This window comes from Pandoraea sp. (genome assembly GCF_041919235.1).
Classification (GTDB): Bacteria; Pseudomonadota; Gammaproteobacteria; order Burkholderiales; family Burkholderiaceae; genus Pandoraea.
Genome location: NZ_JAYRUC010000024.1, coordinates 1 through 88995 on the forward strand (window position 1 = coordinate 1; position 88995 = coordinate 88995).

The 88995-nt window shown below is 61.5% G+C and carries 88 protein-coding genes and 2 pseudogenes; 39 read left to right on the top strand and 51 right to left on the bottom strand.

Translation table 11 applies throughout. The annotated features are described in order from the left end of the window. Nucleotides 1-123, top strand: a 123-nt coding sequence (locus ACE3UG_RS18015) for an integrase core domain-containing protein (RefSeq protein WP_374626562.1), incomplete at its 5' end; no start/stop codon positions are given. A gap of 29 nt (nt 124-152) precedes the next feature. Here the strand turns inward: ACE3UG_RS18015 and ACE3UG_RS18020 are convergent. The 7 genes from ACE3UG_RS18020 to ACE3UG_RS18050 form a co-directional block, all read right to left on the bottom strand. Beyond that, nucleotides 153-878 (bottom strand): hypothetical protein, encoded by a 726-nt coding sequence (locus ACE3UG_RS18020; protein ID WP_374626396.1) that lies wholly within the window; start codon nt 876-878, stop codon nt 153-155. Between the two features lie 332 nt (nt 879-1210). After that, on the bottom strand, nt 1211-2824 hold the full coding sequence (locus ACE3UG_RS18025) for a DUF2326 domain-containing protein (RefSeq protein ID WP_374626398.1): 1614 nt from the start codon (nt 2822-2824) through the stop codon (nt 1211-1213). Next, nucleotides 2814-3035 (bottom strand): ABC-three component system middle component 7, encoded by a 222-nt coding sequence (locus ACE3UG_RS18030; RefSeq protein WP_374626400.1) that lies wholly within the window; start codon nt 3033-3035, stop codon nt 2814-2816. Before ACE3UG_RS18030 ends, ACE3UG_RS18025 begins: the two co-directional genes overlap by 11 nt. Continuing rightward, nucleotides 3032-3820, bottom strand: a complete 789-nt coding sequence (locus ACE3UG_RS18035; protein ID WP_374626402.1) for an ABC-three component system protein — start codon at nt 3818-3820, stop codon at nt 3032-3034. The genes ACE3UG_RS18030 and ACE3UG_RS18035 overlap by 4 nt, the downstream gene beginning before the upstream one ends. Nucleotides 3821-4806: 986 nt before the next feature. Further along, nucleotides 4807-5871 (bottom strand): tyrosine-type recombinase/integrase, encoded by a 1065-nt coding sequence (locus ACE3UG_RS18040; RefSeq protein WP_374626404.1) that lies wholly within the window; start codon nt 5869-5871, stop codon nt 4807-4809. Between the two features lie 7 nt (nt 5872-5878). After that, the gene (locus tag ACE3UG_RS18045) at nt 5879-6016 is read right to left on the bottom strand and encodes a DUF4224 domain-containing protein (protein WP_374626564.1); all 138 of its coding nucleotides are present in this window, start codon (nt 6014-6016) and stop codon (nt 5879-5881) included. 44 nt (nt 6017-6060) lie between these two features. Further along, a complete protein-coding gene (locus ACE3UG_RS18050; RefSeq protein ID WP_374626406.1) occupies nt 6061-6177 on the bottom strand; it encodes a DUF2523 family protein in 117 nt (38 codons plus the stop codon). Nucleotides 6178-6404: 227 nt separating this feature from the next. On the opposite strand from ACE3UG_RS18050, the gene ACE3UG_RS18055 reads away from it, so the two are divergent. Together ACE3UG_RS18055 and ACE3UG_RS18060 are read left to right on the top strand one after the other, a co-directional pair. Further along, nucleotides 6405-6821, top strand: coding sequence for a DUF6088 family protein (locus ACE3UG_RS18055; RefSeq protein ID WP_374626408.1), 417 nt, complete (start codon nt 6405-6407; stop codon nt 6819-6821). Then, a complete protein-coding gene (locus ACE3UG_RS18060; protein WP_374626410.1) occupies nt 6793-7767 on the top strand; it encodes a nucleotidyl transferase AbiEii/AbiGii toxin family protein in 975 nt (324 codons plus the stop codon). Before ACE3UG_RS18055 ends, ACE3UG_RS18060 begins: the two co-directional genes overlap by 29 nt. Before the next feature lie 476 nt (nt 7768-8243). Here the strand turns inward: ACE3UG_RS18060 and ACE3UG_RS18065 are convergent, their stop codons facing one another. Genes ACE3UG_RS18065 through ACE3UG_RS18075 form a run of 3 tightly spaced genes read right to left on the bottom strand, consistent with a single transcriptional unit; the run spans nt 8244 to nt 11500 of the window. Continuing rightward, nucleotides 8244-9437 (bottom strand): alpha-hydroxy acid oxidase, encoded by a 1194-nt coding sequence (locus tag ACE3UG_RS18065; RefSeq protein WP_374626412.1) that lies wholly within the window; start codon nt 9435-9437, stop codon nt 8244-8246. After that, complete coding sequence (locus tag ACE3UG_RS18070) at nt 9430-10827, bottom strand: MFS transporter (protein ID WP_374626414.1); 1398 nt, start codon at nt 10825-10827, stop codon at nt 9430-9432. Before ACE3UG_RS18070 ends, ACE3UG_RS18065 begins: the two co-directional genes overlap by 8 nt. A gap of 22 nt (nt 10828-10849) precedes the next feature. Continuing rightward, the gene (locus ACE3UG_RS18075) at nt 10850-11500 is read right to left on the bottom strand and encodes a 4-carboxy-4-hydroxy-2-oxoadipate aldolase/oxaloacetate decarboxylase (protein WP_374626416.1); all 651 of its coding nucleotides are present in this window, start codon (nt 11498-11500) and stop codon (nt 10850-10852) included. Between the two features lie 88 nt (nt 11501-11588). Here ACE3UG_RS18075 and ACE3UG_RS18080 point away from each other — a divergent pair, with 88 nt between their 5' ends. Next, a complete protein-coding gene (locus ACE3UG_RS18080; RefSeq protein ID WP_374626418.1) occupies nt 11589-12482 on the top strand; it encodes a LysR family transcriptional regulator in 894 nt (297 codons plus the stop codon). 273 nt (nt 12483-12755) lie between these two features. Here the strand turns inward: ACE3UG_RS18080 and ACE3UG_RS18085 are convergent, their stop codons facing one another. After that, the gene (locus ACE3UG_RS18085; protein WP_374626420.1) at nt 12756-13634 is read right to left on the bottom strand and encodes a helix-turn-helix transcriptional regulator; all 879 of its coding nucleotides are present in this window, start codon (nt 13632-13634) and stop codon (nt 12756-12758) included. Between the two features lie 98 nt (nt 13635-13732). Here ACE3UG_RS18085 and ACE3UG_RS18090 point away from each other — a divergent pair, with 98 nt between their 5' ends. Next, on the top strand, nt 13733-14623 hold the full coding sequence (locus tag ACE3UG_RS18090; RefSeq protein WP_374626422.1) for an SDR family oxidoreductase: 891 nt from the start codon (nt 13733-13735) through the stop codon (nt 14621-14623). A gap of 896 nt (nt 14624-15519) precedes the next feature. On the opposite strand, the gene ACE3UG_RS18095 is transcribed toward ACE3UG_RS18090, so the two are convergent. Further along, nucleotides 15520-15861 (bottom strand): BrnA antitoxin family protein, encoded by a 342-nt coding sequence (locus ACE3UG_RS18095; RefSeq protein WP_374626424.1) that lies wholly within the window; start codon nt 15859-15861, stop codon nt 15520-15522. Nucleotides 15862-16528: 667 nt separating this feature from the next. Between ACE3UG_RS18095 and ACE3UG_RS18100 the strand changes: the two genes are divergently transcribed. From ACE3UG_RS18100 to ACE3UG_RS18125, 6 genes are all read left to right on the top strand, one after another. After that, entirely contained in the window at nt 16529-16969 is a 441-nt protein-coding gene (locus tag ACE3UG_RS18100; RefSeq protein ID WP_374626426.1) for a DUF695 domain-containing protein, read from the top strand. Nucleotides 16970-17020: 51 nt separating this feature from the next. Then, nucleotides 17021-17305 carry a hypothetical protein gene (locus ACE3UG_RS18105; protein WP_374626428.1) on the top strand — a complete coding sequence of 95 codons (285 nt, stop codon included), beginning with the start codon at nt 17021-17023 and terminating at the stop codon, nt 17303-17305. Further along, the gene (locus tag ACE3UG_RS18110; protein WP_374626430.1) at nt 17305-17583 is read left to right on the top strand and encodes a hypothetical protein; all 279 of its coding nucleotides are present in this window, start codon (nt 17305-17307) and stop codon (nt 17581-17583) included. The genes ACE3UG_RS18105 and ACE3UG_RS18110 overlap by 1 nt, the downstream gene beginning before the upstream one ends. A gap of 36 nt (nt 17584-17619) precedes the next feature. After that, entirely contained in the window at nt 17620-18168 is a 549-nt protein-coding gene (locus ACE3UG_RS18115; RefSeq protein ID WP_374626432.1) for a hypothetical protein, read from the top strand. Nucleotides 18169-18275: 107 nt separating this feature from the next. Next, on the top strand, nt 18276-18632 hold the full coding sequence (locus ACE3UG_RS18120; protein ID WP_374626434.1) for an SMI1/KNR4 family protein: 357 nt from the start codon (nt 18276-18278) through the stop codon (nt 18630-18632). Between the two features lie 55 nt (nt 18633-18687). Next, nucleotides 18688-19341: a LysR substrate-binding domain-containing protein gene (locus ACE3UG_RS18125; protein WP_374626436.1), complete on the top strand. Its 654-nt coding sequence runs from the start codon at nt 18688-18690 to the stop codon at nt 19339-19341. A gap of 60 nt (nt 19342-19401) precedes the next feature. Here the strand turns inward: ACE3UG_RS18125 and ACE3UG_RS18130 are convergent, their stop codons facing one another. From ACE3UG_RS18130 to ACE3UG_RS18140, 3 genes are all read right to left on the bottom strand, one after another. Continuing rightward, the gene (locus ACE3UG_RS18130; protein ID WP_374626438.1) at nt 19402-19527 is read right to left on the bottom strand and encodes a hypothetical protein; all 126 of its coding nucleotides are present in this window, start codon (nt 19525-19527) and stop codon (nt 19402-19404) included. Beyond that, a complete protein-coding gene (locus tag ACE3UG_RS18135; RefSeq protein ID WP_150583183.1) occupies nt 19520-20521 on the bottom strand; it encodes an AraC family transcriptional regulator in 1002 nt (333 codons plus the stop codon). Before ACE3UG_RS18135 ends, ACE3UG_RS18130 begins: the two co-directional genes overlap by 8 nt. A 78-nt stretch (nt 20522-20599) precedes the next feature. After that, nucleotides 20600-21418, bottom strand: coding sequence for an SDR family oxidoreductase (locus tag ACE3UG_RS18140; protein ID WP_374626441.1), 819 nt, complete (start codon nt 21416-21418; stop codon nt 20600-20602). A gap of 302 nt (nt 21419-21720) precedes the next feature. Here ACE3UG_RS18140 and ACE3UG_RS18145 point away from each other — a divergent pair, with 302 nt between their 5' ends. Continuing rightward, nucleotides 21721-22623, top strand: coding sequence for a hypothetical protein (locus ACE3UG_RS18145; protein ID WP_374626443.1), 903 nt, complete (start codon nt 21721-21723; stop codon nt 22621-22623). 250 nt (nt 22624-22873) lie between these two features. Here ACE3UG_RS18145 and ACE3UG_RS18150 read toward each other — a convergent pair whose 3' ends face one another. Then, nucleotides 22874-23779, bottom strand: a complete 906-nt coding sequence (locus ACE3UG_RS18150; protein ID WP_374626445.1) for an NAD(P)/FAD-dependent oxidoreductase — start codon at nt 23777-23779, stop codon at nt 22874-22876. Nucleotides 23780-23880: 101 nt separating this feature from the next. On the opposite strand from ACE3UG_RS18150, the gene ACE3UG_RS18155 reads away from it, so the two are divergent. Then, the gene (locus tag ACE3UG_RS18155) at nt 23881-24333 is read left to right on the top strand and encodes an Rrf2 family transcriptional regulator (RefSeq protein WP_374626447.1); all 453 of its coding nucleotides are present in this window, start codon (nt 23881-23883) and stop codon (nt 24331-24333) included. A 537-nt stretch (nt 24334-24870) separates the two neighbouring features. Here ACE3UG_RS18155 and ACE3UG_RS18160 read toward each other — a convergent pair. Continuing rightward, the gene (locus ACE3UG_RS18160) at nt 24871-25839 is read right to left on the bottom strand and encodes a GlxA family transcriptional regulator (RefSeq protein ID WP_374626449.1); all 969 of its coding nucleotides are present in this window, start codon (nt 25837-25839) and stop codon (nt 24871-24873) included. Between the two features lie 263 nt (nt 25840-26102). Here ACE3UG_RS18160 and ACE3UG_RS18165 point away from each other — a divergent pair, with 263 nt between their 5' ends. The 5 genes and pseudogenes from ACE3UG_RS18165 to ACE3UG_RS18185 form a co-directional block, all read left to right on the top strand. Beyond that, on the top strand, nt 26103-26762 hold the full coding sequence (locus ACE3UG_RS18165) for an HD domain-containing protein (RefSeq protein ID WP_374626451.1): 660 nt from the start codon (nt 26103-26105) through the stop codon (nt 26760-26762). A gap of 39 nt (nt 26763-26801) precedes the next feature. Continuing rightward, the gene (locus ACE3UG_RS18170; protein ID WP_374626453.1) at nt 26802-27479 is read left to right on the top strand and encodes an alpha/beta fold hydrolase; all 678 of its coding nucleotides are present in this window, start codon (nt 26802-26804) and stop codon (nt 27477-27479) included. 52 nt (nt 27480-27531) lie between these two features. Further along, entirely contained in the window at nt 27532-28323 is a 792-nt protein-coding gene (locus ACE3UG_RS18175) for an alpha/beta fold hydrolase (RefSeq protein ID WP_374626455.1), read from the top strand. Nucleotides 28324-28465: 142 nt separating this feature from the next. Beyond that, nucleotides 28466-29257, top strand: coding sequence for an MBL fold metallo-hydrolase (locus tag ACE3UG_RS18180; protein ID WP_374626457.1), 792 nt, complete (start codon nt 28466-28468; stop codon nt 29255-29257). A gap of 225 nt (nt 29258-29482) precedes the next feature. Further along, nucleotides 29483-29665, top strand: a pseudogene (locus tag ACE3UG_RS18185) (IS3 family transposase); the annotation flags it as partial. 84 nt (nt 29666-29749) lie between these two features. On the opposite strand, the gene ACE3UG_RS18190 reads toward ACE3UG_RS18185, so the two are convergent. Further along, nucleotides 29750-32335 carry a YbcC family protein gene (locus ACE3UG_RS18190; RefSeq protein ID WP_374626459.1) on the bottom strand — a complete coding sequence of 862 codons (2586 nt, stop codon included), beginning with the start codon at nt 32333-32335 and terminating at the stop codon, nt 29750-29752. Nucleotides 32336-32357: 22 nt separating this feature from the next. Continuing rightward, complete coding sequence (locus ACE3UG_RS18195) at nt 32358-33950, bottom strand: NADH-quinone oxidoreductase subunit L (protein ID WP_374626461.1); 1593 nt, start codon at nt 33948-33950, stop codon at nt 32358-32360. Nucleotides 33951-34047: 97 nt separating this feature from the next. Here ACE3UG_RS18195 and ACE3UG_RS18200 point away from each other — a divergent pair, with 97 nt between their 5' ends. After that, nucleotides 34048-34944 (top strand): LysR family transcriptional regulator, encoded by an 897-nt coding sequence (locus ACE3UG_RS18200; RefSeq protein WP_374626463.1) that lies wholly within the window; start codon nt 34048-34050, stop codon nt 34942-34944. Nucleotides 34945-35195: 251 nt separating this feature from the next. On the opposite strand, the gene ACE3UG_RS18205 is transcribed toward ACE3UG_RS18200, so the two are convergent. The 4 genes from ACE3UG_RS18205 to speB form a co-directional block, all read right to left on the bottom strand. Then, entirely contained in the window at nt 35196-36104 is a 909-nt protein-coding gene (locus tag ACE3UG_RS18205) for a LysR family transcriptional regulator (protein ID WP_374626465.1), read from the bottom strand. Between the two features lie 102 nt (nt 36105-36206). Next, entirely contained in the window at nt 36207-36980 is a 774-nt protein-coding gene (locus ACE3UG_RS18210; RefSeq protein WP_374626467.1) for an SDR family oxidoreductase, read from the bottom strand. 478 nt (nt 36981-37458) lie between these two features. Next, nucleotides 37459-38490 carry a taurine ABC transporter substrate-binding protein gene (gene tauA / locus ACE3UG_RS18215; protein WP_374626469.1) on the bottom strand — a complete coding sequence of 344 codons (1032 nt, stop codon included), beginning with the start codon at nt 38488-38490 and terminating at the stop codon, nt 37459-37461. A 65-nt stretch (nt 38491-38555) separates the two neighbouring features. After that, nucleotides 38556-39491 carry an agmatinase gene (speB, locus tag ACE3UG_RS18220; RefSeq protein WP_374626471.1) on the bottom strand — a complete coding sequence of 312 codons (936 nt, stop codon included), beginning with the start codon at nt 39489-39491 and terminating at the stop codon, nt 38556-38558. Between the two features lie 247 nt (nt 39492-39738). On the opposite strand from speB, the gene ACE3UG_RS18225 reads away from it, so the two are divergent. Then, the gene (locus ACE3UG_RS18225) at nt 39739-40644 is read left to right on the top strand and encodes a LysR family transcriptional regulator (protein WP_374626473.1); all 906 of its coding nucleotides are present in this window, start codon (nt 39739-39741) and stop codon (nt 40642-40644) included. A 303-nt stretch (nt 40645-40947) separates the two neighbouring features. Here the strand turns inward: ACE3UG_RS18225 and ACE3UG_RS18230 are convergent, their stop codons facing one another. Together ACE3UG_RS18230 and ACE3UG_RS18235 are read right to left on the bottom strand one after the other, a co-directional pair. After that, nucleotides 40948-41691: a Crp/Fnr family transcriptional regulator gene (locus tag ACE3UG_RS18230; protein ID WP_374626566.1), complete on the bottom strand. Its 744-nt coding sequence runs from the start codon at nt 41689-41691 to the stop codon at nt 40948-40950. Between the two features lie 183 nt (nt 41692-41874). After that, complete coding sequence (locus tag ACE3UG_RS18235; RefSeq protein ID WP_374626475.1) at nt 41875-42069, bottom strand: hypothetical protein; 195 nt, start codon at nt 42067-42069, stop codon at nt 41875-41877. A 485-nt stretch (nt 42070-42554) separates the two neighbouring features. Between ACE3UG_RS18235 and ACE3UG_RS18240 the strand changes: the two genes are divergently transcribed. Beyond that, nucleotides 42555-43328, top strand: a complete 774-nt coding sequence (locus ACE3UG_RS18240) for an FCD domain-containing protein (RefSeq protein WP_374626478.1) — start codon at nt 42555-42557, stop codon at nt 43326-43328. 128 nt (nt 43329-43456) lie between these two features. Here ACE3UG_RS18240 and ACE3UG_RS18245 read toward each other — a convergent pair whose 3' ends face one another. Beyond that, on the bottom strand, nt 43457-44611 hold the full coding sequence (locus ACE3UG_RS18245) for a porin (protein WP_374626480.1): 1155 nt from the start codon (nt 44609-44611) through the stop codon (nt 43457-43459). 87 nt (nt 44612-44698) lie between these two features. Next, a complete protein-coding gene (locus ACE3UG_RS18250) occupies nt 44699-45562 on the bottom strand; it encodes an alpha/beta hydrolase (RefSeq protein WP_374626482.1) in 864 nt (287 codons plus the stop codon). A 230-nt stretch (nt 45563-45792) separates the two neighbouring features. Between ACE3UG_RS18250 and ACE3UG_RS18255 the strand changes: the two genes are divergently transcribed. Genes ACE3UG_RS18255 through ACE3UG_RS18265 form a run of 3 tightly spaced genes read left to right on the top strand, consistent with a single transcriptional unit; the run spans nt 45793 to nt 48586 of the window. Further along, complete coding sequence (locus ACE3UG_RS18255) at nt 45793-46791, top strand: NAD-dependent epimerase/dehydratase family protein (protein ID WP_374626484.1); 999 nt, start codon at nt 45793-45795, stop codon at nt 46789-46791. Between the two features lie 3 nt (nt 46792-46794). Further along, nucleotides 46795-47181, top strand: a complete 387-nt coding sequence (locus ACE3UG_RS18260; protein ID WP_374626487.1) for a RidA family protein — start codon at nt 46795-46797, stop codon at nt 47179-47181. A 40-nt stretch (nt 47182-47221) separates the two neighbouring features. Next, on the top strand, nt 47222-48586 hold the full coding sequence (locus ACE3UG_RS18265) for an MFS transporter (RefSeq protein WP_374626490.1): 1365 nt from the start codon (nt 47222-47224) through the stop codon (nt 48584-48586). 407 nt (nt 48587-48993) lie between these two features. Here the strand turns inward: ACE3UG_RS18265 and ACE3UG_RS18270 are convergent, their stop codons facing one another. The 8 genes from ACE3UG_RS18270 to ACE3UG_RS18305 are packed head-to-tail and all read right to left on the bottom strand — an operon-like array spanning nt 48994 to nt 56158. Then, on the bottom strand, nt 48994-49350 hold the full coding sequence (locus ACE3UG_RS18270) for a RidA family protein (protein WP_374626493.1): 357 nt from the start codon (nt 49348-49350) through the stop codon (nt 48994-48996). A 54-nt stretch (nt 49351-49404) separates the two neighbouring features. Further along, nucleotides 49405-50838, bottom strand: coding sequence for an NAD(P)/FAD-dependent oxidoreductase (locus ACE3UG_RS18275; protein WP_374626495.1), 1434 nt, complete (start codon nt 50836-50838; stop codon nt 49405-49407). Further along, the gene (locus ACE3UG_RS18280; protein ID WP_374626568.1) at nt 50835-51086 is read right to left on the bottom strand and encodes a (2Fe-2S)-binding protein; all 252 of its coding nucleotides are present in this window, start codon (nt 51084-51086) and stop codon (nt 50835-50837) included. The genes ACE3UG_RS18275 and ACE3UG_RS18280 overlap by 4 nt, the downstream gene beginning before the upstream one ends. Nucleotides 51087-51120: 34 nt before the next feature. Beyond that, the gene (locus ACE3UG_RS18285; RefSeq protein WP_374626497.1) at nt 51121-52221 is read right to left on the bottom strand and encodes an NAD(P)/FAD-dependent oxidoreductase; all 1101 of its coding nucleotides are present in this window, start codon (nt 52219-52221) and stop codon (nt 51121-51123) included. A gap of 3 nt (nt 52222-52224) precedes the next feature. Beyond that, nucleotides 52225-53040 (bottom strand): ABC transporter permease, encoded by an 816-nt coding sequence (locus tag ACE3UG_RS18290; protein WP_374626499.1) that lies wholly within the window; start codon nt 53038-53040, stop codon nt 52225-52227. Between the two features lie 12 nt (nt 53041-53052). Further along, nucleotides 53053-53991, bottom strand: coding sequence for an ABC transporter permease (locus ACE3UG_RS18295; protein WP_374626501.1), 939 nt, complete (start codon nt 53989-53991; stop codon nt 53053-53055). Next, nucleotides 53988-55067 carry an ABC transporter ATP-binding protein gene (locus ACE3UG_RS18300; protein WP_374626503.1) on the bottom strand — a complete coding sequence of 360 codons (1080 nt, stop codon included), beginning with the start codon at nt 55065-55067 and terminating at the stop codon, nt 53988-53990. Before ACE3UG_RS18300 ends, ACE3UG_RS18295 begins: the two co-directional genes overlap by 4 nt. Before the next feature lie 23 nt (nt 55068-55090). Continuing rightward, entirely contained in the window at nt 55091-56158 is a 1068-nt protein-coding gene (locus tag ACE3UG_RS18305) for an ABC transporter substrate-binding protein (protein ID WP_374626505.1), read from the bottom strand. Between the two features lie 173 nt (nt 56159-56331). On the opposite strand from ACE3UG_RS18305, the gene ACE3UG_RS18310 reads away from it, so the two are divergent. Continuing rightward, nucleotides 56332-57222 carry a LysR substrate-binding domain-containing protein gene (locus ACE3UG_RS18310; protein ID WP_374626507.1) on the top strand — a complete coding sequence of 297 codons (891 nt, stop codon included), beginning with the start codon at nt 56332-56334 and terminating at the stop codon, nt 57220-57222. 33 nt (nt 57223-57255) lie between these two features. Here ACE3UG_RS18310 and mnmH read toward each other — a convergent pair whose 3' ends face one another. Genes mnmH through ACE3UG_RS18330 form a run of 4 tightly spaced genes read right to left on the bottom strand, consistent with a single transcriptional unit; the run spans nt 57256 to nt 61135 of the window. Continuing rightward, the gene (gene mnmH / locus ACE3UG_RS18315) at nt 57256-58344 is read right to left on the bottom strand and encodes a tRNA 2-selenouridine(34) synthase MnmH (protein WP_374626509.1); all 1089 of its coding nucleotides are present in this window, start codon (nt 58342-58344) and stop codon (nt 57256-57258) included. After that, entirely contained in the window at nt 58341-58985 is a 645-nt protein-coding gene (locus ACE3UG_RS18320) for a hypothetical protein (RefSeq protein WP_374626511.1), read from the bottom strand. Before ACE3UG_RS18320 ends, mnmH begins: the two co-directional genes overlap by 4 nt. A 24-nt stretch (nt 58986-59009) precedes the next feature. After that, nucleotides 59010-60515 carry a glycosyltransferase gene (locus tag ACE3UG_RS18325; protein ID WP_374626513.1) on the bottom strand — a complete coding sequence of 502 codons (1506 nt, stop codon included), beginning with the start codon at nt 60513-60515 and terminating at the stop codon, nt 59010-59012. Then, nucleotides 60512-61135: a cytochrome b gene (locus tag ACE3UG_RS18330; protein WP_374626570.1), complete on the bottom strand. Its 624-nt coding sequence runs from the start codon at nt 61133-61135 to the stop codon at nt 60512-60514. Before ACE3UG_RS18330 ends, ACE3UG_RS18325 begins: the two co-directional genes overlap by 4 nt. Nucleotides 61136-61413: 278 nt before the next feature. On the opposite strand from ACE3UG_RS18330, the gene ACE3UG_RS18335 reads away from it, so the two are divergent. Further along, complete coding sequence (locus tag ACE3UG_RS18335; RefSeq protein ID WP_374626515.1) at nt 61414-62238, top strand: oxaloacetate decarboxylase; 825 nt, start codon at nt 61414-61416, stop codon at nt 62236-62238. A 123-nt stretch (nt 62239-62361) separates the two neighbouring features. Here the strand turns inward: ACE3UG_RS18335 and ACE3UG_RS18340 are convergent, their stop codons facing one another. Next, entirely contained in the window at nt 62362-63750 is a 1389-nt protein-coding gene (locus ACE3UG_RS18340; protein WP_374626517.1) for an MFS transporter, read from the bottom strand. A 460-nt stretch (nt 63751-64210) separates the two neighbouring features. Here ACE3UG_RS18340 and ACE3UG_RS18345 point away from each other — a divergent pair, with 460 nt between their 5' ends. From ACE3UG_RS18345 to ACE3UG_RS18360, 4 genes are all read left to right on the top strand, one after another. Next, complete coding sequence (locus tag ACE3UG_RS18345; RefSeq protein ID WP_374626519.1) at nt 64211-64882, top strand: DUF1345 domain-containing protein; 672 nt, start codon at nt 64211-64213, stop codon at nt 64880-64882. Nucleotides 64883-65142: 260 nt separating this feature from the next. After that, entirely contained in the window at nt 65143-66567 is a 1425-nt protein-coding gene (locus ACE3UG_RS18350) for a cytochrome ubiquinol oxidase subunit I (RefSeq protein WP_374626521.1), read from the top strand. Between the two features lie 39 nt (nt 66568-66606). Further along, nucleotides 66607-67605 carry a cytochrome d ubiquinol oxidase subunit II gene (gene cydB / locus ACE3UG_RS18355; protein ID WP_374626523.1) on the top strand — a complete coding sequence of 333 codons (999 nt, stop codon included), beginning with the start codon at nt 66607-66609 and terminating at the stop codon, nt 67603-67605. Beyond that, nucleotides 67589-67774, top strand: a complete 186-nt coding sequence (locus ACE3UG_RS18360; RefSeq protein WP_374626525.1) for a hypothetical protein — start codon at nt 67589-67591, stop codon at nt 67772-67774. Before cydB ends, ACE3UG_RS18360 begins: the two co-directional genes overlap by 17 nt. A gap of 5 nt (nt 67775-67779) precedes the next feature. On the opposite strand, the gene folE is transcribed toward ACE3UG_RS18360, so the two are convergent. Then, on the bottom strand, nt 67780-68346 hold the full coding sequence (gene folE, locus ACE3UG_RS18365) for a GTP cyclohydrolase I FolE (RefSeq protein WP_374626527.1): 567 nt from the start codon (nt 68344-68346) through the stop codon (nt 67780-67782). 190 nt (nt 68347-68536) lie between these two features. Between folE and ACE3UG_RS18370 the strand changes: the two genes are divergently transcribed. Genes ACE3UG_RS18370 through ACE3UG_RS18385 form a run of 4 tightly spaced genes read left to right on the top strand, consistent with a single transcriptional unit; the run spans nt 68537 to nt 73152 of the window. Then, nucleotides 68537-69502 carry an HlyD family secretion protein gene (locus tag ACE3UG_RS18370; protein WP_374626529.1) on the top strand — a complete coding sequence of 322 codons (966 nt, stop codon included), beginning with the start codon at nt 68537-68539 and terminating at the stop codon, nt 69500-69502. Further along, nucleotides 69499-70482: an ABC transporter ATP-binding protein gene (locus ACE3UG_RS18375; RefSeq protein ID WP_374626531.1), complete on the top strand. Its 984-nt coding sequence runs from the start codon at nt 69499-69501 to the stop codon at nt 70480-70482. Before ACE3UG_RS18370 ends, ACE3UG_RS18375 begins: the two co-directional genes overlap by 4 nt. Beyond that, complete coding sequence (locus ACE3UG_RS18380; RefSeq protein ID WP_374626533.1) at nt 70479-71621, top strand: ABC transporter permease; 1143 nt, start codon at nt 70479-70481, stop codon at nt 71619-71621. Before ACE3UG_RS18375 ends, ACE3UG_RS18380 begins: the two co-directional genes overlap by 4 nt. A 7-nt stretch (nt 71622-71628) precedes the next feature. Continuing rightward, a complete protein-coding gene (locus tag ACE3UG_RS18385; RefSeq protein WP_374626535.1) occupies nt 71629-73152 on the top strand; it encodes an efflux transporter outer membrane subunit in 1524 nt (507 codons plus the stop codon). On the opposite strand, the gene ACE3UG_RS18390 is transcribed toward ACE3UG_RS18385, so the two are convergent. Next, nucleotides 73119-74054, bottom strand: a complete 936-nt coding sequence (locus ACE3UG_RS18390) for a LysR family transcriptional regulator (protein WP_374626537.1) — start codon at nt 74052-74054, stop codon at nt 73119-73121. The two genes, ACE3UG_RS18385 and ACE3UG_RS18390, sit on opposite strands and share 34 nt — an antisense overlap. Nucleotides 74055-74233: 179 nt before the next feature. On the opposite strand from ACE3UG_RS18390, the gene ACE3UG_RS18395 reads away from it, so the two are divergent. Both ACE3UG_RS18395 and ACE3UG_RS18400 read left to right on the top strand, forming a co-directional pair. Then, the gene (locus ACE3UG_RS18395; protein WP_374626539.1) at nt 74234-74653 is read left to right on the top strand and encodes a VOC family protein; all 420 of its coding nucleotides are present in this window, start codon (nt 74234-74236) and stop codon (nt 74651-74653) included. Between the two features lie 122 nt (nt 74654-74775). Beyond that, the gene (locus ACE3UG_RS18400; RefSeq protein WP_374626541.1) at nt 74776-75480 is read left to right on the top strand and encodes a fumarylacetoacetate hydrolase family protein; all 705 of its coding nucleotides are present in this window, start codon (nt 74776-74778) and stop codon (nt 75478-75480) included. Between the two features lie 830 nt (nt 75481-76310). Here ACE3UG_RS18400 and glpK read toward each other — a convergent pair. The 4 genes from glpK to ACE3UG_RS18420 all read right to left on the bottom strand — a co-directional run bounded on the left by glpK (nt 76311) and on the right by ACE3UG_RS18420 (nt 81043). Beyond that, nucleotides 76311-77813, bottom strand: coding sequence for a glycerol kinase GlpK (glpK, locus tag ACE3UG_RS18405; RefSeq protein WP_374626543.1), 1503 nt, complete (start codon nt 77811-77813; stop codon nt 76311-76313). Between the two features lie 41 nt (nt 77814-77854). Continuing rightward, nucleotides 77855-79393, bottom strand: coding sequence for a glycerol-3-phosphate dehydrogenase (gene glpD, locus ACE3UG_RS18410; RefSeq protein WP_374626545.1), 1539 nt, complete (start codon nt 79391-79393; stop codon nt 77855-77857). A gap of 181 nt (nt 79394-79574) precedes the next feature. Continuing rightward, entirely contained in the window at nt 79575-80375 is an 801-nt protein-coding gene (locus ACE3UG_RS18415; protein ID WP_374626572.1) for a DeoR/GlpR family DNA-binding transcription regulator, read from the bottom strand. A 164-nt stretch (nt 80376-80539) separates the two neighbouring features. Beyond that, a complete protein-coding gene (locus ACE3UG_RS18420; protein ID WP_374626547.1) occupies nt 80540-81043 on the bottom strand; it encodes a hypothetical protein in 504 nt (167 codons plus the stop codon). 335 nt (nt 81044-81378) lie between these two features. Here ACE3UG_RS18420 and ACE3UG_RS18425 point away from each other — a divergent pair, with 335 nt between their 5' ends. Continuing rightward, a complete protein-coding gene (locus ACE3UG_RS18425; RefSeq protein WP_374626549.1) occupies nt 81379-82530 on the top strand; it encodes a glycerate kinase in 1152 nt (383 codons plus the stop codon). Nucleotides 82531-82601: 71 nt separating this feature from the next. Here ACE3UG_RS18425 and ACE3UG_RS18430 read toward each other — a convergent pair whose 3' ends face one another. Both ACE3UG_RS18430 and ACE3UG_RS18435 read right to left on the bottom strand, forming a co-directional pair. Further along, on the bottom strand, nt 82602-83402 hold the full coding sequence (locus ACE3UG_RS18430) for an aminoglycoside phosphotransferase family protein (RefSeq protein WP_374626551.1): 801 nt from the start codon (nt 83400-83402) through the stop codon (nt 82602-82604). Between the two features lie 9 nt (nt 83403-83411). Continuing rightward, complete coding sequence (locus tag ACE3UG_RS18435; RefSeq protein WP_374626553.1) at nt 83412-84317, bottom strand: LysR family transcriptional regulator; 906 nt, start codon at nt 84315-84317, stop codon at nt 83412-83414. Between the two features lie 246 nt (nt 84318-84563). On the opposite strand from ACE3UG_RS18435, the gene ACE3UG_RS18440 reads away from it, so the two are divergent. After that, a complete protein-coding gene (locus ACE3UG_RS18440) occupies nt 84564-84827 on the top strand; it encodes an MFS transporter (RefSeq protein WP_374626555.1) in 264 nt (87 codons plus the stop codon). After that, nucleotides 84828-85229 carry an MFS transporter gene (locus tag ACE3UG_RS18445; protein WP_374626574.1) on the top strand — a complete coding sequence of 134 codons (402 nt, stop codon included), beginning with the start codon at nt 84828-84830 and terminating at the stop codon, nt 85227-85229. A gap of 62 nt (nt 85230-85291) precedes the next feature. Here the strand turns inward: ACE3UG_RS18445 and ACE3UG_RS18450 are convergent, their stop codons facing one another. From ACE3UG_RS18450 to ACE3UG_RS18460, 3 genes and pseudogenes are all read right to left on the bottom strand, one after another. Continuing rightward, nucleotides 85292-86740 carry a bifunctional 2-methylcitrate dehydratase/aconitate hydratase gene (locus tag ACE3UG_RS18450; protein WP_374626558.1) on the bottom strand — a complete coding sequence of 483 codons (1449 nt, stop codon included), beginning with the start codon at nt 86738-86740 and terminating at the stop codon, nt 85292-85294. 158 nt (nt 86741-86898) lie between these two features. After that, nucleotides 86899-88089, bottom strand: coding sequence for a 2-methylaconitate cis-trans isomerase PrpF (gene prpF / locus ACE3UG_RS18455; RefSeq protein WP_374626560.1), 1191 nt, complete (start codon nt 88087-88089; stop codon nt 86899-86901). Nucleotides 88090-88100: 11 nt separating this feature from the next. Beyond that, nucleotides 88101-88995: pseudogene (locus tag ACE3UG_RS18460) on the bottom strand (Fe/S-dependent 2-methylisocitrate dehydratase AcnD); the annotation flags it as partial.

Genomic DNA, 88995 nt, shown 5'->3' on the forward strand with positions numbered 1-88995 from the left:
ATCGAAGATTGGCGGACTCACTACAACGAGGTGCGTCCACATTCGAGTTTGCAGTACCTGACCCCGGCAGAATTTCGCCGGGCTAGCGAAGTTGTTACAACCACCGGGGCCATAAATCTCTAGACACCAGTGGTACGAAAAAAGCAGTCAGGTCACGGGGATGCTTCGTTTTCAGGAGGGATCCATTTCAGGATTCCCTTCTTGATCATCTCGTTGTATTTTGCGCCGGGAACAAGGGTTTCCCCCTCTGAGACGGCTTTATACAACGCAAGGAACCATAGGTATTTCTCTTTGTGAGCAGGACTTTCATTCATCATCATTGTGGCGCGGACAGAAGCGGACACGCCCCACATCGGGCTGAATGGGTTGACAATATTTCTGTCGCGGAAATGTAGCAAGGGAGTGAAAAGAGGCCCATGTTGGAACCTTGGAACCCAGTATTCAAGGTCGAGTTCAATGTCGTCAGCGAGCACGACCGCAGGAACGCCAACTGACGCTTCAATTTTTACCGCCGATACCAAAGCATCGCTGACGACCATGAAGCTGCCACCTTGTCTGCGCTCCCAATATCGACCATATGAGATCCCACCACGAATCATTAGGTCTTCCGTCATAGCGACGAACCAGAGAATCTGCACAGCTTTCAGGAGCGGCCATAGCTCGTCGCATGTTAGCAATATCGCGTCGGAGTATACGGTAAGCTCGACCCCGGGGAAAAGGGTTGGATCTAGTCGCTCACCGAATCGTCTGTAGACATCCAACGTCTTGTCGAAGTCGTGGGCGAGCTTGTTGGAGAAGCCCAAGATGTCGCAGAAGGCTACATACTTGTTTGTGATCGTTTCGATAGCATTAGTCGCGGTGGGCACAATGTTTTCCATGCTTTCTTCCCCGGAAGGTTTGGGATTTTCAAGAAGCTAACGTTTTCATTGAACAGGCGTCTGAGTGCGAGCCATTTATGCGGTGGCGCGAGACATAAGGCGACAGCTATCTGGCAGTCGAAGCGTCCGCTTTTGGCCGATCGCAGGCGTCTGCTTTCGACCCATTTCCGTCGCTCGCCCCTCCCACGCATATGCCTGCTCTCCAGCGCACAGCGGCCAAAGGTCTGTATTTACCGATGGCAAACACAGAGTCGCTTTTTCCGGTGTGCGCTCCCGCCTCAAGCTCGTTAGAACGCGGCGGCAGCGCGTCGACGTACGGTCTCGCGCGGCGACTACTTTTTCCGCCAATCCTTCACATACAGCACATGGGTGTCGTCGAGATTGAGCACGCTCAGCCGTCGCAGCGTCGCTGCAGCTTCGGTGCCGTACTTCTCGACCTCGTCCAACGCGATGAAGGTCTGCCGATCAAATTGGCAATACTCATCCACGAGCTTCGCGACGGCGCTATTTTCTACATTCTTAAAAAGTGGCGAGTCGTGAATCAGAATTGGTAGATCCGTCAAGTGAAAGATGGCCAGATCAAATATGACCAAATTTGAATACGCTTTACCCGTTCCCGTGTCGTCTACGATCTGATAAACGTAATTGCTCTCACCCACGTTGAGCACGGGCGATTTCGCATCCCGACCATATACGCGCGTTACAATGTTCTCTATTTTACGGTTTATCCGCGCTTGTATGTCATTTAGTATTTTAGTCTTCAATTCCGATAGGGCTGACCTCAACGTTTCGAGCTGCGTGCGCAAATTATCTTGTTTCTCGAAATACTCATTTTCACGGCTTAGTTTATTCCACTTTTCGGAAAGTGACGATACCCGCACGATGAGTTCGGTTGGGTTGTCATAATTTTTTAATCGATCTGATATCTGTGTATCGATCTGCGAAATTGCAGCTTCCACAGAAATCAGTTGAGCCCGCAAATTTTCCTCCGTCTCTTTGAGCTCATCCTTCAAAACACTCGCGAGCGAGCTATGAAACAACTCGATATCGGCGATCCGTTCGCTGTTGACATTAGGGAAAAATTCCTGAAGTGCCTCAAACTGCTTGCTTCTAATAAACTTGCTTTCCTTTAAATTTCGCTCAGTTCGTTGAAGCTTTGCGCGAACACTAAACCTTTTCTCTAGCAGTGCGTCCTTCGATTTCTTAAGCTCCAGCAGATCCTTGTCAATGACTTCGCGGATATTCAAGGCGAATTTTGCAATCTCCGCCTTGATTGATTCCACCTCTGATCGTATGCTCTCGAGTTCAACAACATTTTTAGCGTGCCTTGACTTGTTGATCTTCTCTAAGATCAAATGCTTGAAGGCGGTATCGAGTGCTTTCTTTTCGGACTCTTTTTTTGCTGCGGCCAACTGCGCGGCAGCTATCTCGCCAAAGCGACCGAAGAACTTGATCAGATTCCCAACGCACTCAGATGAGCTCTGAGTCGGAATTACATGCAGTGGGTGACGAACGTTGGTCACGTTTGGCTTGGGCCAGACGCGCGAAAACAGGCCCACCATCTGACGGAACGTTATATCACGTCGCTGGCCTAGATAGCTTTCCTTTAACCAGGCCGTGAAGTCCTTGATGTCGACGTCTTCGACAACCCTAAATTCAGCATCGCAACGAAAAACCACTTTAGGATTTATCGTCTGTCGTTGAAAATAAAATACTGATTTTCCGAATTTAAAGCTAAAGTCATAGTGATGATGCCCTAATGCATCGACGGCGTCCTTATTGAACTCAAGGAAAGATTCTCCTCCAAAAACAAAATCGACGACCATCAGTGCCGTTGACTTTCCAATCGAATTTGTTGCGTTTTCGTCTCCGAGAACAACATTGAGCCCCGCATGGAAAGAAATCTTTCCGGCGCGAAACTGAGGGGAGCGAATTTCAGTCAACATAGGTGACAGTTCTCAAATCAAAGTCTACATTTACCTCGTTCAAGATGTAGAGCACGTCGAGGGCGTACATAAACTCATCAATGCTTTCGAATGCACCTGAAACCGTCATGTAAAGATCGTGAATTCCAATCGTTTTCTGACCGACGTGCATTGCAGGCAGCTTCGCGAGCACAGATTGGTCAAAAGAAATAAATTTATTCGGCGTAATCATTCGAATAACTCGCAGTTCTGAATATAGAAGGCGGCGATCACTTCAGCAGCTTGATTGGACGTGGCTGGGTGCTTTCTACGTATCCATTGCACAGTGTTGTCGAATATTTCTTGCATATTCGAAGTAATGAGTTTTTGTTTTTGATAGAACGCCTTAACCTGTGTCGCGATTAGCATGGCCTTACCGGGATCGCTGCGCTCAAGGTCCGCAAAGCGTTCCTTCACAAACAAATAGAAGGAAATGACGTCGTTCTTAATTTTCTGCTTTGTCAGCGGCGGAATGTTGTTTCCGAGCTTGTCGTCAACCCGCTTGGCTTCGAGTGTGGTCGACGCTTCGAACTGGACATTATCTGAGGATAGTGATTCGATGATGTCAGCAATATCTTTTTCAATGTTAAATTGAAAAAATACGTCATTTTGTTTTTTTTGTTTTATCAGCGCCGATTTTTTTACGACCAGCTCTCGATAATTTTCGATCGTCTTGGGATTATCGAAAACATTGTGGCAGCTGAAGCAAAGGGGGATTAAGTTATCTTCGTGATTAGGATCGCTAGATAGCTTCTGCTCATTATTCAATAGATCAGTCTCGCCGTCCGTTGGATTGAGCGGATAGATGTGCGCAATTTCGTAATTCCGGTAGCGGCGCCCCCTTTTCGAAACAAACAAGGGTTCCCCGCAATTAGGGCATGCCTGATTCACTTCGGCGCAAAGAGCAAGCTCGAATGCCTGGCTAATTGACGGGTGCGCGTTTGAAACTTTCTTCTTCGTTGTTCTCGGTGCGGTCATCAGTGGCTCCGCTCAGCTATGGTCATCGCCGGGTCAAGGCGCGCGTAGTTCGCAGAGATCGATCTTGTATCTCGCCCGGCCGTGTCGTTCTTATTCTCGAAATAAGCAAGCGGTGGCCCGCAAGCGCTGGTGTCTCCTACGCGCGCGACAACCGACAGCTTCCCCACGCCGCTAATAGATGTGAGGAATATTCGGCCATTCTAGCGGACTTCGTGGCCAGTCGGCCGGTAGCGAGACAATGTTGATAAGCTGCCGCAGGGCTGTTCGCATCAAGGCGAGGCGATTTGTAGGCGAATGGCTGCTTACGGGTTGGACACAGCCGTTGAAATCGTGAGACCAAACAACAGCTTCTGGCCGATTGTCGTCCGATACGCCAACAAAAAAGCCCAGCATTTGCTGGGCTTTTTCTTTGGAATTGGCTTACGGAGCCACACTCATACCTGCGTTCAACGTAGCCACAATTGCGGCATTTGCCAAAAAGTTAAACACGAATTTTGATGCTTTCCGCTTCCAGTTTGCTTTTTTCATCTTCGGTTCTCCGAGGCCAGGTTTTTTTACGACATTACGTTGCTTTACGGGGTTCTGTCCGGGAACTTTCTTATGAATCACTTGCTGGTTTTCGCTGACTACCTTTTTACGTCGAACTACTTCATGGTGAGCGGTCTTATGCTCACTAATACATACCACCGCATGCTGAATGCCAACTGACCCGGGGTCACTCTCCGTAAGCCGATTCCCGAATTGGTGGACCTGCTGCCGTCGCTTTGGTGTTTATACGACGATCTGTGGGCACGACTATGAAGGATCGCGCGGCTGTTGTCAAACCACTACTTAGTAAATTGTGGCTGCCTCATCTCGTGGCCGTAGAGCCACCATAGACGGTCCTTTCCGAGCACGTCGTCCTATTGCGTCACGGCAGAGTGGACAGACGGCTGACGCAACTCTTGGCATCACGAATCGAAAACTCGATGCATCGGGACCGAGAATCATCGCGTCGGCTCCACCTTAGCGCCCCGACGATTCCGCATATAGCGCTCAGTAGTCGCAATGTTTGTATGCCCGAGTTGCTTCTGCGCGGCACGTATATCGCCGACGTCATCGGCTTTATCCGTACCCGCTTTTGCCCTTAAATCACGAAATTGGTACTTTTTTGGATTGGGCAACCCCGCTGCTAGGCGCGCCTCCACAAACATCGATTGGATCGACTTAAGACCGACTCGTCGACCACGCTCGTTCACCACGAAGAACAAGCTGCGCGGATTTTGACCAATCTTTTGTTTCGAAATCCTATCAAGCGTTGTCTTTAGCCGCCCGGTTATAAGAATTCTAAGCTTAGCGTTAGTCTTTCCCTGCTGGATTACCAAACAGCCGTCCGATAAATCACGCTCACTCATTTTGAGAACATCGGACGGGCGTTGGCCGGTCAGATAAGCCAAGTCCATCGCATCGCGTAATGGCTGACGAGCGTGCTCATGAATGACGCGATATTCGTCGTCCTCGATGTACACGTCTCTCGGACGCTCCCGATATCCCTTGATGCCTGCGCACGGGTTCGGCTGATCGGTGTAGCCCCATTCTCGGGCCTTGTTCCAGATGTGCGAGAACAAAGCCTTCTCTCGATTAGCGCGTACCTGCCCTTCCGTACCTTTGACTTCCTTTCCGCCAGCGCGCAGGGCGTCTACAGTGCTCCGCACACGCCAGTCCAAATACTGGCGGACGTTGATCGGCTTGATCTCATCAAGCGGAGCTGGCGGGTCGTCAAAGAAGGCGTAGAGCTTCGCAAGCATCAGCCGGTCACCCTCACGGGTACTCAACGCCTTCGTCGGTAAGACCTCGCGGACGTACCGCTCTGCGACGTAGCGAAACGTCACCAGCCCTCGGTGAAGCGGCTTCGCGTCAGCTTCCAACTCGGTCCATTTGCGAACAGCTTGTATGAAGTCCGCGCCTAACGGGATTTCACGACGGGGTTTGCCGCCAGCGTCGTAGTAGTAGAAGACCCGGCCGCTTCTCTGCCTCCGTGCCCGCATTCCCTTCGGAAGGTTCAGATTCACACTCGGCCTAGGCCCCATGCCCGCCCTCCAGCACACGAGGTACCCATTTCGGCTTGCTCAACTCGACTGCGCCGCCTCGCCCCTCAACAGCGACTCGCGTCACGATGGGTCTTCCACCAGCATTCAGGAAGAACGGGACGCCCATACGGCGCAGTATCTCCGCCTGCTTCGCTTTCACCCGTCGGCCTGTTACCCAAGCAACGGAATACGACGAACGATGAAGCGGTTCGCCATCGCCGCCAGAACCAGCGGAATGCCCTGCGGAAACGCCAACAGCTCCAGCCAGTACCAGACTGCCGGTGGCAAACCGGTGAAGGCGTTGGTAAGCGCTTGTGCGTTGCCGCCCCGACCAGGAGCGGGCGTTCACGCGACGCCAATTGCGTACGCTTGCCGATAAGGCGAATGCCCGGGCGATGGTCTTCCGCTCGCGAAAATGACGCCTGTGCTACACTACAAAGTGATCGTCACCAGATTTAATTTGTCGATACAAATCAATCGCTTGTAATAACTACCGCGCCACGAAGGAGAGTGCCATGAGCCTGCGAGACAAACTGAAAACATCGCTCCGTAAGCGGAAAGCGGATGTCTTTCTGCGGGCCGACTTCGCGCAAATGGGGAGCGAGGCGCAACTTAGCCGCGCGCTGCGGGAGTTGGTTGACGAGGGCACGATTGTCAAATTAGGCGTCGGGGTGTACGCCAAGGCCAAACCTAGTGTCCTGTCCGGCAAACCAATCCCCGTGCGTCCGGTCGAAGTCCTGGCACCGCAGGCGCTCAGGAGGCTTGGCGTTAGGACATACCCGAGCAGAATGGTCGCCGCCTACAACGCTGGTGACACCACTCAGTTGCCAACGAGTGTGGTCATCAATACGGGGAACCGCCGCATCGCCCGCAAGCTCGGGTTTGGCCGGCAAATCATTCGATATGAAAATAATTTCCAAGGAGCAACGTGATCTCATCGACGCGTTGATCGCAGAGCAGGATCTTGGTGGCATTTCCGCCGCAATTCTAGAGAAAGACATTCACGTCAGCGATACGCTCCGCGCCCTGGCGTCTCTAGAACACGAAAACTTACAGTTGGCATTCTGCGGCGGCACGAGCCTCTCAAAGGCGCATCGCATCATCAAAAGAATGTCGGAAGACATTGATCTGAAGGTAGTGCTTGCGCCGAACCACGGGTTTTCGCAAAACCAACTGAAGAGTCATCTATCTGCTCTCAAACGCAAAATCGTTGACTGCATGATCGGGCTCGGATTCTCTGAAATCCCCGAAGAGACGGTGGCACGAAACGCGAACGGATTTTTTGCCAGCGGTTGGCATTACACCCCCCAATACGCCGCTGCCACAAGTCTGCGCCCGCATTTGAAGCTCGAATTCACGACGCGCACGCCCTACTTCGCAACGTCACAGCAAACGCTTGGATATTTGGCCTACCAGTTGGCAAACCAAGACGCGACGCCTTTCACGATGCAATGCGTAGCCGTGGAGGAAACCCTGGGAGAAAAGGTACTCTCGTTCCTTCGCCGATTCGCCGAACATCGTGCCGGCGCGCGGGACAAATGGGATGACGCATTGGTCCGCCATATCTACGATACCTGGTGTATCGTGGCGGCAGACGGAACTGCGGTTGAGCGGGCAACCAAGCATTTCAAAGACCTGGTCGCTTTTGATCAAGGTGAATTTACTCGACACGCTGCGTTTTGCGCGAATCCGGCCGAGTGTCTGAGCCAGGCCCTGGAAACGGTCGGCCAGGATAGGCAGACCATTGACGAGTATGCAACCAAGCTGGTCCCATTGATCTACGGCGACGACCGGCCGTCGTTTAACGCCGCATTTGGTGTATTCAGGACCGCAGCGCAAACACTGCTCAGCACATTGCCGGCCGTCAAACGCACCTAACGACGCCGAATCCGCTGCTCAAGCCGCTAAACACCATAGGGGACTTCGGTCCCCTTTTTCATTATTCAGTTCACGGCACCGGGCGACCACACGAATTTCCGAGTGTGGTCACGAGGCAACCCACACTCGCAGACGGTGAAGAAGTCGATCGCGCGAGACCAGCTCCGGAGCTAGCGCGCGTCATCAACCGGCGTGGGAGGGAAAGTGCCCCGCACCACCGAGCCGAATCCCCTCAAACTCTGCTCCGCAGCCCCTTTCGGTCTCCGGCAGCAGTGTCCCCAACATATTGGACATCTGACGAAGAGTGCACGCATTCTAAGCCAACCCCATGAACCACCGCTTCTGGCTGTGGATTGCGGCCGATCACGGGCGTCCGTTGCCGACCCGACGCAGACGTTCGACCCAAATCCAGCCATACGGCAGCTTTACAACGTACAGCGGTCATCTACGCAGTCACCTTGTTCGCTGTGGGCGATTCACTCGACCGCCAGGTGCACGCGAGGATCGAGTTCATCCAGACGGTTGACCCCTAGCATGGCCATGTTTCTGGAAATCTCCGCGGTCAACAGACGAATGGCGTGTCCTACGCCTGCCTCGCCAGCGATAGATGCGGCGTACACGAACGGCCGTCCGACAAACACGGCACGCGCACCCAAAGCGAGCGCCTTCAGGACGTCGCTGCCGCGCCGGATGCCACCATCGATCATCACCGGAAGATCCGGGCACGCCTCCACTATGGACGGCAGAACCGTGAGCGGAGAAACGGCACCGTCCAGTTGCCTGCCGCCGTGATTGGAAACGATGACCCCATTCGCACCGCAGTTTCGGGCTATACGAGCGTCGGCGGCACTTAGCACACCTTTGATAATCAGCGCTCCGTCCCATTGCCGGCGAATCGCCGACAAATGCTGCCAGTCCAGATGTCCGCGATCGGAGAAATCCCGTTCGACTGTCGGCGACAGAATCGGGGCACCACGCGTCGCGTAGTTGTTCTCGAAATGCGGCATCCCGTGCCGCAAAATCGTCGTCGTGAATGTGCCGGTGAGCCAGCGAGGATGGCTGAGCCCTTCCCACGCGAGCCTCAGAGAAGGTCGGAGCGGCGTGGAAAACCCGGCTCGTACGTTATTTTCCCGATTAGCAGCCACTGGTGTGTCGACAGTGACGACAAGTGTCTGAAACCCTGCCCGCTTGACCCGCTCGACAAGCGCGGCGATTGCCGCCGGCTCACCCGGGAGATAGGCCTGGAACCAGGCTTGAGGGTAGGCTGTCGCGACCTCTTCGAGTGGAATCAGCGACGACCCGCTCATGATCATCGGAATGCCGGCTGCCGCGGCTGCTTTCGCCAGAACGAGATCACCCCGGTAGGCCATCAATGCCGCGAGCCCAAGGGGCGCGATCCCGAACGGAGCGTTGAATTGCTGCGAAAGCAGCGTAGTTGCCGTGCTGCGACCTGCGATGTTGATCATCACACGCGGCACGAAACGATACTTGTCGAACGCGAGACGATTGCCATTCAGCGACGCATTCGTCTCAGCGGCGCCGCCGACATATCCAAACAACGGCCGAGGAAGATGCGCCTTGGCCGCCGGTTCAAAATCGTCAAGGCACAGGATGCGCCGCAACCGACGGGGCACGACCGGCTGTGTAACGTTCCCAACCTTGCTAGGCATGGTCAATGTCCGGTTCCCCGGCAACGCCCGCGTCCGCATGCCGCACGCCGACGTCAAGCGGTTCGCGTATCGTCAGCAAAACGATGAAAGTCAGTGCCGATATGGCCGACATGAAGCCAAAAACTGAACTCCAGCCGTAGTTGTCCAGCAGGATGCCAGTGATGAAAGGCGTCGCAGCGCCTCCCAGTTGTCCACCCGTATTCACCACGGCGTTGGCCATCGGAAACTTCGCTTTCGAAACCAGCGTCATCGGATAGGCCATATAGGCCGAATAGCCGACGCTCAACAACATGCCGGTCAGGAAAATCAACATGCCGTACAACAATGGATCAGCCGGGGAATGAATGAGCGCGAACATCATTCCGACGGTGGCGAGCGCCGACAGCATCATCCCGGGCTTGCGGCGTCCCCCAAGCAGGCGATCCGAAAGGAGACCGCCCAGAATATTGCCTACGACCGCGCCGACCCATGGGGCGGCCGCGACGAAACCCATCCCCATGATGCTGAATTTCTTCACGGTCAGTAGATAAGTCGGAATCCAGGCCAGAAGCACGCTGGAAATGCCGAGCTGGCAGCAATAGCCCAATGCGCAACCGTAGATGTCCCACGAGGTGAAGATCTCGCGCGTCGTATCGAGCGTTTTTTCGCGCCGGGTGCGAATGAATTTGTCGAGCCAGGGCATCGGTTTCGCGGCGAGGGCCTGCTGGTTTGCGCCGCGGCTCTGGCTGCTTTCGCTGATGAGTTCCAGTTCCGCCCGGTTCACCGCACCGCTTTCGGAAGGCCTGTCGGCAACCATGAGAACCCACGCCACCGACAACAGGATCCCTGGAATCGCGAACAGCAGAAATACTTCTTTCCAGCCCCAGGCTGCGATGATCGTGGCGCCAAGAATTGGCGTTAACACTGGACCGAACTTCACAGCCGAGAGAAATATCCCGGCTGCAGTGCCTTTTTCTCGGGCCGGAAACCAGCTATTGATGGTTGCCGCGATGCCGATCGGCAGCGGTCCCTCGGCGAATCCCAGCGCGATCCGGCAGATTTTCAACGAGAACAACGAGCCGACCATTCCGGTCAATCCAGTTGCGATCGAGGTGAGGACCATTGAAATCGAAAAAGCCCGCTTTACTCCGAACTTCGATACGAGCCACGCCGAGGGTAGCTGGGCAACCGCATAGGCGATCAGGAAAAGACTGACCAGCGCGCCGGCTTCGGCGTTGTTCATTGAAAATTCTTTTCTCAGGAACGGTAGCGCGACACCAAGGTTGGCGCGATCAGCAGCGGCGATCGTATAAATTACGAAGAACAGCGTCGCGACGACCCACCGATAGCGGGTCGGCTTTAACGACGCAGATGTGACGCTGCTCGTCCATTCCACAGGTTGCTTTTTCATTGTCTCGCTCCATGTCTTTTTATTAGTCGAGGTTGAATCTGCGGAGCGTCTCTTCGAGCCCCATCAACTCGACGGTCGTCGCCCCGTCGCGGATTCGCGCCCGGAACATCGCCTCCTTCTCCTCTCGCGCCTGGCTGCTGCGAATCACGTCGTCGACTTCGTCCTGCCGTACAACCACGACGCCGTCCTGATCGCCGATCACGATGTCACCCGGATTGATCTGCACGTCGCCGATGCAAACCGGCACATTCAATTTTCCGGGCTGGTTTTTGGCTGTGCCCTTGATGCAGAGACCGCGGCAAAAGACTGGAAAATCCATCTCGATGATCGCTCTGGCATCCCGGACCGCGCCGTTGATCACCAAACCGGCGACGCCTTGTCCGACCGCCTGTTCGGTGAAGACGTCGCCCCACGGTCCGGCTTCGAGGAATCCCTTTGCGTCGACGACCAGCACATCACCGGGTTTTACTTTCAGCATCGCGTAATGGAGCATCAGGTTGTCCCCCGGCCGCACATCCACGGTCACGGCGCGGCCGGCGACCCTCATGTCGGGATGGATTGGCTTGATTCCGCTATCAAGCGCTCCTCTGGCGCCTTGCGCCTCGTAGACCGTCGCGCTGCCGAATTCGCACAGCACTTGAATGGATGCGGTCGATGTCTCCTGACTGCCCATGGCGAACCTCTGAGTTGATTGTCAATGTAGTTTTAGATAAAGTAAGATCGATATCAAACATCGTTTTTTGATCTTAGGTTCAAAATTTATGAACTTGCGACAGATTCGCTACTTTTGCACGGTCGTCGAAGCAGGCAGCGCGACGCAGGCCGCCGAGGCACTGTTCGTTGCGCCCACCGCGATCAGCATGCAGCTCGCGCAGCTCGAGGAGCATCTGGGTGGCGAGCTGTTCGACCGCTCCCGGCGCCCGATGGAGCTCACTTCATTGGGCAAATATTTTTATCCGCGGGCGAAAGAGTTGCTGTCCCATGCGGGACGGCTCGACGACGAGACGAGAGAAATTGCAGCGGGCAAGCGCGGATGGCTGGGCATCGGCTTTGTCCGATCGACGACCTTCTCCGTACTCCCCACCGCAGTGAGGAAGTTCCGGCAGTCATGTCCGGAAGTGCACCTCGATCTCGTCGAGGTGCTTTCTGAGTACCAGCCTGAGCAATTACGCGAAGGTCGGATCGATCTAGGCATTGCGCGCTTCCTCGGCCCGATCGTGAAAAGTGCAGACCTGACCTACACGGTGATGCTCGACGAGCCGTCCGTTGCGGTCATCCCGATCGGGCATTCACTGGCAAAGCAAAAGTCCGTGTCGGCTGTGGAGCTTTCCCAGCTCCCCTTCATCCTGTATCCGAAAGATCCTCGTAGCCCGTTCGGGCTTCAGATGCTCACAGCGATTCAGTCCGCGGGAGCCCAGCCGGTCGTCGGTTACGAAGCAATTGAAATCCACACGGCGCTGGCGCTCGTAGGCGCAGGTCTCGGCACCACGCTTGTCGGACGATCCATTGCCAGAAACAATCGTCGGGATGTGAAGTTCGTTCCGGTCCGGGATTTTGAGCTCACGACTACGCTGGTTATGATCACGCGCAACGGCGACGAAAACAAACTGATCTCTTCGTTCCGGCAAGCGCTAACAAAAAGCGGGGCGAAGTAGCACTCGTCGCCAGCTTCACCGACTTCGCATCCATGTCGAGTCTCTAACCGCGTGTGAATAAAGGAAAGCGGACATCGCGCACATAACCAGATTTGCTTGCCAGAGATGTTCGCCAGCGAGGAGCGTATGGCGACCGCAACCGATGTGCGAAGGTCCGCTGCCAGAGGACCTCGGTCGTCCGAATGTCCGGGTGAATGTGCGGATCAACGTCCGGCGCTGGCCGAATTCGGTCCTACGTGATTGACCGTAGCCGACCCTGAACAGTCGCCGAAGTCATCCAGCTCGTACGTCCTCTTCCGACACATCTTCGGCCACAGGATCACGCTGATGTAGTGCGGCGAGCGCCTTGATTCGCTGGGCGACTTCACTGTCGAGCGGCGTATAGACGATCAAGCCCAGGTCTGGTCGACCGTCAACGGAAAATGCCGAGTACTCCAGTTCGACCGGACCCAGCGTGGGATGCTGAAGTCGCTTGACGCTGTCTCCTTCGCTCTGGTTAAGTACCTCGTTGTCCTGCCACAGCGCGTCAAACTCCGCGCTAAGACCGCGCAATTCGGCAATCAGCTCGCCGACCTCGGACGCGAGACCGGCGCGAGCCACATCTGCTCTGAACGCACCTACCACGACACGGGCGACGCTTTCCCAGTCGTGCTGCTTCGCACGGACGGCGGGATTGCGGAACAGGAATTGGAGAATATTGCGCTGACCGGGCGGCAAGGTCCCGTAATCGGTCAGCACCACCGCGGCGGCACGGTTCCAGGCAACGACATCCCAGGTAGCGGTCTTGATGATCGCCGGGCTGGCGTCGAACGAATCAAGCAGCCGCTGCAACCGAGGATTGACAGTGTTGACAAGGTTATAGCGGACCTCGGGCGGCCGCCCAAGCCCGAGCATGAAAAGATGCTCGCGCTCGGCAAGCGTCAGCATCAGGGCACTGGAGATCCGGTCCAGCACTTCCGCAGAAGGCGCGCCGCCACGCCCCTGTTCGAGCCATGTGTACCACGTCGGGCTGATATTAGCGCGCTGGGCAACCTCTTCACGGCGTAGCCCAGGCGTTCGCCTGCGTCCAGTAAATCCAAAGCTCGCGGGGTCAAGACGCGTCCGGCGGCTTCTCAGAAAATCTCCAAGCGACCTGGGGGTATTGACTGACATAGTGAACCTGTTAGTCACTTTACTATGATGAGATCACTACTTTAACGGGATAACAAATCATCGGATAGTGGACGCCTGACGACCAAGGAGGCTTCACCATGCGTATTTTCCTGACAGGTGCGACTGGCTTTATCGGTTCGGCGCTCGTTCCCGAACTCATTCAGGCCGGTCATCAGGTGATTGGTTTGACGCGCTCGGACGCGGGAGCGCGAGCACTCATCGACGCGGGCGCCGAGCCGCATCGCGGCACGCTCGAGGAGCCGGAAGGCTTGCGCAACGGCGCCGCAAAGGCAGACGGCGTTATTCACGCGGCGTTCGACCACGATTTCACCCGGTTCGCCGAGAATTGCGAGAAGGACAGGTGCGCGATCACCGCACTCGGCGCCGCACTCGCGGGTTCCGATCGACCGCTGATCATCACGTCGGGGACCGGAATGGGCGGCGGCCAGCACGGCGAACCCGCGACCGAAGACGTCTTCAATGCCAGTCATCCCAATCCGCGCATTGTCTCCGAACTGACGGGACAGGCACTGCTGCAAGAGGGCATCAACGTGTCGGTGGTACGACTGCCGCAAGTTCACAATCCGTTCAAGCAGGGCCTCATTGGGCCGCTTATCGACGTGGCTCGTGAAAAAGGCGTAGTCGCCTATGTCGGTGACGGAAGCAACCGCTGGCCGGCCGGCCACCTATCCGACGTCGCGCGTCTCTACCGGCTCGCCCTGGAGGCGCGCGAACGGGGCGCGCGTTATCACGCTGTCGGCGAGGAAGGCATCAGCAGTCGCGAAATCGCCGAGGCGCTGGGTCGGGGCCTTGAATTGCCGGCCATTTCGATCGCCCCGGAGGAAGCCGCAGCGCATTTCGGATGGCTCGGAATGTTCGTCGGGCTGGATATGCCCGCTTCGAGTGCGTGGACACAGGCGCGGTTGGATTGGCACCCGACAGGACCAACGCTGATTGCGGATCTCGACGAAGCGCGGTACAGGAAATGAGCATCGATTTTTGAGGTTGCATTGCACGACGTTTTCCAGCTCCAATCTCGTGCCACGAGCCGGGTGGATGCCCGGCTCAGGTCGAGTCCGAACCGCCGTTCGGACACGGACACTCCTGCAACGACCACTCCCGCGTGCAGACCGGTCGTTTCAACGGCGCGATCTGCGAACCCACGAGTGACGCTTTATGGCCGAATACGGACATCGCTGTCCGCTCGCTAGGACTGCCTCAATCCCTCACGCCTGCGTCAATAGCACGCATACTCTTCTGCCAGGGTTTTGCCAATGCAAACGCCCGGTGCCGCAGCCGTTGCGACATGTTGCGACGCTTCGCAGTCTCCAGGAGCAACGCTGCCAGCTCGACGTCCATCGGTAGGCCGCCCTCAATCCATCCAACCGCAAGGGCCGCCCAGTAGTCCGTACCAGACACCAGGCCCGCGACAACAGACTCCCTTGCTACCGATTCGTCGTGGCTTGCAATTGAATATGGCCGTTCTAGCGGACGAAGCTTCGTGACCGCGTGCTCGAGTCTATGTTCAGTCATTGTGTAGGCTGCATTGCTGATACGCGCTGTTGTCAAGCGACTGCTTCTGGCCGATTGCAGCCGATCGCAAGCGTCTGCTTCTCGACCCGTTTCGGTCCTTCGGCACATCGTGAAGGCAACGGTGGGTTCCGAGGTACAACCGTCACTGCCGCCCGCAGACCAGCAAGCAGGTTGCCGTCTCTCACCAGCCGGCATTCCGCCTGTCGGCTGCGCCTATGCTACAGCGTTCCCAACGTACGAATCGCTCAAAGGCGGGTTTGGCTGGCAATTCATTCAGTATGAGAGCGATTCCGAACGAGCCATGCGAACTTATCCACGCGTCGGTTGCTCGAGAATATCTCAGCAGCTCCCGTCACACCAAATGCGGATGCTCTGCAATGAACTGCCGCAGGGCCGCATCTATCCGCGTTTGCCAGCCGCTACCCGACGCCTTGAAGTACTCAACGACCTCCGGCGACAGCCGAATGTCGATTCGCTCCTTCGCCACCTCGGCCTTTGGCCTACCACGAGGCTTGAGCAGTTTCTCGGCAGCCTCTTCGCCAACAAGCCCCGGCAACACTTCACTCGCAGGCCGCGCCTTGGCGAAGTCCTTCTTCGTCCATTCCGGATTCTGCGGATCTTGACGCATCTGCCTCTTGACCTTGGCGTCCTTAGCCGGTGTAGGGAGGACGGTTCTCGGCTTAAGTTTGGGCATAGCGTTTCACCTCTCGCGAGTTCGCCCTGCGCAAGCAAATGACGTGTATTTTCTCTGCGCGAGGCGTGAAGACCACTGCGCTGTCCCGTTCGAAGTCCTGGGCCATCGTGAACGGCAAACCCCGTTCCTGCACATTCCGGTCACTTTTCGCCGGGTCGAAACTGATATCCATGGGCATGTATTGTACTGACGACAACTCTCGCCCATGAACTGCTTTTTGTAGTGACGATAAATCGCGAAGTTTCCCGACCGCACGCCGCCAAATCCCTACAAATTTTGCTCCGCAACCCGTTTCCCACCCCCAGCAAACACGCGGGTCTCCGGCGTTTCACGCCCTCCGGTTGTCGAAGCAAAACCTCCCCCAACCCCCTCCCCCGTAACGATTTCCCATTAAGACTCGAAAACCAGCGAAGGGGTAACCCTTCCGTGAGTTCGAATCTCACCGCCTCCGCCAGAATTCTTTGGTTTCCCCGATAGTGATTGCTGACTTTTGTGGGCGGTGCTCCGCAATTTTTTCAGGGTTGCTCCGCACAAGCAGGAAATCGCTCCGTTTGACGCGTCGGTTGGACAAGGCTGTGGAGAATTTGGTGGCGGTTTTCGGCCAGTTGCAGCCGTTCAGCCAGTACCTAATACTGCGCCTTTCCTGTAAAGATGCGGGTGAAATCGGATGTCCAAACTCTATGCTGACGATTCTTGGTCTCTTTTTCAGTCCGAGATCGACGAAATGCCGGTTATCGTTCGCGCTCGCTCACACTTGCCATGCGAAGCTGATCGACAGCTTCTTCCCATCCTAGTGATCGTTACGTGGCGGTACGACGACACTGGAGGCGGTATGCCGTCCTCCGGAGTCGTAGAGCAAATCGCGTCGCTCGACGAAGCCATTGGCAGCAAATTCGAGGATGCAGGAGTCGCCATCGAGGCGGCGTCCATTACCGGCAACTCCGTCAAGGAGTGGCGCTTCTACACAACTAGCGCGGATGCTTTCATGAGCGCGTTTAATGCGTCATTGATCGGGCACGTTCCATATCCTCTAGAGTTCAGCGCGTATGGGGACCTCTCATGGTCTGCTTTGGCGGAGCTCCTTCCAAGCCCACCGCCGGCCGCTTAGGGTCGGAAACGGGCGCTTGAACGCGGCAAGACCAACGAGTAGGAAAACTCCATGGACCAAATCGAAGCCGAAGCGAGCGAATATCTGGCACACACTCTGGGCAAGTTCACGCATAGCGACCTCACCGAGAAGGAACGTCATGCGGCATTCATGCTCGCCTGCACGTTGCCCGACCGGGCCGTCATCAAGGACTTCATTGCTGCGGCAAGCGAAACTGAAGTTGCCCGTGCGGGCTTGCCTGTCTCCGTAGCAGAAACGCTGGCCCCATTGGTCTTGAGACTGGAAAGCACTGGGTATGCCGCACGTTTCGCGTCGTTGTTCGAGACGCGGCGTTGATGGAGCAGGTAGAGCATGACTCTTTCTCTCAGCTCGATCGCACGAAAGCGATCTACCGCACCGCGATCGACCCGCGTGCGAGTGGTGCGGAGTCTGGGGCGCGGTGGGTTGAAGTCGCGGACGAAATGCGTGACGTGATTGCTGCGCGCACGATTGCTGACGCGGCCCAGGTCATCGAATGGTGGCATCACGACTGGACGAGTGTTTCGGATACGGCAAGAGAGGCCGCCAAGCGCATCCGATTGGCCGCACGCAAGCTTCGCGCAGATGCGCGCTGACACGAAGGAAAATAAAAAAACTATATGGACAAACACATGCTCAAACTTCTCCAAGATCGCCTGGGGAGGACCGCGATTGGTCCTTCGACGGCTCGCGGAATGGGGCCTCCCGGAACGATCAAAGCAGCGAGGTCGTTCCTGCAGACGTACGACCTGAGATCCGTCAAAGCGAACACGCCGAAGACCTTTCGCAAGAAGCTTGATGATATGACCTACGATCTAATCGCGAATCTCCCTGCGGAAGCACGGCATTGGGGCAGCGCGCGCAAGTTCGTCAATATCTTCCTGCGGAACTGCGCGTACAACCGCTTTATGTATGACGCGTATGGTCTTGGTCGAATTGAGGCTTGGATGGAGGTTCCATTGGACAGCCACGTGACCGCCGGCTTGAAGCTGGATGGCCTCGCGGCAAAGCTGGATCTAATCCCGCCACGCTGGAAAACCGTGATAGGCCTAACACCGGAGCTTAGCGATCGCTGGCAAACGCTCGCACAGGCAGTCGCGGAGAGGAGTCGAATCCACCGCGTGCACCTCGATGTCCGGTACTGGAACGGTGCGCATATAACACTTCACGCAAAGCAATAGGAAAAACGTCTGAAGAGGCGGCGACGGTCTAGTTGACTCCTCGTGTCAGGCATTCCGTCCAATAGGCCGATTTATTATTCGGTGGTGAAGTACTAGGGAACCCGACGATGTCTAAGTTCGAGCTCTACGATTGCGAGCAACTACCGCCTGGGTTTGTCTACCCTGCTGAAATTCAAAATATTGCGACCTCCGGTGAGTACCCGGGTCTTGGGCCGTGGTGGTTTATTGACGCCGACTCCAAGGCGGGCGAACTCGCCTATTCAGTTAGGCGGCATGACGGTCGGAATCTGATCCCCTTTGCGAAGGTCGATGACGGTCGTGGGGACGTCGTGTGCTTCGACGGGGATGATGCGTCGGGTGACCCGAAGGTGTTCGTGCTTGTGCTTGACGACTCGGGGCGTAGCTATTCCTTCGCGAACTTTTCAGAGTGGAAGGTTGCTGCGCTAAGGGACGCTGCTGAGTAAGCAGGCACTTGGCCTAAGCAACATCCGAAGCGTTCGAGTAACCACGGAAAACGACATGGAAGGCCTCGAATCGGAGACCCTGGAAGAAGCACGTGGGATAGCGGCTGCGTTAAAAGCAGCGCTTCCAGCAGCCGTCGACGCCATTGAACAGGGCATTAGTCACAAGACTATTTTCTATGTGCTTGTCGCGCGTGAGTCACTGCTGCATCGCGTGTGCAGTCTGTCAGATGACGTTTTCGCGCTCATCGATGTCGACCGAAGCCTCAGTGCGGCAACCGGCGGAATTCAGCCTCAGGCACGCCATCGATCCCGATTGGCCCTGACATTGGCTGCCGGCCGCGTGCTGCCATGGCTGCTCAAGGTCGGCGGTGAAGTGATCTCGCACGACCTGTCTCCGACCTTATCGACGAACGATGCGCAGCTCGAGACCGAGGCGGTGCTCTCGGGTCATGTGATTGGCTCGTTGTCGGGCTTGTCGGCGGCGCCGCTGATCCGTGCAGGACGGCTCGTGCCGCTGCTCGCGAACCACGTCAGCGACCATATGAGTGTCCATATCTACTACGGCAGCCGCACGGCGCAGCCTTCGCGCGTGCGAGCCTTTATCGATCGGGCCGTGGAGCGGCTGGTCGGGTCCTCCGACTACGTGCTAGACGCCAAGGAATTGGCCCTGGCCGAAGCGAATGGACGCCGGAAGATGCGTCGGCTGTGACGCCGTGTTCGATGGTCAGATTTGAAATGGCCGAACTCGGCCGCAGGCTCTGCCCCGACTTCATTCAGGGAATCCCGGAAACTGAGGCAAATCGTCGGTGATGACAAACCACTGCGCCTTGTCAGCGGTAAACACATGCTTGGCCGGACGTACCTGGACGCACATCACTGCGAGAGCTTCATCCATGTTCTTTTTGTACGTGCCGCACACTATCCGGTGTCGTACCGGTCCAGTTTCTAAACGCCCGATAGAACGAATTCGGCTCATTGAAACCGAGCAAGAATGAAATCTCTGCGGCGGGGAGCGCGGTTTTCTCGAGGTAGTGCCGGGCGAGGGCCTCGCGCGTTTCTTTCAGGATCTGCTGGTAGCTGGTGCCCTCGGCCTCGATTCGTCGCTGGAGTGTTCGACTGCTCAATGCAAGCTTTCGTGCGATTGCCTCCATTGTGACAAGACCACTCGGAAGTCCTTCAAGCAGCGCTGCCCGAACGCGCTTTGCGGTCGTCGCCGGTTCATCGAGATCAGCAAGGCGCTGACGTAGCTCGGGCTCGAACGCAGCCCACATCGGCTCGTTTGACGTAAGGAACGGGCGCGTCGCATCGGCAGTCGTGAACACAATCCGATGCTTCGCGCCTCGTCTCATGCGAGCGCCCAGGAACGTATCGTACGGCGCCAACGGTGACGGCAACACCGTGGTCGTGATCTCGACCGGATTCACCGGCTCTCGGGTGCCCATGCGGGCGAGCGTCACAAAAAAAAGCAGTTCCATCACGACCAGGGACACGGGGGGCATCGGCGCCGCGTCGAGCCACGTCAACTCCATTGTTACGACACCGCCGCCTTCTACCACGTCGAGACGCATAGGCGCGACGAGCCGCTTGTATCGGGCGATGCGCTGTGCCGCCACGACGAGATTCGGGCTGCACAGCGCCGCGAACAATGGCGGCGAAAAAGACTCGCTTCGAATCACCTGACACAGTCGGATGGGAAAGAGTGGATCTCCGGTCTCTGCCTCGATGCCATTCCAGAGCCGGTAGTAATCCTCGGGGACGAGCCGCACGAACGATTGCTGTAGAAGGTCGTCCGGAAGCCTCGCGCGCCGAAGCACATTCGCGGGCACGACACCGAGATCCTTGAATAGCGTTCGCCAGGTCGTGTCGAGTGCGTAACTAGAGGTCTGCATGGCCACCGTCTAGCACTAGCATTGAACCCTGTGTCCGTTGTCTCGCGATGCGGATCGAGCAGTCCTCGCCCATCTTGCTCACGCGAGTCCGAACTGCGCCTTCATGCCCGCAAAAAAGGTAGCGTCATCGGTCGCACGTCGGTTCGCGAGGAACTGCGCAGCGTCCGCGCCTGCCTCATAGCGAAGCTGGTCGGTTCCATCCGTTGCCGCGGCGTAGACAACCTCGGCGATCAGTTCGGGCGATGAGCTGTTCGCCATGATTGCGCCGAACGAACCAAAGAGATTCTGCACGAGCGGCTGGTACTCAGTGAGCTTCTCGTCGTTGCTAAAGTCAAACGAACGCCCCCCGAAGTCGGTCTTGATGCCCCCTGGTTCGACAAGCTTCACGCGAACGCCGAATGCACCAAGCTCGTAGTGCAGCGCCTCTGAAAGTCCCTCAACCGCGAATTTCGTGCCGTGGTACAGCGTACCGAGCGGGAAAGCCATCCGCCCACCGATTGACGAAACATTAACAATGACGCCGCTTCGGTTCGCTCGAAAGTGAGGCACGAGGGCCTGCGTGGTCGCCAGCAGACCGAGTACATTCACGTCGAATTGTCGGCGGATCTTCTCGAGCGGCGTCGCCTCGAGCGGGCCGTACGCGCCATAACCCGCATTATTCACGAGCGCGTCGATACGGCCGAACCTCGTGAGACCAGCATCGACGGCCGATTGAATGGACCGGATATCCTGGACATCGAGACGAGTGACCAGCGTACGCTCGAGTTGCGTGAGTCCAACTTCAGTATCGGGCCTGCGCATGGTCGCGACGACGTTCCAGCCGTTAGCCTGAAAGTGCTTGGCCGTAGCCCGGCCGAGACCACTCGAGGTGCCGGTGATGAGGATGGTCTTGCTCATGTGGTGCTCCTGGTTATATTGCGTTCCATTCCGAACACCAAGATACCGAGGTAGATCATTGTCCACACTAGCATACAATGCCATTATTCAATCCGATTACGCCAAATGCGTTTCGGGCACATCAAGGCAACGCTCACCTGTTGTCGATCTAGATGCTTGATTCGAGCGACCGTTCCTGGCCGATTACTAACGTTTGCGACGGGCCGCTTTCGCCCCTAAGGGGACACTCTCCTTACCGCATATTCGCCCTATACGGGTGAAACACAAGCTACCTAGAAGCATCACTACCCGTAAGGAAAAACATGCAAGGGACCATCGCCCAAATCGTTGCGCTAGTTCTCGAAGGAAACGCTGTGTTGCGAGATGTCGACTCCCCTGGCATGGGTATGGAGCACAGTGCGAACACATTCTGCGAATTCGTTCACTTTGTGGATTTGGACAAGACGCCGACCGGCTGGTCCGAACGACAAATTGCTGCTGACCCGACCGCATGGTTCCGATACCTGAAGGAGCATGGTTTTATCGAGTTGAGGATGTCGCATGGGCCATCAAATGATCCCAATGTCGATGGGGTGACAGTGACCGACAGGATGCTTGTAGGTTTCGTTGGCGGCGGCGGGGTCTGGTCCGTGCAAGCTAATAAGCCCAATAGTTCCGACTATTGGGCGGCTCGCTGGGTTGTTGGTGACCAGCAGAGCGCCGACAGGCGAATATGGCGAGTGACCTACGGACGAGTGGCAGGGAACCGACCGCCAAGCGAAATCGAGCAAGTAGATCTTCAGTCGCTTCGCGACCAGTTTTGCGATGTCCTTATGCGAGTCGAAGCATTCGCAACTCAAAAGGGGCTGGACGGCTTCGCAGCTTGCTTTGCCAGAGGGTTGGAGGATCTTTCCGCAGAGTCGCCGATTCACGGTTTCCATAAGGAATTTGCCAACTCCTCTCTTATTTCGAGGGATGCGATCCAGCTTCTTTCGGCCGCGCAGTCCTCGTGGGTTTTCGGGGGTATGGGGTCATGGAATGACCTTGGCTTTGATGGCGAAGATCAAGCGACATATGAATCGTTGTCGGAAGCGCTCTATCGCATTTCAAACCGAGCCATTGTGGCCGCAACAAACACCTCCGCCATGGGGAGTATTTGTCGAGCGGCTTCTACGCGTAACAGCGTTGGTCCTATGAAACGACCATGGTGGAAAATCTTCGGTTAAAGGGTGCGCTTTCGACCCCTCTGAGTCACTCGACACACACCGGGTTAAATGGCGATTTCCGATGTGAAGCGGCCGTTCGGCTTGTAGCCTCAATGATCTTTGCCTGCCCGTGGGAAAAATCAATGGCGCCGGAATAAGCGATCGGACCGCCCCGGGGCAACCTCGGACGAATGCGAACCTCGCGGACGGCCGTTTGGTGCACTCGACGCGTTAAAGTCCGTTGTCAGGGCGCGGCCACTTCCCCGACCATTTACAAGCCAAAAATGAGCGAGCGATGTGCAGCAACCCCCGCGGCAACGCCGGCCGCCGAGGCAAACGTCGCGTTGGACCATGCGCTCGCCGCATCGCCAGCGGCGAACACGCCCGGAACAGTGGTCTGATTCCACTTGTCTACGCGGATAACGGGACCTACCGGACCTTCGTCAAACTCGCATCCGAGCAACTTTGCGAGCGCACTGGCCATCTGGGTGCGCGGCCCCACGAACAGTGCATCGATTTCGATGACGCGACCGTCAGCGAGACGCAACCCCGCCATGCTGGGTGCGTCGCCAAGCACTTCCACGACCGGCGCCCGTTCGATCTGCACATGGCGGGCTTCGAGCAACGCAGTCTCTTCGGGCGATGGCTCGACTATGCCTTGCGTAAACCAGGTCGTCGGTCCCCAGTCAGGAACGAGCATCGCCTGATGTATCGATAGTGAATGCGTTGCCAGGACGCCGAGCCGTTTGTCCGCGACTTCGTAACCGTGACAATACGGACAATGCAGCGCGCTGATACCCCACCGTTCATCCAGGCCCGGAAGAGCGGGTAGCTCGTCTAGAACGCCCGTCGCTAGGATCAATCGATCCGCGCTTGCGGTGCTCCCACTGCTTTGCGTGACGATGAAGCGATCATCAACACGCTCCGCCGTGCGTGCTTCGTCTGTCGCGACGTGCACCGTCGAATAAGCCGAGAGTTGTGCCGTCGCCTCATCAATGATCTCGCCGGGCGCCTTGCCATCCTGCCCGAGAAAACCATGAGCGTGTGATGCGAATCGATTGCGTGGCCTTCTACTATCGAGCACAAGCACACGCCGTCGCGCGCGCGCCAACTGCATTGCGGCTGAAAGACCGGCGAAGCTGCCGCCGATCACAATGACATCGTAGTGCTTGTCCATACGTTTCCTCTCCAGCTCGTTACGTAACTTGTAAAGTTGCATGATAGCGCCATGTTAAACTCTTATGCAACTTCAAAAGTTTCTTGAGATGGACGCCCACGATGAAGACCGATAGCCGCATGTCTCGCGTCTTGCACGCGTTGATTCACATGACGCATGCAGATGGCCCGCTCACCTCCGAAGCGCTCGGTGAAATGCTGTGCACGAACGCCGTCGTCGTGAGGCGTTTGTTCAGCGGTCTGCGCGATATTGGATACGTCACTTCGGAGAAAGGGCACGGAGGCGGTTGGGTGCTTGCCAAACCCCTCGAAAACATTACGCTACTGGACGTCTACCGTGCGGTCGGCGAACCTTCGCTTTTCTCGCATCTTGTTTCGGAGGATCGTCCGGAATGTCTTGTCGAACAAGCTGTGAATGCCCATCTTTCGGCGACGCTTCTCGAAGCCGAGGCTGTCCTGTTGAAAAAATTCGAGATGGTCACCCTTGCCATGCTTGCGGGAGAATTTGAAACATTGGCGTTGCGGTCGAAATCGTCTCGCGCAGGGAATAAATAGTTGTCGTCGTATGTGGCACGCCGCGTTCTGACAAGTCAGCGCTGACCAAAACCGTGAAAGGCCGAATCGTGGGGATCTCGAGGAGCACTCGGGTCTACGATGCAGGCGTAGGCGATTAGCAGGCTTGGGATGCGAACCAGTCGTTTAAATGGCAGTTTTGCGGGACGAGCCAGTGACTGCAATTGGCCGTTTTCGGTCAGTTACGGATGTCCGTTTCCGACGCTGAAGAGACAGTCAGACCTCCCGCAACCGGACACTCAGTGCTGGTTCATTGGTGCCGTTGCCGCCATCCACGCGAAGGATTTTTCGCTCGCGATCATGCGATTCCGGTAGCCTTAGCCAGCATCTCGCCGAGCTGTATGGAAACGGGTTCTTCCACCGAACATCTCTCCAGAAAGCGATCCAGCTCGCGGCGCGCCATCAGCGTTACCAGTCCTCGCGAGCACCAACGCGACCGCGATCGCATGCGGGACATGGTTGTAGAAACCCAAGCCTTCGCTAAACAGATAGACGTTGCGCAAAGGACCGGAGCAACCGTCAGTGACGAGTTCTGAAACTACCTCGATACTGCTGCGGCGTGACGTCGAGTCGCCGCTGAAAGGCACTCCGCATTTGGTCGGGACTGGTGAACCCACAGTCGAAAGCGACGGCTTTGAGGGCCATTTCCGTCGATTCCAGAAGGTTGCGAGCCTGATCCAGGCGTACCCCTTCCACGAATTCATGCGGCGTTATACCCAGCTCGCTGACGAAAAGACGCGCGATGCTGCGTGCGCTAATGCCGCCAATCTCAGCGAGCCGCTCGACCGGAAACGCCTCGCGGATGTGATCCATGACATAGGTTTGTACTTTTCCCAGCGGCGTTTCAGCATCTCGGACCGAAGTTAAAAGCGGACTGAACTGGGATTGGCCTCCCTGACGTTGTGCGACAACGACGAGTGCCTTGGCACATGCAAGCGATAGCGCAGGTCCGTGATCTTCTCCAACCAAAGCGAGGCTGAGGTCAATGCCCGCCGTCACGCCAGCAGACGTTACAAGCCGATCGTCACGCGCATAAATCCGATTGTGCTCAACCCGCGCTGCGGGGAATTGCGCCGCAAGTCGCTGCGAACAAAACCAATGCGTCGTGACAGTCCGCCCATCGAGAAGTCCCGCATGGCCCAGTGCGAAAGCACCAGTGCAAATCGAGCCATAGCGCTGGGCCGCAATACCCCATTGTCTCAGCCAAACCGACATGGCTTCATTGGGTGCACTTTCGGGAAGGTGCGGGCCTCCTGCCACCAGGACTGTATGAAAAGCGCGGTCCGCCTGATCAAAGGTCAGGTCAGCGACCATCCACATTCCGTTGGAACTACGCAAGCGCTTCGTGCTACCCGCCACCAAGACGCAGTGGTAATGCTCCTCTTGCGGCAAGAAGCCGTTGGCCGCCGTAAATACATCAAGAGGACCAGCGACGTCGAGCGCCTGAACGCCATCGAAAATGACGAGTGCAATTTCTCGCTTTGCCATCAGTGTCTCGCCATTTAGGCATGAAGGATCGTGATTTCTTGGCGCCAACCTGCCTAAACGCCGCTGACAGCTTATCACGTACGCTTGGCAGTTTTCGCCGGAGCAATCCGATTGCTGCCAAACCGCATTGTCGCGATGATGAGTGGGTCGGCTGCAAGCGCTTGTTAAGAACCAGCCCAGACATCCACCAATGCACGGCGATGGCGATCGGCACAGTTCGTTTGCTCGAGTGCCAGCTATTTCAGCTACGTATGGAGAAAATCATGACCAGCAACCACCACGCCGCGCCCGCAATTCATGGCATCGCCATCCCCGACAGCGCACTGGCCCGAGCGATCACCGAGTTTGTGCGCGACACCGAGACCGAGCTGCTCTTCAACCACTCGAGCCGAGTCTACTTCTTCGGCGCGATCGCCGGACAACAACGCGGGCTCACTTTCAATCCGGAACTGCTTTACGCAGCGACGATGTTCCACGATGTGGGCCTGATGCCATCGCACAGCAGCGCCGATCTTCGATTCGAAGTCGACGGCGCAAATGCTGCACGCGATTTCTTGCAAAGCTACAAGCTAGACCCTGCCGACATCGAAAAAGTATGGACTGGCATCGCCCTACATACCACGCCCGGCATCCCCAAATTCATGCATCCGGTAAGCGCCCTCACAACCGCGGGCGTCGAGATGGACGTGCTCGGCTTGACCTATGACCGCTATTCCGATGCCGTCCGCGAGGCCGTTGTTGCGGCCTTCCCACGTACAGCCACCTTCAAAGAAGACATCATCCAAGCCTTCTATGACGGCATCAAGCATAAGCCCGAGACCACCTTCGGCAACGTCAAGGCAGACGTCATCGCCGACAAGGAACCGCACTTCCATCGCGGTAATTTCTGCTCCGTCATCCGCTGCTCGCACTGGCACGGCTAATCAACTCCGCAACATCATCCTATTTCAAGGAGAAATTCCATGACCCTCACTAACGTTGTCCTCGTTCACGGCGCCTGGGCTGATGGCTCCAGCTGGGCCAAGATCATTCCGCTGCTGGCCGCCAAAGGCATGGCGGTCACCGCCGTCCAGCTCCCGCTCACCAGTTTCGAGGCCGATGTCGCGACGGTCGGCCGTGCCATCGCTCTGACGCAAGGCGATGTGGTCCTGGTCGGTCACAGTTATGCTGGCGCCGTCATCGGACAGGCTGGCAACGACCCCAAGGTCAAGCGACTTGTCTATATCGATGCGTTTGCGCCGGATGCGGGAGAATCCGCCGCATCGCTCTTTGCCCAGTTCAAAGCGGCCCCGCTCAATGACGAGATCAGGCCCGACACGGAAGGCTTCCTGTCGTTGACGTCCAAAGGCATCGCAACCCTGTTCGCACAAGACCTTGATCTTGTCGAGCAGTCGGTTATCCACGCGACGCAAGGTCCGATCAATGGCGCGGCACTCGGCGGCACGCTGACGCAGGCCGCGTGGCACAGTCGTCCGACCTTCTACCTGATCGGCGAGCAGGATCTGGCCATCCTGCCCGTGGATCAAGAGCGCATGGCCACCCGCATGGATGCAACGATCAAACGGATCGCCTCCAGCCACGTTCCGATGTTGTCGCATCCCGTCGTCGTCGCCGACTTCATCCTTCAGGCCGCCGCCTGACAACACGTCAGCCGCGATGTCCGCGCTGCCAGCCCGTTCCAGGAGCAATCTCATGAGCAACTTATCGAATGCCGTCAAACTGCATGTCGAGGATTCGAGGATAAACGCGCCGGCGCTCGTCTTCCTCCACTACTGGGGTGGTTCGTCACGCACGTGGCGGCATGTCATCGACGCATTGACGCCCGACTTTCGTACCATTGCGGTCGATCAGCGTGGCTGGGGCCGGTCGGACAAACGCCTCGACGGTTATACGCTGACGACTCTTGCCGATGACGCGCAAAACCTGATGGAAAGTCTCGACCTCGACCCTTACATTCTGGTGGGCCATTCAATGGGCGGCAAAGTCGCGCAGTTGCTGGGGTCACGCCACCCGGCAGGGTTGGCGGGGCTGGTCTTGGTAGCGCCGTCGCCGCCTTCTCCCATGAACGTGCCCCTTGTAGTCAGGCAAGGCATGGTCAACGCGTACGACAGTCGGGAAAGCATCCTCGCCACCGTCCAGCACGTGCTGGCAGCCAACCCTTTGCAACCAGGCGACCTTGAAACAATCGTCCAGGACAGCCTGCAAGGCGCTCCTGCTGCCAAAGCGGCATGGCCGCTGAAGGCCAGTCAGGAAAACATCAGCGAACAAGCCACAATGATCCGCGTTCCCACCCTCGTCATTTCCGGAGAAAAAGATCAGGTCGATCCGCCCGCAGTGCTGCAGCACGAGTTGATAACGCGCATCGCGCACGCGAACATGCACATCCTGCCGGGCATTGGGCATCTCTCGCCCTTGGAAGCGCCAGGCGATCTAGCAGAGCTGATCCGGGACTTTGCCAAGCCACTTGTTGCCGCTACGTGCTGATTGATTGCGCCACAGGACGCGCGCCCGCTGGAAGTACGTTGATCGCAGGCGGCTGTCAACGCGTCGCATAGCAACGATCATTAAACCTCTCTCCATTACCCGACAAGCACGCAGTCAGCGCTTGATTATCCAAGGACATCCCATGTTTCAGACTCAGATCATCACGATCCCGATCTTGCCTTTCGGTATGGTTAACGCCCATCTCATCCGCAGCGAGGCAGGCTGCGTTCTCATTGACGCAGGCATTCCCGGATCGGAGCGCAAGATCGGCCGGGTTCTCACGAAACACGGGCTGACGTTCCGCGATATCAAGCTGATCGTCGTCACTCACGCGCATACCGACCACGCCGGCAGCGCAGCGCGGGTACGTGCATTGTCGGGCGCGCCAATTCTCGCGCATCAAGATGACGCGGATTTCTACAGTCGAAAGGAGCCGATGACGTACTGCGCGACGAGTTGGGTCGGCAAGTTATTTCTCAAGACGCCAGTCCCCCATGAACCCTACGAGGGGTTCGTACCGGACATCATGATGACCAACGGCGACACGGTCAATCTGCTCGACTTTGGCGTCGACGGTGTCGTGAGGCATACAGGCGGCCATACGCCAGGTTCGATTGCGGTGGAGCTGTCATCCCAAGACATGATGGTCGGCGATTTGATCGCCTCAGGCATTCTTATCGGTGGCATGATCCGCAAGGGGCGGGCAATCCGGCCGCCGTTCGAAGACGATCCCGCCACCGTGTCGCGTGAACTGATTCGTATGATCGAGAGCGGTGGGAAGCATTTCCACATGGGTCACGGCGGACCGTTGGAAGTTCGCGAGGTGCTGCGCCATGCTCAAGCGTTGGCGAAGCTGGAGAGTGACGCTTGCGCTTCAGGCAAGTGCGCACATCAGCATCACAAGCCTTTTGCGGCGTCAAAAAGCAGCTCATAGTTCATCTTCTGGGCGATCAACGCTTTTGTAAAAAGCATTCCCTGGAGTGAAAAGCGCAAGAGCTGGCATTGCCGCAATCCATTCCGCTGACGCCGAGTTTCCTTACCGATTCTTTGTCTTCACACGACTCTGCCCGTTCTCTGCCGTTGACGTGTATCAAGAGTCGAGCAACAGGTGAATCGCCCCAGAGTTTGAGGACGCTCCAACTCTTGAGGGAATGGAACGATGAACAAGACGAACAAATTTTCCCCCGAGGTGCGCGAGCCTGCCGCTCGGCCGGCGCAGGAGCACCGAGGCGAGTATCCATCGCTCTGGGCAGCCATTGAATCCATCGCGCCCAAGATTGGTTGTGTGCCGCAGACGCGGCTGGACTGGGTCAAGCGGGAGGAAGTCGACGGTGGGCAACGCCCCGTCCTAGCCCCACCGGCACTGCCGCGCAGCAAACGTGCCGCCCCCCCGTTCGAGGCGAGCGCGAATGCCGCGCCTAATGGGTCACAGCGCCAACGCTTGCCACCCGCCCTCAAGGTAGCGAGCCAACCCCGCACCCTCGAAGCGCCACAAATGCAGCCAGCCATTGTCGAGCAATTGCTTGACGACCGCATGCCGCTCGATCACCTGATCGATCGCATGCTGCGGCGCGTCGATGATCACGCTCAAGCGCAGCGGCTCGTGCATCCACCGCGTGCCATCGTGCAACGATTGCTGCGCCAAGCCGATGCGCAAATCTCCGCCGTTGCCTTCGAACACGCCGATGCAGCCACCCACCACGTTGTGCAGCACTTTATTGCCGCTTCCCAGCCGCGCCGGGTCGCACGTCGAGGCGTGGTACTGCCAATTGATCCAATGCGTCACCAGCATCGGCGCAGTCATCAATAGTTCGAGCACGCTGCCATCCGGATCATGGCTGGCCTCGTAGTCATGCAGAAAGCTGCGCCCATCCAGTACCACACCCTGACTGCGACGACGCGGGGCGATGATGAACGCGGCGTTGCCCGCCAATCCCCACTCAGGGCGCGTCTGAGCACCATCGGCAGCGCGGCGGCGCAGTTGATCGAGCAAGCGCTCATAACCGGCACGCGGATCGAGTCCCAGACGCGTCGCGCGCTCGCGGCGCACCTGATCGCCGGCCTGCGCGAAGACAGCCTGCAGCTTGTCCCAGCGACCACGCGCGGCGTTCGGCAATTCGTCGATATCGAAACCTTCGATCTCGTCGGTCGTGGTGTTGTGCAACGCAGCCGCGAAAACCGTCTGCTCAGGGAGGGAGATGCCGCGCTTTCGCAGGCCTTCCCGCACGGCCGGTTCATTGAGCATTTGCGCCAGCACCCGGGCGTTGACTTCGCCGCTCTGGCCGCAGCAAGCCCCGCAATCCAGTCCCGCAGCATGGGCATTGTTGGCGCTCTGGCTGCCGTGTCCAACGAGCAATACCAGGGGCGCGAGATCTCGATCGAGTCCCATGGCGTGCAAGACGCGCGTGGCAAGCGCCACTTTCGCCTCGCTGTCGAAGCCGACGAGCGCGGGCCGGCATATCGACCGATATCGCGCGGACAAGCCCGCCAGATGATCTCGCGTTCGCGGCGCGGCCGATGGCGACAGCCAGCCCATGAGCTTGCCGAGGTAACCCGCGCCGGCGGCCTCCACGAAGGAGAACGCGGTGCCGGGCCAGCGGCTCGCGGCGAATCCCTGGTCGGCCCAGGCAAACCGCCGCAGCCGGGCGCGCCGCGCCGCCTCGATGAGCCGCTCGCCGCTCTCAGCGTTTGCGCCGTCGGCCGCGCGACTGCCGTCCACCGTGACGATTTGTTCGGTGACCTCTAACGACGGCGCCAACAGCCCCGGAAGCTGAGGTCGGCGCGCTGCGGTGGCAAGCGGCGTGTACGCCATTGGCACACCGAAGAATCCGGCAAAACCGATGGTCTGAATGGCGGGCCAGACAGCCTCGAGCGCCCGGCGCATGGGCTCGCTGCGCACGTCGATGCAAAACACTGCCTGAACCTCGATCGCGGGCGCTTCGATGGCAGCGACTTCAGGGGCCGCCGCCACGCTGAGCTTGCTCGCGAGTTGGCGTTGATAGCCCACTTCGAGCGCCGTTTGCCAAACCTCGTCGATCACCAACAAGTCTTCTGCTCGTTGCAGCAACCGGGGCGCATGGCGCCACTCGGCCCGCAGGGCCGCAAATGCCCGCCGCGCGACGGCGTCGTCTTTGTACTCCAACACAATCGCGCCCCACGCCAATCGAATCGCCAGCAAGTCGCGCAAATGCGGATCCGTTCGCCCAGCCAACCCCGCTTGCCAGCCCAGGTAGGCGCACCATGAAGCCCAACCGTTCACAGTGAGGAGCACAGCCTCCAGATAGTCTTCCCAAACCGCTTCGGGCAGACCGAGGCGCTGCAACACCCAGCGCTCGGCATCCTCGCGCGTGGCGGGCAGCGCGTTGAGCGACCTGCCCAAATCAGGCGTGCCCATCAGCACGCCAATGCCGTGGTCGTGCGTGAGCGTGTCGCGCCAAAAACCATACAGCCCGTGCGCTCGCTCAGGTTGCCAATCGGCCTGACTCTCGTCGAAGTACGCGGCGCACGTTTGGCTGACCTGATGCGTAATCGCCTGCCGCCAAGACAGGCGCGCATGGCGCGCCGGATCGTCGTCGAGTACATCGATCAACAGGGGCAAGCGCGGTAAGTCCGGCGCGCCGCGCAAGGCAGCGACGCATTTCTCCGGCGTCAGGTTCGCCGCCTGAGCGGCTGGCAGCGCGGCCAGCGCATGCGCGAGATCAGCCTGAGTCACGCGGCCGCCGTGCCATGCCTGCGCCAGATAGTCGCGCGGCGGGAACAGTCGGATGTCGCCTAGCACCGCCATGCGCGCGGCAACTTGGCGCACCGGCCGTCCGATGCGCGCCCAATGCGGGTTGACTGCAATGGCCTGATCGAGCGGCCAAGCCGGCGCAATCGTCCGGCAGGCGCGCTCGCACGCGGCCTCAATCCGCATGGCCAGCGACTCATCGGCCGTAGGCACAGCAGCAGCGTCGTGCAGGTGCTGTCCAAGCCGGGGCGCTTGATCGGACGATAGGGAAACGGGTCTATCCATGGACTTCTCCAAAACAACTGATTTACTTCGCGGGCGCCTCGAAGGCCGCACGCGCGATCCTTGCGTCGTCAGTCGCTGCGGCGGCCGGGATCCAGCGGGCCGGCCAGAGCCGCAGCGCGATGCGGGTGTAGAACTCGTCGACATAAAAGCCCGCGTAACTCCAGCGCCGCCAAGCCGCCAAACGTTGCGGACGCAGTTGCAGGGTGACCAGGCACAAATACATCCCGCCCATACCCAACAAGGTGACGATGCCCGCCAGCGCGTCGGGCGCGTCGTTCACGCCGAACGGCAGCGCGTGAGCGATGACGCCCGCCGTCGTGAGACCGCCCACCAAGCCCAAGCCAAAGGCAGTGCGCCACATGGCCGCGGAGCTCCGCGCCTCATGCGCCCCAGGCCACCACAGCAGCGGGGCCCACGCAAGCGCCAGCACCCCGCTCCACCACCACGGCCAGCGTGCACCCACGGCGAGCCATTGCACCAATGCCACGCCGCACGCGGCCAGCACCGGCGCGACCGCCACACTGAGCGCGGACGCGGTGGCGGTGCCGCGCATGCGCCGCAATGTGCTTTGACGTACGACCGTCGAGGCGCTCAGAAAGGCATGCGCCTTGTATAGCGAGTGGCCAATCAAGTGCAGCGCGGCAAGGGAATACAAACCCAAGCCACACTCAAGCAGCATGAATCCCATCTGCGCGACGGTAGACCACGCCAGGCGGACCTTGATACTGACGCGGGTGAGCATTACGAACCCGGCCAACAATGCAGTTCCAAGTCCGACGATGACCAATATCCAACGCGCCGGGGCAGCAGCCCCGAGCAGCGGCGCGAAGCGGATCAGCACAAATCCGCCGAGATTGACCACGCCGGCATGCATCAAGGCGGAAACCGGGGTCGGCGCCTCCATGACCTGGATCAACCAGCCATGCACCGGAAACAGAGCGGTGCGCAAGATCACTGCAACGACGAGGCACGCGGCGCCGATCTGCAGCGCAATCGGATGCGGGCCCTCGATCCCTTGCGCCAAGTAAAGCGACAGATCAGTCAACGAGCCGCTGCCCGTCGCCCGCCATATCAAGGCCGCCGCGATCAGCAACATCACATCCGCAAGCCGATCGGCAATGCGCTTTTTGTGCGCGGCCAACCGCGCGAACGGCCGCTCGGAATAAAAGCACAGCAGGTGCTGTAACGCCGCGCCAATCAAGGCCCAGGCGGCAATCAACACCAGCCAATGGTCGGCCAGCAAGAGCAGATGCACCGCCGCCAGCACCCCGGCAAGCGCGGCGGCAAAACGCGACTGCCCCGGCTCCCCCTGCAAATACCGCGACGAAAATACACCGACAGTCGTGCCCAGCAGTTGCACCAAGACAGCCATCCACGCCCCCAAACGACTCTCGGCAAGCCACGGCAACAGGGGCAGCGGGCTCGGCGCCACCCAACGAATTGCCAGCGCCAGCGATACGGCCGCGCACAGCAATGCGAGCGCCGCCATCAGACTGAAGCGCTTCCAGAGCGCCCCCGGCGTGGCGCCTCCCGCCCATGACGACACTGCAGCCGCGCCCATCAAAACGATGGGCGCCAGGGCGGAAGTCAGTTGCAACACAGCAAATAAATCCATGATCGACACGCTTGAAATGAACTTTTTGGATGGTAATTGCCGTCGAATATTCTGTAAAATTCATTAATCAAAACGATTTAATATATAAAACAGAACAATGGAACTGGAGCAACTGAACTTTCGGCACCTGTTTTACTTTTGGCGCATCGCCAAAGCGGGGCACCTGACCCGCGCCGCACAAGAGTTGCATGTCTCGCAATCTGCGCTGTCGGCACAACTCAAGCAGTTGGAGGCGCGACTCGACGAGCCGCTCTTCGAGCGCGAGGGACGCCGTCTCGTGCTGACCGATACGGGCCAGTTGATGCTCTCGTATGCCGAGAACATTTTCGGCTTGGGTCAAGAAATGCTCGGCAGGCTGCATGGGCACAGCGAGGGCATGATTCGCCTGCGCGTGGGCAGCGTGGCCACCTTGTCGCGCAACTATCAAGAGAACTGGATTCGCCCGCTGCTGATGGATCCCGCAGTCACGCTAACGTTGGAATCCGGTCTGCTGGAGGGTTTGCTCGAGCGCCTGATGCAGCACAAGCTCGACGTGGTACTGGCCAACGAGCCGGTACCCACCGATCCGGACCGCCCGCTGCACTGCCGCTTTCTGGGCAGTCAGGCGATCTCTCTGGTCGGCCCGGGCGACCCTTGGCGAGGCCTCACGTTGCGCGTGCCCGAGGACCTCGACGGTGTCGACCTTGCATTGCCCGGACCCCGGCACGCATTGCGCGCACAATTTGATGCTTTATGTCTGTCGGCTGGCGTGAAACCGCGACTGCGGGCTGAGGTCGACGACATGGCAATGCTCCGCCTGATTGCGCGCGACAGCGGTTGGCTAACCGTTCTCCCTGAAGTCGTGGTACAGGACGAATTGCGCACCGGCAGTCTCGTAAAAGTCGGCGAGTCCAGTCGATTGCGGGAACATTTCTACGCTATCACCACGCCGCGTCATCATCAGATCGCGCGGTTGGAGCAACTCCTGACGAGTTCGTCGCAGCCGTGGCCCTAAGCCGCCGAAGACCGGCAACACCACGGCGGCTACGCGGCTTTTTCAGAACGCTCCGCAAAAGCAGGAAATTGCATCCTGAGACACTTCAGCAGAGCAATGACGTATGCACATCGCCAGAATCTACGATGACTTGCGAGCCGCAGCGGGATGGTAAAGCTTCGAGACGCTCCGCAGTATGACGATGACGATCGATCGGGACCGGTCGCGACAATACCGCTCGTTCCAGGTATTGCCATCGCCAAACACCGGATTTACGTTTCCAGATGTTTGCGCATTAGATCCTCGAACCAATCCAGAAAGACGGTCAATCGCCGCGAACGCTGGCGGCGGTGCGGATACAGTAGCGAGACCGGCATCGGCGCTGCGTGGTACGCCGGCATCACCTCGACCAGCTCGCCCGCATCCAGCAGGTACTGCACGTCGAAGCGAGGAATTTGGATGAGTCCCAAGCCGGCGCGACAACACGCGATATACCCTTCGGCGTTGTTCGTCACGACCTGACTGGGCACATCGAGAAAACGCTCGACGCCATCTACGCCCAACGATGCCCAAGGCAGCGCTTGGCCAGTCGTGGGCGAAGCGTAACCGACCATCCAATGCCCCAACAGCAAGTCGTCCGGCCGCTGGGGAGTCCCCTGCTCCTTGAGATAGTCGGGACTCGCACAGTTGATCAACGCGATCGCACCAAGCGAGCGCACCACCAGGCTGCTATCCTGCAACGCGCCGACGCGTACCGCACAATCGACGCCCTCCTGCACGAGATCGACCGCGCGATCGCTCGATCTCAGTAGCAAACGTAATCGAGGATGCCTGCGTAGTAGCGTCGGCAGCGCCGGTGCGATCAGCCGGCGTGCGATGCGGCTAGGCACGTCGATCTGAAGCTGGCCGGACACCTGACGCTCGCTGGCGTGAAACAGCAGGTCAATCTCCTCCAGGTCCGCCAGCAGCGCACGTACGCGCTCGAGTAGCTGCGCTCCATCGCCGGTCAGTCGCACCTGACGCGTGGTTCGGTGCAGCACACGCGTGCCGACCTGAGCCTCCAACTGCTGAATGGCCGCTGACACGGAGGCGCGCGGCACGTCCAGCGCGTGTGCGGCCTTGATGAAGCTTCCCATCTCCGCGACCTGCGCGAAGATTCGATACTGGTCGAATCTGTCCATGTGCGTCTTTTGCACCGCGCCTGTCGGGCGACCGGCACTCTCCTTCCGCTAGATCCAGAGAAGCCGTCATTGTCGCCCATGATGAAGATCCGCCAACACGATTTACTTGGTCGTGTATCCGCCGTTGATCAAGATGGTCTGACCCGTAATCCACCAACCGTCGCTGACAAGATGACGGATAAACGGCACGACGTCCTCGATGTCGGTGAGACCGGTCTTGCTGAATGACGACAACGCAGCCGCCGTCTTGTGATACGCCACCGCATCCGCCCCCTCGGCGGGGTAGAAGAACGGGGTGTCCATAGGCCCCGGCCCGACAGCCGTGACCGAAATGCCTCGTGCGCCGAACTCCTTGGCCGCCGCGCGGGTGAAGTGCTCCACCGGTGCCTTGGTGCCGGCGTAAGACGCATAGAAGGGTGTGAACGCACCCAACAGCGATGTCACCAGGGTGAGAATCTTGCCGTTATCGTTGACATGCCTGCCGGCCTCGCGCAGAAAGAAGAAAGCAGTCTTCGAATTGACTGCGCTCATTTCGTCGTATTCGGCTTCGCTGATCTCGACGAAGGGTTTTTTCAGTACTTTGCCCACCGTGTTGATCGCAATATCCGGGCGTCCGATGGCGTCGACCGTATCGGCGAAGAGCTTCTCGACGGCCCCCGCAGTACTCAGGTCTGCCTGAAAGGCCACCGCCCTGGCCCCCGATGCTTCAATGGCGGCCACGGTTGCGTCCGCATGCGCCTTGCTCGGCGCACTGTTGTAATGGATCGCAATGGCCTTGGCACCCTGCTGCGCCAAATCGCGAGCGATCAGCCCGCCCAGGTTTTTGGCGCCGCCCGCAATCAGAACGGTCTTGCCCTCGATGGAATGGTCTGCCACGGCTATCTCCCTGTCTGAACGATGGAACTTCCAATGTAGACGCGCGAGGTTGCCGCATAAATACCCGAAGTCTGGATAGAGAATCCAGCAAACCGTGCTAATCGCCTTTTTCCTCGGGCAGCGAGACGTCCGCTCAAGGGGCAATATGGTTGGCCCGTACCTTCGAAGCGATTCACGAGGCTGCGTATACGAAAACCGTGTGGCGCCTGCTTCGCGAAACGCGAATCCCGCTTTAATAGATCTCCGGCACTCCGAGGTTGTCGGAGCAATCTGCATTGGCACGCCTATGCAGGTATTGGTTTGGCATTTGCCCTTAGGAGATGCGTTCACGGGCGACGTGATCCTTAAAGGGTCCGACACTCGATCCCGGCACGCGTCGATGCGTCGATGCGTCGACAATGCCATTCGCGAGTGCCTACCCAATCCTTTCGCAAACGTTCGTGTACATTCGCGTGCCCAAGTGCGGCACGCGAATGACTCACTTGTGCGTCAATCCGAGAGTCGCCTCTGGATAGCGAACGGCGATCGCTCCGGTATAGTCAGACTTCACCGCGTCGATCTTCTTCTGCTGCAAAAGAAATTGGGCGGTCGACATGAGGGTTTGGGCTGCGCCTCCTTTGGCGCCACAACCAAGCCAATGACACGACACCTGATCCGCCAGCGTTGGGTATTTGTAAAGCGACATTTCCTCCGCGGCGTCTTCGGGTTTCCCTCCCAGCCCTTTGATGACGGCCGCCATGTTGCTCGAACCGACAGCCCAAGCTTCGGGATGTGCAACGAAATCCCGATTGGTCGAATTCAGGACGTCGATAAACTTCGCCATGAAATCCGGATTTGCCGCCCCGAACGACTTGGTCACCGCCATGCCCTCAAACGTGCATCGCCCCAACTCACAGATCTGTCCGGCGGTAATCAACGGCTTGCCTGTGGGCCGAATTCTTCCGAGTGCGGGGCCCCAGATGAATGCACCGTCAACATCGCCCCGCTCCCACGCCGCTGCCGCCTGTGTAGGCGTCATGTTCACCACCTTGACTTGCTGAGTGATGCCCCATTTGTCAAGCATATACATCAACTGATAGTGGCTCGTGCTGGCAACCGGCACTGCGATCGTCTTGCCTTTCAGGTCCTGCGGCGACCTGATGTTCGCGGCGTTACGCACCATGAGCGCTTCGGCATTGGCAATGTCCTCGAGAATCCAGAACAACTGAATGTCCATCCCCCGGCTGGCAGCCGCTGCGAGCGGACTCGACCCCAGCACGCCAATATCGATACTGCCCGAGGCCATTGCGCTCATCACTGCGGCACCGGAATCAAATTTCTTCCAATGGATTCGATAGCCCGTCGCGCGTTCAAACGTGCCGTTCACCATCGCGGCGATCCATGGGCTGTATGTTGTCTGGTAAGCAATGTTCACCACTTTCTCGGCCGCGCGGGCCGGGGCCAGCAGGCCAGAGACCGCGAAGCAGAGGGCCCCCATGACCACCCCGACAATTCTTGTGACTCGTTTCATTCGTTTCTCCCAATACACGTCCACCGGGTGAGGCTGCGCACGTGCCCCCCTGCCCGGTGCACCGTTCAACGTGACTTTCGGCCGTGAATACTGTCGGCCAACACGCACAGAATCTCGAACATGAGCGTCGCCCCAACCAACGCGGTATTTCCGCTCGGATCGAACGGTGGCGAGATTTCCACAACATCTCCCCCCACCAGATTCAACCCCCGCAAACCGCGAATCATGCGCTGCGCATCGAGCGTCGTCAGGCCGCCAATTTCGGGTGTCCCGGTGCCTGGCGCATAAACCGGGTCGAGCGCATCGACGTCGAACGTCACGTAGGTCGGCCCGTCGCCCACCACCCGACGCGCTTCGGCGATGACGGCTTCAACGCCCAGCGCGCGGCATTCCTCGATATCGATTACGCGAATGCCCTGGCGCTCGCCCCAGTCGTTCTCGCTGTCGTTGTACAACGCCCCTCGAATACCGATCTGCACGGTTCGCTTCGGGTCGAGCAGGCCTTCTTCAATGGCGCGCCGGAACGGCGTGCCATGGGTGTACGGGTTATCCCCGAAATATCGGTTCCAAGTGTCCGTGTGTGCGTCAAAATGCACCATGCCGACGGGCCGAGTCTTCGCGACAGCACGCAGAATCGGCAGCGTCACCAAGTGGTCGCCCCCAACGGACAAGGGCACTATGCCCGCATCGCACACCTCTCCATAGAATGCGGCAATACGCGCGAGCGAGTCCATCAGATCGACCGGGTTCACTGGCGTGTCGCCCAGATCGGCACAGTTGCATAGCTCAAATGGGTTTATGCCGCTCGCTCTGTTGACGTTGCGAACCATCGTAGAAAGATCGCGTACCTGACGCGGTCCATGGCGTGCGCCCGGCCGATTGGTGGTACCGCCATCCCAAGGCACCCCAATCAGGCCGATATCCACCGCCCGCACACACTCTTGCGCCAACGCCACGTAGGGCAGCCTCATGAGCGTTGCCACCCCCGAGAAGCGGGGCATGACTGTCCCTGTAATAGGTGCAAATTTATTTTCTCTCATAGACAATTCCTGGTGCGATATACGCCTCGGATACGGCCCATTGACTCGTACTACGGTCCCACGTCATTGGGGGCGTGAAGCGAGTGTGTCTGTAATGCACTACCCATGGAATCCCGGACCTTCAAACTTAACTTCGGCATTTTCCGAAGCATCCCGGCTGAAGGCCGCCCATCGAACTTCGGTCAGCCTCATCCATGAGTCCTTCGTCATGATTAAAGTCACGGACTTCGACCTGCGTCTGATACGCATCTTTAAAACAGTGTCGGATTGCGGGGGATTCTCAGCAGCGGAGTCCTCGCTGAACATGAATCTATCGACGATCAGCACGCACATGGCCGATCTGGAGACTCGCCTGGGTATCCGTTTGTGCGAACGCGGGCGGCGCGGCTTTCGCTTGACGGACGAAGGACGTGCTTTCTATCAGTCGGCCCAGCGGCTTCTCGATTCGGTCGAAACGTTTCGGACGGATGTGGGCGCACTCCATCGTCAGATCAGCGGAGAGTTGCTGATTGGCATCGTCGACAACACGATCACCGATTCACATTCTCAGGTTGCACGCGCGATCGGCGTGCTTAAGCGCCAGAGCCGGGATCTCGAAATCAAGCTGCAGATCCAGTCCCCCTCTGACATCGAGGATGGCGTCCTGCAGAGAAAACTCCACCTCGGCATCGGCCCTTTTCGCAACACGCTGCCAGGCCTGAATTACGAACCGCTTTATCGCGAAGAACTACAGCTTTACTGTGGATTAGGACATCCACTGTTCGACGTCGGGCCCGACGGTTTCGATCTGCGAAGTCTGAGCGACTTCGACTATGTCGCACGGGGGTACCTACGTGAAACGAAGGAGCACTGGCGTTTCATGGACCTCAAGGTCGCAGCGACAGTTTTTCACATGGAGGCCGTCGCAATGCTCATTCTTTCGGGGAGATTCGTTGGCTACCTTCCCACGCACTATGCCCAGTCGTGGGTCTCGCAGGGTTCGATGCGGTCGTTGTGCCCGGGCCACCTCACCCATCACGCCGAGTTTCGGCTGATTTCGCAAAAGGGGCGTGAAATGCCTGCTGCCGCACAGGCATTCGCAGACGCGTTGCGCAGCGATCAACACGATACCTAAGCGCGGCGCATGTGAGCGCGCCGCAAGCGGATCGAACATCGATTTCATCAAGTTGAACTATCGTTCCTGAGCGATGGCGGCCGGAGCCGACAAACAGCCGACAAACAGCCGGCAAGGGAACGCGAAGGATGACGCAGAGCAATCGGCGGATGCCTGCCTCAGCAGTCAGAGCGATCAAAGCGCGCATGGCGCTAACAGTGCTCAGGGCGGTCGAGAGGACGTGGGAGTGCTAAATTCCGCAAGAAGCGCGCTTCTCGGCCTCTGCCAGTTGCAGCCTGGACTCCGTACACGACCAAACGAGAATCAAACGGCGGACGCGTGCGGTAACAGTCTGTCGAATTCACGCTTTACGACCCGATAGCACTCGCATGCACGTGACTCCAGCCCTGACCGGTCCAGCACATTGATGTGACCGTGGCTATAAGCGATCAGACCGGCCGCCTGAAGCTTCAAGGCGGCTTCGGTGACGCTGGATCTGCGTACACCCAGCATGTTGGCGATCAGTTCCTGCGTCATTCGCAGCTCGTTGGACGGGAGGCGATCAAGGCTCAGGAGGAGCCATCGGCAAAGCTGTTGATCGATCGAATGGTGCCGGTTACACACTGCGGTTTGTGCCATTTGCGTGATCAACGCCTGCGTATAGAGCAATAGCAACCGCTGCATCGGCCCAGCCCGGTTGAATTCCGCCTTGAGCACCCGAGCACTCAATTTGTAAGCGTATCCGGCGCTCTGGACAACGGCTCGGCTGGGCGTGCTGTCCCCGCCCATGAACAATGCGATGCCGACGAGACCTTCGTTTCCCACGATGGCGATTTCGGCAGAGGTGCCATTCTCCATCATGTAAATCAAGGCGATGATCGCCGTGGTGGGGAAATACACATGGTCGAGCGTGTCGCCGGAATCATAGATGACTTTGCCAAGCGGCAACTCAACGAGCGCCAACTCGCCTGCCAATCGATCCCGGTCATCGGAAGGGAGCACCGCCAGCAGTCGATTGACGCAATGGGCCGCCCGCGCAATGACGGATTGCTCCTCATGCACAGGCATCGACACATGCTGTCGCCGTCGTGCGACAGATTGACCGGATGTATTCATGGAACTCCCGTCATGGCGCACTGCACTCTCTGCCAGAACTCTGCCCGACCACGCCCGGCAGGCGTGTGCCCCGCTGTGGCTGCGATGCTTGCTCACACCGGGCAGACGATGCCTTGCGCAGTCGTCAGGCGGAATTCAGTGCGAAATTTGTGGGGTTCCACTCCGGCAGTACGACTTGCCGTACTGAGTGACCTCCAGCATCTCGCCGCGTCGCTGAACCAGTTCTCGTGCGAGCAACGCATCCACGACCGCGTCGGTGAGCGGATGCTCGTTCCGTTTGGAGACGCGCCGAATTGCATCCATGATTTGCTGCCTTGAAAGATTGAGCATTCTTGAATCTCCGGATTGATCCGACAATTCAATATACCGATCAACCCCCGCGACCGCGGACAACAACAAGCGAAAACTTGATCCATCGCAAACGGCGAGCCGGCCTTACCGAGCACCTATCGCAATACGCCCCTCCGTGTGCGCCAGTGTGCGGCGCCGCGCCATGGGTTCGAGCGCCTGGCCACCGATTCCGTGAGCGACATCAGGGTCTTGAAGGACGTTCCCGAAAAAACGTGACTGGGCGCGCGGCAAAGCCAAACTGACGATCAGATTGCTCACGCGCATGCCTTGCCCCACGGCGACCGAAGCGAACCATCAATTCCCGCCAGCCCATGCGCACGGGTATTGCCGATAGCAGTCGATCGCCGCATGAGAGTGTGATAAATTTATATATCGCGACCAATTTTCGCAAATACTCCGCATTTCATATCCCTATGCAACCCAAGAAAAGCGCGCGAGATCGAGCATCGTCGTCCTATGCATCCATGCGAACGACAGACCGAGACGCGGGGGCCGAGCGCACACTCTCCGAACACGCTTACTGGCTGATGCATCGCGATATTTTGTCCGGTGCGTTGGCACCGAACGAAAAACTTCGACTTCAAGGCCTTCAGGAGCGTTACGCGCTGGGCATGAGTCCGATCCGTGAAGCGCTCATGCTGCTCAGCCGCGAAGGATTGGTTTCCAACGAAGGCCAGCGCGGCTTTCGGGTAACCCCCGTTTCCTCGGAAGACTTGCAGGATATCGTGTGGGCCCGCGTCAATATCGAGACGATTCTCCTCGCACAGTCGATTCGTCACGGCGACGCCGACTGGGGCGCAGAGATCTCCGCCGCGTTCTACAAACTCACGCACGCCAGCGTGCCAGCGTCGCTCGACGATATCGACAACATCGAGGCATGGGAGTCGGCGCACCGTCGCTTTCATCGCGCGTTGCTTGCGGGCGCGAAATCTCCGTGGCTTCATCGCGTCGACAATCAACTGATCGATCTCACCGAGCGCTATCGACGCATTCGCCTGGCCCGTCTCGGCTTCACCGCACGTACCGAGAGTATCTTCACCGAACACAAGGCACTGATGGAGGCTGCCCTGGCGCGCGATGTCGACAAAGCGTGCATGCTGTTGCGTGAGCATGTGAGCGCTACGTTCGATGCACACACCTGGCTCGACGAGTCCACCGATGCCCCGGGCGCCGATCCCGCGCCTCCCGCCGCGCCAGTCGCCAAGCGCACCCCCAAACGAGCCCAACTCGCTCGCTGAACTTACCTGCCCGGCATCCAACGGCATCCGACGGCATCCGACGGCACCCGACGGCACCCGACGTCATCGCACTTCGATCTCTTCGCACGCGAAGCGGCCCCAACGCGCCGCCTCGCACCGCGCAGCCGTCAGAATCGGTGCCGCATGCCGAGCCCCACAACGATCTGCGTCGGCGTGGATGACTGGGCGTACCCACACAGAATTGCGTTGGCGAACGGCGTCCCTTCACCGCCGATCACGTGTTGATAGACCGCATCGACATACACGTCCGTACGCTTCGAAAAGTAGTAGGCCGCCTGCAAGTTGACCTGATGCCATTTCGGATTTGCCGTCGTGGTTGCATTCGTGTAGCGGCCCAGTGTGAACGCATATGAACCGGTGAACGTAACGTTTGGCGTGATGTTATACGTGACGTTGACGTCGAAGTTGTCCAGGCGAACGTCGGCACCGCCCATTGCCTTGTAGCCGAACAGGTTGACCGAGGTACCGTCGCGCACCAGCGTGTGTGTCCACGTGGCGCCATAGATGCCGTCGCCCCACTTATAGCTGCCGCCCACTCCCCAGACTGCCTGTTTGGCGCCGACGAACGTCGAATCGCCAGAGGTACTGCTGCCATCGACAGCGCCGCCCGCGTTCGTGCCGACGTTGTCGATCACGATGAAGGCAGCGCCAAGACTGAGCGCACCTGCGTCGTAACCCACGCCCGCGCTGTACGCTCGGTTGGCACTTGCAGCCCCTGCCTGGTTGGAGAACGCATACATGCCGCGCATCGAGACGCCACGCCACGTCGGACTCGTGTACATCACCGAGTTGTCGAGGCGAAACGAGTTGCCCATGTTGTCGTTGTCGAACGGATGCGCGAACGCCGTCCCGCCAGTGAATCCGCCCGTATGGACGGCGAGATACCAGATGGTTGGATCGTATTGACGCCCGACGCTCAGCGTGCCGAGGCGATTGTCCCTGATCCCCAGCCATGCCTGACGGCCGAATTCGCGCCCGCCTTGTCCCAGCTTGCCATTGAAGATATTGAAGCCGTTCTCCAACTGAAATATCGCGCTCTGTCCACCGCCGAGATCTTCACTCCCTTTCAGACCCCAGCGCGAACCATTGATCATCCCGCTTTGCGCCTGGTAGCCGTGCGCCCCCGCCTGGTTCGATACATAGTTCAGACTCGCATCGATGCTGCCATAGAGCGTAACGCTCGATTGCGCGTGGGCGACGCCGGTACCGGCAGCGAAAAGTGAGGCGAGAAGAATATTCGTCGGGCTGAGGCTGGGCTTCATATTGACTCCGTGTGGCTTATGAATTGGCGTTGTGGGCGCCTGTTGAAAACTCGGGGATCGGGAACGTCTGACGAATCGCCCCTCGCGCTACGCATCGGGAAGTACGCCATCGTTGGCGAGCATGGCGAGCCGGCGGTACCAGACATGTCCTGGGTCGTCGAGCCGCGTATGGGTGTCGAAGTGATCCGCCCCCGGCTCAATGAATGCGCGGCAAGGGCTGCCTTGCGCTGTCAACACGCTGGCAAGTCGCCGGTTCGAGTGCGCGACGCGCAGGCTGTCGTGTTCGCCCCAAGTGAGCACCATCGGTATGCGGCTGCCGTGCGCCCAGCACAAAGGACTCATCCGTGCATCGTCGGTCTCGGGGCCGAGCACCATGTCGTACACGCGGGCTTCGAGAGAGCCTGCGGCGGGATCGGGATGATGCAGATCGAAGATGCCGCTAAGCGGGAAGCAGCCCGCAATCAGCGCCGGGTTGGCCCCGGCAGCCACCAGCACCTCGGGACGTAGCGCCAGCATGGCAGCCAGGTGTGCGCCTGCGGAGTGGCCTGCCAGCACGATGCGCCGCGTGTCGCCAACACGGCGCCCCATCACCTCGGCCAACAGACCTGGCACGGCCGCCAGCACTGAGGCGCAATCGTCGACAGCGGCGGGCAACGGTGCGCCCGGTGCCAACCGATAGCCCGGTGCGACCAGCACGCATCCCGCCTCGATCACGTGTGGCGCCATGAACGAGACGTACTCCTTGTAACCGTTCGTCCATCCGCCACCGTGGAAAAACACCACAACTGGCGCGTCACGTCGCGTGTTTGGCGCGGCAAACACGTTGAGTCGCTGCATGGCGTCGGCACCGTAGGGCACATCGCGCGCAACGAGGTGTGCGCCTGCGGCGTCACGCGCCCACATAAGGACGCGATCTTCATAGGCCCGCGCGGCAGCACTCGGCAGGGGCATCTGTGGAATTGCGGATATCAACGGCGTTCTTAGCAGGTTCATACGTCAAGATCAGGGAAAACACGGACTAGTGCGGCGACGCGGGTGCCGCTGCGATGAGCTCGTATAATTAACTTAAAAATTTATAAAATCAAACGTTTTTTGTATTGACACGCATTTTTTGTGTTCGTACATTGCACTCATGTATGGCGGCGGTATCCGTGCGAGATGCCGGTCAGCAGGAGACGAACATGACAGTTTTGATAACGGGGGCCGGCCTGATCGGGCGGCTGACAGCGGCAGCATTGCGAGAGCATGGCGATGCCGTGGTATTGGCAGATGTGCGCGAGCCAGCGAGGGATTTCACGGGCGAAGTCGGCGACGTCGCGGCAGTGCAATGCGACGTCACCGACTTCGCCCGTCTGGAGGCCATCGTGGAGGCACATCGTGTCTCGACGATCGTCCATACGGCCGCGTTGCTCTCCAGTGCAATTCGGCGTGATCCGCTCGCTGGCGTGCGAGTCAACACGCTCGGTACGGCCAATGTTCTGGAAGTCGCGCGACGCCATGGATTGGCGCGTGTGGTTATTGCAAGCTCAACGACCGTCGCGTATTCGGCATTCGGCTCGCTCCCGCCCGATGCGATTCCCGAAGACTTTGCAAGTCACGCCGTGAGCGAGGCGCCGGCCAGCATCTATGCTGCGACCAAAGTCGCGGGCGAGCATCTGGCCCTGGCGTACGCGTCGCTATATGACATGAGCGTGGTCGTGCTGCGCTACGGCGCGGTGCTGGGCGCCGGACGTGAGGCCGCCACCAGCGTGCCCGGGCGTCTGCTCGCGAGTCTGTTGGACGCCGGGCAGCACAAGACACCCGCACAGCTCGACGACCCGGTCCTGCTATGGAACGGGCGTGAAGAGTTTGTCGACGCGCGAGACTGCGCGCGCGCGAACGTGGCGGCAGTGCACGCCGCGTCCCCCACGCAGCGCGTCTACAACATTGCGACGGGCGAATGGTTCACCGTTGAAGAATTCGTCGGGGTCGCGCGCTCGCATTTTCCGTCGCTCGAAGTCGCGTCGATGCGACTTCCGACGGGCGGATTCGCGGCCTTCCCGCATAGGCGTCCAGCGCCATCGGACGTCGGTGCAGCACAACGCGAACTCGGCTTTCGCACGACCTATTCGCTGGACCAGACGGTGGCCCATTTTGCCTCGACGTATTTCGACGGCGCCAACGTTGCAGCGATGGAGTGACCCATGGCACAGAACATTCCGGTCGACCTGCCTGAGCTCGGACAGCCCTTTTCATGGGCGACGCGCGCCGCAGGCGTTGTCTTCACTGCGCATGGTCCCGTGCACCCCGACGGCACCATTGAAACGGGCCATATCGACGCACAGGCCGATCTGACGTTCGCGAACCTGCGCCGCACGCTGGAGAGCGCAGGCCTCTCGCTCGCCGATGTGGCCCAAGTGCTGATCTACCTCACCGAGCTCGACGATATGCGTGCGGTGGATAACGTCTACCGCACCTACTTCGAAAGACCCTATCCGAATCGCTCCACCGTGGTCGTCAAGTCGCTGGCCGTGCCCGGGATGCGTATCGAAATCGTCGCCTACGCGGCCCCGGCGTCGTCAAGCGACTGAACCATTGCGCTAATTTCACTCCAACAAGACAGGAATTTCCATGAAGCCATCCGCATACAAGGCGGCAGCGCTACCCGCCGCGAACGATTCCGATATCGCTCGCGAGACCGTCCGGAAAATCACGTGGCGACTGGTCCCACTGATATTCGTTGCTTGGTTCGTCAATTATCTGGATCGCGCGAACATCGGTTTCGCGGCCTTGCAGATGAATCATGAGCTGGGGCTCGGACCGGAGATGTTCGGCTTCGCCGCCGGCATCTTCTATCTCGGCTACATCGGCTTTGAAGTACCGAGCAACATGCTCATGCACCGGTTCGGCGCGAGGGCATGGCTTGCCCGCATCATGGTCACGTGGGGCATCGTATCCGCCGCGACGGCGTTCGTGCAAACGCCCCAGCAACTTTACGCGGCGCGGCTGCTGCTCGGCGTGGTGGAAGCCGGCTTCTTCCCGTCGGTGCTCTATTACCTCGCCCTCTGGTTTCCCAAGGAATACCTCGGTCGCGCCATCAGTCAGGTGTACTCCGCGAACATCTTCTCGTTAATCGTCGGCGGACCGCTCTCGGCGTTGCTGATCTCGCACTTCCACGAGTCGGGCGGCTTTTCGGGCTGGCGCTGGATGATGGTGCTCGAAGGATTGCCTGCGGTAGCGTTGGGCGTCATTGCATGGGCCATTCTCGTGGACAAGCCGGCCGGTGCCAGATGGCTGAGTGCCGAACAACGCGAATGGCTTGTCACGACGATGGCGCGCGAGGAGGCGGTGGCCGCCGAGGCGGGCACGTCGAGTTTCCGACGGGCCATGGTCGCGCCGATGGTTTGGCTGATGGGACTGCTCTATTTCAGTATCGGTATCGGCTTCTTTGGCATCTCAACCTGGCTGCCGCAGGTGATTCGTCAGATGAGTCAATTGTCGATCGTTGAAATCGGTCTGGTCAGTGCGGTGCCGTTCGTGCTGGGCGCCGCCGCCATGATCGGCAATGCGCGCCACTCCGATCGCACGATGGAGCGCCGCTGGCATCTGGCCGGATCGCTTTTCATCGGCGCGGCGGGACTGGCGGGCAGCGGATTCACGTCGGGCATGCCGCTGGTGTCGTTCGCATGCATTTGCGTGGCTGCGGCCGGCATCGTTGGGTCGTTGAGCGTGTTCTGGACGATCCCACCCACGTTCCTTGCCGGCGCAGGGGCCGCCGGTGGAATGGCGCTGATCAACGCCATCAGCGGTTTGGCGGGGTTCTTTGCCCCTTGGCTGGTCGGCGTTGCACGGGCTCGCTCGACGGACTTCACGTTAGCGATCTACTGTCTGGCGGCCAGCGCCGCTCTGGCCGCCCTGCTGGCGGCATTGTTGCCCTACGGCACGACACCGCACAAGGATCGCGGCGCTGGCAACGGTGCGGCCGGCATTCACTGACCGTTCGCCAACTCGTTGCCACGCCCAATCGGTCGTCTGCGACGTGACACTGCACGACGTACCGGAACCCCCTGCCTCCGCTCAGGGGGCAGTTGCGACGCAAGGCGCGGCGGATATCGACCGCGCCTTCTTGGATAAGCGCATGGGGGGACGTACCTGAAACGCTGGCAAATCCGACTTGCCGATCACAGGCGGCCCGGCCGGTGCATCGCACGAACCGATCTCGCTCGCAGTCACCTCCCGGCGCGCTTGCGAGAAATGCGCCGAATGCGCCTGAGCACGTGCACATCGGGCCACAGCAGAATTCGTCGACTGGGCGACTGAGCGACTGGCCACCAAGCGCCGTCAAAAAAATGGCCTGCGAATATTCGCAGGCCCGACATTCGAAGTGCGTTTGGCTTGACCCGTTATTTTGCAGCGGCGATCACGGCAATTTCAACGAGCAGATCCGAGGCCGCGAGTCGCGACTCGACGGTGGCGCGCGTCGGCGTGTTGCCCGGACTCGTCCACGCATCCCACACGGCGTTCATGCCGGCAAAGTCGGACTCGATGTCCTTGAGCCAGACCTGCGCCGAGAGCAGACGGGACTTGTCGATACCCGCGTCGCGAAGATAACCGTCGATTTTCGCCAGCACCTGTTGCGTCTGCCCGGCGATGTCCTGACTGCGATCGTCCGCCGTCTGTCCGCCGATATAGACCGTTCCGTTGTGCACCACGACACGGCTCATCCGTGCATTCGTGTGATGGCGTTGAATATCGCTCATTAACCACATCTCCAAAGGAAAAAAGAAGCGAGTGAGAGGTGCAAGCCCCCCCACTTACTTGGGAAAACCTGCGCCCTCGCTCAAGCTTTCGGGCGCGTCGACCGCCATGGCCAACTCACCCAACGTCACCGGCTTGATCGGTGGACGGATGCGGTAGTACCCAACCTCCGGCACCTGACAGCCCTGCGCTTGCGCGAGCAGTTCCGCAACCGTCAACCCACAGAAGCGGCCCTGGCACGGACCCATGCCACAGCGCGAGAAGCTCTTCGTCTGATTCGGCCCCACACAGCCCAATCCCGCCATTCTCCGTACGTCACCGGCCGTCACCTCTTCGCATCGGCATACGATCGTGCTGTCGTCGGCCGGCAACCGGAATGCCTCGGCCGGCCGGTACAACGCATCGAGGAACGGCCGGATCGCCGTGTGCGCCGCCAACTCACGACGCAGGGAAAGCGCGCGCGAGTCGCGCTTCGCGTTGTCGAGTCTGCCGAGCTTCGTGGCGGCCTGCGCGGCGGCGAGCCGTCCCGATGGTTCGGCGGCGAGCGCACCGGCGATGCCGGCCCCGTCTCCCGCCACGAAGATGCCCGGCAGGCTCGTCTCGCCCCAGGCATCGGTCTTCGGACGCCAGCACAACTGCGCTTCGTCCCACACATGCTCGCAGCCGATGGAGCGCGTGACCTGCGTGTTCGGAATCACGCCTTGATGCAGCAGCACCAGCGCCGCATCGATGCGCTCGGTGCGGCCACCCACGGTATAGTCGACGCCCTCGGCATGTGTGGTCCCGACGACGCGCAATGCCTCGACATGCTTGACGTGCTGCACGCCTGCTGCACGAATCGCGCGCAGCAGCTTGACGCCCTTCATGAGATAAGACGGCGCCCGCAACGCGCCCACCGCATGACGCAAGGCGTCACGCCGCCCGCTCGCCTCGGCGGTATCAAGAATCGCCCGGACCGGCACGCCCGCATTGATGAGCTGCCACGCGAACAGATAGAGCAGCGGGCCGCAACCGGCCAATACCGCTGGCGAGTCCGGCACCAGCGCAGACGCCTTGAGCAGCGTTTGCGCCGCCCCCACCCCCATCACGCCGGGCAACGTCCAGCCCGGAATCGGGAACGGCCGCTCCTGCGCACCGCTCGCCAGCACGATGGCACCAGCTTCGATTTGCAGCGTCGCGCCACTCGCGCCCTGCCGGGTGACGGAGACCCGTTTGTCCGCGCCGATCTGCCACGCCAGCGTCTGGGGCCAATAGGCGATGCCTGTGGCCGTGAATGCATCGACGAGCGCACGCCCGCGCAGATAGTCCGGCCCGAGCACGCCCGGGTCGGCCAAAGGCGAGCGGCTCACGCTGCGATAGATCTGCCCGCCGGGCAACCCATTCTCGTCGACGACCAGCGGCTCGAGTCCGTGACGCTTCGCCTCCAGCGCTGCCGCCAAGCCCGCAGGACCGGCGCCGACGACCAACAAATCCACGATCTTCGTCGTCATGCCACACTCCTCGCGCCGCTCATGCGACGCACCTGCATACCCTCGCGCACGGGTGTCATGCATCCCTGTCGGTTCGGCACACCGTCGATTTCCACCAGACAATCAAAGCACACGCCCATCATGCAGAACGGCGCGCGAGCGCTGCCCGTCACGGGCGTCGTCCGGCATGCCGTCACGCCCGCAAAGAGCAAGGCGGCGGCCACATTCATGCCGGCCGGCACATCGACCGGCGTGCCCTCGATAAACATCTGCACCGTCGCGCCATCCTTGCGCGCCAGCGACTTAAGCAGCGAAACGTTTGGCATAGAAATAATCCAGTAGCTCGGGACGCGGCGCGCCGAGAATCCACGGCGCAATGGTTTCGCAATGCGCAGCGGCAAGCGTCACGCCGCTGTGGCAGGTCGCGAGAAACGCGCCCGGATACGCCTCGGACGCCTCGTAAATCGGCAGGCCGTCGTCCGTCATCACGCGCAACGCCCCCCACGCGCGCACCACGCGCACATGCTTGAGCAGCGGGAACGGCGCGATACCGCGCCGGGCAATGTCGGCAAGCACGTCCGGTGTCACACCGTCGTTGAAACCCACGTCTTCGGCCGAGTCGCCCAGCAGGACCGAGCCCTCGACGGTCTGACGCACGTAGATCGTCGGATAGGCGAGAAACGGTTTGACGCGCTCGGTCACGAGGATCTGGCCGCGCAACGGTTTGACCGGCGCGCTCAGCCCCACCATCGGCGCGAGTTCGCGGTTGCCCAGCCCTGCGGCAAGCACCACACGGCCTGCTTCCAGAGACGCCTCGCCCATGCGCACGCGAAACGCGCTGCCCACCGCCCGAATGTCGGTCACGCGCACGTTCGGCGCATACTCGCCGCCCGCCTGCTCGAACGCGGCGATCAGCGCGCGCAGTGTGTACAGCGGGCTCACGTGACCGTCGTTCGGCGAATAGATGCCGCCCGTCACCTCGGGACCGATGGCCGGCAGACGCTCGGCAAGCGCATCGTGATCGAGCACTTCGTACGCGAGTGCAGGCTCGGCCGCCTTGAGCTTTCGCATGTTCTCGACCTTGACCGCCAACGCCTCCGGGGTCTGAGCGATGTTGAAGCCGCCGGGCCGCTCAAAGCCGACGGACACGCCCGTGCGCGCGAACAACTCGTCTGCAAAGCCTTGCCAGTGGTTCGCGGAATGCAGCGACCAGCGCGCATAGTTGGTGCAGGTGCCGCCTTTGCCCTGCACCCAGACCAGCCCGAAGTTGCCGCGCGCGGCACGCAGCGAATTGTCGTCGCCATCGCACACGACGACGCGTTGCCCGCGCTTGGCCAGCCCGTAGGCGATCGCCATGCCGACCAGGCCGCCGCCGATGACGGCGATATCGTATGTCTTTTCCATGTCTCAGTGATTTCCAACCAGAACCTTGTTCAGTCCATAGATGCGATCGAGCATCAACATCACCGCCAGCGTCAGTCCGATGAGCAGCGTCGAGATGGCCGCCACGCTCGGATCGACCGTCTCGCTCATGTTCATGTAGATGCGCACCGGCAGCGTGATGGTCGTGGGCGACGCGACGAAGATCGTCGCCGTCAGTTCGTCGAAGCTGTTGATGAACGCAAGCACCCAGCCGCCCGCAACCCCCGGCAGGATCGCTGGCAGCGTGACGCGACGAAACGTCGTCCAGCGCCCCGCGCCAAGCGAGCGCGCCGCACGTTCGGCCTCGTCGGCCTGCCCGACGAGCGCCGCCATGATCAGGCGCAGCGCGTACGGGAAAATCAGCAACGCGTGGCACGCGACGAGGCTCACGAACGATCCGCCCATGTCGAGCAGCGTGAAAAGCCGCAGAAACGCAATGCCCATCACGACCGGCGGAATCATCAGCGGCGAGAGCAGGAACGAGTTGATCGCATCGCGCCCCGGGAAGCGGTAACGGGCCAGCCCCATCGCCGTCGGCACCGCCAGTGCCGTCGATGCAGTGGCCGACGTCACGCCCAGCCACAGACTCGTGCGCAGTGCCGCCTGAAAGTCTTCATCGCCCATGAGCGACGAGAACCAGCGCAACGAGAAATGGTGTGTCGGGATCGACAGAAAATCGTCCGGCGTGAAGGCGACCAGACACACCACCACCAGCGGCGCGAGGATGAAGACGAGAAACAGCACGTGAAAGGCCAGCGCCGCCGCACCGTTTCGGTCATACCGAGCGTCTTGTTGATTCATATGCCCCTCCCTTCAGCCCAGACGGCGCGTGAAACGCCGCTCGAGCGCACGGTTGTACCCGGCAATGATGGCCACGTTCACGATCAGGAGGACGATGGCTATGGCGGCGCCCAGCGGCCAGTTCAGCGTGCCGAGAAACTCGTCGTATGCCGTGGTCGCCACCACTTTCAGGCGGCGACCGCCGATCAGCGCAGGCGTTGCGAAAGCGCTCGCCGTCAGCGCGAAAACGATCAGGCTGCCCGAGAGAACGCCCGGTGTGATCTGCGGCAATACCACCCGCCACATCACCGTTGCACGCCCCGCACCGAGCGAGCGCGCCGCATGCGCGACCGCCGGGTCAAGCCGGGTGAGCGACGTCCACACCGAGAGCACCATGAGCGGCACGAGCACATGCACCAGCGCTACCGTGACCGCGCCCATCGTGAAGAGCATCTGCAAGGGATGACCGATCAGCCCCACTTTCATGAGCACCGTGTTGATCAACCCCTCACGCCCGAGCAGGATCGACCAACCCAGCGTGCGCACCACGACGGAGATCAGCAGCGGCCCGAGGACGAGCACCAGACACAGCGATCGCCACGGATCGCGCATGCGAAAGAGGAAGTAGGCCTCCGGCACGCCGACCACAACGCACAGCAGTGTCACGCCGACCGAGAGGAGCAACGTGCGCAGGAAGATCTCGTAGAAGTAGCTGTCCGTGAGAATGTCCGCGTAGTGTTGCAGCGAGATCGTCGGCAGCACGCCGCCCAGATTCGCGTCGAAGCCATGCAGGCTCAACACGAATGTCATGACGAGCGGTACCGCCAGCAACAACACGAAGTACAGTGTCGCCGGCATGACCAAGGTCCAGGCGGCACGCCGCTGGCTGGCGATTTCGGGCGAGCGCGCCGCAGTTGCTTTCACTTCGTGCACGGCCGATACCCCCGGTGGTGTAGACGTTGCAGCGCTCATGCGCCCTCCTGCACGAGACGCAGTGCGTCATCGGCCCAATCGAGCCCGACCGCCTCACCATCGTTGGCCGCGACCACGCCATCGTTGGACACGAGCACACGCAGCTCGCCCAGCGCCGTCGACACGGTGACCACCCAATGATTGCCGTGAAAACTGCGCTGGCCCACTCGGCCGGCGAGCCGCCCCGCTGTCGCCGACGTCAGGCGAATGCGCTCGGGGCGCAGACTGAACGTGGCCGGGCCGTTACCCCCCGCGCCCGAGATCGGACCGGCTTGCGGGCGCGACACGGCGAGCCGGTGCCCGTGCGCGTCGAGCACCGCCACGTCGCCGCGCACGTCGAGTTGACCGGTGATGAGATTGGTCTGCCCGATGAAATGCGCGGCGAACGTGGCGCGTGGATCTTCGTAGACGTCATGCGGCGTATCGATGCGCACCACACGTCCCGCGTTGAGCAACACGACGCGGTCGCTGATCGCGAGCGCCTCGGCCTGATCGTGCGTGACCATGATGGTGGTCGTGCCGACCTTGCGTTGAATCGCGCGCAACTCGTCCTGCATCTGTTCGCGCAACTTGGCGTCGAGATTCGAGAGCGGCTCGTCGAGCAACAACACGGGCGGCGCGATCACCAGTGCCCGGGCGAGCGCGACACGCTGACGCTGGCCGCCCGAAAGCTCGCGCGGATAGCGTTGTGCGTGCTGCCCGAGATGCACCAGCTCCAGCGCGTCCTGCACTCGGCGTTGCTTTTGCGCGGCGTCCACGCGGCGCATGTCCAGACCGAACGCCACGTTCTGCGCCACGGTCATGTGAGGAAACAGCGCGTAGCTCTGGAACACGATACCGAGTCCGCGCTTCTCCGGGGGGACCGGCGTGAGGTCGCGGCCCTCCAGAAGAATGCGGCCTGCACTCGGTGCGACGAAACCGGCGATCATCTGCAACGTGGTGGTCTTGCCGCAGCCGGACGGGCCCAGCAGGGAGATGAACTCGCCCTGCGCAACCGACAGGTCAACGCCCTCGACCGCAACGGTCTCGCCAAAACGCTTGCCGAGTTGCTCGAGACGCAAATATGGGGTGCTCATCACGCTTATGATCTCCGTACGGCTTAACGCTCGATCTGACGGTTCCAGCGCTGCGTCCACTCGGCACGCTTCGCATTGACGACATCCCAGTCCACACGCAAGAGCTTGTCGATCTGCGCGGGCGACGGCACACGTGCGGCCACGGCCATCGACAACTGTGTCTTCTTGTTGGACGGGGCAACGCCCTGGCTCTCGGCGAGCACGGCCTGCGTCTGCGGCGAGAGAATCGTCTGAACGAACTTCTGTGCGAGCGCGTCGTTGGCCGACTTGTCCACCACGCACATGCCCATGGCGAGCGCCACCGCCCCTTCCTTCGGATACACGAACTCGACCGGAATGCCCTGCTGACGCAACGCCTGCACCCGGCCATTGCCCCATGCCGCGATGGCGACTTCATCCGACTGGAACAGCTCTGCGATCCTGCCCGGCGACGGATCGAACGACAGCACATTCGGGGCGATCTTCTCCATCTCGCGGAAGCCCGGGTCGATGTTGCTGTCGCTGCCGCCATTCAACCTCGACTCGACGAGCAGCGCGTGCAGGCCATACGTGTTCTTGATGCTCGGTATGACGAGCCGGCCCTTGAACTTCGGATCGGCGAGATCTTTCCACGACGTCGGTGCGGGCCATCCCTTCGACTGGAACAACCGCGTGTTGTAGGCGATGCCGGTGGCGATCAGCCCGGCCGCCACGGCGTTGCCGCCCTTGAACTTCGCGATGTCGTACAGATCCCGATAGACCGGTGCGTCGGCGAGCTTGCCGCAGAAACCCATCTGCATGGCCTGGTACATCGGACCGTCGTCGAGGAAAACCACGTCCATGCCAGCCTTGCCCTTTTGCGCCTGCAACTTGGCAAGCGTCGTCGTCGAATCGCCCGGCACGATCACCACCTGGGTGCCGGGATTCGCCCGCTCGAAACCGGGAATGACATCCTTCTTGAGCATCTGTTCGAAGGAACCGCCATAGGCGCCGACGTACAGCGTCGTGTCGGCATGGGCAGCCGTCGCGCCGAATACCCATCCGGCAATACCGACCGAAACCGCAGTGGCACGTGCAAGCTTGCGAAGCGTTTGGGGAACGACAGTCTTCATCGGGAAGCTCCTTGCGTGATGTAGTGATATGTGATGTTATGGCCCGGCATTACGAAAAAAAATCAAACTACTGCGTGGTTTCCGTAGAGTCATTTTCGGCGCACTCATCGTCAAATCACATTTTTTCGCCCGACCATACGCAAATGTTATGGGCCGGGTCAGACGAGGCTTCAATGAAGATCCGGCAGTTGGAGGCATTTCGCGCGCTGATCCTGCGCCAGACGGTGACGCGCGCGGCTGACATGCTTCATATTTCGCAACCGGCGGTCACGCGGCTGATCAACGATCTGGAGGCCGACATAGGGTTTTCCTTATTCGACCGGATCAACGGCCGGTTGAACCCGACGCCCGAAGCACTGGTGTTGTTCGAGGAAGTGGAGCGCTCGTTTGCGGGCATCGACCGCATTGCGCAAACGGCCGAGCAGATCAAGTCGTTGCGGCGCGGCTCGCTGCATATCGCGGGTGCCCCGGCGCTCGCGCTGGAATTTCTGCCTACCACGTTGACCGGCTTCATGCGCGACCATCCGGGCATCAGCACGACGCTGCTGATTCACGCGTCAAGCACGGTGGTCGACATGGTGGTTGGACGGCGTTGCGACGTGGGCTTCATCGCGCATCCGATCACGCATGCGGGTGTGAACGTCGAGACGCTGCACCGCGCGCCCATGCGCTGCATCTTGCCGATCGGACACCGGCTTGCCGCACGCGACGTGATTCATCCCGAAGACTTGCGCGACGAGCCGTTCGTGTCGTATCCCAAGGAGTTCGACGGACGCATGTACATCGACCGCATCTTCGCGGAGCGCCAGATCGACCGGGTGATGAGCGCGGAGTCACAACTGTCCGCAGCGATATGTGTGCTCGTGCAGCACGGTGCCGGTGTGGCGATCATCGATCAGATCACGGCCCGGTATGCCGCGGGACGCGTCGTCGTCAAACCGTTCGAGCCGGCAATCCTGTCGGGCTTCTCGCTCGTTACGTCGAACCAGCACCCGCCTTCGCAGCTCGCGAAAGCGTTCGTCGACTACACCAGACAACGCATGATCGCCCAGTTGGCCGACTGAGCGGCTCGCCGCGCGCGCGGGCAATGCAACAGGCTATACCTGCGGCACGACAGTGCACCCGGAAGCGTCGGCTGTCGAAGTGAGCGCAAGCAAGGCCTGCGCCTGAGGGCGCAAATCTTGCGCCATCGGATGAAATGCGAACGGAATGGCCGTCGCCAAGCCCTGCAGCAACTTGCGCGAGCTTCGCGAATAGGCCGGATCGTAGTGTTTGGTGATCAACACTTCCGAGAGTTCGCGCTGCTGCCCCGCATCGAGCAACGCGAGCCATTGATCGATGACGACGCGCCCGTGAAGCGGCACCAGCCGAAGAAGTTGTGTGCGGAAATGCTCGGGCTGCGCCAACAGATGGCCGTACTCCTGAACCAGCAGATCGACCCGTTCCTCGACGGGGACACTCACTTCGACACAGGTCGCCGTGCCGCGCAGGGACGCCATGAGCGTTTCGGGCAGCGTGATGAGTCCGATTCGGCGGCTCTCCGCTTCGACGAACACTGGCCGTCTCGGATCGAAACCGCGTAACGCGGCGATCAGCGACGTATCGAACGAGCGCTGCGACGGCTGACGCACGTCGGGTACCGCGCCGAGCACCGACCCACGATGCATCGCCAGCGCTTCGAGATCGAGCGTCTGGGCGCCGACGTCCGCCAGGGCGCGCAACAGACGGGTCTTGCCGCTTCCCGTGTGACCCGCGAGCACGATGTAATCGAGCATCGGCGGCAGCGCGTCGAGCGATGTCACAATGTCGCGCCGGTAGGTCTTGTAGCCACCCTCGAGCTGGCGCGCCCGCCAGCCGACCATGTTCATCACGACGGTCATCGACTCGGAACGCTTGCCACCTCGCCAGCAATAGATGAGCGGGCGCCAGTTGCGCGGCCGGTCGGCGAATGTGGTTTCGAGATGAGCGGCAATATTGCGCGCGACCATGGCCGCACCTGCACGCGAGGCATCGAACGCAGACACCTGTTTGTACATCGTGCCGACGATGACACGTTCTTCGTTGCTGAGCACGGGTGCGTTGATCGCCCCGGGAATATGGTCGTCGGCGAATTCGAGCGGTGTACGAACGTCGATGATGTCGTCGAAGTCGCCAGCGCTCTCCAGGGGAACGCGCAGAAAGTTCATCGTGCACCCGCCGAGCGTTGGCCGCAATGGGTGCCGTATGGCGTGCGTAATGTCGCTGGCCCGAGGGCCGCATCGCCAAGGTCGGCCCGCACCTTCGCCGCGCGATCGATGATGCGCGCGGCCGCTTTGGCGTCGCCCGCGCCACCCAAGGCCAACGCATAGTCGTCGAGCAACGCGGCATAGGCGAAGGGCATTTTTCGCGCCGCCTCCTTCCGGTCGAGCGACGCCAACGCCTGCCTGAAATATTTCACCGACAATGCAAACTGGCGCTGCTCGAGTGAAAGCCGCCCCAGCTCGACCAGCGCCGGATACCGGAAGTGCCCCGTCAGAATATCGAGGTCGTACGCGAGATTCAACTCACGCTCCGCTTCGGTGTAGTAGCAGGTCACGCCCAGCGCGCGGCCGTAGTCGAAGTGCATGGCCGCACGCTGCAACGCCGGCCACCCCGACTGGTCCGCCACGAGCACTGCCTGCCCGAAGGCCCGGCGCGCGTCGTCCCAGTCGCCACGCGCCTCGGCCGCCCCGCCGATCGCAGCATAGTCGGGACCGGACGGCCTGCGCGCGGGTGCACTGCACCCGGCCACGCTCAATATCGCGCCAAGCGCATACGTCATTGCCAGCCACGTCGAAAATCGAATCATCAGGAAGTAGAGACCGTCGGAAAATCACCTGTCGCGTGGCGCCCCCGCCCCACGCTCGCCCGACAGGATACCGCGTCGTACCTGAACGCCCCAGCGCTGACGCCCGCTCAGGAAGTGCCCCCAGCCCAGCACCGCCCCCGTGTGTCGCATCAGTTGGAAAGAAAACGGCTCCAATACCGCCGCGACGAACGCCCACCCGAGGCTCGTGCCGGCGCGGTGTCCGGTCCAGCGCCGATAGGCATGCACGGACCAGAGATGAAAGCCCAGATCGAGAACGATCTTGCCGAGAATGATGCCCGAGACCGGTAGCACCACACCGTAATGCCCCTTGCAGACGAACGTCACGAGCAGCGCGAAGGCTGTCAGTCCGTAGATCGGCTGAAGCGTGTCGAAGGCCTTCACCGGCAGCATCCAACGCCCCAGATTGCCGTAACGGCGGTTGCCGACCATATCGCGATACCAGTATTGCGTCTGCAAAAACCCCGCAAACCAACGGCGACGCTGACGCAAGAAGCTCGCAAGCGTGCCGGGCGCATCGGTGATCGCTTGCGCACCGCCAACCACGCGAACCTCCCATCCCAGCGCGTGCGTGACCGAATAGCGGCGCAGGCGATGAATCAACTCGTAGTCCTCGACCAGACAGGCCGGATCGAAGCCCCCCACCGCCAGCACCGCGTCGCGTCGAAAGCAGGCGAACGCGCCCGAAATCAGCAACAGACCGTCTGCGCGCATCCACGCGAAACGCGAGATGAAGTTTCGGATGTACTCGTACGTCTGGAAAAACTGCAACACGCGAGCGCTCGCCGAATGTCCGCACACAGGTGTGAGCACACCGGTCGCGGCGACCAGTTGCGCACGGCGCGCAAAGGCATGGTGCATCGCGGCGCACGCTTCAACGTCGAGCAACGTGTCGGCGTCGACCGTCATCACGATATCCGTATCGATGTCCCCCAGCGCAGCGTTGAGTGCGCGCGCCTTACCCCCATGGGGCAAGCGCAGCCATCGCAAATTCGGATAGCGCGTACTCGGCCCACTCAGGCCACCCAAGCCGGGGTCTACGAGTCCGTATTCGCCGGTGAGCAGCGCGGCCGTGCCGTCGCTCGAACCGTCGTCGGCGATGACGATGGCGTCCGGCACGCGCCGCCCCGCCATGAGCGCGCGCAAGGTGACCGGCAATGCCGCCGCCTCGTTGTGCGCCGCAACCACCACGCCCAGCGACAGCCGAACGGCGGTGGCGTCACTGGCTGCGCCAGCGGCGATGTCGTCCGGATCGGGGCGCATCAAGCGCCGCGCCTGCCAGAACACGAACGCGAGCAGCACCGTGTCGTACACGACGTACGCCACCCCGGTTCCCCACGCGAACACCCCTTTGAGGAAGAAAGCCTGCGCAAACAGCAAGCACCACAGGACCGCCACGCCCGTATGCACAAGCCAGCTCGCAAGCGGTGTCGGCGGCAGCGTGAAGCGCGGCGAGTGCTGCTCGCGTGCGGCTTCGAGATGCGACGCTTTCGCCGTCAGATCATCGCTCATGGCAGCATCCGACCGAGCACCGAGTGACGATCGATCCACTGATGCTTGAGCGCACCGCCGACGTGCAACGCCAACAACACGTACAAACCGTAGGCGCAATACGTGTGGACGCTCCCCAGCAAGGTATGCCAGTAGTCCTTGCTCGCATCATTCATTGCCATCAGAAAGCCCATGCGCGGAAAGGGCACGACGCCGAACAGGGTCAGCGGATGGGTCGACGCTGCCACCCACGCCGAGTCGTGTGCCCAGCCCGAGAGCGGCAGCACGAAAATCAGGACATAGAGCAGCCAATGCGCCAGATGCGCGGCCGTGCGCTCCCAGGAAGCAAAGACCTGCGAGAGTGCGGGCGGACGGTGCGTCGCCCGCCACAGCAAGCGCAGAATCGCGAGCCCCAGCACCGTGATGCCGATGGACTTGTGCAGATCGATCCAGAAACGCACGTCGATCTTCTCGAGCGTGGCGTCGGGCAGCAAGGCAATCGTCTGACCGATAGCAGCGTTACCGAGTATCAACAGCGCAATCGCCCAGTGCAGCAGCATCGCCACTCGGGTGTACTTGACGTCTTCATACAAGGCAACGCCTGGCTTGCGTGCCGACGCGGATGAAACGGAGGGAGGCAAACGATTCACGTCGCAGATCCTGGGAATGCAGAACAAGATGATTGCATAACGCGGATTAAATGGCGCTTATTCCCGCAATGTCGCAAAAAAAGTTGTTACAGCGAATTACACGCCGGGCGGATACCTGTGTCGCGTGGCGATCGGCGAAAAACGTCTCCAAGTCGTCATTGCATCGCACCTCGCCGGACGCAGCCTTGCGAGCATGATGCAAAACCGCGATGATCGGGCATTGCATGCGCCGCGAGAACGACCTCGCGCGCGCTCAAGGAGACATGACCATGCCACGCAGCACTGCCGAAAAACGCGCCGCCTTTCGCGAACTCCACCGTGCCGGTTGCTTTGTGATCCCGAATCCGTGGGACGCGGGCAGTGCCCGATACCTCGAACACGCGGGGTTCAAGGCGATTGCGTCGACGAGTTCCGGCTTCGCCTGGTCGACGGGCCACCCCGACAATGGCGTGACGCGCGACACCGTCCTTGCGCATTTGCGCACCCTTGTCGACGCCACCGAGCTGCCCGTCAACGCCGACTTCGAAAGCGGCTTCGGCGATACGCCCGAGCAAGTGGCGCAGAGCGTCAAAATGGCCGTGGCGACGGGCGTTTCCGGGTTGTCCATCGAAGACTCGACCGGCGACGCCAACGCGCCGCTATTCCCGCTGAGCGAGGCGGTCGAGCGCATGAAAGCCGCGCGTCGTGCAATCGACGAGACCGGCGGCGACACCCTCCTCATCGGCCGCGCCGAGAACTTTTTCGCGGGCGTGCCCGATCTCGACGACGCCATCGCACGTCTTCAGGCCTATGCCGAAGCTGGCGCCGATTGCCTCTACGCGCCGGGTATTCAGTCCGCAAAGCAGATCCGGGCCGTCGTCGCGGCCGTGGCGCCGAAACCGGTGAACGTGTTGATCGGCAGCAATTCGTCGCTCACGCTGCAGGCGCTTGCCGATCTCGGCGTGCGGCGCGTGAGCGTGGGCGGTGCGCTCGCCCGCGCCGCGTGGGGCGGCTTCATGCACGCGGCACAGGCACTCGCCGAAGGCCGCTTCGACGGCTTCGGCGGCGCGGCGAGCGGCGCAACCCTCAACGCAATGTTCCAACCGGGCGCATGATCCGCCCGCGGCGATGTCCAGCGCCGTGAGAAAACAAAACGGCCCGCCGTGCCGGAGCATCGACGGGCCGTGAATGGCCGTGAATGGCCGTGAATGGCCTCGAATGGCAGCAATGCGCTGCGCTTACTCGACGTGCGCTACGCCGCCCGCAAGGACAGCGCCGCCGGCAACCTCGGTGGGCAATGCCCACGACATCCAGTGCGTGCGCAGCGCCGCGACCAGCACGAACGCGAGGGCCGCCAGGGCGCCGAACGTGGCGAAGCCCATCTGGTAGCTGCCCGTCGATTCCTTGGCAATGCCCATGATGACCGGCAGATAAAATCCGCCGATGCCGCCGGCCGCGCCGACGATGCCCGACATCAGGCCCGTCTTGCCTTGCCAGCGCTGCGGCACGAGTTGGAACGTTGCACCGTTACCGAGCCCGAAGCACATGTAGATCAGCACCAGCAGTGCGATACCGGCCCCTTGCGGCGGCATCCACGCGGCGAAGACAAAGTCGATGACCGAAATCGCAGCGAGCAACAGCACCAGCGCGCGCACGCCCGAAATCCGGTCGGCCACCAGCCCGCCGACAGGACGTACCAGCGCGCCGAGAAACGCGAGCAGCGACATGAACAGCCCCGCTTCGATGCGCGGCATGCCATACAACGAGATAAGCAGCGTCGTCACGTACGACGACATGCCCACAAATCCGCCAAACGTAATGCTGTAGACCAGCATGATGACCCAGGTATCGCGCTCGCCCAGCACACCGCGATAGTGGCGCGGCAGCACGGCAATCGCGAGCAACGCGCCAAGCACCGGCAGCAGCAATACCCCGGCCTTGCCTTCGCCGAACGCACCGGCATGCACGCACAGCACGAGTGCGACGAGACCGAACACGGTGATGAAGAAGCTCGTGAACGCACGCGGTGCGCTGCCCGATTTCACGCCCTGGTCCTTCGCCCAGAACACCACTGCCAGTGCAGCGAGCGCGAGCAACGGCAGCGCGGCGCCGGCCGCACGCGCCCAGCCGAAATGCTCGGCCAGTCCCGGGAACATGAAGCCGTCGAGCACCGCGCCGATGTTCCCCGCGGCGGCAAGTCCAAGCACCAGTCCCTGCACCTTCGGCGGATAGTTGCTGCCCGCCATCGGCAACGCCACGGCGAAGCTCGCCCCGCCCACGCCGAGGAACACCCCGAGCACGAGCAGCAGCGTGTAGGTCGGCGTGCCCGGCATGAGCAACAGCACCACCGACGGAATGGCCGACAACGCGAGCCCCATCAGCGCCACCTTGCGACCGTCGAACGCCTGATAGAGGTTGCCCAGCGTTACGCGCAGAATCGCCGCGCCCAGCACCGGAACCGCCACCAGAAAACCCGTTTGCGCTGGCGTCATCGCAATGTCTTTGCCGATGAACGGTGCCAGAGGCCCGAGCATCACCCAGACGGTGAAACCCGTGTCGAAGTAAAGAAAACACGCAACCAGCGCGCGCCAGTTGCCACTTTTCAACGATTGCGTGAGCGTGCTCATGGATACCCTCGTGTTCGTATGCCGAAAAAAAAGGCGTCCCGAAGCCGTACGCCTGTGAACAGGCTTATGGCTTCGGGACGCCGTTGCCCCGAAGTCCCCGCTCACGCGGGGAAATGCATGCGGTGCAGAAAATTCGCTTGTCTTCACTCGGCCGCCGTTGGCCTTACGCAATCACTAGCAAATGGCGTGCCATGTGTACGCATGACGTCGCCACAATCGCTGGCACAGCCCCGCAGATCGTGGCTGGACACGCCATGGGCGCCGCATGGAAAAACGGGCGCGGGCGGCGTGTCGGCGTGTCGGGATGTCCGCGCCACATGCTCAATGACATCGCAACGGGCACGATGCCGCATCGCGATGCGGCGGTGCACCACAACCGTGCCCCCTTTCGATAGCGACGGGCGCGTGGCTGCGTTGGGGGATAATGGATCCGCCCGCCGTCAACGTCCGGATTTCCCCCATGAACGCCAAGCTGTTTCCGCATCTGCTCCGCTTTCACCCGCGACTGCTCATCGCGATTGTCATTGGCGTGCTTGCCGGTCTCTTCGCCCAGGGCATCGTGCGTGGAGAATTGAGTGCACTCACGCGCACGCTGATTGGCTGGAACGCCAGCGTCTGGTCCTATCTCGCGATGATCTGGTTCATGATGGTCACCGCGCCCAAACGCAGCATCGAACGCTTCGCCGAACAGGAAGACCAGAGCGCGGCCGTCGTGCTCACCCTGGTCAGTTTGTCGGCCATCGCCAGCGTGGCCGCCATCATCCACGTCCTCGCCAGCGCGAAGACCGGCGCACCGCATCAAGCGTCCGAACATGTGCTGTTCGCCGCCTCCACGCTTATCGCCGGATGGTTTCTCGTGCCGACGATCTACACGCTGCATTACGCGCGTCTGTACTTCACGGATACGGAATCGCCCTACGCACTGGCCTGGCCAGACCACGACTGCGATCCGGATTACTGGGACTTCCTGTATTTTTCGTTCACCATCGCCGTCGCCTCGCAAACGGCCGACGTGGCCCTGAAATCGCGCCGCATGCGCCGCACCACGCTTGCGCAGGCCATTCTCTCGTTCTTCTTCAATCTCGCCGTGCTGGGCCTGTCGATCAATATCGGCGCCGGCCTCCTCGCCTAGCGAGCTGTCCCCCTCGCCGCCGCGCGCAGACGTGCCCTGGATGTGACATGAGGTCGCACCGAGCGTGAACACGAATCCCTTGCAAAACAGACAAGTAGCGCGAGGCAAGGCGTCAAACGGTACCGCGTCAAGTCGCCACATGTGACGACTTGTCACGCGTGCTGCGGTGCAGCACGGCTTAATATGCATGCAAACAAATGGCGTACAGCGGTCATTGACGCCATACAAGACAAGGTTCGTTTGCATACATAGAGCACAACATGACTGCCGTTCCGGAAGCCCTCGACCTGGCGCGTCTGCAATTCGCGTTCACGGTTTCGTTTCACATCATTTTCCCTGCCGTCTCCATCGGTCTGGCCAGCTTCATCGCCGTACTCGAAGGTCTATGGCTCAAAACACGTCGGCAACACTATCTCGACTTGTGCCGCTTCTGGTCGAAGGCTTTCGCCGTGTGCTTCGGCATGGGCGTCGTCTCCGGCGTCGTGATGGCGTATCAGTTCGGCACCAACTGGTCGGGCTTTTCGAGCTTCGCTGGCGCGGTCACCGGGCCGCTGCTCACTTACGAGGTGATGACGGCGTTCTTCCTCGAAGCGGGGTTCCTCGGCATCATGCTGTTCGGCTGGAACCGCGTGAGTCCGCGCGCGCACTTCGCCGCGACGTTATGCGTCGCCATCGGCACGTTGATCTCGACGTTCTGGATTCTCGCGTCGAATAGCTGGATGCAAACGCCGCAGGGCTTCGAGATCGTCGACGGCCGCGTGGTCGTGCTGTCGTGGTGGGACGTGATCTTCAACCCGTCCTTCCCCTATCGTCTGGCGCACATGAGCATCGCAGCGTTTGTCGTAGCCGCGCTCGTCGTGGCGGGCACCGGTGCGTGGCATCTGTTGCGCGGGCGGCGCGATCCGGCGGTCAAGACCATGTTTTCGATGGCCATGTGGCTGCTGCTGATCTTCGCGCCCCTTCAGGCGTTCGTCGGCGATCTTCACGGGCTGAACACGCGGGAATATCAGCCCGCGAAGATCGCCGCGATCGAAGGACTTTGGGAGACGAAGACCGGGGGCACGCCGCTGAACCTGTTCGGCTGGCCCGACATGGACGCCGAAACCACCCGCTATGCGCTCGAAGTGCCGCATCTGGGCAGCCTCATCCTCACCCATAGCTGGAACGGCGAGATTCGCGGCTTGAAGGAATTCCCCAAGGACGAGCGCCCCAACGTGCCGCTCGTGTTCTGGAGTTTTCGCGTCATGGTCGGCCTCGGCCTCGCGATGATCGCCGCTGCGCTCACCGCCGTGTGGCTGCGCCGTCGTGGCGCGCTCTTCACGTCGCGCCGCTTTGCCCGCGTCATGCTCGCCCTCTCGCCAACCGGTTTCGTCGCCCTGCTCGCGGGCTGGGTCACGACCGAAGCCGGCCGCCAGCCGTGGGTGGTCTACGGCGTGATGCGCACCGCACAGGCCATGTCCCCGGTGAGCGCGCAGCAAGTCCAGGTCTCGCTGCTGGTGCTCGTGCTGACTTACTTCCTCGTGTTTGGCACCGGTGTCTATTACCTGCTGAAGCTGCTGCGCGGGGGGCCGGTACTGCCCGGCGACACCTCGGCGCCCTCCGGCGGCGATCTCTCGTCGCAAGACGCCCCCGCCATGTCGGGCCTGTCGGGGCGCATGGACACCCACGGCGCGCACGCGATCTGATCGTCGCCCGGCACGCCATCGACCTTAACGAGAATTCTCATGGATCTGACCTTAGCGTGGGCCGCCATCATTGCGCTCGGCCTGTTTCTCTACGTCGTGCTCGACGGCTTCGACCTTGGCATCGGCATTCTCTTCCCGTTCTTTCCCGATGCGCGCGAGCGCGACACGATGATGAACTCCGTCGCCCCGGTCTGGGACGGCAACGAGACGTGGCTCGTTCTCGGCGGCGCGGGGTTGCTCGCCGCGTTCCCGATGGTGTATTCGGTGCTGCTCTCGGCGCTCTATCTGCCGCTCATGCTCATGCTTGTCTGCCTGATCTTCCGTGGCGTGGCGTTTGAGATTCGCGGCAAATCGCGTCGTACCCGGCCGTGGTGGGATCTCGCCTTCATCGGTGGCTCGGCCGGTGCGACGTTTTTCCAAGGCGTCGCGCTCGGCGCGTATCTGTCGGGCATTCCGGTCGAGAACGGTCAGTTCGCGGGCGATGCATTCGGCTGGGTCACCGCGTTCAACCTGTTTACCGGATTGGGGCTGCTCGTGACATACGCGCTGCTCGGGGCCTGCTGGCTGATCGGCAAGACCGAGGGCGATTTGCAGCGCCGTCTGCGCGTGCTCGCCTGGCCGTTGACGCTGGCGCTCGTGGCAATCATGGGCGTCGTCTCGCTATGGACGCCGCTGCGCCTGCCGCTCGTCGCCGAGCGATGGTTCGACGGTCAGTGGTTCTGGCGCTGCCTGCCGGTGCCGTTCCTCGTGGCGGGCGCCACCCTTGTGATGCGCCGCGTGCTGCGCCGGGCGCACGATGCGACACCGTTCTGGCTCGCCATCGGACTCGTGTTCCTCGGCTACAGCGGCCTTCTCATCAGCGCGTATCCGTACGCGATTCTGCCTGGCATCACGCTGTGGGATGCGGCAGCGCCGACGTCGAGTCTGTCGTTCACGCTCTGGGGCGCCGCCTTCATCATTCCGGTGATTCTCGCTTACACGATGCTCGCGTACTGGGTGTTCCGTGGCAAGGTGACTCGCGATGCGCACTATCACTGATCTCGTACGTCCCGCCGTGCGCCAGCAGCGCGAGCGGGCCGTCGCTCAATGCCCCTGGCAGCAGCGGCTGATTCGCTGGGGATGGTTCGTCGCGCTCTGGTGCGCCGGTGTGGCGGGCACCGCCCTGCTTGCGCTTCCGTTCAAGCTCATCATTGCGTCGGCCAAATAAGGCGGCTACTTGTCGCGAGCGAGCGCGAGGAACTCGGTGCGCAACGCCAGATTCGGCTGCAGTTCGCCGAGCATGGCCGATGTGACCGTCTCTTCGCCCGCCGTGCGAATGCCGCGGCTCTCCATACACATGTGACGGCACGACACCACCACGCCAACGGCCTTCGGTTGCAGGTGCGTCATCAGCGCTTCGGCGACCTGCGTCGTCAGACGCTCCTGCACCTGCAAGCGGCGGGCGAAGCAGTCGACCAGGCGCGTGAGCTTCGACAATCCGACGATCTTCCCATTGGGCAGATAGCCGATGGTCGCCTTGCCGAAAAACGGGGCGAGGTGGTGCTCGCAATGGCTGTAGACGGGAATTCCGCGCACGACAATCAGTTCGTTGTACTGCTCGGCCCCGTCTTCGAAGACTTTGAGGACTTCTGCCGGGTCCTGGTCGTAACCGGCCGTCCATTGGCGCCACGCCTTTTGCACCCGCGACGGTGTTTCGTGCAGGCCGGGGCGGTTCGGGTCTTCGCCGATGTGCTTCAGAAATCGCTTCCAGTCGTTTTCGTCGAACGTGTCGTGGGACATATCAATCAAGCTCCTTGCATGAAGTCCGGTGCGCAGCGCCGCTACCGCTCGCGCGCCGCCGGACATGTGCGCACACAATAGCAGAGAGTCCCCGCGCGCGCATGCCGCCCGTGCGATGTCCCGTCATTGCCCCGTAGCGCCGATTTTGCGCTAAGGTGGCACAGAACAACCGCAACGATCGAGGCGCGTCATGCCGGCCATCTCACGCATGTGCACTAACGCCATGACCCTTGCCGTCACGACTGCGCTGGTCGGTTGCGGCGAGCACGGTCCCAGACCGTGGCAAGGCTATGTGGAGGGCGAGTTCGTCTATGTGGCTTCATCCCAGGCCGGAACGCTCCAAACGCTCTCGGTAACCCGCGGCCAGCAGGTCAAGACGGGCGACGCACTCTTCGAACTCGAAGCCACTTTCGAACAGGCGGCTCAGGCCCGCGCGCGCGACGCACTTGCCAGCGCCGAAGCCCAGTCGCGCGACCTTCAAACCGGGAAGCGTCCCGACGAAATCGCCGTCGCGGCCGCCCAGCTCAAGCAGGCCGTGGCCGTGCGCGACAAGGCGCTCGCTCAGTTCGACCGGGATCAGACGCAGTACGCTGCGGGTGGCATATCGCGCGAACAACTCGACGCCAGCCGCGCCGACGCCCGCAGCAGTGCCGCGCGCGTGCAGGAGTTGCAAAGCAGTCTGGCGGTGGCGAGATTGCCGGGCCGGCAAGCCCAGCAACAGGCGCAAACGGCGCAAGTGGATGTCGCACGCGCGTCGCTCGCACAAGCCGACTGGCAACTCGCTCAGAAGCGTCCGGCCGCCAGCGCCCCGGGGCGCGTCTACGACACGATGTATCGCGTCGGGGAATGGGTGCCCGCCGGGAGTCCCGTCGTGCGTCTGCTACCGCCGGGCAACATCAAGGTGCGCTTCTTCGTGCCCGAGACCACCCTGGGCCACCTGCGCGCAGGGCAGACCGTGCACATCGCCTGCGACGGATGTGGCGCAGGAATGCCGGCCCGCATCACGTACGTCGCCGACCAGGCCGAGTACACGCCCCCCGTCATCTATAGCAACGACACGCGCGACAAGCTCGTCTACATGATCGAAGCTCACCCCGCCCCGGCGGACGCCGTCAAGCTCAATCCGGGACAGCCTGTTCAGGTGACGCAACCATGAATGGCCGCGCCGCGCGCCCGCGTGAAATCGTCACACCCCGAAGTGGCGATGGCGATCTTGCCATCGACGTGAATCGCTTGAACAAGCACTTCGGCGACAAGCACGTCGTCAAGGACGTGTCGCTACAGGTGCGGCGCGGCGAGATCTTCGGTTTTCTCGGACCGAACGGCAGTGGCAAGACGACCTGCATCCGCATGATGTGCGGGCTGCTCACACCCGATTCGGGCAGCGGCACGTGCCTGGGTTTCGATATCGTGCGCGAGAGCGCGCAGATCAAGCGTCACGTGGGCTACATGACGCAGCGATTCTCGTATTGGGAAGACCTGACGATTCGCGAGAACCTCGATTTCGTGGCGCGGGTGTATGGCATGGCGAACCGGCGCGACGCCGTCGACCGGGCCATCGATGCGCTCGGCCTGAAAGGCCGCGCAAAGCAGCTCACGGGGTCGCTCTCCGGCGGCTGGAAGCAGCGTCTGGCGCTCGCGGCGTGCATGTTGCACGAACCGCAGGTGCTGCTGCTCGACGAGCCGACCGCAGGCGTCGACCCGTCCGCCCGGCGCGCCTTCTGGGAAGAACTGCACACGTTGGCCGCGCGCGGCATTTCGGTGCTCGTGAGTACCCATTACATGGACGAAGCGGAACGCTGCCACAAACTCGCCTATATCTCTTACGGCGAACTGCTCGCGCAAGGCACGGCCGCCGAGGTCGTCGCCAGCCAGCATCTGTCGACGTGGAGAGTCCTTGGCGATCATCTCGTGGATCTTGCGCGCGAACTCCGCGCACAACCCGCGGTGGCGCAGACGGTCGCCTTCGGCGACGCGTTGCATGTGAGCGGACAGGACGCCGGCGCCCTGGAGCTATTGCTGCGCGATCTGGCCAGCGAACGAGGGCTCCAGGTCTCGCCCATCGACACGAGCCTGGAAGATGTGTTCGTCTACCTGATGCGCCACGCGAAAGACAACTTCGGAGACAACGCATGAGCACGCCGCTGGGGTTCTCCATCGCACGGTGGTGGAGCATCGTGTGCAAGGAATTCCTGCAACTACGCCGCGACCGCGTCACATTCGCGATGATCGTGGGGGTGCCGCTCGTGCAGCTCACGCTCTTCGGCTTCGCCATCAACTCCGATCCCAAACACATGCCCACGGCGGTGCTCGTTGCCGACAACAGCGAATTCACGCGCAGCTTCATGGCCGCAATGGAGCATTCGGGCTATTTTCGCTTTACCGAGACGTTGACGAGCGAGGACGCCGGGCGCGCCGCGCTGGCGCAAGGTCGCGCGCAGTTCGTGCTGAACATTCCCGCCGACTTCACGCGCAGGCTGCTTCGCGGCGAACGCCCCGCCCTGCTCATCGAGGCCGATGCCACCGACCCGATGGCAATGGCCTCGGCACTTGGTGCGTTGCCCGCCATCGCCCAATCCGTCGCGCAAAAAGACCTGACGGGCCCGCTGGCCGCACTGGCCGGCGCACCGGGCGCGTTCGACGTGCAGGTGCATCGCCTCTACAACGCGGAAGGCATCACGCAGTACAACATCATTCCCGGCCTGATGGGCGTGATTCTTACCATGACACTGGCGATGATGACGGGACTTGCCATCGTGCGCGAGCGCGAGCGCGGCACGATGGAGAATCTGCTCGCCACGCCCGTCTTGCCCATCGAAGTCATGACAGGCAAGATCGTGCCTTACATCGCCATCGGACTGCTCCAGGCGAGCATCATCCTGATCGCCGCACGCTATGTCTTTCACGTGCCCTTCCAGGGCAGCGTCATCGCGATCTACCTCGCCGCACTGGTATTCATCGCCGCCAATCTGACCGTCGGTATTGCGCTGTCGTCGTTCGCACAGAATCAGTTGCAGGCCATGCAGCTTACGGTGTTCTACTTTCTGCCGAGCATGCTGCTCTCGGGCTTCATGTTTCCCTTCGGCGGCATGCCCGCCTGGGCACAGGCGATCGGAAACGTGCTGCCGCTCACCTATTTCAACCGGCTCATTCGCGGCATTTTGCTCAAGGGCAATGGTTGGAGCGATGCCTGGCAAGACCTGTGGCCGTTGCTGGTCTTCTCCGCCGTGCTCATGGCGGTCGCGGTGAAGTTCTATAAACGAACGCTCGATTGAGGCCATCATGTGCGTTGTCCAACGTCCGCATCGTCGCCGCCGCTCGCGCAGCCCATCGCTGTGCGCGGCGCTCGGTCTGAGCGCGACGCTCGCAGCCTGTACGCTCGGCCCCGACTTTCGCACGCCCGATGCCACGAGCGTCGCGCAATACACCACCGGCGCTCAGCCGTCGACGACCGTCGGGGCCAACGGCGCCCAAGGCGCCGCGCAGACCTTCGTGACCGGCGAAGACGTGCCGTCCGGGTGGTGGACGCGCTTCGGCTCGCCCGCGCTGGACACCCTCGTCGCACAGGCCTTAGCCGATAGTCCCACGCTGCGGCAAGCCGAGGCGAAGCTGCGCCAGGCCCAAGAGGACTATCGCGCGCAGGCAGGCGCGCGCGAACTGCCCTCGGCAAATCTGAAGCTCTCCGGCACGCGTCAACAGGTCGATCTGGCGTCGCTCGGCGTGACCAACGTGCCGAATCCCGGGCCGTTCACGCTATACAACGCGAATGTCTCCATCTCCTATACGCTCGACGTGTTCGGCGCGAATCGCCGTGCACTCGAAGCGCTCGCCGCACAGGTCGACTATCAGCACTTCACCCTGGAAGCCGCCAGACTCTCGCTCGCGGGCAATGTGGTCACGGCCGCCTTGCGTCAGGCAAGCGCGCGGGCACAGCTCTCGGCGCTCGAAGGCATGGCGAGTTCGCAGCGCGTACAGCTCGACATCACGCGTGCACGCGAACGCGCAGGCGGTGTGGCCAGGCTCGACGTCGAGAATCAGGCCGCGCTCGTTGCTCAGACCGAAGCCCGACTGCCCGCGTTGCGATCGCAGATCGCACAATACGATCACCAGTTGGCACGTTTGACCGGCCAGGCACCGGGCGCATTCGCCTCGCCGGTCATCGATCTCGACACGCTCCGATTGCCGCAGACGGTGCCCGTCTCGTTGCCGTCCACCTTGGCGCGGCGACGCCCGGATATCCGCGCCGCCGAAGCGCTGCTGCACAAGGCGAGTGCCGATGTCGGCGTCGCGAGTGCGAATCTCTATCCACAGTTCACCCTCTCCGGCACCTTCGGCACCCAGCGCATGCGAGCGGCCGATCTGGGCGACGGCATCAATATCTGGAACATTGGGATGAACCTGCTGCAACCGCTCTTTCGCGGCGGCGAGTTACGTGCGCAACGGCGCTCGGCCATCGCGGCTTACGACGCCGCGCTGGCGGCGTATCAGGACACCGTGCTGCTTGGCCTCGCACAGGTCGCCGACGCCCTGCGCACGCTCGCGTCCGATGCCAGCACGCTGGCCGCGCGGGCCGAGGCGGCACAGCGAGCGGAAACGTCCCTGCAGATAGCGAGCGAGCGGTATCGGGCTGGCGGCATCAGTCATCTGTCATGGCTCGACGTGCAGCGCCAAGCGCTCGACGCCACGCGTGCCCGGCTCGAAGCTCAGGGAGATCGTCTGACGGACACGGCCGCACTGTGGCAAGCGTTGGGCGGGGCAACGGATAGGCCGGCTCAGCCCCGCACCGGTCCCTGGCCGCGCGACTGAGCCTCGTCGGCAAGACACTGCATCAGTGTCGCGACCGGCGCACGTCGGCGTGCCGACTGGCGCACGAGCACGCCCAACTCGCGCGTGAGCGGCACGCCACTGAGCGGCAGCACTTGCACGCCACTCGCCCCGCCCCTGCCCCCTGTCGACGCCGCCTTACCCCCGACCGGCAAGCCGATGAGCGTGGCGGGCACGATCGACCACCCCAGCCGCGCCCGCACCATGCGCAGAATGACTTCGGGCTCGTCCAGCTCCACCCCCTCGCGCACCCAGAGCCGGTGCCGTCGCAGGTATCGCTCGACCAACTCACCACCATACGAGCGACGGTTGTAACGCACGAACGGCATGGCTGCCGACCAGTCGGCTATCGTCCCGCCCGTGCCTTTCGGCGCGATCGCCACGTAGGGCTCGTGCATGAGTGTCAGCCACTTCATATCGGCGGGCACGCCAATGCGTGGCCGGATCATGATGGCCAGATCGAGCTCCTTCGCGTCGAGCTGCGCGAGCAATTGCACCGACATGCCCGGCACGACGTTCAGATGCGGCATCGCACCGAATGCCGTCCAGCGCGCCACCGCTCCCGGCAGTAGGCCGAGCTGAACCGTGAGGATCGCGCCCACGTGAATCGGCGCGAGTGCCGCCTGACCGCCGTGTGCCGCCGCCTCGCCGCGCATGGCTTGATAGCCCGCAATCAACCCCTGCGCCTGTGCAAGCAGTCGGCGGCCGTCGTCCGATAACGACACCGCGCGTGCCGTGCGCTCGAAGAGCTGCACGCCGAGGTCGTCTTCAAGACGCTGAATCTGCGCGCTCACGGCCGACTGGGTCAGTCCGAGACGTGCACCTGCCGCCGAGAAAGATGCCGTTTCGGCGGCCGTGACGAAGGTTTTCAGGTAACGAATCATGGATCGAAAATTTTGTGGCTGAGACGCCGAATTATTCGTTTCTGATTATTTTTATCGATGGATAGAATTTACCGCAAATGGGCAATGTCGTTCACCTTGTCGGCGGCGAAGGAAAATTCGCCCGCGAGTCCTCGTCTCGAGCGACGCGCATTCACCCCTACACTGCACTGGAGTCTCTTATGACAACGCCGCTGTTTCATCTCGCATTCCCGGTCGACGATCTCGACGCGGCCCGCCGCTTTTATGGCGGCGTAATGGGCTGCGCCGAAGGTCGCAGCTCGGACCACTGGATCGACTTCGACTTCTTCGGCCACCAACTGGTCGCCCATCTCGCGCCACAGGACGCGGGCAAACGCATCACGAATCCGGTCGACGGCGACGACGTTCCCGTGCCGCATTTCGGCGTTATCCTTGACATGCCCGCGTGGCACGCGTTGGCCGATCGCCTGCGCGCCGCCGGCACCCGCTTCGTGATCGAGCCGCATATCCGCTTCGCCGGGCAGGTGGGCGAACAGGCGACACTGTTCTTCTACGACCCGGCCGGCAACGCGCTGGAGTTCAAGGCGTTCGCCGATATGTCGCAGGTCTTTGCCAAGTGATGCGGTCGTGTCGTGTGGCGTGTCGTGTGTCGTGCCGGTAGGCGCGACGGAATCGGTGCCCCCTCGCGTGCCGGCCTCTGTGTCTCGTTCGTTTTTGTTTCGTATCTGCCAAGAGTCTTCTCATGAGCCAATTCGTTATTCCGGCACCGTCCCAGGCGTCGGTCGCCGTCGCAGGCAGCGACGCCCGTTTCCCTGTGCGCCGCGTGTTTTGCGTCGGCCGTAACTACGCCGCCCACGCCCGCGAAATGGGCAGCAATCCGGACCGCGAGCCGCCGTTCTTTTTCATGAAGCCGGCCGACGCCGTCGTTGCCGCCGAAGGCACGCTGCCCTATCCGCCGCTCACGCGCGAGCTGCACCACGAAATCGAACTGGTGGTCGCCATCGGCGCGCAAGGGGAGAATGTCGACGCCCGTCAGGCGTTGTCACTGGTGTGGGGCTACGGCGTGGGCGTGGATCTCACGCGCCGCGACTTGCAGCAGCAAGCCAAGGACACGCGCCGTCCGTGGGACTGGGGCAAGGCGTTCGATGCGTCGGCACCGTGCGGCCCGCTCCACGCCGTGTCCGATATCGGCCATCCGAAGGAAGGCCAGGTGTGGCTGAACGTCAATGGTGAAAATCGCCAGACCGGCGATCTCAATGAGTTGATCTGGTCGGTGCCCGATCTGATCGCTGAAATCTCGCGCAGCGTGAAGCTTGCCCCCGGCGATCTGATCTTCACCGGCACACCGGCCGGCGTCGGGCCGCTCGAACCCGGCGACCGGGTCAACGCCGGCGTGGCGGGTGTGGGCGATATCACCTTCGTCATGGGCCAGCGACCCGCCGCCTGACGAATCGTTATCCGATCGATCAGGTCTCGCCTGCGCCGGGGCGTTCACGAGGATATCCACAGCAACTGTTGATAACCCTTTGCATAAGTCCCGTGCCGGCGGCGCAAACGCCCGCCGGCATTGGGTGTCAAGTGCATTGCCCAATTTACCGTCACCGTGACGGCGAAAGTCCACGAAACCGCGCCCGACCGGACGTTGCAACGCTCGGCGCTCAGCGCTCACTGCGCAGTGCCCTCCCCGTCGTTCATTCCTGAAACGTTTTTCGCCAGATGACAGCGCACGCGCCGATTCCGGCGATCAACTTCTCTTTCCATTCAATGAGTTGCACTCGTTGGCATGTTTCTAGCATCGATGAGGAGGCAAACCGTCCGCCCTCGGGGAAGCCTCTTCGCCAGGGTCGACTGCTTCGGGAATTACGCCATGCACGCCACATGGCCCCGGCACGCCCGATGCCTATCCCTCGCCCGGAGCACCCCTGGGGCGGACGGATTGCACCCGTGACCGATTGGGGTTGGACGACGAGCAAACGTAAGGGAGGGGATCATGCAAATGCGCCGCACCGGGCCTTGCGCCCTCAGTCCCTGTGGCCGGTCGCTCGCGCCTGCGAGTCCGGCCAAGTCGGCCCGCCGTCATCCGCGCGAGCGGTGTGCGAGCTGGCGGCATCGGCGGCACGACAGCGCCGGCGATCGACGCCACGTCGCCCCAGGAAGAGCGCTACGCTGAAGCCACCCCTTTCTCGAGCGGCTTCAGGCACCATCTGGCGGAGTCAGGCGGAGTCAGGCGGGATCGCGCCGGGATGAGGCGGGATCGCGCTGGGATGAGGCGAGGTATCAGCCCTCTTCCGCCCAGAACTTCGCGGCACGCACCGCCCGTTGCCAGCCGCTGACGGCACGAGCGACCTCGCTCTCGGAGAGCTTGCGGGAAAAGCGTCGCTGCAATTGCCACTGGCGTTGCAACGTGTCGATGTCCGGCCAGAATCCGACGGCCAGCCCCGCGAGATAAGCGGCGCCCGCCGCCGTCGTCTCGATGACTTTGGGGCGCACCACATCCGCGCCCACCAGATCGGCCTGCCATTGCATCAACAAATCGTTCGCGGCAGCGCCGCCGTCGACACGCAACTCCGAGACGTGCAACCCTGCATCGGCCTCCATGGCGCGCAAGACGTCGAGCGTCTGGAACCCGATGCTGTCGAGCGCGGCGCGCGCCACATGCGCTGCGGTCGTGCCGCGCGTCGCGCCGAAGAGCGTGCCGCGTGCGCGCGGCTGCCAATGCGGTGCGCCGAGTCCTGCGAACGCCGGCACGAGCACAACGCCATCGGCGTCGGGCACGCTGGTGGCGAGCGCCTCGACATCACGCGAATGACGAATGATGCCCAGCCCGTCACGCAACCACTGCACGACCGCGCCACCGATGAAGATGCTGCCCTCGAGCGCATAGTCGACCCGGTCGCCGATCTTCCAGGCCACTGTCGTGAGCAGGTTGTGGCTCGACGCTTGCGGTTTGCTGCCGGTATTCATCACCATGAAGCAACCCGTGCCGTAGGTGTTCTTCACCATGCCCGGCGAGAGGCACATCTGCCCGAAGAGCGCCGCCTGCTGATCGCCTGCGATGCCGCCGATCGGCACCTCGACGGAGAACAGCGGTGTTGCCGTGTGCCCGTACACTTCACTCGACGAGCGCACTTGCGGCAGCATGCCGCGCGGCACACCGAGCAGCGCGAGCAGTTCGTCATCCCATTCGAGCGTGTGGATGTTGAAGAGCATGGTGCGCGATGCGTTCGAGACATCCGTCACATGCAGCTTGCCGCCCGTCAGATGCCATACCAGCCAGCTATCGACGGTGCCGAAGGCCAGGTGTCCGGCGTCGGCCGCTTCGCGCGCGCCGTCCACGTTGTCGAGAATCCAGCGGATCTTGCTACCGGAGAAATAGGCATCGATGCGAAGCCCGGTTCGGCGCGCAACGAGATCTTCGTTCCCGTCCTCTCGCAGGCGGTCGCAAAAATCCGCCGTGCGACGGTCCTGCCAGACGATCGCGTTGTAGACCGGCTCGCCCGTGCGGCGATCCCACACGATGGTCGTCTCACGCTGGTTCGTGATGCCGATGGCGGCAATGTCCCGACCGGCAGCCCCCGCATGCGTCAGCGCTTGCGCCGCGACGCCGGCCTGTGTCGCCCAGATTTCGCGGGGATCATGTTCGACCCAGCCCGGATGCGGATAGATCTGACGAAATTCCTTCTGCGCAGTCGCCACGACACGGCCGTCGTGATCGAACAACAACGCTCGCGAGCTGGTCGTGCCCTGATCGAACGCGAGGATGTATTTTCCTCCTGCCATTGCCATTGCCCTTGCCTCCTGTTCGGTCTCGTGTGCGGAATTCAGGCGGCCATGTCCATGTGTTGTGCAAACCACTGCTGCACGCGCGCTTCGCCATCCTTGCCAACATGCAAGCCGAGTTTCGTCCGGCGCCACAACACGTCTTGCGCCGTGCGCGCCCATTCGAACTGCGTCAGATAGCGCAGCTCGGCCTCGTAAAGATCGCCGCAGATGCGCTGGCCGAGATCATCGAGCGAGTTGGCGCGCCCGACAAGCACCTGCGTGCGCATGCCATAGGTGCGGGCATAGCGGTGTGCCAGCGCCTGCGGCAACCACGGCATCTGCGCACGCAGCGATGTCTCGAACGCGCCGGCATCCGGCTCGGCCATGTCGCCGCCCGGCAGCGGTGCGCCCGCCGTCCAGTCGCCGCGCGCGATGCCCAGCGGCCCCTGCAGATGCGACATCGCCTCTTCCGCAAGACGGCGGTAGGTCGTAATCTTGCCGCCGAACACCGACAGCAGCGGCGCACGTGCACCCGGCGCGTCGAGTTCGAGCGTGTAGTCGCGCGTCACGGCCGAGGGGTTCGAGACCTCCTCCTCCATCAACGGACGCACGCCCGCATATGTCCAGACGACATCGGCGGGCACGATCGGCTGGGTGAAGTATTCGCTCGCGGACTTGCAGAGATAGGCGATCTCGTCGTCGTCGATCGCCACGTTCGCGGGATCGCCGTGATACTCGATATCGGTCGTGCCGATCAGCGTGAAGTCGCGCTCGTACGGAATCGCGAAGATGATGCGCTTGTCCGGGTTCTGGAAAATGTAGGCGTGATCGTGATCGAACAGCTTGCGCGTGACGATATGGCTTCCCTTGACCATGCGCACGCGATGCGTCGCGCGCTGATGCAGCACGTCGCCCAGCAGATGACCCACCCACGGCCCTGCCGCGTTGACGATGGCCCGCGCGCGCACGCTCTGGTGCGAACCTTCGGGGGTCTCGAGCTGGGCCGTCCATAGGTGCTCGCCGCGCTCCGCGCCAGTGAGCCGCGTGCGCGTGAGAATCGTCGCGCCATGCTCGGCTGCGTCCTGCGCATTGAGCACCACCAGACGCGCATCCTGCACCCAACCGTCCGAATAAACGAAGCCGCGCGTCAGGTCGCGACGCAGCGGCACGCCGGCCGGATGCCGGCGCAGATCGATACCGCGCGAGCCGGGCAGTATTTCGCGGCGCGCGAGATGATCGTAGAGAAACAGACCCGCGCGAATCAGCCACGCCGGACGCAGGTTCGGCATATGCGGCATCACGAAACGCAGCGGCCACATGATGTGCGGCGCAGCGCGCAGCAACACTTCACGCTCCTGCAGCGCCTTGCGCACCAGACCGAACTCGTAATACTCGAGATAGCGCAGACCGCCGTGAATCAGCTTGGTACTGGCCGACGATGTATGAGACGCCAGATCGTCCTGCTCGACGAGCAACACGCGCAGCCCCCGACCGGCGGCGTCGCGCGCAATCCCCGTTCCGTTGATCCCGCCGCCCACGACCAGCAAGTCATAAGCGGCCAGGCCGTTGTCCAATGGCGATTGAGCGGGTGTCTGCACGGCGTCACTCCCGGGTGATAGGCATCAAGTCAGAAAAAGTTCGAGAATGCTCATTCGATATGTTCGTTTACGAACATTCTGAGTCAAATTCTAACAGATAACGTCATTTGAGTTTCGAATTCGCACATTTCAACGCCTGGATGCGCGAATCCGCGCCTACCGGTGGTCGCGCATAACGGCGTCAGTCCGCAACGTGCACCTGCGTGCGGGCTTCCTCGATCACTTGCGCCATACCGGCGGGCACGGGGCGATCCGTGAACAGCGCGTCGACTTGCGACAGGTGCCCCAGACGAACGAGTGCCGGGCGTCCGAACTTGCTGTGATCGGCGGCGAGGAATACGGTGCGGGAGTGGGCGATGATCGCTTCCGCCACACGGACTTCGCGGTAATCGAAGTCGCGCAGCGTGCCATCGGCGTCGATGGCAGAGATGCCCACGATGCCGAAATCGACTTTGAACTGACGAATGAAATCGAGCGTGGCCTCGCCGGTCACACCCTGATCGCGCGCGCGCACGACGCCGCCGGTAATGATGACTTCGGCGTCGGCATAGTTGCTCATCATGGCGGCGACATGCAGATTGTTGGTAATGACACGCAACCCCCGATGCCGCGATAGCGCCCGGGCCACGGCTTCGGTCGTGGTGCCGAGATTGATGAAGAGCGACGCGTGATCGGGGATCTGCTCCGCAAGGCGCACGGCGATGCGGCGCTTCTCTTCCGCCAACTGCGCCTGACGGGCATCGTAGGCGTCGTTCTCGGCCCCGCCCGGCAGTCCGACGCCACCGTGGTATCGACGTACCCACTTGCGCTCCGCCAGGAAGTTGATGTCGCGCCGGATGGTCTGCGGTGTGACCTCGAAGCGCGCGGCAAGCTCGTCGACGGTCAGAAAGCCGTCACGGCGAACCGCGTCGAAGAGCGCCTGCTGGCGCGCATTGAGCGATGCCGGGCTGGCATCGCCGGCATCGCTGGCGGTCGCCGACATCTCGGAGAGATCGACGGATTCGGTAGGGGACATTGGCACGCACGCAGTAGAAACCTTCGTGCGGCCCGGCCGGCTGCACGTTCGCCGTCATGATACCTCGCCGTGGCATGACGCCAAGGTGAGCGCCGCACGGCGGCGCGGCCGTCATTCGGGGCGCGGTCCCCTCAGAGGCATCGACGCACGGCGTCGGCGAGCGACTGGGGACCGGTCGACCCGAGATACAGCGAGCCTTCGCTGCCCGGCTTGTGCGGGACCAGATCGAGAACGGCGAGAATGCCGTCGTCTTTCGATGAAAGTTGGAGTGTCTGACCCGCGCCTGCCTTCATGCGTTGCAGACTCGCGTGGGGCAATTGCTTCTTCCAGAGATGCGCCGTGCAGGCGCTCACGCGAGCGAATGTCTTCTTCGACGCGCCCTGCCAGACGGCACCGTTGCTCCGTGCGTCCTCGACGGTGCCGCGATAGGCGGGCAACGTCTCGACTTTTACGTTTTCCGGTGCAATGTCGGCCAAGGTCCCTACAGGCGGTTCGTCATGATCGACCGCTGGCGCCATCTGCGCGCACCCGGCGACCAGAACCGCGAGCCCCATGCCTGCTGCGGCAACCGCGAGCGCAATATCGCGCCGCCCCTCACGCATCGTGCCGGAATTGCTGTCTTTGCCCCGGTTCATGCCCCGCTCCACGCTTGCTGACGATATGGCGATATGGCCTGTCCGAGACGGATCGGACGACGCGCCGTTGTTTGGCGCTCATCTTACCCGCGTTATTCACAGCATGGCAATTCGCGCAATGCGCGCTGGCCCGAATCGCGTATATTGCTGGTTTCTGTCACACTGCGTTGCACCGTCTTGCGCCCAACCCTGCTGCGAGGCGACGTGCAATCCCGTCCACCGGGCCCAGGATAAACCGTCCGGCCGGTACGCCATAAGCGATCACAATCCAGCGGGCATGACGCAAGCGTGAATCCTGCCAACCCGTATCAATTTTTGCGACTGTCCCGATTTCCATGTCCAGCATTGCGCAAGCCCCGATCATCGTCATCGCACCCGATTCGTTCAAGGGTTCACTGAGTGCCCCGGAAGTGGCGCGCGCCATCGCGTCCGGCATCGCCCGCGCTCTGCCGCAAGCCGATCTGCGCTTGCGTCCGATGGCCGATGGCGGCGAAGGCACGCTCGACGCCCTGCTGTCCGCAGGCGGACGCCGTGTGCCGCTGTCGGTGCGTGGCGCCGGTCAGGCATCGGTCACGGCCGAGTACGGCATCATGCCCGATGGCACGGGCGTCCTCGAAAGCGCCAGCGTGGTGAGCATTACCGACCCTGTCGGTATGCAGACCCCGGTGGCCGAACGCTCGACGGTTGGCCTTGGCGAGTTGCTGCGCGCACTGCTCGATACGGGCGCACGCCGGGTACTCATCGGGCTGGGCGGCAGCAGCACGAACGACGGCGGCGCAGGCCTGCTCGTCGGCCTCGGTGCGCGCTTGCTCGACGCATCGGGCGAAGCCGTGCAGCCGGTGCCTGCCGCGCTGCATCGCGTGGCATCGATCGATCTGAACGGGCTCGACGCGCGTCTGAAGGACTGCGAACTGATCGCCATGTCCGACGTGAACAATCCCCTCAATGGCCCTCAGGGCGCCACGGCGATCTTCGGGCCGCAGAAGGGCGTGAGCGACGCACAGGTCGATCCGCTCGACCGTTCCATCGCGCATTTCGCAGGGCATGCCCATCGCGCGTTCAATGCCAACGAGGCGTCGAGCCGTGCGGGGGCGGGCGCTGCCGGCGGCCTGGGTTTCGCCTTGCATTTGCTGGGCGCAAAGTTCCGCTCCGGCGCGGAGGTCGTGGCCGAGCGCGTCGGCCTGCCGCAGGCGGTGGAAGGCGCCGACTGGCTCATCACCGGTGAAGGCCGCAGCGACGGACAAACGCTCTCCGGCAAAACGCCGATGGTTGCCGCACAGGTGGCGATCAAGGCGGGCGCCACGGCGTCGCTGCTCTCGGGCGCCATCGACCGCAGTGCGCTCGATAGTCTGTCGCGTGTGTTCTCGGGCTGCTTTTCGCTGACCTTCGGTCCGACCACGCTGGAAAAAGCCATTGCCGACGCCGCCGGTCTGCTGGCCGACAGCGCGGAACAAATGACTCGGCTGCGATACACGCACAAGGGCTGAGGTCTGCGCGTCACGATGTCGTGACGCCCCGGCATTCCGTGTATCTCGGGCGTATCCCGGACGTACTAACGTCATTCGACGATGCCAAGCGCGGCGGCCGCCAGGCACGCCACGTCCAACGTGCGACGGGCATCGCCGCCATCTTCCGTGCACCACACGCTCGACAAGCCCGCCCACGCCAACACCCACTTCAACAGCCGCTCACGATCGATGTCGGCTGCTTGCGTCACGACGTCGACTCGCCGCGCGAAAATCCCGGGCGCGAGCGCCGTCTCTCCGTCCGGGTTACAGAAGAGATTCGCATAGTCGAAACCGCGTTCACCATGGAGCCCCTTCGGATCGATGGCGAGCCAATCCATTTCGCCGAAATCGAGCACGTTGCCATGGTGAAGGTCACCGTGCAACACCACCCGCTCCTGTGGTGCACCCAGCAATTCTCGCGCCGCACGGGCGCTATGCGCCAGTATCGGCGGTTGCGTCGATGACAGTGTCGACAGCGCGCTGAACCACTGCGTCAAAGACGTGAGGGGCGGCGTGGGGGCGGCGCGTGGCCGATGCAAGCGCGCGGCCGTTGCGCAGAGAATTCGTGTCGCGTCATCGTCGCGCCCCTCTCTGGCCATTCTCGCGAGCGATGCCGAACCCTGCGCTCGCACCATCAGCAGCGCCTCGCCGTCGTGCGCGAGCACCGGCGCAGCGCCATCGCCCGCCCACCATGACATGACATCTGCCCCCGCGATTTCCTCGGGTTGGTGCGAAAGCTTCAGAATGGCAGGGGTGTCCCGGAACCGCACCGGCAGGAGATGACCGCTGAGTGAAGCAAAGGCATCGCCATCGCGCGTCAGGTTCCACCGCTGAAGGTAAGGTTCGAACATGTGCCCTCCTCAGCGAATATCGGGGGCGATCCGAGCCCGCAAGCGCGGCGTCGCGAAATCGAGAAACGCGCGCAGCTTGAGCGGTAGCGGTGTCTGCCCTTGGTGAACCAGACTGACCGGGAGTGGCGCCGCTTCGAAGTCGCCAAGTACCACCCTCAAGGTATCGTCTTGCAACGCCTGCGCGACCTGGTAGGACAGTACACGCACCAGCCCCACCCCCAGCACCGCCACCGAAATTGCCGCCTCCGCCGTGTTGACCGCCAGTCGCGATCGTATACGCACAGACTGCTCGGATCTGCCCGAACGAAAGACCCAGGCACGCCGCGATGCGAGCACCTCGAAGGTAATGCACGCGTGGCCGACGAGATCCTGGGGCGTTACCGGAACGCCGTGTGCGTCGAGATAACCGGGGCTGGCGCAGACGACACGGCGCACGGCCCCCATGCCGATGGCCACAAGCGCGCAGTCCGGCAAGTCGCCGATGCGCAGCGCCACATCGGCATGCTCGTCCATCAAGTGCACCACCCGGTCCGTCAGCACAAGACTCACGTCGATCTCCGGGTACTGCGCGAGGAACTCCGCCACCACCGGCAAGACATGCAGACGCCCGAACACAACCGGCGCGGTGAGCACCAACTCGCCCTTGGGCATCGCGGACTCACCCGTGGCGGCTCGCTCGGCTTCACCGATCTCCTCGATAATCCGGCGACACGCCGCCACGTACGAACTGCCCGCATCCGTCAGCGACAACTGTCGGGTCGTGCGGTGAAGCAAGCGCGTCTTCAAATGCGACTCCAACTCGGCCACCTTCCGGCTCACCGTCGCCAGCGGCATCCCGAGACGGCGCGCGGCAGCCGACAGGCTACCCGCATCCACGACGGCAATCAAAACGGACATGGATTCGAGCCGACTCATGGACCCTGCCGAAATTCGGAAAGATGATTCCCGATGTTGACGGATTCTCTACGTGGATGCAACCGAGTAATGTCTGCAACCAGGGGATGGCGAGCAGATGGTGTGTCGCATCGGGTGGCCATCGCTGTAATTCCGCCGACCTCGTTACAGGAGTGCACCATGGGCCCAACGCGCCTATTCCATGGCTCACCGCGATCGCAGCCATCGCAGTCCACACCAGCGATTGCCTCCCGGGGCAAGATCGTCATGATGGCCGTCATCGCGGGGGCGGTCGTCACCAACATCTATTGCACGCAGCCAATCCTGCCGTTGATCTCGACAAGCCTGCATGTCGACCTGAGCACCGTCAACCTCGTCGCCGCTGCTGCGCTTCTGGGCTTCGCGACGGGACTGGCTTTGCTGCTGCCGTTGGGCGATCGTTACGATCGTCGCACGCTGGTGCTAGCGCAGATCGCCCTGGCCTTCGTCTTCGCGCTGGCTGCCGCGTTCGCACCGGGCATTGGAGCGTAGATCGCCGCCTCGTTCGGCGGACGAGCCACCGACCGGCTCGGACCGCGCATCGTGATCGCGGCGAGCATCGGCATCGTTACGCTCGCCTGCGTGCTGCTCGCAGGTGCCGACACCTCGCTGGCGCTGCTTGTGGCCGGCGTGATCGTGCTCGACATTGGCGTGCAAGCGGGACTCGTGTCGAATCAGACGCGCGCCTTCGGCGTCGACCCGAGCGCGCAAGGCCGCATCAACAGCCTATACATGACGGCCACGTTCTTTGGCGGCGCCGTCGGTGCAACAATAAGCGGCTGGCTAATGGCACGTTCCGGATGGGATGGCATCACCGGGCTGGGGATCGCACTCGGCATCGTGGCCCTCGCCCTCCATTGGCAGGGGGCGCGGCGATTCGACAGTGCCACGTGAAGGCGACACGGTGTGACACGGCTCACGGCGCCCGCATCGGCGCCAGATACCTGACTACCGCGTCACACCATCAAATCGACGAACTGGTGCACCGGCATCGCTTCGAGCCGCTGCTGATCCAGCGCGACCTCGAGAATATGGGCCTGCGCACGGGCAGCGAAGCGCCGGGCCAGATTGGTCTTGAACTTCTCCACGAGCAGCGGAATGCCCTCGGCGCGACGGCGACGATGCCCGATGGGATATTCGACGAGAACTTCGTCGAGCGTCGTACCGTCGGTGAAGGTCACGCTCAGCGCGTTGGCAATCGAGCGCTTGTCGGGGTCGTGATAGTCGCGCGTGAACTGCGGATCTTCCTCGCAGACGATCTTCGCGCGCAGCGCATCGATGCGAGGGTCGGCCGCCACACTGTCTTCATAATCGGCCGCCGTCAATCGTCCGAACAGCAACGGCACGGCCACCATATATTGAATGCAATGATCGCGGTCCGCCGGATTGGCGAGCGGCCCTTGCTTGTCGATGATGCGAATCGCCGCGGCGTGCGTGCGAATCCGCACTGACTGGATGTCCTGCGCGCTGCGCCCCATCGCCTGCAACCGACGATGCAGCGTCATTGCGCTCTCTGCCGCCGTCTGCGCGTGAAACTCCGCCGGGAAAGCAATCTTGAACAGCACGTTCTCCATCACGTACGACCCGTAAGGCCGCTGAAACGCGAATGGCCGGCCCTTGAGCAGCACGTCGTAGAAGCCCCAAGTCTTGGCAGTGAGCACCGACGCATAGCCCATCTCGCCGGTGCGCGCCATGAGCGCGAGCCGCACCGCCCGGCTCGTGGCATCGCCGGCCGCCCATGATTTGCGACTGCCTGTGTTCGGCGCGTGGCGATAGGTGCGCAGACTCTGCCCGTCGACGAACGCGAGCGAGAGCGCGTTGATCAGTTCGTCGCGCGAGAGTCCGAGCATCTCGCCGACCACCGCCGTCGACGCGACTTTCACCAGCACCACGTGATCGAGTCCGACCTGATTGAACGAGTTCTCCAGCGCAAGGCAGCCCTGAATCTCGTGCGCCTTGATCATCGCGGCGAGTACGTGCCGCATGGTCAGCGGCGGCTGCCCCTGCGCCACCGCCGTGCGCGAAAGCCAGTCTGCCGTCATGAGTATGCCGCCGAGATTGTCGGACGGATGTCCCCATTCGGCAGCCAGCCAAGTGTCGTTGAAGTCGAGCCAGCGAATCATCGCGCCCAGGCTGAACGCCGCCTGCACCGGGTCGAGCTGATATGGCGTGCCGGGAACCTTCGCCCCGTTCGGGACGATTGTGCCCGGCACGATCGGGCCGAGCAGTTTGGTACATGCGGGATACGAGAGCGCTTCGAACCCGCACCCGAGCGTATCGATCAGGCAGTTGCGCGCGGTATCGAAGGCGAGATCGCTACGGATTTCATAGGTGAGGACGTAGTCGACAATGTCGGTCAGAACCTTGTCGGGCGTGGGACGCACATTCGAGATGCCTGCGGACATCGGCCGCCTCCTGTGACGTTGATGAAAACCGCCCTCGCACCCGTGCGCGGCAGCTTCCCGAGACCTCCCATGATAAGCGGCTGGCGAGCGCGATGCTCGTCAGCCGCCCGAGACTGTCCGTTGCCACGCCCTGTCGCCGCGCAGGGTGCGTCACGCGCTCACAATGCGTCGCCGGGAATGCGCACCCAACCTTCCATCAACACGCGTGCACTGCGACTCATGATGGCCTTGGTGACGGTCCACTCACCGCCCACCGCTTGGGCTTGCGCGCCCACACGCAGGGTGCCCGACGGATGCCCGAAACGCACCACCTCGCGAGCACCGCCGCCCGCCGCCAGATTCACGAGCGTGCCAGGAATCGCCGCTGCGGCACCGATGCAGACCGCTGCGGTGCCCATCATCGCGTGGTGAAGCTTGCCCATCGACAGTGCGCGCACCAGCAAATCCACGTCGGACGCATTCACGACCTTGCCGCTCGACGCCGTATAGCCGGCAGGCTTCGCCACGAACGCCACCTTCGGCGTGTGCTGACGCGTAGCGGCCTCCGAGACGTCCTTGATCAACCCCATGCGGATGGCGCCGTATGCACGAATCGTCTCGAACATCGCCAATGCCTTGGCGTCGCCGTTGATGGCATCCTGCAACTCCGTGCCCCGGTAGCCGAGGTCCTCGGCATTGAGGAAGATCGTCGGAATGCCCGCGTTGATCATCGTTGCCTTGAACGTGCCCACGCCGGGGACTTCGAGATCGTCGACGAGGTTGCCGGTCGGGAACATGGCTCCGCCGTCACCGTCGTCCTCGGCGGACGGATCGAGGAATTCGAGCGGCACTTCGGCGGCCGGAAAGGTCACGCCGTCGAGTTCGAAATCCCCCGTCTCCTGCACAGCCCCGCCGGTCATCGGCACATGCGCGACGATCGTCTTGGCGATGTTGGCCTGCCAGATACGCACGACGGCCACGCCATCGCGCGGCACTCTCGCCGGGTCCACCAGCCCGGCGCTGATCGCGAACGGGCCAACGGCCGCCGACAGGTTGCCGCAGTTGCCGCTCCAGTCGACGAACTTCTGATCGATGGACACCTGCCCGAACAGATAGTCCACATCGTGCCCCGGCCGCTCGCTCTTCGCGATGATGACCGTCTTGCTCGTGCTCGACGTGGCCCCGCCCATGCCGTCGATCTGCTTGCCGTAGGGGTCGGGGCTGCCGATCACGCGCATGAGCAGTGCATCGCGCGTCGCGCCCGGCACCTGCGCGGCGGCGGGCAAGTCCTGCAGGCGAAAGAACACGCCCTTGCTGGTGCCGCCACGCATATACGTAGCGGGAATGCGGATTTGTGGCTGATGCGCCATCGCGTCTCTCCTCAGGCAGCCGCCTGCGACGATTCCAGAAAGTCCTGCGCGAAGCGCTGCAACACGCCACCCGCCTCGTAAATCGACACTTCCTCGGCCGTGTCCAGACGGCACGTCACCGGCACTTCCACGCGCTCGCTGCTTCCGTCCTGCTTATGGCGGTGAATGACCAGCGTGAGGTCCGCGCGCGGCGTGCGCTCACCGATCACATCGAAGGTTTCGCTGCCATCGATGCCGAGCGTCTTGCGATTCGTACCCGGCTTGAACTCGAGCGGCAACACGCCCATGCCGACCAGATTGGTGCGGTGAATGCGCTCGAAGCCCTCGGCGACGATGGCCTCGGTGCCTGCCAGGCGCACGCCCTTGGCCGCCCAGTCGCGCGACGATCCCTGGCCGTAATCCGCCCCGGCAATGACGATGAGCGGCTGCTTGCGCGCCATGTACGTCTCGATGGCCTCCCACATGCGGGTGATTTTGCCTTCGGGCTCGATACGCGCGAGCGAACCGGCCTTGACCTGACCGTCCACCACGACCATCTCGTTCTTGAGCGTCGGATTGGCGAACGTGGCGCGCTGCGCCGTCAGATGATCGCCGCGGTGCGTGGCGTAGGAATTGAAGTCCTCTTCCGGCAGGCCCATCTTCGCGAGATACTCGCCCGCTGCGCTGTCGGCCATGATCGCGTTCGACGGCGAGAGGTGATCGGTCGTGATGTTGTCGCCGAGCACCGCCAGCGCCCGCATGCCGCGCAGCGTGCGCTCGCCGGCGAGCGCGCCCTCCCAGTACGGCGGACGACGGATGTAGGTACTCATTTCACGCCAGTCGTACAGCGGCTCGGCCCGCTCGCCTTGCTCGATCGATGCGGCGAACATCGGCTCGTACACGCGGCGGAATTGCTCCGGCTTGACG

What these genes read in the sequence shown, in the direction of transcription:
- ACE3UG_RS18020 (WP_374626396.1), bottom strand. Translation starts at nt 878, where the DNA reads ATGGAAAACATTGTGCCCACCGCGACTAATGCTATCGAAACGATCACA.
- ACE3UG_RS18025 (WP_374626398.1), bottom strand. Translation starts at nt 2,824, where the DNA reads ATGTTGACTGAAATTCGCTCCCCTCAGTTTCGCGCCGGAAAGATTTCT.
- ACE3UG_RS18030 (WP_374626400.1), bottom strand. Translation starts at nt 3,035, where the DNA reads ATGATTACGCCGAATAAATTTATTTCTTTTGACCAATCTGTGCTCGCG.
- ACE3UG_RS18035 (WP_374626402.1), bottom strand. Translation starts at nt 3,820, where the DNA reads ATGACCGCACCGAGAACAACGAAGAAGAAAGTTTCAAACGCGCACCCG.
- ACE3UG_RS18045 (WP_374626564.1), bottom strand. Translation starts at nt 6,016, where the DNA reads ATGGGCGTCCCGTTCTTCCTGAATGCTGGTGGAAGACCCATCGTGACG.
- ACE3UG_RS18055 (WP_374626408.1), top strand. Translation starts at nt 6,405, where the DNA reads ATGAGCCTGCGAGACAAACTGAAAACATCGCTCCGTAAGCGGAAAGCG.
- ACE3UG_RS18060 (WP_374626410.1), top strand. Translation starts at nt 6,793, where the DNA reads ATGAAAATAATTTCCAAGGAGCAACGTGATCTCATCGACGCGTTGATC.
- ACE3UG_RS18065 (WP_374626412.1), bottom strand. Translation starts at nt 9,437, where the DNA reads ATGCCTAGCAAGGTTGGGAACGTTACACAGCCGGTCGTGCCCCGTCGG.
- ACE3UG_RS18070 (WP_374626414.1), bottom strand. Translation starts at nt 10,827, where the DNA reads ATGAAAAAGCAACCTGTGGAATGGACGAGCAGCGTCACATCTGCGTCG.
- ACE3UG_RS18075 (WP_374626416.1), bottom strand. Translation starts at nt 11,500, where the DNA reads ATGGGCAGTCAGGAGACATCGACCGCATCCATTCAAGTGCTGTGCGAA.
- ACE3UG_RS18080 (WP_374626418.1), top strand. Translation starts at nt 11,589, where the DNA reads ATGAACTTGCGACAGATTCGCTACTTTTGCACGGTCGTCGAAGCAGGC.
- ACE3UG_RS18085 (WP_374626420.1), bottom strand. Translation starts at nt 13,634, where the DNA reads ATGTCAGTCAATACCCCCAGGTCGCTTGGAGATTTTCTGAGAAGCCGC.
- ACE3UG_RS18090 (WP_374626422.1), top strand. Translation starts at nt 13,733, where the DNA reads ATGCGTATTTTCCTGACAGGTGCGACTGGCTTTATCGGTTCGGCGCTC.
- ACE3UG_RS18095 (WP_374626424.1), bottom strand. Translation starts at nt 15,861, where the DNA reads ATGCCCAAACTTAAGCCGAGAACCGTCCTCCCTACACCGGCTAAGGAC.
- ACE3UG_RS18100 (WP_374626426.1), top strand. Translation starts at nt 16,529, where the DNA reads ATGTCCAAACTCTATGCTGACGATTCTTGGTCTCTTTTTCAGTCCGAG.
- ACE3UG_RS18105 (WP_374626428.1), top strand. Translation starts at nt 17,021, where the DNA reads ATGGACCAAATCGAAGCCGAAGCGAGCGAATATCTGGCACACACTCTG.
- ACE3UG_RS18110 (WP_374626430.1), top strand. Translation starts at nt 17,305, where the DNA reads ATGGAGCAGGTAGAGCATGACTCTTTCTCTCAGCTCGATCGCACGAAA.
- ACE3UG_RS18115 (WP_374626432.1), top strand. Translation starts at nt 17,620, where the DNA reads ATGCTCAAACTTCTCCAAGATCGCCTGGGGAGGACCGCGATTGGTCCT.
- ACE3UG_RS18120 (WP_374626434.1), top strand. Translation starts at nt 18,276, where the DNA reads ATGTCTAAGTTCGAGCTCTACGATTGCGAGCAACTACCGCCTGGGTTT.
- ACE3UG_RS18125 (WP_374626436.1), top strand. Translation starts at nt 18,688, where the DNA reads ATGGAAGGCCTCGAATCGGAGACCCTGGAAGAAGCACGTGGGATAGCG.
- ACE3UG_RS18130 (WP_374626438.1), bottom strand. Translation starts at nt 19,527, where the DNA reads ATGGATGAAGCTCTCGCAGTGATGTGCGTCCAGGTACGTCCGGCCAAG.
- ACE3UG_RS18135 (WP_150583183.1), bottom strand. Translation starts at nt 20,521, where the DNA reads ATGCAGACCTCTAGTTACGCACTCGACACGACCTGGCGAACGCTATTC.
- ACE3UG_RS18140 (WP_374626441.1), bottom strand. Translation starts at nt 21,418, where the DNA reads ATGAGCAAGACCATCCTCATCACCGGCACCTCGAGTGGTCTCGGCCGG.
- ACE3UG_RS18145 (WP_374626443.1), top strand. Translation starts at nt 21,721, where the DNA reads ATGCAAGGGACCATCGCCCAAATCGTTGCGCTAGTTCTCGAAGGAAAC.
- ACE3UG_RS18150 (WP_374626445.1), bottom strand. Translation starts at nt 23,779, where the DNA reads ATGGACAAGCACTACGATGTCATTGTGATCGGCGGCAGCTTCGCCGGT.
- ACE3UG_RS18155 (WP_374626447.1), top strand. Translation starts at nt 23,881, where the DNA reads ATGAAGACCGATAGCCGCATGTCTCGCGTCTTGCACGCGTTGATTCAC.
- ACE3UG_RS18160 (WP_374626449.1), bottom strand. Translation starts at nt 25,839, where the DNA reads ATGGCAAAGCGAGAAATTGCACTCGTCATTTTCGATGGCGTTCAGGCG.
- ACE3UG_RS18165 (WP_374626451.1), top strand. Translation starts at nt 26,103, where the DNA reads ATGACCAGCAACCACCACGCCGCGCCCGCAATTCATGGCATCGCCATC.
- ACE3UG_RS18170 (WP_374626453.1), top strand. Translation starts at nt 26,802, where the DNA reads ATGACCCTCACTAACGTTGTCCTCGTTCACGGCGCCTGGGCTGATGGC.
- ACE3UG_RS18175 (WP_374626455.1), top strand. Translation starts at nt 27,532, where the DNA reads ATGAGCAACTTATCGAATGCCGTCAAACTGCATGTCGAGGATTCGAGG.
- ACE3UG_RS18180 (WP_374626457.1), top strand. Translation starts at nt 28,466, where the DNA reads ATGTTTCAGACTCAGATCATCACGATCCCGATCTTGCCTTTCGGTATG.
- ACE3UG_RS18190 (WP_374626459.1), bottom strand. Translation starts at nt 32,335, where the DNA reads ATGGATAGACCCGTTTCCCTATCGTCCGATCAAGCGCCCCGGCTTGGA.
- ACE3UG_RS18195 (WP_374626461.1), bottom strand. Translation starts at nt 33,950, where the DNA reads ATGGATTTATTTGCTGTGTTGCAACTGACTTCCGCCCTGGCGCCCATC.
- ACE3UG_RS18200 (WP_374626463.1), top strand. Translation starts at nt 34,048, where the DNA reads ATGGAACTGGAGCAACTGAACTTTCGGCACCTGTTTTACTTTTGGCGC.
- ACE3UG_RS18205 (WP_374626465.1), bottom strand. Translation starts at nt 36,104, where the DNA reads ATGGACAGATTCGACCAGTATCGAATCTTCGCGCAGGTCGCGGAGATG.
- tauA (WP_374626469.1), bottom strand. Translation starts at nt 38,490, where the DNA reads ATGAAACGAGTCACAAGAATTGTCGGGGTGGTCATGGGGGCCCTCTGC.
- speB (WP_374626471.1), bottom strand. Translation starts at nt 39,491, where the DNA reads ATGCCCCGCTTCTCGGGGGTGGCAACGCTCATGAGGCTGCCCTACGTG.
- ACE3UG_RS18225 (WP_374626473.1), top strand. Translation starts at nt 39,739, where the DNA reads ATGATTAAAGTCACGGACTTCGACCTGCGTCTGATACGCATCTTTAAA.
- ACE3UG_RS18230 (WP_374626566.1), bottom strand. Translation starts at nt 41,691, where the DNA reads ATGCCTGTGCATGAGGAGCAATCCGTCATTGCGCGGGCGGCCCATTGC.
- ACE3UG_RS18235 (WP_374626475.1), bottom strand. Translation starts at nt 42,069, where the DNA reads ATGCTCAATCTTTCAAGGCAGCAAATCATGGATGCAATTCGGCGCGTC.
- ACE3UG_RS18240 (WP_374626478.1), top strand. Translation starts at nt 42,555, where the DNA reads ATGCGAACGACAGACCGAGACGCGGGGGCCGAGCGCACACTCTCCGAA.
- ACE3UG_RS18245 (WP_374626480.1), bottom strand. Translation starts at nt 44,611, where the DNA reads ATGAAGCCCAGCCTCAGCCCGACGAATATTCTTCTCGCCTCACTTTTC.
- ACE3UG_RS18250 (WP_374626482.1), bottom strand. Translation starts at nt 45,562, where the DNA reads ATGCCCCTGCCGAGTGCTGCCGCGCGGGCCTATGAAGATCGCGTCCTT.
- ACE3UG_RS18255 (WP_374626484.1), top strand. Translation starts at nt 45,793, where the DNA reads ATGACAGTTTTGATAACGGGGGCCGGCCTGATCGGGCGGCTGACAGCG.
- ACE3UG_RS18260 (WP_374626487.1), top strand. Translation starts at nt 46,795, where the DNA reads ATGGCACAGAACATTCCGGTCGACCTGCCTGAGCTCGGACAGCCCTTT.
- ACE3UG_RS18265 (WP_374626490.1), top strand. Translation starts at nt 47,222, where the DNA reads ATGAAGCCATCCGCATACAAGGCGGCAGCGCTACCCGCCGCGAACGAT.
- ACE3UG_RS18270 (WP_374626493.1), bottom strand. Translation starts at nt 49,350, where the DNA reads ATGAGCGATATTCAACGCCATCACACGAATGCACGGATGAGCCGTGTC.
- ACE3UG_RS18275 (WP_374626495.1), bottom strand. Translation starts at nt 50,838, where the DNA reads ATGACGACGAAGATCGTGGATTTGTTGGTCGTCGGCGCCGGTCCTGCG.
- ACE3UG_RS18280 (WP_374626568.1), bottom strand. Translation starts at nt 51,086, where the DNA reads ATGTTTATCGAGGGCACGCCGGTCGATGTGCCGGCCGGCATGAATGTG.
- ACE3UG_RS18285 (WP_374626497.1), bottom strand. Translation starts at nt 52,221, where the DNA reads ATGGAAAAGACATACGATATCGCCGTCATCGGCGGCGGCCTGGTCGGC.
- ACE3UG_RS18290 (WP_374626499.1), bottom strand. Translation starts at nt 53,040, where the DNA reads ATGAATCAACAAGACGCTCGGTATGACCGAAACGGTGCGGCGGCGCTG.
- ACE3UG_RS18295 (WP_374626501.1), bottom strand. Translation starts at nt 53,991, where the DNA reads ATGAGCGCTGCAACGTCTACACCACCGGGGGTATCGGCCGTGCACGAA.
- ACE3UG_RS18300 (WP_374626503.1), bottom strand. Translation starts at nt 55,067, where the DNA reads ATGAGCACCCCATATTTGCGTCTCGAGCAACTCGGCAAGCGTTTTGGC.
- ACE3UG_RS18305 (WP_374626505.1), bottom strand. Translation starts at nt 56,158, where the DNA reads ATGAAGACTGTCGTTCCCCAAACGCTTCGCAAGCTTGCACGTGCCACT.
- ACE3UG_RS18310 (WP_374626507.1), top strand. Translation starts at nt 56,332, where the DNA reads ATGAAGATCCGGCAGTTGGAGGCATTTCGCGCGCTGATCCTGCGCCAG.
- mnmH (WP_374626509.1), bottom strand. Translation starts at nt 58,344, where the DNA reads ATGAACTTTCTGCGCGTTCCCCTGGAGAGCGCTGGCGACTTCGACGAC.
- ACE3UG_RS18320 (WP_374626511.1), bottom strand. Translation starts at nt 58,985, where the DNA reads ATGATTCGATTTTCGACGTGGCTGGCAATGACGTATGCGCTTGGCGCG.
- ACE3UG_RS18325 (WP_374626513.1), bottom strand. Translation starts at nt 60,515, where the DNA reads ATGAGCGATGATCTGACGGCGAAAGCGTCGCATCTCGAAGCCGCACGC.
- ACE3UG_RS18335 (WP_374626515.1), top strand. Translation starts at nt 61,414, where the DNA reads ATGCCACGCAGCACTGCCGAAAAACGCGCCGCCTTTCGCGAACTCCAC.
- ACE3UG_RS18340 (WP_374626517.1), bottom strand. Translation starts at nt 63,750, where the DNA reads ATGAGCACGCTCACGCAATCGTTGAAAAGTGGCAACTGGCGCGCGCTG.
- ACE3UG_RS18345 (WP_374626519.1), top strand. Translation starts at nt 64,211, where the DNA reads ATGAACGCCAAGCTGTTTCCGCATCTGCTCCGCTTTCACCCGCGACTG.
- ACE3UG_RS18350 (WP_374626521.1), top strand. Translation starts at nt 65,143, where the DNA reads ATGACTGCCGTTCCGGAAGCCCTCGACCTGGCGCGTCTGCAATTCGCG.
- cydB (WP_374626523.1), top strand. Translation starts at nt 66,607, where the DNA reads ATGGATCTGACCTTAGCGTGGGCCGCCATCATTGCGCTCGGCCTGTTT.
- ACE3UG_RS18360 (WP_374626525.1), top strand. Translation starts at nt 67,589, where the DNA reads ATGCGCACTATCACTGATCTCGTACGTCCCGCCGTGCGCCAGCAGCGC.
- folE (WP_374626527.1), bottom strand. Translation starts at nt 68,346, where the DNA reads ATGTCCCACGACACGTTCGACGAAAACGACTGGAAGCGATTTCTGAAG.
- ACE3UG_RS18370 (WP_374626529.1), top strand. Translation starts at nt 68,537, where the DNA reads ATGCCGGCCATCTCACGCATGTGCACTAACGCCATGACCCTTGCCGTC.
- ACE3UG_RS18375 (WP_374626531.1), top strand. Translation starts at nt 69,499, where the DNA reads ATGAATGGCCGCGCCGCGCGCCCGCGTGAAATCGTCACACCCCGAAGT.
- ACE3UG_RS18380 (WP_374626533.1), top strand. Translation starts at nt 70,479, where the DNA reads ATGAGCACGCCGCTGGGGTTCTCCATCGCACGGTGGTGGAGCATCGTG.
- ACE3UG_RS18385 (WP_374626535.1), top strand. Translation starts at nt 71,629, where the DNA reads ATGTGCGTTGTCCAACGTCCGCATCGTCGCCGCCGCTCGCGCAGCCCA.
- ACE3UG_RS18390 (WP_374626537.1), bottom strand. Translation starts at nt 74,054, where the DNA reads ATGATTCGTTACCTGAAAACCTTCGTCACGGCCGCCGAAACGGCATCT.
- ACE3UG_RS18395 (WP_374626539.1), top strand. Translation starts at nt 74,234, where the DNA reads ATGACAACGCCGCTGTTTCATCTCGCATTCCCGGTCGACGATCTCGAC.
- ACE3UG_RS18400 (WP_374626541.1), top strand. Translation starts at nt 74,776, where the DNA reads ATGAGCCAATTCGTTATTCCGGCACCGTCCCAGGCGTCGGTCGCCGTC.
- glpK (WP_374626543.1), bottom strand. Translation starts at nt 77,813, where the DNA reads ATGGCAGGAGGAAAATACATCCTCGCGTTCGATCAGGGCACGACCAGC.
- ACE3UG_RS18415 (WP_374626572.1), bottom strand. Translation starts at nt 80,375, where the DNA reads ATGTCGGCGACCGCCAGCGATGCCGGCGATGCCAGCCCGGCATCGCTC.
- ACE3UG_RS18420 (WP_374626547.1), bottom strand. Translation starts at nt 81,043, where the DNA reads ATGAACCGGGGCAAAGACAGCAATTCCGGCACGATGCGTGAGGGGCGG.
- ACE3UG_RS18425 (WP_374626549.1), top strand. Translation starts at nt 81,379, where the DNA reads ATGTCCAGCATTGCGCAAGCCCCGATCATCGTCATCGCACCCGATTCG.
- ACE3UG_RS18430 (WP_374626551.1), bottom strand. Translation starts at nt 83,402, where the DNA reads ATGTTCGAACCTTACCTTCAGCGGTGGAACCTGACGCGCGATGGCGAT.
- ACE3UG_RS18435 (WP_374626553.1), bottom strand. Translation starts at nt 84,317, where the DNA reads ATGAGTCGGCTCGAATCCATGTCCGTTTTGATTGCCGTCGTGGATGCG.
- ACE3UG_RS18440 (WP_374626555.1), top strand. Translation starts at nt 84,564, where the DNA reads ATGATGGCCGTCATCGCGGGGGCGGTCGTCACCAACATCTATTGCACG.
- ACE3UG_RS18450 (WP_374626558.1), bottom strand. Translation starts at nt 86,740, where the DNA reads ATGTCCGCAGGCATCTCGAATGTGCGTCCCACGCCCGACAAGGTTCTG.
- prpF (WP_374626560.1), bottom strand. Translation starts at nt 88,089, where the DNA reads ATGGCGCATCAGCCACAAATCCGCATTCCCGCTACGTATATGCGTGGC.